Source organism: Bhargavaea beijingensis, assembly GCF_900101985.1.
In the GTDB taxonomy this organism is placed as follows: Bacteria; Bacillota; Bacilli; order Bacillales_A; family Planococcaceae; genus Bhargavaea; species Bhargavaea beijingensis.
In genome coordinates this window covers 57,672-173,014 of the sequence record NZ_FNAR01000003.1, presented here as the reverse complement: position 1 = coordinate 173,014, position 115,343 = coordinate 57,672, and the positions used below count along the sequence as shown (strand labels likewise).

The window sequence follows — 115,343 nt, the reverse complement described above, 5'->3', positions numbered from 1 at the left end:
CGTCGGAACGGGGCGCTCGGACTTCCCGAACCAAGTCAACAATATTCTCGCATTCCCGGGTATCTTCCGTGGAGCACTCAGTGTGCGGGCGAGCGAAGTGAACGAGGAAATGAAGCGTGCCGCTGCCCATGCGATTGCAGACCTGATCGGCCGTACGGCGCTTACCGATGACCGGATCATCCCGGATCCGTTTGACGTGCGGGTTGCGGACGCAGTGGCGAAATCAGTCGCGGACGCCGCGGTCCGGACGGGCGTCGCCCGGAAGGCACCCGTAAAAGCCTGACCAACCGCCTCATTCCCGAGGTGTCCGGAAAACGGTATAATGGAACGGACAACGAGTGGAATGGGGGAAGCGGGATGTCTTATTATGCAGTTTATCTGCCGATGAAAAACGAGGAACTGAGCCAGACACTGCGGCCGGATCACCTGGCGTTCCTGGATGAGCAGATTGAGAAGGGCAATGTGAAGGCAAAGGGCCGGTTTGCCGACGGCTCCGGCGGCATGGTGATTTACCAGGCCGAGTCACTGGAAGCGGCGGAGGAAATCGCCAAGCAGGACCCGTACGTCGAAAAAGGCGCACGCGGGATGGAAATCAAAGAATGGATCGCGACTTTCGCGTGAATGAGAAAACCAGCAGCCGGCGACGGCTGCTGGTTTTCTTTTGCTGGATGCGTCTCAATTGAGTATGTCAACGTCTCAATAAGATCGCCCGGTTTCATCCGCTCTTCCTCATCAGATAAAGGAAGTACGGCGCGCCGATGAGGGCGGCGATGATGCCGGCGGGGACGGTGAAGGCCGGCATCGAGTGGCCGATCGTGTCCGCCGCGACAAGGAGGCCGGCGCCGATCAGCATCGCCGCCGGCAGATAATGCTGGTGGCGCGGCCCGACAATGGTCCTGGCGATGTGCGGGGCCATCAGCCCGATAAAGGCGATGTAGCCGGTGACGGAGACAGCGGCCGCGGCAAGGGCGACTGCGATTGCAATCAAAATCATCCGGCTCCGGGACAGCTTCAGTCCGAGTCCGATCGCCGAAGATTCGCTGAGCGCCAGGATGTTGAGCATGTTTGACCGGTACAGGACAAACGGAACAAGCACAACGATCCACGGCAAGAGAGCAAGCACAAACGGCCAGTCCGCGCCCCAGACACTTCCCGCGAGCCACTGCGCGACAAAGGCGGCCTCCCGGCGCTCGGCACCGGAAATGAGCAGCATCATGCCGCCGGACAGGGCGGAAGCAAATCCGATCCCGACCAGAAGGAGGCGCATCGGTCGCAGTCCGCGCCCTTTCTCAACCGAAAACAGATAGATGAATGCCGCCGTCACGATGGCTCCGGCAAAGCCGACAGCAGGAAGCAGATAAGCGTAATACGGGATGTCTCCACCGGCAAACAGATAAAACACAGTGATGGCGAATCCTGCTCCGGAATGGATCCCGATGATGCCCGGGTCCGCCAGGTCATTCCGTGTGACGGTCTGGAGGATCGACCCGGAAACTGCAAGCGCAATTCCTGCAAGCACGAGCACCGTAAGCCTGGGCAAACGGACTTCAAGCAGGATAAAGGACTCCTTGAATGTGCCGTTGCCGGCCAGGACGGGAAGAAGCCGGTCGATCGTCACACCGGAAGCGCCGGCCGAGAGGGCGGCTAGGAGGACGGCGACGAACAGTGCGGCGAGCAAAAGGATACCGCGGAGCGTCCGGCGTTTTTTTGCATTATGCATCCCGGAGCCCTCCTTTCCGGACGATCATGAGGAAGAACGGCAGTCCGATCAGTGCGGTGATGGCGACGACCGGCGTCTCGAACGGCGCATTCAAGGTCCGGCCCGCGAGATCGGCCAGCACCATGAATACAGCGCCGAGCAGGGCGCTCATCGGAATGATCCGCGTATAATCCGAACCGCTGAAGGTCCGCACAATATGCGGGATGATCAGGCCGACAAACGCCAGGTTGCCGACAAGGGCGACGGCAGCCCCCGCGAGAAGAGCAGTGATGCCCATCATGATGGCTTTCATGAGGAATACCCGCTGGCCGAGGCCTGCAGCGACGTCTTCCTGCAGGCTGAGGATGGTCAGCTGGCGGCTGACGGCGATGGCGCCGATCAGTCCGATTGCGATAAACGGAACGACGATGAGCGCCTCCGGGGTCGTGCCCATGAGGCCGCCCGCTGTCCAGAGAGAGACATCCTTGGAAATCTGGAAGATGATGCCCGACCCGTCCGCGACCGCCTGCAGGAAAGCCGAAACCGCGGCGCCTGCGACGACAAGACGCATCGCGGACATGCCGCCCCGGCTGGACGCGCCGATGCCGAAGACCAGGATCATGCCGGCAGCGGCACCGACAAAGCAGGCGGCGAGGATGCCGAGGTAGGGAATGCCGGGAACCAGTGCCAGTGACAGGGCGAGCGCGGCGTTTGCGCCGGAAGTGAGCCCGAGAAGGCCGGGGTCCGCCAGCGGGTTGCGGGTGACCCCCTGCATGATCGCGCCAGCGACGCCGAGCGCTGCTCCGGTGAAGAGGGCCGCAATAACCCGCGGAATCCGGAGTTCCCGGAGGACGGAGGCATGCTCGCCGGCCGATGAGGACACCGCCTGCCATACATCACGTATGCCGGTATCCGCGGCGCCGAGTGTCAGCGCTGCGATAAAGGAGACGGCGACAAGAAGGCTGCCGAGCATAAGCTGTATCGGAAATGGAAGAAATCGTTTCGTGGTCATATCGTTTTATCACATTCCTCATCCAACGGAAAAGCGGCCCGCAAGATTGGCCGCTTTTCTTCTGTTATTCGTTTCCGAGAAATTCCTGTTCGAAGAAATCCAGCTGGTAATCAAGTGTCAGGGCATCATTGAAATAAGCTTTTTTGGCATCTGCGATGATCAGGTTGCCGTTTTTCACTGCCGGGATTTTTTTGAACCACTCGGCATCCGTGAACGCGGTGTCCTGATCTTTTGTCAGGCTCAAGATCAGATAGTCACCGGTATAGTCCCCGAGCACTTCCTGGGAGATGGCGAAGTAACCGGGCTCAAGCGCCACGTCTTCAACCTTCTTCGGCATCTTCAGGCCCATTGCCTGGTAGAGGATCTCTGTGCCGCGTCCCCAGTTGTCGCCAAACAGGTACAGCTGCTTCTCAAAGTTTTCCGCAACTGTGACGGTGGCATCGTCTCCGATTTTCTCTTTGATGCGCGTGCCAAGGTCTTCCGCGCGCTTCTTGAAGTCTTCAGCCCATTCAGTGGCTTCCTTTTCCTTGTTGACGACTTTGGCGATCTCGATGTGCTGCTGGAGGTAGTCGTTCTTGCCGTAGGTGAAGAGGACGGTCGGCGCGATTTTCTCCAATTTGTCGGCGTTCTGGATATTGTTCAGTCCGATGATCAGGTCGGGCTCCAGTTCGATGATTTTCTCGATGTCTTCATTGGAAACCACTTGCGCATCTTTCAGGGCTTCGTCAAAGTTCGGGTTGCCTGCCGACCAGGAGTCGACGCCGACAATCGGCACGCCGAGCTTGATCAGGTCGCCTGCGTAGGAAGACAGGACAACGACGCGCTGAGGGTCGGCCGGCACTTCGACGGGCCCGGTTTCCGATTCGTAGACGGTGGTGTCGGAGGCCGGTTTTTCTTCCGCGTCATTCTTGCTGTCATCGGTGGCGCCAGACGAACATGCGGCAAGCGCAAGTGTCATGAAAAGGGTGAGGATCAAAAACAGTTTCTTGTTCATGGAAATTCTCCTTCGGATGGTCATTTATTTGATCAGATCGTACGTCATGCAGAAGGGAGTCCCGGTTCTCGGGTCTTTTCCGATGACCGCATCGATGCGGAACACTTTTTTCAGCACATCAGGTACGAGGACTTCCTCAGGCGGTCCGCTCTTGACGAGTCTTCCCGCGGAAAGGGCAATCAGATGGTCGGAAAATCGCGCAGCCTGGTTGAGGTCATGCAGCACCATGACGATCGTCCGGCCCTCTTCCCGGTTCAATTTCTGAAGAAGCTCCAGAACTTCAAGCTGGTGGGCCATGTCCAGGTAGGTGGTCGGCTCATCCAGGAAGATGATTCCGGTGTCCTGTGCGAGTGCCATCGCAATCCAGGCCCGTTGCCGCTGGCCGCCGGACAGGGCATCCACCGGCCGGTCACGGAATTCATCCATGCGGGTCGCCCCGAGCGCCCAGTCGACCATGCGCCGGTCTTCCGCGCTCAGCCGCCCGAATCCTTTCTGGTAGGGGAACCTGCCGTAGGCGACAAGTTCTCCGACCAGGAGGCCGTTCGCGCTGTCCTGTGTCTGGGGTAGGATCGCCATCTTCCTGGCGAGTGCTTTCGTATCCATCGACCGGATATTGGCGCCGTCAAGCAGGACGGCGCCGTCCTGGTGGGGGATGATGCGCGTGATCGCCTTCAGGAGCGTCGATTTGCCGCATCCGTTGGAACCGATGATGGTCGTGATCTTGCCCTCGGGAAACGAAATGTCCATCCCGTGTACGATCGGTGTGTCCCCGTAGCCGACCTGGATCTGTTCGGCGAGCAGTTGCATATCGGATTACTCCTTTCTTTTTGGAATGGAACGTGTTATTCTCAATGAAAATGATTATCGGTGAGAATGATTTTCAATTTCAGATGATAAAGCCAAATTCTGAAGGTGTCAACTGTTTTCTGGAGCATAAGAGGGAGGAATCGACATGACAGAACCAATCCGGGATGTGACGATTATCGGCGGTGGGCCGGCGGGGCTGTATTCGGCGTTTTACAGCGGCCTTCGCGGCATGGATGTGAGGCTGATCGAGGCAAGGGAAGAACTCGGCGGTAAGATTTGCCTGTTCAGGGAAAAGGTGATCTGGGATGCGGGTGGCCAGCCTCCGCTCCAGGGAGAGACGTTCCGAAAGCAGCTGATTGAACAGGGGAAAACATTCGGCCCGGAAATCCTGACCAATACGAAAATCACCTCGATCCGGAAAAATGGCCTGGGTTTGTTCGAGACGGAGGACCATCTGGGACGGGTCCATCTGTCCAAGGCCATCATCATGGCGAACGGCGGCGGAATCGTGACGCCCCAGAAGCTTAAGCTTCAGGGTGCTGCCGTGGCGGAGATGGACAATCTTCACTACACGATGCCGTCACTCGCGACTTTCACGGGCAGAACCGTGCTGATCTCGGGCGGCGGCGATGCGGCGGTTGACTGGGCGGACGAGCTGTCCGGCATCGCGGCGAAAGTGATTCTCGTCCACCGCAGGGATAATTTCTGCGCGCATGAGGCACAGGTGGAAAAGGTGAGGCGAAGCGGCACGGATATCTTGCTGAATGTGGCGATCCACCGGTTGTTTGCCGATGGAGCGAAAACCCGGATCGAAATGGTGGAGCTGAAGGACACGGAAACGGGCGCCCTCACCCGCGTCGAAGTGGATGATGTCGTCATCAGCCACGGCTATGAGCGGGATGCCACACTTGAGTTCGGAGCCGGTTCCGAACCCCTCCGGAAAGACGGCCATTTCTTCGAGGGAAGGGCTGATGCGGCCACCTCTGTTCCGGGTATTTTTGCGGCAGGTGATTGCCTGTCCTATGCAGGTAAGGTGAACCTTTTGGTCGGCGCATTCCAGGATGCCGTCAATGCCGTCAACCGCGCCAAAACGTATGTCGATCCGGAAGCGCATGATCGCGGCATGGTCTCTTCGCACAACGAGCGCTTTAAAGAGCGGAACCGCTCCCTCATCAGGCAAATGGCGGATGAAGTGAATACGGTTAGATGAAGGGCAACAAAGTGCGTTCACTCTATATCCGGGTAATTACAGATTGCCATACCCGATACGCCAACCGGACAGGACCTGCAGGACAAATGCAGGGCGGTCCGGTTTTTGTGCACCTCCCGATTATAAAGAGGAAAGATAATATTCAGAAATATATTGCACCCGGTACCCAATCATGATAGTGTAACAATCAGATTGAAGGACTTCCTTCATTGATGGAAGAAACATGCAGGATTCGCTTCAAAATGGGCCCGGGCAGTTATCGCAGTACCGTATTCATTTATTTCCCGTCCATTAGCCTTGTTGCTGTGACGGTTACATAGGGTCGAAGGGGGGTGAAGGGATGATGTTGAAGGGTTTGGTACACAGGGAAATCCTGAAGCTGCCGAGGGGGCAGCGGAAAGTGGCCGAGTATGTGATGGAGCGGCCGCATGAAGTTGCGGTCTGTTCGGGTTCAGAGCTCGGGGAGCGGACCGGGACGAGTGAGTCGACGGTGATCCGATTCAGCTACAACATGGGATTCACCGGTTACCCGGCACTGCAGAAAGCGATCCGGGAAGAATTGTATACGCCGGAAAGCAGCTTTTCGGATTACCAGAAAGACAAACTGTCGATCGGCGGGGATGGCCGGATTTTCGAGGAAGTCATGGAGCGGGACCGGCAGGCCATCGCCGAGACGGCTCGCAACATCGAATCCGCACAGTTTGACCGGGCTGTGCGCGAGATTCTCACTGCCGAGAACCTGGCCGTGCTTGGCCTGCGTGCTTCTTATCCTGCAGCGTCATGGCTTGCACTCATGCTCAGGCTCGTCCGTGATGGTGTCCATGTCATGCATCCCCAGGCGGAGGACCCGGCCCTTACAATGGTCCGGACGGACAGCCGCTCCGTGCTGATCGTCTTCGGCTTCCACCGCTATCTCACAGAGACGATTGAGATTTCAAGGCTTGCAAAAAAGCGGGGGGCTTTCATCATCGGCATCAGCGACTCCCTGTCGGCCCCTGTTTCCGCATACTGCGACTTGCTGTTCACCATCGAATCAGGAACTTCGACCATCGACAAGGCGGCGCCGCTCTTTTCGTTCCTGAACGCGCTTGTGGCAGCCGTATGCGTGAAAAATCCTGCTGCGGTGCAAAAGAGGCACGAAGAAGCACGGGAAATCGACAATGGATTTTATTATGTGGAAGGCATCTGAAACAAGGGGGAGGGATGAAGATGGAGCAACCGGTGATCCGATCGTTTGAGAAGGAAGAAGTTCATCAGGCTTCAGAACTGGAGCGGGCAGTATGGGGAAGCACGACGCCGCCCCAGCAGTTCATGACCGCGATGAAAAACGGAGGCCTTCTGATCGGTGCCTTTATCGGGGAACAGGCGGTGGGCTTCCAGTACAGCTTCGCCGGTTTTGACGGAAAGCGGCCTTACCTGTGTTCACACATGCTGGCCCTCCTTCCGGAATACCGCCACTCGGGGCTTGGCGCGGCGATCAAGAGGCATCAGGCGGAACTCGCGAGAGAGATCGGCTATAACTGGATCCAGTGGACATTCGACCCGCTCGAAAGCCGCAATGCCTACCTGAACATCCGCAAGCTTGGCGGAGTGGTCAGCACCTACTGGGAAAACTGCTACGGCGAGATGAAAGATCCTCTGAACGCAGGGCTTCCGACAGACCGATTCCGCCTGGACTGGTGGATCAAAAGCCCGCGCGTGACGGATGGCATCCGCCAGCCGGAATTGGCCTGGGCGCACCCGTACACGGTGTCCTTCAGCGGGTCCGGCCAGCCTGTGCTGAACACTCCGGGAAGCGCTCCGGATGCAACTGGTTTCGCTGTCCCTGTTCCCGCCGATTTCCAGGCGATGCGCAAAGAGGACATGGCACTGGCCATCGACTGGCGGGAAAAGACGAGAGGGATTTTCACAGAGGCATTCAGAGCGGGATACGTTCTGGCCGATGTCCGGAGAAAAGACAGCCGCCTGAATGAATATATCCTTTACCGCAAAGAACATGTGCCGCTATAACGACAAAAAGGAGATGGGAAATTTGATCATCAAAGAGATTCGCATGCGCCGTATGGAAATGCGCATGAAACACCCATTTACGACGAGTTTCGGAACGATGCAGGATAAGCCGTTCCTGCTGATCGAGGCAATTGACGAGGAAGGGAATTCCGGCTGGGGGGAGTCGGTCGCTTTTACCTACCCATGGTATGCGGAAGAAACGGTTGAAACGAACGCACATGTCATCCGCGACATTCTCGTTCCTCTGCTGCTCGGCAAAGACATCAGCCATCCGGACGAGGTCAATGAAATTTTCTCCCCGATCCGCCGGAACAACATGGCAAAATCCGCTGTTGAGGGCGCCATATGGGACCTCTACGCCAAACGGAACAAGCTGACTCTTGCGGAAGCGCTTGGCGGTGACAAGGAAACAATCGATGTCGGCATCTCGATCGGCATCCAGGACAGCAAAGAGCAGATGGTCGAGACGGTCCGCGACTTTATCGGACAGGGTTACAAGCGGATCAAGATGAAGATCAAACCAGGTGTCGACATTGAGGTCATCCGTGCGGTCAGGGAAGCGTTTCCGGATGTCCCGCTCATGGCGGATGCGAACTCCGCGTACACCCTGGATGACATCGAGCTCCTCAAGTTGCTCGATGACTTTAATCTCATGATGGTTGAACAGCCGCTCGCGCATGATGACATCATTGATCATGCCAAGCTTCAGGAAGAGCTTGAGACGCCGGTCTGCCTGGACGAAAGCATCCATTCGCTGGAGGATGCGCGCAAGGCGGTCGAACTCGGCAGCTGCCGGATCATCAACGTGAAGATCGGCCGTGTCGGAGGGTTGACCGAGGCAAAGAAAATCCACGATTATTGTGTCGGAAAAGGAATTGATCTCTGGTGCGGCGGCATGCTTGAGGCGGGCATCGGACGCGCCCACAACGTCGCACTGACAACGCTGCCTGGCTTCACGCTGCCGGGGGATACGGCGGGTTCCGACCGGTATTGGGAAGAAGATATCATCACGCCTGCGGTTGAAGCGGTGGATGGCGAAATCACCGTTCCTTCCGGTTACGGAATCGGATATGAGCCGGATCTTGAAAAGATGAACAAGTACACGGTGGGAGAAGAGGTCTTCCGGTCGGAAATGACAGAGACCGCCCGCTGAGGGAGAGCGGAGAGGTCAGAGCGGAAACAAACGGTGCTTGCGGGCACCGGTTTCCTTTCGCTTCACAAGACTGAACATTCCGCAAATTAGACGATTGCGGGCTATGGCCTAATCTTTTTTTGAACGACTTGAATCCTAAGACCTTTCCGGGTATCTCGCCGACATGCCGGAAACGCTTTCTTGGCCATGAAAAGATGTTCATCTTAGAAAACACACAGGGGGATGGCCTGTTTTGACGGACAGGTAACCTTCCTGTAAACGGAGGGGATGCAAGTTGAAAGAAAGTATCCGGCTGGGCGCCGCATTTGCAGGGGTAGTGGTCGGGGCAGGCTTTGCCTCTGGCCAGGAAATTCTACAGTTTTTCACAAGTTTCGGATTGTGGGGGATTGCCGGCGGTATCGCCGCTATGTTCGTGTTTGCTTTTATCGGAATGAATCTGGCCAGCATCGGGAGTTCACTCAAGTCGAAATCCCATAAGGAAATCATCTATAAGATTTGCGGGAAACCGATCGGCTTGTTTGTGGACGCCGTCATCACGTTCTTCCTCTTTGGCGTAGCAGTCATTATGTACGCTGGCGCAGGCTCGCTTTTTGAAGAACAGTTCGGGATTCCGGCTGTTGTCGGCAGCTTGTTCATGGTCGTGGCGACCATGGTGACGGTTCTGCTTAATGTCCAGAAAATCATCACGTTGATCGGAGCCGTCACGCCATTCCTGGTGGCGATGATCATCATCTTGGCGGGCTATTCGGTTATGACGGCCGACATTTCAGGTACGGAAATTGCACGGTTGGCGCAGGAACAGGATGCAGCAGCGCCCCACTGGCTGCTGAGCGCCTTCCTGTATGTCTCCTTTAACATCGCATGCAGCGCATCCATGCTTGCCGTCATGGGCGGTACGGTAAAGGACCGCAAGACCGCGGCAATCGGCGGCGCAATCGGCGGGGGGCTGCTTGGTATCCTGATTCTGCTCGTCAACATCGCCATGATGGCCAAGTTGGATGCAGTGGGCGGAGCAGCCATGCCGATATTGGCACTTGCCGCTGAGGTCTCGCCGATTCTCGCCAATATCATGGCAATCGTGCTGCTCTGCATGATTTACAACACGGCTGTCGGTATGCTTTACTCCTTTACAGCGCGTGTATCGGAAGCGGGCACAGCGCGTTTCAAGGCGTATGTGTTCCTGTTCGGCATCGGCGGTTTTGCACTCAGCTTTGTCGGATTTGTCAGCCTGGTCGGTACCCTGTATCCGATCACTGGCTACCTCGGATTTGCGCTGATCGGTGCAGTGGTCATCTACTGGTTCCGAAAAGTTGCCGCTGGTGCAAGGGTCAGCAGTGAAACAGCTTAAAATTTGAGTAAGGGATGCGCCGTTTATCTCGGTGCATCCCTTATGATTTGCATTGAAAGTACCATGGACATCTGTTCGGATTTATCCCAAAATGTAAAATACCGGATTAAAGGAATATGAGATGAAGAGGGGTAAAATGAAGAAAAAAGTAGCTTTAATTGTGAGCGTGCTGATGTTGGCGATGAGTTTCCGGATGCCGGGAATACATGCAGAAAACTTAACCGAACCTGACCCGGGACAACATCTATTATATGCCTATATCACTTCGGCTAAGGCGGGAGACAACTTTGTGCCTTACTATTCCGATGCAGACAGTCAAGAAGAAATCGGAGAATTGAAAGCCGGAGAGAAAGTAGCCGTTTTGGAAATAGGGGACCGGCGCTCGAACGTACAGGTTCTGCAAGAAGACGGGGCAATCAATAAACAACAACTGTCCGAACCTGTCCGAGTCTTTGTTGCAAATGAATTTCTCGAAATGATTGAAGAAGAGAATCTCCCTGAAACAGAAGAGGCAGCTCCGGAAGATCCGCCCGTGAATCCGGATTCAGCCACAGATGGAATGGAAGATGCGGAAGTGCCCGGGGGCGATCTTGCCGAGACAAAAGAGAAACCGGAGCCTGTTGAAGAGCAGGCTGCACCAGAGACGACCGAAGTCCAAGCTAAATCTGATCCGGTTGATGAAAATCAGAAAGAATCCGGAGAAACAGCCAATCCGGAGCCGGCAACTTCGATGATGAGCGTGCAGAACGAGGCGACGGCAAGTCATCCCGCTCTGTACGGCTTGGCACTAAAGTCTCCGACACGGGTATATGATCGTCAAAACCCGTCCGCTGTGCTGAAAAGTTATGGCCAAGGGACGATTTTAAAATTTACTCAAGCCGATGGAGAATGGTACGCCGCTACTGTCTACATAGCCGGTCAGGCAAAAGACGGCCTGATCGCCAAAAAAGATGTCGATTTGCTGGTCGGGGATTCGTCAGGGTCCGGATATGCGGCCAAGCAGACGGTTCACGTCTATTCGGGGCCGGATACCGGTTCTGCTGTACTGAAAAGCTATCCGCTCAATCAGCGGCTTGCTTACCGGACGCTTTCAGAGAACTGGCACTCTGCAACTGTATACGTCTCGGGCGAAAAGAAAAAAGGATACATCCGCAAAGCCGATGTATCCGGTGAAAAAGTTGAAGGGTTGCCTCTTAAGGGAATCGCACTGAAGTCCCCGACCCATGTGTTTTCAAGCCAGGATCTCGATTCCAAAAAACTGAAGTCATATGGAGAAGGCAAAATCCTGTCTTACCGCTCCACATCCGGTGATTGGTACGGGGCGACCGTCTATGTAAATGGCAAGGCGATGTCCGGCTTTATCCACAAAAGCCACGTTGCGAATATTACGGAGCGGCCAACACCGTTAAGGGGCGTTGCGAAAAAGCAGCCGACTCCGGTTTACTCATCAGCATCCCTGAGTGCGCCTTCCCTTAAGACTTATTCCGCGGGTACTGTCCTCAAGTATGAGACATTTGCAGGGGATTGGTATAAGGCGACGGTGTATGTAAGTGGAAAGGCGCGTACTGGGTATATTCACCGATCCCATGTGATCCATGCCGCCAACCCGCAAATAAGAATCCAGGGCGCTGCCGCAAAATCCAAGGTCCCTGTTTATTCGCGGGCTTCGCGGAACAGTACGAGCCTGAAAAGCTATTCGTTCGGCCATAAGCTCACTTATTATTCGTTCATTCCGGGATGGTATGAGGCGACCGTTTATGTGAATGGGAAAGCGCGGAAAGGGTACATACATGAATCCGATGTCTTAAGTCTGCAGGGTAAAAAAGTAGTCCTGGACGCCGGGCATGGAGGACATGATCCGGGTGGTGTAGCCCTGGGTTTGGTTGAGAAGGAAATCGTCCTTGATACGGCTCTCCGTGCAGAGCGTCTGTTGAAAAATGCCGGTGCCCACGTGATCATGACCAGAAAGACCGACATCTTTCTGGAACTCTCTGAGCGCGCTGCGATTGCAAACTCCTCAGGCGCGGACTTGTTTATCAGTATTCACGCCAACAAGTTTAATGGTGACGCCAAAGGTGTGGAAACGTTCTGGTATGGGAAATACGAAAAACAGCGGAGCATCCACCTTGCAAACGCTTTGCAGGACCAACTGGTTGCCAGGATGGGAATGTCTTACAGGCGCGTGGCAGAAGGGAATTTCCACGTGATCCGGGAAACGAAAATTCCAAGTTCACTAATTGAAATCGGGTTCATCGATCACCCCCAAGATTCCGCCAAATTGGCTCAGGCCATTTATCGGGAACGGGCAGCAGAAGCCATTCTTCTCGGAATCGGCGACTATTTTTAAATTGAAAATCGGCTTCAGCCCATTAACAGGGCTGAAGCCGATTTCTTTGATTCTGCGGTTAATTCGTCAGCTCACCGTTGTTTTTGAAGGTGTAGACCGCTCCATCGATTTCAAGCGTGCCTCCACTCTGGCGCTTGCCGTCTTCGTGGAGATAGTAGGTCTTGCTGTTTTTCGGGTCGTTCAGCCAGCCTGTTTTCATCGCTCCTGTTTTTGCATCGAAGTAATACCAGTCTCCATCGACTTTTGTCCATCCTGTGCGGAGATCGCCGTTTTTGTGGAAGTAGTACGTTTCTCCTTCAGCCTCCAGCCAGCCGGTCACTTTATTTCCTTTGTGATCCAGGTAGGACATCTTGCCATTTTTCTGTACGGTCCAGCCGATCGGTTCAAGGCCGCCCGGGTCGGCAGTGATCCGGCCTTCGATCTGTGGATCCACAGTGCCGAGCGATTGGATATAGTCGATGAACATTTCCCAATCCGCAAATCCGGGCTCGCTGACCCGGCCTTCTTCATAGGCCTGTGCGAACATGTCATACCCGTCTCCGCCTTTGGCGGTGAAAATGTTGGTTGCCACCTTGTACATGGCTACAGGGTCGATTTTAGTCGTGTTGCCGTCTTCACCGACCACGCCTGCGTCAAATACCCGTTCGCCGGCCGGCTGTTCAGGATCGAACTTGAACTTCATTCCGGCAACGTGGAGGAATGCGCCGGAAGCCGTCGGATAAGCGGAGACGCTGTGCTCAAGCGCGGACAGGATCTCAGACCCGCTCAGTTCCATGATGGCAAGGGAGTTGCCGAACGGCATGACATTGATTACTTCACCGACCGTGATGTCCCCTTCGTTGATGGAAGCCCGGATGCCACCGCCGTTCGTCAGAGCGATCGAAGTCGCGCTGTCGATCGTCTTGGCTTTTGCGAGCATGCCGTCCGTGATGAGGTTGCCCAGGTTCGTTTCTTGTGTGCGTACCTTTGCCCGCTCGCCGTCAAGCGTAGTGAAGGCTGTGACACCGGTCGATTCTTGTTTGATTTGTTCAACCCGTTCCTTGTACGGCTTGAGGGCCGCTTCATAGTCCGCGTCTGCTTCAGCGGAGGATGTGTCATGAAGCTGCCCCGAGTAGGACGTGATGGCGCCGCTGTCATCGAATGTCACATCAAGCTGGCCGAGGAATTTGCCGTATTCAAAGGCCTGGACGATGACCGTCGGCTCATTCCGTCCATCCTGGTAGACGGTAGGCTCGCTGAGTTCCACATGGGTGTGTCCGCCGACGATGACGTCGATGCCTTGCACGTTTTTCGCCAAGAGCAGGTCATTGTCATATACGGGTGAATCATTATAGCCGATATGAGTGAGGGCGATGATTTTGTCGACACCCTGGTTCCTGAAAGCGTCAACGGCTTCTTGTGCCGCTGAAATGTAATTGCTGAATGCGACCGAACCGACGCTTGAGATGTCCGGTGTTTCTTCCGTCGTCAGCCCGAAGATGCCGACCTGCTCACCGTCGATTTCCTTGATGATGCCTTTGTAGATGCCTCCGCCGCTGAAGGAGGAGGTGTACACATCATGCTGGAGCCCATCAAAAAGCGTATCGCCGGAAAAGTCGACGTTCGCCGAAACAAACGGGAATTGTGCACCGGTTACGAATTCGCTCAGTTTCTGATGGCCTTCCGGTCTTGATCCCAGATCGAATTCATGGTTGCCGAAGGTCATGGCATCGTATCCGAGCTTATTCATCAGTTCCAGGCTCACAGCGCCTTGGTATTCGTTGAAATAAAGGGTGCCGGAAAAGACATCCCCTGCATCCAGCAGAAGATGGTTCGGATGCACGCTTCTGATTTGTTCGACAATCGTTGCCCGCTGGGGAATGGTCTCAACATGCGAATGCGTATCATTTGTGTGCATGACGGTGAGATCGAAATCGCCTTCAGCAGCAAATGTGTTCCCCGGAATACCGGAGAAACCAAATGCCAGGAGTAATACGGCTGCAGACGACTTGATCCATTTGGATTTCTGCATAAAGATCCCTCTTTCTCATGTGATTAATGTAGGAGTCAGGTTCACGAAGCCTGTTCCATTTTGTTGCCGGCCGCGCCGTTTCCGAAAATCGATTCCGCCCATTCCGGATTGTCGATGAACGGGTTGCGGTTGCCCTGGATGTCAAAGATCACATCGTTCCTGTGCTGTTCGAAGTCGCTGACCGGGTCCATCTCATGCCACTCGAGAAGGACGGAAAGCTTGCCGTGGAACGGGGCACTGCCGTTGTTGACTTGTTCATTGAGTTCAAGATCCACCCGGTCGCCTTCTTCATAGCGGGTCGCCATATAGAAGAGCATCCGTGCGACGTCTCCCTTAACCTCATCAGGCGCTTCAAATGAATCACCGTCGCGAAGGCATCCGCTGCAGTTGCTGACCGGATTGCCTCCATAATCGAAGTCAAGGTTGCCCCGGGTGCTATTCACCTGGACGTCTGTCGGCCGAAGGTGGTGAATGTCTGTTCCGGGGCCACGGGAAGTGCCGAAATCTCCGTGGGATTTTGCCCAGACGTGCTCGCGGTTCCAATCTCCGACCTGCCCGCCGTTCCGATCTTTGGAGCGGGACTGCTGGGAGTAAAACAGGATGACATTGTCCGGACGATCGGGGTCCTCGTCCGTCAGACGCAGCGCTTCCCACACTTCTGAATAGGAGAGGACTTCCTGTTCTGAAATGATATCGTGGAGGGCGGCCTTCAGGGCTTCGCCTTCCAGGCCTTCCGTTCCGCTGTAGTAGTTGTCCGGATCACCCGGCTCTTCCGGATTTCCGGGTTGCTCCGCCGTTTTTATCGTTACTGCGAAACGGGCGGTCACGGTGCTCTTGCCGTCTGTTGCCGTCACGGCTACGAGATGCGTGCCGGCTTCCAGGTCGAGCGTCAGTGTGCTGCCGGAGACGGTACCTTTTGTCGCCGAGTAGGTGAGGGGATCGCCGTCCGGATCTGAGAAGTGGTCCGACAGATCGACGGAGATGCCTTCTCCCTCGGTCGCCGACTGGTCCTTAATCGGTGAGGACACTACAGGCGCCCGGTTGGTTTCGGGTGCAGGTTCTTTCTCACCCGGAAGGCCGATCAGCCGGCCTTTGGAATCATAGATTGTCACAAGTTCCGGAGAAGCTTTTTTTTCAAACGTGATTGATTGGATGTTTTCGCCGCCGCGGATCTCAAGCGGCTTCCCGCCTTCGATGATCAGCTCCATCACTTCAGTACCTTTGGCATCGATGATCGTGCCGTCCTGTTTCGGCTTGAGATAAACTTTCTGACTTTGGAAGCCTTCGCCGTGGAATTCCGCGTAGCGTCCATTCAGGTGAAGACCGTCCGGGATGACGCCGTGTTCGTTGATTGTGACGGATACACTTTGCTTTCCGATCGTCACTTTCTTTTTGTCAGGCTTGTCAAAGACATAGTGATCTTCCGGCACGATCGGTTCGAAATCCATGCCTTCCAAAAGGTCGATCTGGACCATGAGCGGATCGTGATCGCTCGCGCGTCCTGCCATGTCGGTAAAGTCTGCATTGACGTGAAGAATATCGATTTCCGTGTCATCCACAAGGTTGTTCGAGACGATAATGTGGTCCAGTACCTGTGAGTTGCCCTGGTAAATGTACGTATAGCGGTCAGGTGCTTCGACATGGCGGATCATATTCGTCATCAGGTCGCCTTCCAGGATTTTGAGTGGTTCAGCGAACTGATAGTCGTTGAAGTCGCCGACTGCAACGACATTCGCATCCGGATCGTCCGCTTTCACGTCTTCGACGAAACCACGGACCAACTTGGCGATTTCGATGCGTTGCGCTTCGCTGCCCAGGACCGGCGGCTGGATTTTGCCGAAGATCGGGGTGTCTCCGCCTTTGGAGTTCCAGTGGTTTGCGATGACGACGATGCGCTCGCCCTGGAAGTCGAATTGGGCGGCTAGCGGCTTGCGGCTGTTTTCGAATGCCGGGTCGTTCGGCGCGATGCGGCCAGGGTTCAGCGTGAGCTTGCCGTCCTCGTAGCCGACAGCTGTTGTCGCGTCTCCGTGGGGAATCCCGTCAGTGAGCGAGACGCGCTCAGGGTTGTAGAGGAAGCCGACGCGTATATTCGCGCCCGGCTGGCCGCCGTCTTTGTCGTTGACCGGGTTGATGTTCACATATTCATAACGGACACCGCCCGCCTCGACGATGGCGTCGATCAGGCGCTGGTACGATTCGGATGCATCAGAGTCGCCGGCGTCCGGGCCGTTATTGTCCTGGACTTCGGTCACGCCGACGATGTCAGGGCTTTTCATGTCGGTCGCAAATGCGCGGGCGAGCTTGCGTGCCTTGTCATCGGACGTGGTCTTTTTGTTGTTCGAAAAATTCTCGAGATTGTAGGAAGCGATCGTCAGCTTGTCCTCATTCTTGACGATTGTCGTCTGTTCCGGCTCCGTGTCGCCTTCCAAATGGTTCGCCTGCATCTCTTCGAGTGAAGCGAAGATCTTGTAGTTCTGGAACGAGTAGCCCACGACGCCCATGTTCGGGCCTTTGAACCGGTCACCAGTCGCAACTTTGAAATCACGTGCCGGGCCGTTTGGCTCGAGGCGGAACTGGATGCGCTCCGCGTTTTGGTCACCTTCCTTGTAGAGGATCCCGCCGTGGATCGTTTCTTCCGGCCAATCTTCGAGTACGGTGACGAGATCGCCGTGTTCCTGCGGGCCGACTGCACGGATATCGCCGACCGTCACTCGCATGCCCTCAAGGCTTTCCCAGAAGTCGATCGCATCCGATCCCGGGTCAAAAATGGTGAGCTGGTCATCGTCGACTGTCTCTGCGGGGAGATTCCTCTCATCAATCAGGACCGGGTCAGGCAGATCCAGGCCGCGTTCAAGCACAGTCACCTGTCCGCCGCGGTCATCACGCACGTTGATCTGGGTGACCGGAAGATCGGTCTCCTGGCGGTCCGAGAAACCGTCTATGGCGTACTCGCTCACTTCACCGGAGACGGAGACGAGATCGCCGATTTGGACCGGCCAGCCGTTGCGCCCCGCATAGAGCGTGATCGCTTCGGACGTGTGCGGGTCGTTGTCCGCCAGCTCATCCGGCGTCTGGATGTGGTAATAATGCGAGCCGTTCAGCTCGTAATGATAAGTGACGATCCCTTCCACGCCTTCGACCCGCTGGCCGTCAAACGAGGTGAAGTGGCCGGCGCCCTGGATGTCATGGATGCGGAGCGCTTCAGTGATCGTGTACTCGAACGTGGACACGCCGCTGAACTCGCCGCCGGCGTTCCGGACGACTGCTTTTAGGACAGTGTCTTTGCTGATGGTGACCGGTCCGTCGTAAACCTTGCCGTTTTCAGCCGGATCGGAGCCGTCCACCGTGTAAAGAATATCGGCGTCTGACGTCGTTGTGGACAGGGTCACTTCCTGAGGCCCGACATATGTGCCGGAGCCGGGCGTCGCGGATGCCGGACGAAGGATTGTGCTGTCAGCAACGATATCTTCGAAACTTCGCGGGATCACTTGATAGCCGCTGTCGAACTGCTGGACGATGCCGGTGACCGACTCGTAGGCCATGCCTTCTTCAAGCCCGAGCTGATTGGACTCGTCGCGGACGATAAATTCGCCGTTGCCGTCGCTCGCCGTGAAGTTTGCCGAGGAGCCGCCGCCGGACATGCCGCCGAGCGTCACGCCGCTAATGGTGACCAGTTGCGATTCAAGCGCTTCGCCGATCTGGTCGCCGGTTACGGTTTTTGACACGGGCGCATCCGCATCTGCCCGGCTGACGACAGCCGCGCCGTCCAGTTGCAGGAGGCCGCGGTAGTCGGCAAGCGTTCCGGTCAGCGTTACTTCTTCGCCGACTTCAAGGCCAAGGGAAGTCGGGCGGACCGCGATGCCGCCTGTTTCGTCTTGGACGGAAATGGTGTTCTTCAGATTGGCTGCGACCACACCTTTGATGGTGACCGTTTCGCCAAGAGGAAGGTCTCGGGCATCCGCGATGGATAGGGTGTCAACCGGCTGTTCCGGTTCGGCCGGGCTTCCTTCCTGAAGGTGGGTGCCCAGATTCGAGAAGTCGTCTTTTCCAAACGCATCCCATTCAACGGTCCGGTCGAACGGATCATCGGCGATCCGGTCGCCGGAAGTGACCGCCGCCTTGCGTATGAGGGTCAGGTCCGTTCCGAAATTGGCCCTCGTGCCGACCTGGCCAAAAGAATCGATGACCTGTCCGTCCTTTTTCAGGACGATTGCATCGTCGCCGTTAAAGTTGATGACCGTCTGGTTCAGAAGATCGGCTTTACCGGTGATGTCAGAGGCCGCCTGGTTATGGGCCAGGACATAGGTTTCGCCTGGTGAAAGTGTACCGGAAAGTTTCAGGGAGTGGCTCGGTGAAGCGGATCCGTTTGCATACAGTTCAAGGGAGTAGGCCCCGAGATCTACTTCCGTTCCGGTGCCGTTATAGAGTTCCAGAGCCTTGTTAAAGCTGCTTCCTTCGATGTATTCCGAGATCAGCAGGTTTTCCGCAGCAGTTTGCGCATTTGCTGACGCCGGGATTGCGGGAACCATCAGGCTCAGCATGAGGCCTGCGGACAGCAGACCATTCAGCGGCCTTCGCCAACGCTTTTGATCCATTAAGGTTTCGCTCCTTTTTAATGAAGTCCAATTTGAATCGTGCAGGAGAATCATAGGCAATTCAATAGAATCAACACAAACTTAGCAAAGCTTACAAATACTTTACGTGGGCCTTATGATCCAGGATATTTTCCTCCCTTCACGATTATCATGAAGCCGGTGAATCTAGGTGACAATAGCATTTCTTTAAGTTTGGATTTTTGAGTCTATTAAACTATTCGATTTTGATTACTAAATACAGGGGTCGTAAGAATAAAAGGGCTAATAGGCCTATTTTGATAAGGCCTTTAGTGTTGTTGTGGCCGTCAGCTCAAATGGAATCATACAGGAAGATGGATTCAATAATTTGAATGTTTGCTGTCACTTTCTCGAAAGTTTTTGACAATCAATTATCAAAAGTGATATATTTTTCTCGTGAAATCGTTTTCTATTTGCCGCATATTTCATCAACAGGCGGCCTCAATGTGTCAGAAGGTGGAGAATCAGGATGGATAGTTTGGAAATGCTGAAGGGCCGGCTGATCGTCTCTTGCCAGGCGCTCGAGGATGAGCCCCTCCATGACCCTTATATCATGGGCAAGATGGCATTGGCGGCCAAAATCGGCGGCGCCGCGGGAATCCGGGCCAACACGGTCAAGGATATCCGTGCGATCAAGAAGGAAGTAGACCTGCCGATCATCGGCATCGTCAAGAAAAATTACGGAGATCATCCCGTTTTTATCACGCCGACCTTCAAGGAAGTCTCGGAACTGGTTGAGGAAGGTGTTGATGTCATCGCGTTCGACGCGACGGGCAGAAAGCGGCCGGACGGTAAGACGTTCGCGGATTTCTTCGGCGAAGTAAAGGCTTCATTCCCGGATCAGCTGTTCATGGCCGACTGTTCGAGCGCTGACGAAGCGGTCGAGGCGGAGCGGGCGGGCGTCGACATCGTCGCGACGACACTCGTGGGTTACACCCCCTACACGGAAGGGCATTTGCCGCTTGATGCGTTGGAGGAAACCGTCTCCCGCGTGTCGGTTCCCGTCATCGCGGAAGGTAATATCGATACACCGGACAAAGCGCGGGAGGCGCTCCGGATCGGTGCCCATGCGGTAGTGGTTGGCGGAGCAATCACCCGCCCTCAGCTGATTACGAAAAAGTTTGCGGATGCCATGGACGGGCAGGCATAACAATCGTCCAATACATAATCGGAAGGTGAGAATATGAACGGAATTTTTACGGCACTGATTTGCTCGTTTGATGAGAAAGGCCAGGTAAACGAAAAAGGCCTGCGTGAAATCGTGCGACACAATATCGATGTGCAAAAAGTGGACGGTCTTTATGTGAACGGAAGCTCAGGGGAGAACTTCCTCATGTCCGCGGACCAGAAAAAGAAAGTGTTTGAAATCGTCAAGGATGAAGTAAAGGACGAGGTCAAGCTGATTGCCCAGGTCGGGGCGCTGGATATCGACGAAGCGGTCGAACTGGCCCAATACGCAACAGACCTCGGGTATGATGCCCTGTCCGCGGTCACACCGTTTTATTACCGCTTTGACTTTGAAGAAGTCAAGGACTACTACAACACGATTCTTGAGAACGTCGACAACAAGATGATCATCTATTCGATCCCTGCTCTGACAGGCGTCAGCATGAACCTCGATCAATTTGCGGAGCTGTTCGAGAACGAGAAAGTCATTGGTGTGAAGTTTACGGCACCGGACTTCTTCCTTCTGGAGAGAATCCGCCATGCCTTCCCGGACAAACTGATTTATTCCGGATTTGACGAAATGCTGCTTTCCGCAGCGGTTCTCAACGTGGACGGTGCAATCGGCAGCACGTTCAATGTCAACGGCCAGCGTGCCAAGCAGATTTATGCGCTTGCCAAGGAAAGCCGGATTGATGAAGCCCGCGAAATCCAGAAAGTGACGAACGATCTGATCGCGGAAATCCTGGCGAACGGACTCTACCAGACAATCAAAGAAATCCTGAAGGCAAAGGGCGTCGACGCCGGCTATTGCAGGAAGCCGATGAAGCGCCTGACTGAAGACAAAGTCAAAAACGCGAAAGCGATGGCAGTGAAATACTGCTGATCGGCTAAGGGGGAAATCATATGGGTGGTACATTTGCAGTCATCGACTACGTGATTTTGTTCGCTTACCTGCTGTTCATCCTTTATGTGGGGATTGCCGTCGCGAAAAAGGAGATGCAGGGCAAAGAGTTTTTTAAGGGGGACGGCTCAATCCCGTGGTGGGTCACATCCGTCAGCTTGTTTGCCACGTTGCTCAGCCCGATTTCGTTCCTTTCTCTGGCTGGAAACTCCTATCTCGGCTCCTGGGAACTTTGGTTCGCGCAGCTTGGCCTGTTTATTGCCGTGCCGGTCGCAATCTACTTTTTCCTTCCGGTCTACCGAAAGCTGAATCTGGACACGGCCTATGAATATCTGGAGCGGCGCTTTGATGTGAAGATGAGGATGATCGGCAGCGTCCTGTTCATCGTCTACCAGATCGGCCGCATGTCGATCATCATGTACTTGCCGGCCATCGCACTGAGCGCGGTCACCGGCATCAATACCGTCCTGATCATCCTGTTCATGGGGGTCATCGCGACGATCTACTCCGCGTTCGGCGGTATCAAATCCGTTCTATGGACGGACTTTATCCAAGGCGTCGTCCTGATCGGCGGAGGCGTCTTCGCCCTGATCTTCCTGCTGTTCTCAATAGACGGCGGAATCGGTGAAGTGTTCAGGACCGGTACGGATAACGGAAAGTTCTTCACGGACATGCCGCTGTTCGATCTGAACTTCGTCAACAACAGCATCCTGCTTCTGATCTTTGGTGCGGGGCTATCGACTGCGTTTTCGTACATCTCGAGCCAGGACATGGTCCAGCGCTACCTGACAACGAACGATACCAAAGAGATGAACAAGATGACTTATTTGAACGGCCTGTTGTCCCTCGGGACAGCAACCCTGTTCTTCTTTATCGGGACAGCGCTCTACACGTTCTATACACAGCAGGGCGGCGCGATGCCGGACGGCAAGGGCGATTTGATCTTTGCCAATTACATCGTCAGTGAGCTGCCGGTCGGGATTTCCGGCCTGCTGATCGCCGGCCTGTTCGCGGCCGGGCAGTCGACGCTGTCGACGGGCCTGAACAGTGTCGCGACCAGCTGGACACTGGACATCCAGAATGTGTTCAAGCCGGGGATGAGCGATGAGAAAAGCACGAAGATCGCACGTGTCGTATCGGCACTTGTCGGAGTTTTCTCGATTGGATTCGCCATCCTGCTTGCGTACTCCGATGTCAGCTCGGCCTACGAATGGTTCAACGGTCTCATGGGACTGGCCCTCGGGATTATCGGCGGCACATTCACGCTTGGCGTCATGACGAAAAAGGCCAATGCAAAAGGTGCGCTTCTCGGATTTATCGCCACTACGGCACTGGCCATTTACATTTCGTATTTTACAGACATTACTCTCTGGGCGTATTCGATCATTAACCTGATGGCTTCGCTGATCTTCGGCTATGGTTTCAGCCTGCTGTTCAAAGAGAAAAGCAAAGCCGAAGACGGGGACATGACGTTTTACGATCAAGCGTCCAACTGAGCCTGGAAACATGCAGAAGGGTAGGTGAACAGGATGGAGATCAGGAAAACAATCGAAACGGATGTGCTCGTCGCGGGAAGCGGACTGGCCGGCATCAAGGCGGCAAAAGAGCTTTCGGACCTCGGGCATCGGGTTCTCATGGTGACGAAGATGAAGATCGCGTCCGGATCCAGTTTCTATCCGCTGAAAGCCTCCCTCGGCACCCAGGTGACCAAAGATGCCGAAGACGAGCAGAAGTTTCTGGAAGACATCGAAGAAATGAGCCGCGGGATGTATAGGCAGGACCTCGCCGAAGTGTATGTCCATGAAATTCCGGAGCGGGTCAGGGAATATCCCGAAATCGGAGTGGCTGCGAAAAAGCTGGACGGAGAGCGGAAGGCCTGCTTTGCGCCGAATGCCCGGAATATTTACCTGCTGAGCGACTGGGACCGCATCCGGCGGAAGGTCGGCGAGATCTTCGCACGGTATGACACGCTTTCCGTCATGGAAAAGACGGTCATCCTGACGCTGATCAAGGAAAGCGGCCGGGTGACCGGCGCCGTGCTGCTGGATGAAAACAATGAGCTCGTGCTTGTCCGATGCAAGGCGGCCATCCTTGCGACCGGCGGATTCGGTTCGATCTATAAGCACAACCTGAACCCGAATGATGTGGACGGATCAGGTCATGTTCTTGCAATGGAGGCGGGGGCCCGCCTCGTGAACATGGAATTTATCCAATTCATCCCGGGCATCACTGCGCCGAAATACAAGACGCTTTTCGGCGAGCATACTCTCATGTACTGCGAGGATATCGTGGACGGGGAGGGGAAGAGCCTTCTCCTGCCGATGCTTCCGGAAGGCCTCGGCATGAGGGATTGCATGGAGATCCGGAGCACTCACGGACCATTTACGCATTCTCTGGAATCCAGGTATTTCGATATCGCCATGATGAAACGGATCGCTGAAACGGGGAACGAGAAAGGGTTTAGGCTGCTGTTCAATCCGGCCATCTATGAGAATAAGGAAGAGTTTTATACCGTTTATCTGGACTGGCTAAAGGAACGGAACGTCGACCTGGCGGAAGACGAGATCCGAATCGCCCCGTTCGCCCATGCGAGCAACGGCGGAGTGTTGATCGATTCCCGGGGACGGACTGGGGTGGACGGCCTGTACGTCATCGGCGAACTCTCCTGCAACATCGAGGGGGCGAACCGGCTCGGCGGCAACTCCACAGGTGCCTGCATGGTGTTCGGGAAGCGGGCTGCCGAGGACTGCGCCGGCTATATCGGCACGGTTTCTCACGGAAATGCCGACGAAGCTGTCGCGGCAGGTCGCCTGTCCGGGATGTTCGGCGACCCGGCTTCGGCAGACGATACGGATGCGGAGGCCGCTGCGGAACGGGCGAGGGCGGTGACCGAGAAAATCAGGGAAATCCTTTGGTATCACGCAAACGTCGTCCGGTCCGAAAAGGGATTGACCGCTGCGTTGGAGGAAATCCGGAATCTGGAGCAAGCGGTGGACTTGCCGCTGCTCATCAGCCGGCCGGACAAACGGCAGCTGGCCTTCAAGGTGCGGAATTTCCTGATGCTATCCCAAGTCTTGCTTCTTGCGATGCTGGAACGCAGGGAAAGCAGGGGGGCCCACTACCGCGAAGATTATCCGGAAGAAGACGAGGCGTTCAGCCGCAGGCTATTTGTTTCGGCAAGGCCGGATGGTGATGTGCATCTTGAATTCCTGGATGAATGACAGCCGAAAGGCAGAAAAAGAGAAAAACCTGTCACGGGTTTTTCTCTTTTTCAATGGACAATCGTGGAAATGAGACTAACAATAGAAACAGAAAAGAGGGAAGACTATGGTGCTTGGCGTGATTGATATCGGCGGAACGTCCATTAAATATGGGGTCCTCAGCGAGACGGGTGAGCTGATCCACCATGATTCCGCGCCGACGGAGGCGTGGCGGGGAGGAAATGCGGTCGTTGAGAAAGTATGCAAGATCTCCGACGCACTCCGTGGACGTTTTACAATAGAAGGAATTGCCATCAGCTCGGCAGGGCAGATCAACAACCGGAACGGTTCAGTCGTGTTTGCCACGGACAATATCCCGGGTTACACAGGGACGCCAGTCGCAGAGCGGATCAGCAGGCATACGGGGCTGCCGGTCACGGTCGAGAATGACGTGAACTGCACGGCGCTCGGCGAGCATTGGAAAGGAGCAGGCAGAGGCGTCCGGAACTTTGTCTGTATGACGATCGGGACAGGGATCGGCGGAGCGCTGTTTTTGGACGGCCGTCTTTACACCGGGTCTGCGTATTCTGCCGGCGAAATCGGACACATTTCGCTGTATCCGGGCGGGAAGCCGTGCACGTGCGGAAACAGAGGCTGCTATGAACAGTACGCCTCGGCTTCGGCACTCATCGGGCTGATCCGGGATGCGTATGGGGGCAAGCCTGATCTTGAAGCGTTCTTCAGGCTGGTAAAGGATGGAGAAAAGAAAGCATTGGAGATTTTCGGCCGTTGGGTGGATGATATTGCAACAGGTCTCCAGTCGCTTGTCCATGTGTTTAACCCGGAATGCATCATTATCGGCGGCGGCGTTTCTGAACAGGGCGAGATGCTCAGGCGTGCGATCGAAAATGCCCTGCGGGAGAAAGTCATGCCGAATCATCGCCAAGCGCTTGAAGTCCGCTTGGCGGAACAGGGCAACCGGGCAAACCTGCTCGGAGCGGCCCATCATTTCATGGTAAGCCGGAAAAACTGAAAGGGGGCGCGCAGGATGAACAGTCCGCTCACCCATGTAAAGCCATCCGTTGTCATGGAGCAGCATAAGCACCTATTCACGAAATCTGAACAGAAAATCTATGCGTATATTCTCGGACATCCTGAACAGGTCATCTATCATTCCCTGACCGAATTCTCGGATGCGTGCGGGGTTGCTGAGGCAACGGCGCTCCGCTTTCTCCGGAAGCTCGGATACAAAGGGTTCCAGGATTTTAAGTTTTTATTTGCCAGGGAGATTGCCGAAGCCGGGACCGACCAGGGAGAAACGTATCTTGAGCGGATCCGGGAAAACATGGTCCAAGCCATCCGCGATACGCATAATGTGGTCAATCATGACGAATTGTCCTCAAGCATCGAAGCGATCGACCGGTCGGATGATGTCGTCATTTTCGGCATCGGTTCATCCGGCATCGCCGGGCTTGATATGCAGCACCGCCTCATGAGGATCGGGAAGCATACGAGCGTCGTAACCGATTCGCACTTCCAGATGATGCGCGCGGCTTCGCTAAATGAAAAATCTGTCGTGATTGCGATCAGCCTCACCGGCGGAACAAAGGATATCGTCGATGCGGTCCGTGTCGCCAAGGAGAAAAAGGCGAGAGTCGTCGCTTTGACGAACTATGTGAAATCTCCGCTGACCAAGTATGCCGACCATATCCTCCTGACGTCAGCGAAGGAAAGCCCGCTGGACAGCGGTTCTCTCGTATCGAAAGTGGCCCAGCTGTATTTGGTCGACCTGATCTGCACCGGGCTGACGATGAAAAATTACGAAGAAGCGGAACGGGTGAAACGAGAAGTATCCGACAGCATCTCAGGGAAATTGTACTGACACGGGAAGGATGAGAGAAATGGAACCGATGTTGATTAGTGGAGCGACCGTATATGCTGAAGAAGGGGTTCTGGAAAACGGATATGTGCTCGTGCGGGACGGCAAGATTGCCGGCGTGTCCGGCGTTCGGCCGGAGAGACTTTCTGAAGGGGCGAAGGAAATCGACGCCTCTTCCCTGAACGTCCTCCCCGGATTTATCGACAGCCATATCCATGGCGCGGACGGGGCGGATGTCATGGATGCGACGGAACAGGCACTTGATACGATAGCCCGCTTCCTGCCGGCAGAAGGGACGACGTCTTTCCTTGCGACGACCATTACCCAGGCCCATGAGGCGATCGGCAATGCGCTCGAAAACGTCGCGGAATATCCGAATCGTCCGGGGCAGGCGGAAGTGCTCGGCGTGCACCTGGAAGGTCCCTTCGTGGAGAAAAAGCGTGCCGGCGCGCAGCCGGAAGCTTATATCGTGGCACCCGATCCCGGCCTGTTCCGGAAGTGGCAGCAGCTATCCGGCGGACGGATCAGAGTGATCACAATGGCCCCGGAACATGACCCGGAGGGAGGATTGATCCGGGAGCTGGCCGAGTCTGGAGTGGTCGTCTCGGCAGGACATACCGACACGGGATTCACCGGAATGAAGAAAGCCGAGGTTCAGGGCGTCAGCCAGGTGACCCACCTGTGCAACGCGATGCCGGGCATCCATCACCGTGATGTCGGCGTGGTTGGAGCGGCTTTTCTTCTGGATGCGCTGAAAGCGGAGCTGATTGCCGACGGCATCCATGTGGAGGAACAGATGCTGCGTCTGATCTGGCGGAACATCGGACCCGACCGGCTCATCCTCATCACCGACTCCATGCGGGCCAAGGGGCTTTCGCCGGGGGAATACGAACTCGGCGGGCAGCCTGTCAGGGTGACCGAAGACCGCGCGGAACTGGCGGACGGAACACTTGCCGGCAGCATCCTGAAAATGAACGAAGGTGCCCGGCGAATGCTGGATATCGACGGGGTCACAATGGAAGACATCGTGAAGATGGCATCACAAAATCCGGCCCGCCAGCTCGGGGTTGATGGCCGGAAAGGCGGCATCCGTGAAGGCAAGGATGCGGATCTGATTCTGGCCGATGATGAGTTGAATATCCGGCTGACGCTTTGCCGGGGAGAAGTGGCGTTTGTTAGTGAATGCAGTTAAAAATTATGGATTAACGAAAGGCTGATCCCATCTGTTGCGGACCAGTCTTTTTCCTTTTGAAATAAACCACTTCCTATCTATAACATTATTTGGTACTATCATAGCAATTCATTGCTACGGTAATTTTTATGGAATGACTGTAACTAGGGGGGATTCTATTGGAGGAAATCTACCAAGAGATCAAGCGGCTTCGGCTGGAACAGGGATTTACATTGAAAGAACTAAGCGAGCGAACTAATCTGTCTGTCAGTTTTCTATCACAGGTTGAACGTGGTAGCTCATCTCTCGCAATTACATCACTCAAGAAAATTGCAGATGCATTTGGTGTTCCGATCACCCAATTTTTTGAGTCTGAGCAGAACCATAATTATTTATTGAGAACAGACGAGCGAAAGCCGTTCCGCTTGGAAGGCTCATCAGCTGTCTATGCACGGCTTAGTGGGGAGTTTGGTGGCCGAACCCTGGAACCGCTTCTGGTCACGCTCGCTCCTGGCGAAAAACAGGTCAGAGACTCGCACCCGGGTGAAGAGTTTTACTATGTTCTGAAAGGGGGAGCCTTGTTTACGGTAGACGGGAAAGAATACTTTATGAGGGAAGGCGACACTATTCACTTTCCATCAAACCTCCCTCATTCATGGGAAAATCCACTAAACGATGAATCCTCGTTTTTATGTATTCTAACCCCCGCGATTTTTTAGTAACTATATACGTGCAACAGACGAAGCGGATATTTCGCACTTCCAGGCGAAATATCCGTTATTTGTTGAAAAAATATTGTCTTGAATGTTGAAATTATTCTTTCAATTGATTTTTATTTATGCTATTATCGAAATTAATTCAATATAGGTTCAATTTTTACGATTTTTTGTCATAGGTTATGGGAGAGGGTCTATGGAAGAGGTTTACAAAGAGATTAAACGTCTCCGGCAATCTAACGGATATACATTGAAGGATCTTAGCAACAAAACTGGTTTGTCCATCAGCTTTCTATCGCAAGTGGAACGCGGTTCGTCTTCGCTGGCCATCACGTCATTAAAAAAAATCGCCGAATCATTCAGTGTACCAATCCGTCAGTTTTTTCTGACGGATAATAATGTGCATTATGTTCTAAAGAAGGAGGAACAAAAATCGTTCCAGCTTGAGGGGTCTCCGATCATTTACGCCCGGCTTAATGGCGAGTTTGAAGGACGGGGGCTTGAGCCGATTTTGGTGAAGCTTGCTCCAAGAGTAAAGCAGGAGCTAGATTCTCATCCTGGCGAAGAATTTTACTATGTCGTCAAAGGAAACATACTGATTCACTTGGATGACACGGAGTATATTGTGCGCAAGGGAGACACCATTCATTTTCCTTCTCAAGTTCCGCACGGCTGGGAAAACCTTTTGGACGAAGAGGCCGTATTGCTTAGTATCGTCACACCTGTTGTATTCTGACATTGATTATAGGGGGAGAAACGAATGAGAGTGGCAACTGATATTGGTGGAACGTTTACGGACTTAGTATATGTGGATGGAGAAGGGAATATCGGAGTTGCCAAGAGTCCGACAACCCCACCGAACTTTGAGCAGGGTGTCATTGATGTAATCAGCAAGAGCGAGGTCGATCCGCAGTCGATTCAGACCTTTATCCATGGAACGACAGTGATCATCAATGCGCTGACTGAGCGAACAGGCGTTACTACCGGCCTTATTACGACTGCCGGCTTCCGTGACGTATTGGAAATAGCACGGGGCAACCGTCCTGATCTATTCAACCTTCGCTATGAGAAGCCGGAACCATTTGTCGAGCGTTATCTCCGGCAAGAAGTATCGGAGCGAATGAATCAGTTGGGTGAAGTAGTCTTACCACTAGATGAGGAGCGTATTAAAGAGCTGGTTGACTATTTCAAGAAGGAAAACGTCGATGCCATTGCTGTTGCCTACCTCCATGCTTATAAAAACCCGGCACATGAAATCCGAACAGTAGAACTGATTGAAAAGCTCTGGCCAGAAGTGGCTGTCACCGCATCCCATGAAGTGACAAAAGAGTGGCGCGAATACGAGCGGACCAACACAGCAGTGCTCAACTCATATGTGAAACCGATCGCTTCGTCGTATATCAACCGCTTAAATGGGAGACTTGGTGAACTCGGCACGGGCGAACTCCGGTACATCATGCAGTCAAATGGCGGTACTACCACTTTTGAGCAGGCAAAGCAGACACCGATTAACATGGTTGAGTCGGGCCCTGTTGCAGGGATATATGGGGCAGCATACCTAGGTGAAATCATCGGAGAAAAGAATATTATCGCGTTTGATATCGGCGGAACAACGGCGAAATGCTCGCTGATCGCGGACGGTGAAGTTAAAGTTTCCACAGATTACTATATCGAAAAAGACGAGTACAATGCCGGTTATCCAATCAAGACGCCGGTTGTTGACATTGTCGAAATCGGTAACGGCGGGGGCTCTATCGCCTGGATTGACGAAGGCGGCGCATTAAAAGTCGGACCGCAGTCTGCCGGTTCTGTCCCGGGCCCAGTCGCATATGGTCAAGGTGGAACAGAGCCGACGACTACCGACGCTAATTTGCTGACCGGACGTTTGTCCGCCGGAAACTTTGATTATGACGTGGATATGGGACGGGTTAAAGAAGCCATTAAAGAAAAGGTAGCAGACCGGTTCGGTATGGAGCCGGAGGATGGAGCCCTCGGTATCATCAGAATTGCCAACTCCAATATGCTAAACGCGCTAAAACTGATTTCGGTGAGGAAGGGCTATGACCCCAGGGATTTCACTCTTGTCGCGTTTGGGGGAGGCGGCTCTATGCACGCACCTGCACTTGCCAAGGAGCTAGGTGTCGGTAAGGTTGTCGTGCCGATTGCGTCTCCGGTGTTTTCCGCATGGGGCATGCTGATGACAGATTTGCGCCACGATTATATCCAGACGTACATCGCGCGTGTAAACGGACTTGATCTTAAAAAATTCAATAATGAATGGGATGAGCTTGCAGACACTGCAACGGCCCAATTCCAGGAAGAGAAGATAGCCAAAGAAAATATCCGTCTTCTTCGATTTGCAGATATGCGATATGCCGGACAGGAACATACGGTCAAAGTACCACTTGTCTCTGGTCCCATTACGCAAGAATCCATCCAACAGCTAATATGCGATTTTCATGAGTTACACGAGAAAAACTACACGTTCAAAATTGAAGATGCTGAGACGGAGATTGTCAACCTACATCTGACTGCATTTGGATCCATTGAGAAACCAACACTCAAGAAACTGGAGACCGGTGTGGGTTCTGTGACTGAGGCGCTTAAGGAAAATCGCCCAGTTTACTATGAACAGGAAGGTTGGGTAGATACAGACGTGTATGACCGCCAGAAACTGGGACCAGATATGACATTCAATGGACCGGCAATCATCGAGGAGCAGGCAGCAGTGACGGTGATTTACCCAGGACAATCTGCATTAATTGACGATTATGGAAACCTGATCATTGAAACGGAGGTGCGCTGAGATGACAGCGATTAAAGAACATCAGAAGTTGGATCCGTTCACTCTGGAGATTGTAAAAGATTCTCTTGTGGCTATTGGGGAGGAAATGTTCCATACGCTCGCACGCACATCCATGAGCCCGGTTATTTATGAGGTTCTTGACTATGCGAGTGGACTGACTGATGCAAAGGGCCAGCTGCTTACTCAGGGAAATGGCGTGACAGGTTTTATCGGGATGCTGACCTTTATGGTAAAGGAGACCCTCAAAAAATTCGGTAATGAAGGGGATCTGAAACCTGGCGATATTATTATTATCAATGACTCATACGGTGGCGGTGGCTCTCACTTGTCCGATGTCGGGTTTGTCATGCCGATTTTTGTGGACGGCGAGCTGATTGCATTTGCTGCCAATAAAGCTCACTGGACAGATGTAGGGGGCAAGGATCCCGGTTCTTTCAGCAATGATGCGACAGAAATTTACCAGGAAGGTTTGCAACTGCCATGCGTCAAGCTTTATGACGAAGGACGTCTTAACCAGGCCATTATCGATATGATCGAGGCAAATGTCCGTTTCCCGAATCTGTCACTTGGAGATTTGTGGGCTCAGGTGGCAGCAATTCGTACCGGAGATAAACGTGTGCGTGAGCTTTGTGAAAAGAACGGCACTCAGACGGTTAAGGCAGCGATTGAGAATTATCTTGATCATGGTGAGCAGATGGCAAGGAAGGAACTTGCGAAGCTTCCAAAGGGGGAGTTCTTTGCGAAAGATTTCGTAGATGATGACGGATTCGGCAATGGACCATTCCATGTTCAGGTAAAGGTCACTATTACTGAAGATAAATTCATTTGTGATTTTCGAGGATCACATCCGCAAGTTCCCGGACCTGTCAACGTTACCTATACCGGTCTCGTTTCGGCAGTCCGCACCGTCTTCCTGGCAATCACTAATCCTTCCCAAGATGTTAACGATGGTGTGTTCCGTCCGCTTGAAATCATTACTGACCCGGCTTCGATTCTGTCAGCGGAACGACCGGCTCCGGTTTCTGTTTATTGGGAAGCCATGCAGGGAGGAGCTGACGTTGTCATGCAAGCGCTCGCCTCCCACCTGCCAGATCGCTTGCCGGCCGGCCAACTTCTATCGGTATGTGCCGTGACGCTCTCCGGTAATCATCATGTAAACGGCGAACCGTTTCTAATTGTTGAACCGTCTGCCGGAGGATGGGGAGCAGCGCGCGGTCAAGACGGCGCTCGAGGCCAATTCTGCATCGGTGACGGGGAAACATATAACGTGCCTGTGGAAGTCGCGGAAACTCGATATGGTGTCATGATTGACGAGTACAGCTTAAAGACTGACGGGATGGGGGCCGGTGAATTCATCGGTGGTGCCGGTGTGATTCGAAGTTACCGAGCGATGACTGACAAGCAGATGGTCTCTGCAACGTTTGGGAGGAACAAGTTCCATCCGTGGGGGTTGAATGGCGGTGAAAAAGGCTCACCAAACGAGTTTATCATTGAGAAAAAGGACGGTTCGACGGACGGGCCGTTCGGCATGTACCCACGTTATCCGCTAGACAAAGGCGATGTCGTCAAGCTAATGACGGCAACCGGTGGAGGATACGGGAATCCACTCAAGCGTCCCGTCGAGCAAGTGGCGCGTGATGTGAAGAATGGTTATATGACAGCCATTCAAGCAGAGGAGAAGTATGGAGTCAAAGTAAATCCGACAACATTCCAGGTCGATGGTATTACAGGAAAGAGGGAAAACTGATGGAAGTGCTAAAGCTTGCAGATCTAATCGAAGAGGGCAATGAGTCGTACTCCATGAAAACGGTATTCCAGGAGTCTGTAGGTGATGCCGGAGTAAAGGTCGGTCGAGTTGTGATCCGGACAGGGGAAAAGGTGCCACTTACCGGTGTATCTAAACATGCAGAGAATGAGTATTCCATTATTCTCAAAGGTTCGCTTGTCACTGAAGTCGGAGGCGAAAAGATTCGGGTCAGTGCCGGGGATGCAACTTTTATTCCTAAAGGTGAAGAACATATCGCAACAAACGACGGAGAGGAAGATTGCGAACTCGTTTTTGTGCTCGTTGGATAAGCAGAAAAGGGGGGGATTGAATGGAAGATGCAAAACCGCTAAGGGGCGGCAAAGATGAAGCATTGGCTGCTATTCCGGAAAACAAACGGCAACATTGGCTGACACCAGCCATGATTTTCGGGGGGCTGGAATTTACCATTCCCGTCCTGATGGTGGGAGCCACACTCGCTGGTTCATTCGGCATGTCTGAAATCTTCTGGGTGTTGCTGGTTGCCCTGGTCCTTATTCAATGGATTGGAAATGCAATTTCCGGATACATGGGCGCCAAAACCGGACGTTCTTCCTCGGTTATCGCTCGTACCAGTTTTGGAGCTGCCCAAGCTAGATTCATCGTTGGGATGACTATTTTTATCGTGTCACTCGGCTGGTGGGCCTTGCAGACAGCGGTTGCGGGAAACGCTATTTCTGCAATGTTCGGCATTGATTATGTGAACGAGTTTTGGCCATGGGCGATGGTTACAACCGTTGCAGGACTTGCGTTCGCGATACCTTCCATCATTGGTTATAATTCCATGAAATGGACGGATTACATCGCAGTCCCGGCAGGGCTTCTACTCATAGCAGGAGGTATTTATTACGCCCTGAAAAATACGGGATGGAATTCTATTATGTCATGGAATCCTGAACCCCAGATGACATTCCTGGCGAACCTTTCACTCGTCATCGGCCTTAATGTCTCCCAGTGGGTCATTGCCGCCGACTACACTCGGTATGCGAAACCGCGAATAAAGGATAACCTTCTCATACCAATTGGAATTGTGGGCGTTGGCTTCCCGTTATTCTATGTCGGTGCGGTCATGTCGGTTGGAGTAGGAGATGCCGATATCGTCAATGTCATGATGAGCCTTGGATTTCCGGTCTGGGGCTTCCTGATCCTGTGGTTCGCCACATGGACGAGCCAACTTGTCAATAACTATAGCATGGGTCTGGCGCTTGCAAATCTATGCAATGTGAACTCAAATAGGGGACGGGCACTCCTGACGTTAGGCGGGACGATTATTGCAATCGTGATTGCGCTAGCCGGCATCCTTGACTATTTCATGGATTTCCTGTATATGACAGCACTCGTTTATCCAGCCATCGCCGGCGTAATGATGGCAGATTTCTTCTTCATACGCCGCAGGCAGTGGCGAGACCTGCAGGGATGGAACTGGATGGCCACGATTGCACTGGTTATCGGTACGTTCGTCGGATACTTGACTCAGTACGTTAGCACATTCGGAATACCTGCTGTCCAGTCTCTCATCGCGTCAGTGATTGTTTATTTAGTGGCAATGCAGATAAAGGCAAAGTTCAAACCGGATCATTTTACCGAAGGAATAGGGAAACAGGATCCAATACCTTCCAAACAGGCAGAAACGGTTTGATTAAATGGTATGCGACTCTCCGTGAGGGTCGTTTTTCTTTGGCATTTAAGAAGATGTACAATAAGGAAAAGGAGTTGGGAAAATGGAAAATGGGCAGTTAATCATCCGCACATCAAATGACTTCAGCTTTTCAGAGAACCTGCAGTATCTGTCGCGCTCTGCGGATGAGTGCATGTTCCATCTCCGGGATGGCAGGGTGACCCGTGCCATCGACGTGGAAGGAGAGCCGGTTCTGTTCCGGATAGAGGGGCATCCGGACGGCATTCTGGTGACTGTGGACGGGGAAGCAACGGAGGGGGCAAAAGCCGGTGTGGAACGGTTTGTCCATGATTGGCTTGACCTTGGCCGGAACCTTGAGCCATTCTACGAACTTGGTGAACGGGACCCGATTCTCCGGGATGCGGTGCGCCTGCATCACGGACTTCGGGTTGTCGGAATCCCCGATCTGTTTGAGACGTTCGTCTGGGCGATTCTCGGCCAGCAGATCACGGTCTCGTTCGCCTATGTGCTGAAGCGGCGGTTTGTCGAGACATTCGGCCGGGCCATCGAGGCGGATGGCGTTACCCATTATCTGTTTCCTTCCGCGGAAAGAGTGGCAGGGCTTGAACCGGAAGCATTGCGCGGATTGAAGATCCCCGCCAGAAAAAGCGAATACATCATCGGCATCGCGCGCCTGATTGCGGATGGGGACCTCACGAGGGAAGGGCTCCTGGCCCTTGGCGGTGACCGGGCGATCGAACACCGGCTTACCGCCATCCGGGGCATCGGCCCTTGGACGGCCAATTATGTCCTTATGCGCTGCCTGCGCTCTCCGGATGCCTATCCGGCCGCTGATGTCGGGCTTCATAACGCGCTGAAGCTCGTTGCGGGGATGGACCGGAAGCCGACCTTGCCGGAGGTGGAGGCATTCGCCGAACCGTGGAAAGGCTGGCGTGCCTATGCGACATTCTATCTGTGGCGCTATCTGAACAGCGAGGCGGAGCGGGTGTGAACGGACGTTAATCATCGCCCCGGCAGAAACAGGCGGTTCCGCCCGATCGGAACCGCCTGTTTTTTATACGGATTTCATTCAGCCGGGAACAGCGGCAGCTTTTCAAGATAAATAATGTCATCGCGATCCGCCGCATCGCCTTCAGCCAGGATGGCGGCTCGGGCCACGATTTCCGCACCAGCCTCTGTGACGAGGGCTTCCAGCGCGCGCAGAGAGTCGCCGGTGCTGATGACATCGTCGATCAGGGCGACACGCTTCCCTTTGATCCGCTCCGCATCCGGGCCGTCCAGGACAAGCTTTTGCTGTTTTTGAGTGGTGATCGAGGTCACGGTAGCCACCAGCGGTTCTTCCATGTACGCTTTCACGCTTTTCCTGGCCACGATGTAATGGGGCATTCCCTTGAGCTTGGCGACTTCATGGGCGAACGGGATGCCTTTGGCTTCGGCGGTTACGAAAAAGTCCACTTCCGGCAGTTTGTCCACAATGAGGGAAGCTGCCTCTACCACGATTTCGCTGTCGCCGAGGATGACGAAATTGGCGATCCGGAGTTCTTCGGAAACCCAGACAAGCGGCAGTTCCCGTGTGACGGTTCCAATGGTCACTTTGTGTGTATTCCGCATTCGGTCTCTTCCTTTCCTGTTTCGGATCGGCGATTTGGTTCCCCTTTATTTTACCCTTTATCGGCCGGTCTCTGTCACAAATCTGTCCGCCTGCAAGTCGCATCAGCAAGACGATCCGGTGTACACTTGCGTTAAGAGTAGTTAAAAGGAGCGGGTAATGATGAAACATTTGATTGTGATCGGCGGAGGCATTACCGGCCTGTCCGCTGCACACCGGCTGCATCAGCTTGCCGGGGAATCTCAAGAAGACATCCGGATCACACTGGTTGAAGCGGAAAAACGGCTCGGCGGCAAGCTGTGTACGCTGCATGAGGACGGATTCATCATGGAAGCAGGGGCGGATTCGATTGTGGCGCGCCACGAGGCGGTAGGCATGCTTGTCGAAGAACTCGGCCTCCGAGACCGGGTTGTCCATAATGCGACCGGCATTTCTTATCTTTACCGGGACGGGGAACTGCATGCGATTCCGGCGGATACGGTGTTCGGCATCCCGATGGACGAAGAATCGCTGATGGCATCGACCTTGGTTTCTGAAGAGGGAAAGCGGGCGGCGCTTAAGGATTTCGAAGAGACCGAGCATGGATTCACAAAGGACAGCCCGATCGGCTCATTTCTGAGAGCGTTCCTCGGTGATGAGCTGGTCGAGCGCCAGGTGGCACCCGTATTGTCCGGTGTCTACTCGGGATCACTGGATTCATTGACGCTCGGGTCGACATTGCCGTATCTCCTGGACTACAAAAACGAATACGGAAGCATCATCCGCGGGCTCGGCGAGAACCGGGAAACATTCCAGTCCCGGTCGAACAAGAAATTCCTGTCGTTCGACGGGGGACTGTCGGTTCTGATAGACCGGATGGAAGAGGAAATGGCCGGCGTGCGGATCCTGAAAGGGGCCAAGGCGGAGAGCCTCGAAAAAAGAGAGGGCGGCTATGCCGTGACGGTTAAAGGCCACGGGGAGCTTCAGGCCGACGGAGCCATCCTTGCCCTGCCGGATTCCCAGGTGCGCGGACTTCTCGGCCGGGAAGCGCCAAGGGAAGTGTTCGATGCCTTCACGAACGCCTCGATCCTGACGATGTACCTCGGTTACGATCTGCCGGACTCCGAACTGCCCACGGACGGGACGGGATTCATCAACGCCGGAAACGGCCGGGTCGTCTGCGATGCGTGCACATGGACAAGCAGGAAATGGCCGCACACATCACCTGATGGCCGTCTTCTCGCCCGGCTGTTCTACAAAAACTCCAACCCGAAATTCCAAGAGATCGCCTCGATGGACAAGGAGGAACTGGTTGCTCTTGCACGCCTGGACCTGAAGGAAAGCCTCGGCCTGGACGCGGAGCCGTCGGTGGTGGAAGTCACGCCGTGGCTCGGACTCATGCCGAAATACAGCCTCGGCCACCGGGCAGCGGTGGAACAGCTGGAACAGTTCCTTGACGAGACTTATCCGGATATCCATGTGGCGGGAGCCTCGTTCCACGGCGTCGGCATCGGCCTTTGCATCGCGGACGGACGGGAAAAGGCAGAGCGGCTCTTTAAAGCCCGATAAAAGGAGGAACACTATGCCCGGAATTCTTGCAGTTGGAGAAGTGCTGATCGACTTCACGCCATACGGACTGTCTGATAAGGGGGATCCGCTGTTCGAGCAGAACCCGGGCGGCGCGCCGGCGAATGTGGCAGCGATGGTCTCCAAGCTCGGTGGCGAGGCATCCCTGGCTGCGAAAGTGGGACGTGACGGGTTCGGGGAAGTACTGGCCCGGACACTTGAAGAAATAGGCGTGGATGCATCTCGCCTCGTGGTGACCGGCGAGGCGAATACGACGCTGGCATTTGTCCATCTGGATGACGATGGGGAGCGGTCGTTCAGTTTTTACCGGAAACCGGGGGCGGATGCGCTGCTGGAGGTAACCGATATCCCCAATTCGGCGATTGAAGCGGCAGACCTCCTTCATGCCGGTTCCGTCTCCCTGACGAAAGAGCCGGCGCGCAGTGCCACGTTGTCTGCCGTCCGGCGGGCAGCCACGATGGGAAAGACGATTTCGTTCGACCCGAACATCCGGGAAAAGCTGATCGGTGATCTTGATCGCCTGCTCTTTGATATCCGCGGCATTCTCCCTTTTGTCCGCTATCTGAAAGTGGCGGAGGAGGAACTGGAGCTGATTGCGGATGAGCCAGACGTGAAAATCGCCTGCCGGGCGTTAAACCGGCAATTCGGAATCCCCGTCATCATCGTCACAAGGGGCAGCCGGGGAAGCATGCTTTACGCGGAAGGGCGATTCTCGGAAGTTCCGGGTTTCCCTGTTCGGCGGGTGGATGCAACCGGAGCGGGGGATGCATTTTGGGGCGCTTTTCTTTACCGGCTTACTCAAGGCGGCTTTGTGGAAAACATCCCTGGAGTCCCGGCCCTCATTGAATTCTGCCGATTCGCAGGTGCGGCAGGCGCGCTTGCCTGCACAAAAAGGGGCGGGATCCCCGCCCTCCCGAATCTTGAAGAGATCAACGGATTCATGAGTGGAAAGGGTCAGTCCCGGTAAGTGGCTGGCCTTATTGTTGTTGACCGGGCGCGTGCGAGAGTATCGGGACATTCAGCGACAGTATTGAGACATTCATGGAGTGAATCGAGACATTTAGCAAAGGTATTGAGACATTCATCTAACATTAGTCCCTCTCTCTTGATCTTATTGCGAAGCGCTCCGGGCGCTTATGCTTTTGTTCACGGTTCTGTAAATTCAAACAGCTGGAGTGGCTATTGAAGGACAAAAAGAGGTAAAGTGTATAGTAGTCGGAGCCGGCTGACGGGCAATCTTTGGCCGGTTCCTTTATTTAGGTAAGGGGGCAGCAATATTGGCTTACAACTTTGATGAAATAATCGAGCGACGCGGGACAGCAAGTGCGAAATGGGACGCCGTGAAGGAGCTATTCGGATCGGAAGATGTTCTGCCGCTCTGGGTGGCGGATATGGATTTCCGTGTGCCCGATGAAGTCGTCGAGGCGATCAAGAACGCCGCGGATCATGGGATTTTCGGCTATACGCTCCGCTCCGAAGAATACAAACAAGCGGTCAAAGAGTGGATGAAAAAGCGTCATGACTGGGAAATCGACGGTGAGTGGATCACACAGACGCCGGGAGTCGTCAACGCGCTGAACATGGCCGTACTCGCCTATACGGAGCACGGAGATTCGGTCATCGTCCAGCCGCCTGTTTATTATCCTTTCATGAAGGCCATCAACAACCACGGCAGGAAAGTGGTCGACAATCCGCTGATCGACCGTGACGGCCGCTATGAAATGGACTTTGATGATCTGGAGGCCAAGATCGGAGAAAGCGGCGCGAAGCTTCTTTTCCTGTGCAATCCGCAGAATCCGTCGGGACGCGTCTGGACGCCGGACGAGCTCAAGCAGCTTGGCGACATCTGTGTGCGCCATGGCCTCACGGTTGTCTCTGATGAAATTCATGGTGACCTGATTCTCGGTGACCAGCCACACACGCCGTTTGCCGGCATCTCGGACGGGCTTGCCGAAATCAGCGTGACGTGCACTGCGCCGAGCAAGACGTTCAACCTTGCAGGCCTGCATACGTCCAACATTATAATCCCGGATGAGGCACGCCGGAAAGCGTTCGACGACCAACTTGAAAAGTTCGCGGTCGGAGGCTCCTCGCCGATCGGCGCTGCCGCGACGATCGCCGCATACCGCCACGGGGAGCCATGGCTTCACGGTCTCCTCGACTATGTGCGGGGCAACTACGCCTTCTTAAAGGAGTTTACGGAGGCGAACATCCCGGAACTTAAGGTATACTCGCTTGAATCGACCTATCTTGCATGGGTGAACGCGCGAGCCCTCGGTCTGGATAACCAAGCACTTGAGACATTCATGGCCAAAGAAGCCAGAGTCGGACTGAATCAGGGCCATATCTTCGGCACGGGCGGGGAAGGCTTCGTCCGTGTGAACCTGGCCTGCCAGAGGAAGACGCTTGAAGAAGCATTGAACAGAATTGACGAGGCGGTCAAGAAGCACCAGGGAACGACCGCCTGACCAGAGAGAACCGGCAGCTGCCGGTTCTTTTTCTGTTAGGATGCCGGGGAGGGTCCCGGATTGCCGGTCCTTCCTGCCGATGATAAACTGTCCGTATTGAACAGTGAGGAGTAGAATCATGATCCGTTCCCAAAAGATTCTGCCTGCGTTCTCAACCATGAGGGAATTTGAACGATTTCTCGAAAGCGACTATGAAGTCGGGATCTTCCTGGAACTGCATGTTTCCCAACTTAAGCATGCGGCGCAGATGGCGAAAGACCGCGGCAAGAAAATGATTTATCATGTAGACCTGATTCAAGGGCTGAAAAGCGATGAACATGCGACGGAGTACATTTGCCAGGAGTACAAGCCGTTCGGCCTCATTTCGACCAAGTCCAATGTGATCCGGAAAGCGAAGCAGAAAGGCGTCCTCTCCATTCAGCGGATGTTTCTGATCGACTCGCATGCCTTGGAGAAAAGCTATCAGCTCGTCGAACGGACAAAGCCGGACTATATAGAGATCATGCCCGGTGTCGTTCCTTGGATGCTGACGGAAATCAAACAGAAGCTTGGCATCGGCATCTTTGCCGGAGGGCTGATCCGGACTGCCGAAGACGTTGAAATCGCGCTTCAGGCAGGGGCCGAAGCCATCACCACATCCGATGCTGAACTGTGGCATCAATTCGCCGGTTCCGAAAACTGAGACCGGGATGGATTCTTGTGGTTGACGCCAAAAGCGGAAAGCGTTATCATTTCCATTAAGTTAATAGGATGACGGAGAACAGGGAGATTCACTTTGAATGCAGCGGCGGGTTTTTTTGCCGTTGCATGGTGGGTTTCCCTGTTTTTTGTTGTGCCGACATACCGAAGGGGGAGACCGCAATGAATCCATTTCTGGGAGAATTGATTGGAACCGCTATATTGATTCTTTTTGGTGCGGGGGTCTGTGCCAATGTCAATCTTAAAAAAACCTTTGCATTTCAAAGCGGATGGCTCGTCATCGCAATCGGCTGGGGGCTTGGAGTCACGATGGCGGTTTATGCGGTCGGGATGTTCAGCGGTGCCCATCTGAACCCCGCAGTGACGCTCGGCCTTGCGTTTAACGGGGACTTCCCTTGGGCTGACGTGCCGGGGTATATCGTTGCGCAAGTGGCAGGCGCATTTATCGGGGCGGCCGCTGTTATGCTGCACTTCCTGCCACATTGGAAAGAGACGCAAGACCCGGGCGTGAAGTTGGGCGTATTTGCAACCGGTCCGGCCATCCCTGATTATTTCTCCAACTTGATAAGCGAGATGATCGGAACCTTCATCCTGGTGGTGGGGATCCTTTCGATCGGAGCCAACGAATTCACGGAGGGCTTGAACCCTCTGATTGTCGGGCTGCTCATTGTGGCCATCGGCATTTCCCTCGGAGGCACGACAGGGTATGCAATCAATCCCGCCCGTGATTTCGGGCCCCGGCTTGCGCATTTCCTGTTGCCGCTTGCCGGAAAGGGACCATCCAACTGGAAATACTCATGGGTCCCGGTGGCAGGGCCGGTTCTGGGCGGATCGCTTGGCGGCGTATTCTATAGAGCGGTATTCACCGGAGACCCCACTCCCGCTTTTTGGGCGGTGTTGATCGTATGCGCGGCGGCACTGGCGGCGGCCAAGATGATGCAGGGCCGCCAAAGCCCGGGGCCTGCTGTCAGCTCGCCCCGTCCCGTTAAGAAATAAACGTGATATCGGAGGAAAAGGAAATGGAAACATACATTTTATCCATCGACCAGGGCACATCCAGTTCAAGGGCGATTTTGTTTAATCAGGAAGGGGAGGCCGTGCATTCTGCCCAGCAGGAGTTCAACCAGTATTACCGAAATCCTGGCTGGGTCGAACAGAATGCCAATGAAATCTGGGCATCAGTCATGGCGGTCGTGACCACCCTGATCACCGAGGCGGATGTCAACCCGAAACAGATTGCCGCTATCGGGATCACCAACCAGCGCGAGACGGCCGTTGTTTGGGATAAGAAAACCGGCCAGCCGATCTGCCATGCAATTGTCTGGCAGTCCCGCCAGACGGCCGATATTTGCAATGACTTGAAGGAAAAGGGGTATGAAGAGACGGTCAGGGAGAAAACCGGACTCCTCATCGATCCCTACTTCAGCGGGACGAAGATCAAGTGGATGCTTGATCATACGGAAGGGGCGCGGGAACGGGCGGAACGCGGAGAATTGCTGTTCGGCACCATTGATACGTGGCTGATCTGGAAGCTGACGGACGGGAAGGTGCATGCGACCGATTATTCCAATGCATCAAGAACCCTTTTGTATAACATCTATGAGCTGAAGTGGGATGAAGAACTGCTTGAGATGCTGGAGATTCCCGCAATGATGCTCCCGGAAGTGAAGCCGTCGTCACACCTCTTCGGAAAGACGGCGAGCCACCACTTTTTCGGTGAGCAGATTCCGATTGCAGGAGTTGCGGGCGACCAGCAGGCGGCGCTTTTCGGCCAGGCCTGCTATGAGGAAGGAATGGCGAAAAACACGTATGGCACCGGTTGCTTCATGCTCATGACAACCGGGGAAAAGGCGGTCCGTTCCAAGCATGGCCTGCTGACTACACTTGCATGGGGCCTTGATGGCAAAGTGGAGTATGCCCTGGAAGGCAGCATCTTCGTCGCCGGCTCTGCGATCCAGTGGCTCAGAGACGGAATGCGCATGCTTAAAGACAGCGCCCAAAGTGAAGAATACGCAGAGCGGGTAGACTCCACCGGCGGGGTCTACATGGTCCCTGCTTTTGTCGGCCTCGGGACGCCTTACTGGGACAGCGAAGCGCGCGGAGCGGTATTTGGGCTGACACGGGGCACGACGAAAGAGCATTTTATCCGTGCCACCCTCGAAGCGCTGGCGTACCAGGCAAAAGATGTGCTCGACGTGATGGAGAAAGACTCGGGATTGCCGCTGAAAACACTCCGCGTGGACGGCGGCGCGGTCAACAACAACTTCCTGATGCAATTCCAGAGTGACATCCTCGGCGTACCCGTCGAACGGACGGCAGTCAGCGAAACGACAGCCCTGGGCGCAGCCTATCTGGCGGGCCTCGCCGTAGGATACTGGGACTCCTGTGACGATATCTCCGCCCAGTGGAAGGTCAAAAAGCGGTTTGAACCTGCCATCAGTGAAGCGAAGCGCGATGAGCTTTACGGCGGCTGGAAAAAGGCCGTCGAGGCGACCATCCGTTTCAAATAATCGGTTTTATTGATTCTGCAGGCAGCGTTTTGGTATAATGGACTCAAAGTTAATGAATGTGTCGAGAGACTCGGAGAGACCTGATGCGCGTGATGGGGAGACCATCATGCCTGCTTCAGGTCTCTTTTTTTGTTGCTTTCAGATCATCACCCGATGGAGGGAACCGATAATGGAATTTTCTTCGATAAAACGAAAACAACTGCTTGAAGAAATGGGCAGCCGGGAATTTGACCTGCTCGTGATTGGCGGGGGCATCACGGGCGCAGGCATCGCCCACGATGCAGCAACACGCGGCATGAGCGTGGCCCTTGTGGAGATGCAGGACTTTGCTGCAGGCACATCCAGCCGCTCCACAAAACTGGTCCACGGCGGATTACGCTATCTGAAACAGTTTGAAGTAAAGATGGTGGCGGAAGTCGGAAAGGAGCGGGCCATCGTCTATGAAAACGGCCCGCATGTCACGACACCGGAATGGATGCTGTTGCCCTTCCACAAAGGCGGAACGTTCGGGGCATTCACAACGAATATCGGTCTCAGGGTGTATGACTTCCTTGCCGGCGTCAAAAAGGACGAGCGCCGCAAAATGCTGTCGGCCGATGAGACGCTCAAAAAAGAACCGCTCATCAAAAAAGAGGGCCTGAAAGGCGGCGGCTATTATGTGGAATACAGGACAGACGATGCCCGGCTCACAATCGAAGTCCTGAAGGCGGCGGTCAGTGAGGGAGCACTTGCGGCAAACTATGCCAAAGCAGAGGACTATATCTATGAAAACGGCAAGATCACTTCGGTTCGCGTGAGTGACCGGATCGCTGGGGGCGAGACTGTGATCCGGGCGAAAAAGGTCGTGAATGCGACAGGACCGTGGAGTGACAAGATGCGCGATAAAGACGCCCCCGGCAAGAAAAAGCTCCGCCTCACCAAGGGTGTCCACATCGTGTTCGACCAGAGCCGGTTCCCGCTCCGGCAGGCCGTTTATTTTGACACGCCTGACGGGCGCATGGTGTTTGCGATTCCGCGGGATGGCAAAACGTACGTCGGCACAACGGATACATTTTTCGACCAAAACCCGGTCGACCCGATCCCTCTGCCGGAAGATGTGGACTACTTGCTGAAAGCGATCCGGTTTATGTTCCCGGACGTCAGTGTGTCCCCTGAGGATGTCGAGTCGGGATGGGCAGGGGTGCGCCCGCTCATTTACGAAGAAGGGAAAAAAGAATCCGAAATCTCCCGGAAGGATGAAATCTGGGAGTCGGACAGCGGCCTGATTACGATTGCAGGCGGCAAGCTCACCGGTTACAGGAAAATGGCGGAAAGCGTCGTAGACCGCATTGCGGAACGGCTCGGCGGAGGATTCGGCGCGTGCAGGACAAGAGACTTGCCGATTTCGGGAGGGGATGTCGGCGGATCCGCAAAATTCCCTGCCTATGTAAAAGAAAAGGTTGCGGAAGGAGTGGCGGCCGGCCTGCCAAGAGAATTTGCGGAAGCCATCCTTCGGCGTTACGGCACAAATGCCGGGAAGGTCTTCTCCTATGTCAAAGAATCCGGAGAAGGGGAGTTGCCGAAGGAAGTGGAGGCGATCCTGAACTATTCGATGCATCATGAAATGGCCGCCAAGCCGGTCGACTTCTTTATCCGCAGGACGGGCGCCCTTTTCTTCGACATTGATTGGGTGCGCACCTGGAAAGAGCCGGTCATCCGTAAAATGGCCGAAGTCAATGGCTGGTCCGCTGAAGAGGAACTACTCTACCGCGAAGAACTGGAACGGGCACTATGCGAAGCTGTACCTGAAATGGCATAAGAAAGAGGTAAACCGGAACGGAGCAACAGGAATTGCCGTCTGTTCCGGTTTGTTTGTTTTTTTAGGGAAACGGAAGAAAGGCCTATGTTTTTCTCCTTTATTTATGCTTTCATTTTTCAATTTCCGACATCAAATTCCCTTTTCCGGTTTCAGTCTTACGCTCCATTGCAGAAGGGGATGGAGGCGCTTACAATTGGGTCAAATCAGGATGGGAGGAAGGTCTTTGATCTACGAGCTTGAAATCACGATCAGCCGGGGTGCAGGGGCGAGGCGGCTGATCCAGGTGGACGGGGAGATGGCATTCGGGCAGCTTCATGAGGTGGTCCAATCCGCATTTGAATGGGAACGGGGACATGTGTTTCATTTCAGGAGAGAACGTTCATCGGGGGAGCAGATTCCCATTCCGGAAGAACAGAAAGTCGCTGATGCGTTGAAGGAAGGGGATGAGGTACGATACAGCTACTTTGCCGACGGGGAATGGGGGCATCGTCTTACAGTCAAATCCGTACAGCCCAAGACACCGGCGAACAGCGAACCGAATGCCGCTTATCCGAGATGCCTTGAGGCTGAGGGAGAGCTGCCCCATAAGTACACCGTGCCCCCGATGTTCATCGAGCCTGGAATCCGGACGCCTGATGATCTCACACTGGACATTAACATTGCGTTCATCAGGTTCGATGGGATCCCGACCCTCTACGAAGTGAACGGGACGTGGAGCGGTTCGGACGAATTCCGGAGGGAAGAAGTACCGGTTTCGGACGAGCAGCTAACCCGATTCAATGAATTTCGCAGCGGGTGGAAAGGGCTTCTTCAGGAAGTGCTTGCAGCGATGAAATTGCTTTATGGTGCCAGGTCATGGGAATACCTGAACGGCCGCCAGGTGATTTTCCTGGAGTTTGGCGACGGAGAAGAACCGCTGTTCATCCGGGTGCTCGGGCATGAGGAAGATGAGTTTGGACTGGTCGTGTACTCCGGATGGGACGGTTACCGGCATCTATGCAAGGAACTGGAAGGAAAGTTGACCGATCAGGAACGGATTCATGGCTTCAGGGGGGTATATGCCACTTTTGTGAACAAGCGGGAGCTGAATCCGCTCATCCGGCGGATCTACAAAGAATTGGGCTATACATTCAAACAATCCGGATGGCCCCTTCTGGAAGCCATCGAACCCGGATGGCTGCCGCAACTCCCGAGACCGCAGGATGCCGAACACCTCCTGCATGCCATCGGAGCCGTGCGTGCTTTACTGAAAAGCTCCAGCGATTTTTCCGCGCTTCCCGTGTTCCGGCCCGGCGGGAAAATGATCGGATTCGTGGCAGAGGACAGCGGCGCGATGAAAGGTGGAATTGTCGATGCTCCGGATATTCCGGCGGAGCGTGTGCCGGGAATCCGGGTAACGGACTATACGGTCAAGTGCCTGAAGAACTTGCCGCGCTCGGAACAGCGGATTGAATACGACTTGTCACTGGCGGAGGTCTATGGCAGGGAGCCGGTGATACAGCGTCTCTTCCATCCATTGCTGCTCGCTTCGGCCGATGCGGACACGGGCAGGATGATCCATTCGAAATTCCTGTCCATGACCGATCCGGATATTCTGGCACAGGCCATGTTCGCGGACGTACTGATCCACGTTCTTAAATCGTTGCCTGCCGAGGTCCGGCTAACTGCCGGGACGGCAAGGAGGCTGGGTCCGCTTCTCGGCATGCTGGGAATCAGGGAACGGATTGTGCACCGGCTTCCGGGAGTGGAAAAAGCACGGGAGGCGGAAGTGGCCAAGGTGGAGGGGTATTTCAGTTTGTGATTGAATAGTGTAAGAAATAGGAGAAGCGGTGCCGCCGGGCATCGCTTCTCCTATTTAGACTGATTGATGAAACATAAGGTGTGAGTGTTAAGAAAAGAAATTCGGGTGTCAGCAGGTCTGCCAGGCTGATGCAGCCGGATTATTTTCCTGTGTCGGACGAGATGCAGAGAAACACAGTCCGCCCGTCACTCCGGTTATACCAGTAGTGGGATTCACCGGCGTCATAGAAAAGTGATTGGCCGGACGTGAGTACCGACAGTTGTCCGCCGACTTCCACGGTGAGTGTGCCTTCCAGTACGTAGACAAATTCTTGTCCGGCGTGGGTGATGGGCTGGCCGCCGTTTTGCCCGGGCTCCAATGAGACTTGCATCGGCATGAAGTCGGGCGCGCTGAAGCCGGGTGCGAGATTGCGGTAATGAACGCCATAGGCGGCGATGCGTTCAGCCATGATCATGTTTCCGTCCTCCGCTTGGCCGCCGGCTTCCTCTTCGAAGAAATGTCCCGGGCTGACCCCGAGTGCCACCGAAATCTTCTTCAAGGATTCAAGCGTGGCGGAGGATTTGCCGCGTTCAAGTTGAGAGAGGAAGCTGATGGAGAATCCTGTTTGTTCTGCCACCTGCTTGAGTGTTTTCTGTTTGTCCTTGCGAATGGATTTGATTTTCTGTCCCAGTGAACGGTTCATTGATCGCTCCCCTAATTTTCAAATAACTCTATTGACACCGTTTTCATTCTCGCCTATGATGGTAACATAAATTGAAGTGACACTTCAATTGAAGACAGGCTTAAATCGGAAAAGGGGATTAGGGGGAATTTATTATGAAAGATAAGGATATGAGGCGCGTGCTGATTGCCAGCCTGGTCGGGAGCTCCATCGAGTGGTTTGACTACTTCCTGTACGGAACGGTCGCAGCGCTCGTCTTCAATACGATGTTCTTTGTTGCGGAAGATCCGTCTATCGGATTGATTCTGGCCTATGCATCGTTCGCGCTGTCATTCTTTATCCGTCCGCTCGGCGGTGTGATTTTCAGTCATATCGGGGATCGGATCGGCCGGAAAAAGACGCTGGTTCTGACGCTCAGCCTGATGGGGATTGCCACGTTCGCAATGGGCCTTCTGCCGACATACTATGCGATCGGCATCTGGGCTCCGATTCTTCTCATCACGCTCCGTCTGATTCAGGGACTTGGCATCGGAGGGGAATGGGGAGGCGCGATGCTGCTCGCGGTGGAATATGCGCCAAAGGAGCAACGGGGCTTTTTCGGTTCCGTTCCACAGATGGGCGTCACAATCGGAATGGTGCTCGGTACACTGGCCCTGTCTGTTATGACACTCCTTCCGGAAGAAGCGTTCATGAGCTGGGGATGGCGCGTGCCGTTTCTCTTGAGTGCGCTGCTCGTCATTTTCGGACTCTGGATCCGGAAAGGCATCGAAGAGACGCCATCGTTCAAAAAGGTTCAGGCGGAAGGCTCTGCTCCGAAAGTGCCGCTTGTCCATACGCTCAAGCATCACTGGCGTGAAGTGCTGATCGCGGTCGGTGCGAAAGTCGTCGAGACTGCGCCGTTCTACATTTTCGGGACATTCGTCGTATCGTATGCGACGACAAACGTCGGCCACACGAACAATGAGGTGCTGAATGCCGTCATGATCGCAACCATCATCACGACGGTCCTCATTCCGATCATGGGTAAGCTGTCCGACAAAGTCGGCCGCAAGCCGCTGTATGTCTGGGGAGCCGTCGGCATGATCGTGTTCGCCTTCCCGTATTTCTGGATGCTCCATGAAGGGTCCAATATCATGATGTTCCTCGCGACGATCATCGGACTGGGCATCATCTGGGCACCGATTACAGCCGTGCTCGGCACGATGTTCTCGGAAATTTTCTCTGCGGAAGTGCGCTATACGGGCATCACGCTCGGTTATCAGATTGGCGCGGCAGTTGCAGGGGGAACCGCGCCGCTGATCGCAACGGCCCTTCTTCTGCAGTTCAACAACTCCTACGTCCCGGTCGCGCTCTACATCATTTTCACGGCGGTCGTTTCGCTCGTTGCCATCTGGGCAGTGCGCGACCGCAGCAACCAGCAGCTGGATGAAGAGACGCCGGCCCTTGACGCCAAGGGGAAACTCACAGAAAAGCAGCTTGTCTGAGTCCGTGACGGCACAGCAAGCGCGCAATAAAAGGTGGTTAATTCGTTTTGATTATCATGAATGAACAGCAGATCGTGGAAATGTACGGGATGGAAGATGCCATCCCCGATGTGAAGGCGACGCTCAGGTCACTGGCGGATGGGAAGATTGAAAACCCGATCCGCACGGTCATCGAGTTTCCGGAGCGGAGCGCTTCGGTCTTGTATATGCCATGCGCCGACCTGTCGGAAGGAATCGCGGCGAACAAGACGGTGACGATCTTCCCGGAGAACCCGAAAACAAATGGGCTGCCGACCACTCAGGGCGTCGTGCTCGTGACCGATGCTACAGACGGCCGTCACCTGGCGATGCTGAACGCGTCGTACCTGACGCGGCTCAGGACCGGAGCGATGAGCGGTCTGGCTACAGATCTTCTGGCAAGGGAAGAGGCATCGGTCCTCTGTGTGATCGGAACCGGTGGCATGGCTTATGAGCAGGTGCTCGGCGTGCTGGCTGTCCGGCAGATTCGGGAAATCCTGTTGGTCAACCCGACCCGTTCAAAGGCGGAAGCCTTCGGCGAGCGGCTCAGGAGGGAAGGCCGGATCTCAGTCAATGTATCGGTCGAGATTGTCGATGATGTCGATGAGGCGGTGAGAAGGGCGGATGTCATCAATTGCGCAACGCGGTCCGAGACGCCGGTGTTTGACGGGGAAACCATCCGACCGGGTACGCATGTGAACGGAGTCGGATCCTATCTCCCGCACATGCGGGAAGTGGACGAGACGTTCATCCGCCGCTGCTCGAAAATCATCGCGGATGACCTGCATGGCGTGAAAGAGGAGGCCGGAGAACTGATTCATGCCGACCGATCCGGTGCCTGGTCATTTGATGAGCTTCACGGAGAGCTCGTGCATCTGGTGACCGGACAAGTATCCGGCCGGGAAACCGAGGAGGAGATCACCTTCTTCAAGTGTGTAGGCGCCGCCTATTATGACCTGGCGGTGGCCAAGGGCGTCTACCGCAAGGCGGAAGCGGACGGGCAAGGCGTACAAGTTGAGGTGTAAGTGGAAGGCCGGCAGCGATGCCGGCCTTTTGTTGCACAAAAAGTGGACGCTTACCGCAGACTGGTGAAAAAAGCCGACACGTTTTGCAAGGGGGGGTATTGAGTGATTACAGTGGCGCGGCAAATGGTTGCCTGTTGCGGTTTCGTCATTCGTTCCTGGAGTTTCGTCATTCGGCCGTCCGGTTTCGTCATTCACTGAGAAGTTGGCTGCGAATGACGAAACCGTCGGCGTGAACGATGAAACTGAGCCCATGAATGACGAAACTGAGCCTACGAATGATGAAACTGAGCCTACGAATGATGAAACTGCAGGCTGGCTGGATCACTGACATTGGGGGTGATCAGTGTCCTCCCGAGCATAAGAAAAAGCGATGCTGCGCGGGCATCGCTTTTTCGCATAATGGAGTGAGTGTTAAGAAAAGGCCGCTGAGTGTTAAGAGAAGCATCCCGAGTGTTAAGGAAAATCCCTGTGTGTTAAAATGCTCCCGCTGCCCGACGTCCCCGGCATTCCCTCTTAGAGCACTTTTTCCAGAAAGTCTCTTGCGCGGTGTGTCTTCGGGCTTCCGAAGAATTCGTCCGGTGTGCCTTCTTCGACCAGTTTTCCTTGGTCGAGGAACAGAACGCGGTCGGCGACTTCTCGGGCAAAGCCCATTTCGTGGGTGACGACAATCATCGTCATCCCGCTTTTTGCAAGGTCTTTCATGACATCGAGCACTTCCTTGACCATTTCCGGGTCGAGGGCGGATGTCGGTTCGTCGAACAGCATGAGTTTTGGTTCCATGGCGAGTGCCCGGGCGATGGCGACGCGCTGCTTCTGGCCGCCGGACAAACTGGCCGGATAGGAATCTTCTTTTTCGGACAGGCCGACCCGCTTGAGAAGGGTGCGTGCTTTTTCCTCTGCCTGTGCTTTCGATTCCCCTTTTACTTTCATCGGTGCATACGTCAGGTTGCCGAGAACCGTGAGGTGGGGGAACAGGTGAAAGTGCTGGAACACCATGCCGATTTCCTGGCGCGCGGCCCGGATATCGGCTTTTTTGTCGGTGATGCTGAAGCCGGCGATTTCGACTATTCCTCCGGTCGGTTCCTCCAGTTTGTTCAGGCAGCGGAGGAACGTCGATTTGCCGGAGCCGGACGGGCCGATGACGGCGATGACCTGGCCTGCATCGACTTTGGTCGAGATGCCTTTCAGGACCTCCAGGTCACCGAATGATTTGATGAGTCCCTTAACGGATATCACTTGCTTTCAGCCTCCTTTCGATTTTGCGTCCGATGAGCGTGAGGATCATGACGAGCACCCAGTAGATGAGTCCGACAAAGAGCAGCGGCTCGAATTGGCGGTACATGCTGGCCCCGACGACCTGCGCGCGGCGCATCAGGTCAAGGTAGCCGATCGTCGACACGAGTGCGGATTCCTTCGTGAGGGTGATGACCTCGTTCATGAGCGCCGGCAGGATGTTTTTGAATGCCTGCGGCAGGATGATGTCCTTCATCATCGCACGATATGGGACACCGAGCGCCTGTGCCGCCTCGACCTGGCCTTTATCGACCGCCTGGATGCCGGCGCGGATGATTTCAGAAATGTAAGCCGCGGAGTTCAGCCCGAATGCCGTGATGGCAGACAAAAACGGGGTGATGTCATAGCCGGTCAACTGCGGGACGGCAAAGTAGATCAGCATGAGCTGAAGGATCAGCGGCGTCCCGCGGAAGATGGATGTATAGGCGATGGCGAATGCACGGAGAGGAGCGGGGCCGCTGATCTTAAACAGGGCGAGCAGTGTCCCGATCAGGGCACCGATCAGCAGGGCGACCGCCACAAACTTCAGCGTGACCCAGATGCCTTCCAGCATATAAGGGATATAGGGAGTCATCTGCGTGAAATCAAGATTCATGATGGATTCAACTCTTTTCTGTTGTCCCGCATGCGGGAGGTTGGATAGGAAAAGGGGTTGCCGGAAAAGCGGGCAACCCCTGCCAGTTGGCTTATTCCTGGTCGGACAGCCACTTGTCTTTGAGTTCCTGCAGTGAGCCGTCCTCTTCCATGTCGGCAAGGACTTTGTTCACGTCATCGACGAGTTCGCTGTCTTTCGGGAAGGCGACCGCCATGCCGGGAGAGCTGGTTGTCGGGTCGTCGAATCCGCCAAGGCCCTGTTCTTCCACGTGGCCGACTGCAACGGATTTATCCATATAGGCGGCATCGATGCGCCCGGTCTTTAATTCCTGGATGAGCAAGAGGGAGTTGTCGAGCGCCTTGAGTTCGAAGTTGAGCCCTTCGTCTTTTTTCAGGCGCTTCGCCCCGTCTTCCTGGATGGTGCCCAACTGGACGCCGACCGTTTTGCCTTCGAGGTCTTCGATGGTCTTGATGTCGGAATCCGTGGTGGTGACGAAGAATTCGCCGGAGCGGTTGTATTCGCTAGAAAAGTCCACGTTCTGCTTCCGCTCATCCGTCGCGCTCATGCCGGAAAGAACCATGTCGACGCGGCCTGTGTTGAGGGCGCCGATCAGGCCATCGAACTTCATGTCATGAATCTCCAGTTCGTAGCCAAGTTCATCTGCTATGTGGTTCGCCAGATCAATGTCAAACCCGATTTCCTTGCCCGCTTCATCCCGGAATTCGAATGGAGGAAAGTCAGCCGATGTGCCCATTTTCAGAACTTTTGTTTCTGTGCCGTCTGCCGACGCGTCCGTTTTGTCACCGGATGCGGGATCGCCGCCCGAACCGCAGGCTGCGAGGAACAGGGCCGCAGATGCGACAGATGCAAAAAGTGCTTTCTTGAACATGTATAAAACCTCCGACGTTTGTATATTTATTCGTTTAGATGATTATAGACTGTAAGACCCAGTCTGTAAAGTACAAATTCATGCAAAAAACCGATTTCTCGTGAGAAATCGGTTTCCGCAATAGGCAGGTTGGTGAAACGTCTATATTCGTTGCCATTCCGCCTACCAGTCTCCAGGCTCGCCAACCAGGAGATCCAGTTCCACAGTGATTTCCGCAAAATCGCGGTTCAGGAAGGCCTTGACGGCCGCGGGGTCCGGCGACCAGGAAAGCGGGGTCATGCGCACCAGGTCCTGGAGTTGCAAGCGGTCGAGACGGACGGAATAACGGAGCGGGATCGTTTCCGTGCGGCGGAAGTGCCGGTCGAACAGCCCGATTGTTTCTTCATTGGAATACGTTCGGCGTTTATCCGAATACAGAGCTTCCCGGAGCTCCCGCAAATAGCCGGAAGCGGGCACGGCCTTGATCAGCAAGCCGCCCGGAGCAAGCATCCTCGTGAATTCCTCGTAGTTTGAGGGCGAAAGGATATTCAGGATGACATGGATAGAGTGATCTGCAAATGGTGACTGGGCCAGATCGCCGACGAGCCAGACCGCATCCTGGAAATCTCTCGCTGCGAGCTGGACGCCTTCCTTTGCGATGTCGAGCCCCGCGCCCATCACGTCCATTCCGCTCAGCTGCTGCAGGATCCGATGAAGATGTGTGCCCTCGCCGCAGCCGATATCGGCAAGAACGCCCGGCATGACTGAGGGCAGGGACCTCTCCCGGACCAGATCTGCCACCGCTTTGTGAAACGGGGCATACAGCCCGCTGTCCATCATGATTCTTCGTCTTGCCTCAAACAGTTCTTTATCATAATGGCCGCCGGCAGGCCGGGTCAGCACATTTACATAGCCCTGTTTTGCAAAGTCGAACGAATGGTTCTCCATGCATAGGAGCCGCCCGTCATCCTCGATATGAACCGGGTTTCCGCATACCGGGCATTTCAGCGCATGTACGATCCGCGCTGCACGCCTTGCACCGTCTATCCGTTTTGACATATGAACACCTTCTTTTCCGTACAGTTGATGGGATGCTCTGATTTTATCAGGTTCCGTGCAGAGTCCAAAGTGCAGCTGTCAAATTTCCACACAAACACGCCGTCTTTTGCGGTTTCTGTTTTACAGGCAAGGGTAGAAATAAGAAGGACGAATGTTGAAAGTTTTTCCAGAGGAGTTGGGGACATGTTTTTGGCATGGAAAGAAATCAAGCAAAATAAACTCCGGTTTGCGTTAGTGACGGCTGTTCTCCTGCTTGTATCGTATCTCGTGTTCTTCCTCTCGGGGCTCGCATCGGGCCTTGCAGGACTGAACCGGGAAGCGGTCGACAAGTGGCAGGCGGACGGCATCTATCTGACCGATGAGGCGGACAAGAGCCTGACGCAATCGATGATGGAGGCGGATTTGGCGGACAAGGTAGAGGCGGATGAAACGGCAGTCCTCGCCCAGACGAACGTGATTGCCGATAACGGTGATGTGAAAAGCGGTGTCTCCCTGTTCGGTATCCGGCCGGATGAGTTTATCATGCCTGAACCGACCGAAGGCGACAAGTTCTCGGAGGCGCTTGAGGTGGTCGCTTCGGACAGTTTGAAGGAGGAAGGGTTCTCCATCGGGGATGAACTGGACCTGTCGGGTTCTGACGTGACACTCACCATCACAGGATTTACGGATGAGGCCCGCTTTAATGCCGCACCGGTTTTATATATGAACCTGGATGATTTCAAAAAAGTCCGCCCTGGTGCCGCGGCACAGAGTGCGGGGCGAGAAGAGCAGCCCGAAATGGTGAATGTAATCATCGTCAGAGGCGGGCAGCCCGACAATGTGCCAAAAGACCTTGAGTATATGGAGTCCGAGACGTTCATCGAGAATCTGCCGGGCTACACCGAGCAGAATCTGACCCTGACGTTCATGATCTACTTTCTGTTCGCCATCTCTGCGGCGGTCGTGGCGATTTTCCTGTATGTCCTGACGGTCCAGAAAATCAGCATGTTCGGCGTCATGAAGGCCCAGGGCATCTCAAGCGCATACCTGTCACGGTCGGTCATCGCCCAGACGTTCATACTCGCGGTTATCGGCGTGCTTATCGGCTTCGGCCTGACAGTGCTGACGGGGCAGTTCCTGCCGGCGGCCGTGCCGGTGTCGTTCGACTACGGCATGATGGCGATTTATGGAGCCGTCCTGATTGTCGTGGCAATCCTCGGAGCGCTTGTGTCGGTCTGGACGATTGTGAAAATTGATCCGCTGGAGGCGATCTCGGGATGACGGAACATGTACTGCAGATGGAAGATGTGACGAAAACGTTCGGCTCGGGACGGACGGAAGTCCGGGCGTTAAAGAAGACTTCATTGAATGTAAGCCGCGGCGAAGTGATTGCGATCATCGGGCCCTCGGGTTCGGGAAAGTCGACACTTCTGACGATTGCGGGCGGCCTGCAGGGACCGACCGGGGGAGAAGTGCAGATTGCCGGCGAGCGGATCACCGAACTCAGTGAAAAAGACCGTTCAAAAGTGCGGCTCGAGCATGTCGGGTTCATCCTCCAGTCCTCCAATCTCGTCCCGTTCCTGACCGTTTCCGACCAGCTGAAGTTGCTGGATAAGGTGAAGAAGGGGAATATGTCCAAAGAGGAGCGGGAGGGCCTGTTGGAGGAGCTCGGCATCACCAAGCTGACGAATAAGTATCCGAACGATCTGTCAGGCGGGGAGCGACAGCGTGTGGCCATCGCCAAGGCACTGTACAGCAACCCATCACTCCTGCTGGCCGATGAGCCGACCGCCTCGCTCGACTCGGACCGGGCGTTCGAGGTGATGAAGCTCCTGAAAAGCGCGGCGGTCAAGAAACATGCAGCGACGATTGTCGTCACGCATGATACCCGGCTCACTGACTATGTGGATAAAGTCTACAAAATGGTTGATGGCGTCCTGCATCTCGAAGCCGACAAAGGCGGTGCGGAACCGCTTGAGAATGGCCGGACGGATTTCCTGGAGAAAGGCGGTAATGACGATGGCGTTTGACTATGATTTGGATTTCGACCACATCGATTTCAGGGAACGTCCCGATTTGTACCGGGTGGGCAGGGGCGAGCAGGGCGTTCTTCTCGTGGAACCGTACAAAAGCGAGCTTCTTCCTCACTGGCGGTTCCGCACGCCGGACATCGCCAAACAATCTGCCGACACGCTTTACGAAATGTTTGAGGACTACCGGAAAAACGATGACTTCATCGGAATGGACATGGCGCGCAAATTCATCCAGATGGGCTATACGAGGGCCAGGCGCTATACGAACTACAAGGGCGGCAGAAAGTATAAAGAAGATGGAACGACCCACGAACGTACAGAAGATCCGGTAAAAGCGAAGTCTGCCGCGATCTTCAAAGAATACTGGGATCGCATCCGGGAAGATGACGATTATCTGGGCCGCAAAAAAGAGCATCAGAAAAAATATGGATGATGCATAAAGGAACCCGAATCTCCCCATACTGACCGTGATTACGGAAAGGATGGGAGATTCGCCAATGGGTATCATGAATGACAATCCGAAAAACGAACCGTTGCATTACGGTGAAGTTGTCGGTCTCTGGGCTTACGTCGCTGCGAACAATGGCCTTGTCAGCATGTACGAAGCGTTTGTGAATCATGCGGGCGACAAGGAACTGATCGGTGTCCTCGAAGATGCCATCAAGATGATGAAGTCTGAGAATACTGCTGTTGAGAAGATCCTCAAGGAAAATGGCATCACACCGCCGCCGGCACTGCCGTCACGCGGGAAAGCTTCTTCAGAGGATATCCCGGTGGGTGCCAGGTTCTCCGATCTGGAGATTGCCGCAATTCTTGGCGTCAATGCCGGGCAGGGCCTTGTGTCTTGCAGCGAGGTGATGGGCCAATGCAGCCGGGAAGACGTGGCCGCGCACTTCGCCAGATTCCACGCTGACCGTGCCGCTGCAGGGGCCAAGCTGCTCCGCCTTACCAAGCAAAAAGGCTGGCTGATGACGCCGCCGCTCCACCAGCAGAAAAGCAACTGAACGACAAGACGTGCGCTCCGCTTCGGCGGAGCGTTTTTCTGTTGTTAGAGTTGCGGTTCCGGGCAGGAATTCCGACACGAATTGTCAAAAGAATCAGTGTGGAAAGAAGGGATGTTGATGAAGCTGAACTATCACCCGCTCGGGGACGGGGCAATCGTGGTGACGGCAGGTGAGTCGATCGGTGATGAATCCACGGCACTTGTACGGGCGATTGCCGAAACCATCACCCGCGCAGAGGTTCCGGTCGTGACCGATGTGATCCAGGCCTATGTCACTGTCACGGTGTGCTATGAGGCGGAGAACGGGATGACGTACAGGGCAATGGAGAAGAAGCTTCGGGAACTGTTGTCGGATATTTTGCCGGCCGGCAAGGACGAAGGGCGCACAGTCGAGGTCCCTGTTTGCTACGGCGGCGATTTCGGACCGGATCTCGGATTTGTCGCGGAGCATAACGGACTGACCCAAGAAGAAGTGATCCGGATCCATTCCGGAACTACATACGACGTCAAGATGATCGGGTTCGCTCCAGGGTTCCCCTTCCTCGGCGGTATGGATGAACGCATCGCGGCCCCGAGGCGGCCGTCACCGAGACTGGAGATTCCAGCGAGGACGGTTGGCATCGCGGGGGCCCAGACCGGGGTTTATCCGATTGGGACACCAGGAGGCTGGCAGCTGATCGGCAGGACGCCGGTCGAACTGTTCTTGCCGGATAAAGAGATTCCGAGTCTTTTACGGCCGGGAGATCAAGTCAGGTTCAGGCAAATCTCCAAAGAAGAATATGAAAAGATGGGGGCGGGCGGCGATGCTCAAGATTGAAAAACCGGGCCTCCAGACGACTGTCCAGGATCTCGGCCGCCCGGGATTCCAGCAGTACGGAGTGGTCGCCGGAGGAGCGATGGATCCCTATTCGCATCGTGTGGCGAATCTTCTTGTCGGCAACAGCGAGACCTGCGCCACGGTTGAAGCGGCACTTGCCGGGCCGTCCATCCGCTTTGAAGCGGACAGCCTGATTGCGCTGGCAGGCGGGGACCTGTCTCCGAGCATTGAAGGGGAGCGGGTCCCGATGTGGAGACCGGTCGCCGTTCGGTCCGGCTCGGTCCTCGACTTTGGAAAGCCGGCCGCGGGCTGCCGGGTGTATGTGGCTGTCGCAGGCGGCATCGATGTGGCTGAAGTGATGGGCAGCCGGTCGACTTATACAAAAGCCCGGATCGGCGGTTTGGACGGACGGTGTCTGGAAGAGGGTGACCGCCTGCCGGCGGGGGCTCCCTCCGCCCACGCAAAGCAATGGGCAGAAAAAGCGCTGTCCGGTGCGGATGGCAGGAAATTCTCCGCAGCGGACTGGTCCGTCTCGGATGACCTGATCCCGCGTTACAGAAATGAAGCGGAAATCCGGATGATGAAAGGCCCGCAGCACCACTGGTTCTCCGAAAAAAGCCGGAACGCGTTTTTCGGCGGGACGTTCACCGTCTCCTCGGAATCGGACCGGATGGGCTACCGGCTGAAAGGGGACACTCTCCGGCTGTCTGAACCACGCGAACTTCTTTCCGAAGGGGTCGTGGCCGGAGCGGTCCAGGTGCCATCCGGCGGAAACCCGATCTTGCTGATGGCCGACCGCCAGACGACCGGGGGTTATCCGAAAATCGGCCAGGCGACCACGGTTGACCTTCCGCTAATCGCCCAGATGCAGCCGGGAGCCAAACTTCGTTTCACGGAAGTATCCGTTGAAGCGGCACAACAGCTATTGATGCAACAAAAGAAAGAACTCGCGGAACTGAAACTTGCCATTGAACTGAAAATGAAGGGGGTATAAACATGAGTGATCAAGTGGACCTGAACTGCGACTTGGGAGAATCGTTTGGCGCCTATACGATGGGAAATGACGAGGAGATTCTCGACCTGATCACAAGCGCGAACGTTGCCTGCGGATTCCACGCGGGTGATCCATCCGTCATGAAAAAGACGGTTCGGATGGCCCTGCAAAAAGGCGTCGGCATCGGAGCCCATCCCGGAACCCCGGACCTGGCAGGGTTCGGAAGGCGCACCATGGCCATTTCAGCAGAGGAAGCGTACGACCTGACGTTGTATCAGATCGGTGCCCTTGATGCATTCGTCCGGGCGGAGGGCGGCGAGATGCAGCACGTCAAGGCGCATGGCGCGCTCTATAACATGGCGGCGAAGGACGCGTCTCTGGCGGAGGCAATCGCCGAAGCGGTATATGCGGCCAATCCGGAACTCATTCTGTTCGGCCTGTCGGGAAGCGAGCTGGTCAGGGCAGGTGAAAAGATCGGCCTCCGGACGGCGAACGAAGTGTTCTCGGACCGCACGTATCAGCCTGACGGAACGCTGACGAACCGCCGGGAACCGAACGCCCTGATCACGGACCCTGATTTGGCAGCGAACCAGGTCGTCCGCATGGTGAAAGAGGGCAAGGTGCAGACCGCCGATCAGACGGACTTCGCCTTGTGCGCGGACACGGTCTGCATTCACGGCGACGGAGCGGCCGCGCTTGAATTTGCCCGCAGGCTCAAGGACCGGCTGCCTGAAGAAGGCGTCAAAGTGGAGAAGATCGGCAGCCGGTTTTCAAGGAAATGGACCGGCTCTCGAAAAGGGGAAAGAGAGACGGATGTCACACACAGGGGGAACCGATGAATCAGACAGTGGATCAAAAACAAATCCGCAGCGTCATGCTCGGTGCCGCGTTCCTGATGGCGACTTCAGCCATCGGACCGGGCTTCCTCACACAAACAACCGTATTTACCGAGCAGCTGCTGGCCAGCTTTGCGTTTGTCATACTGGTTTCCATCTTAATCGATATTGCGGCCCAGCTGAACATCTGGCGGATCATCGCCATCTCCGGAAAAAGAGCGCAGGACATCGCAAATGATGTCTTGCCGGGCCTCGGCTACCTGCTTGCGCTGCTGGTCGTCATGGGAGGTCTCGCCTTCAACATCGGAAACATCGGCGGTGCCGGTCTCGGCGCGAATGTCTTGTTCGGCATCGAACCGAAAACGGGGGCCATCATCAGCTGTGTTCTTGCTGTCGGCATCTTTGTCGTGAAGGAAGCGGGCCGAGCCATGGACCGCTTCACACAGATTCTGGGCTTTGTCATGATCGCCCTGACGCTTTATGTGATGTTCACCGCGCAGCCGCCCTACGGGGAAGCGGCGCTGCGGACTGTGGCCCCGATCGAGATGGACATCCTGGCAATCGTCATGCTTGTCGGCGGGACGGTCGGCGGTTATATCACCTTCGCCGGCGGCCACCGGCTCATTGATGCCGGCATCAAGGGGAAGGAATACTTACCGGTCGTTTCAAAAAGTGCCGTCACCGCGATCGGTGTCGCCTCGCTTATGCGCATCCTTTTGTTCCTTGCCGTGTTGGGGGTCGTTTCCCAGGGACTCAAACTGAACCCTGGCAATCCTCCGGCATCGGTCTTTCAGCTGGCGGCAGGGGACCTCGGCTACAAGATTTTCGGCGTCGTCATGTGGTCCGCCGCGGTCACATCGGTCGTAGGGGCGGCCTACACGTCGGTTTCCTTTATCCGGTCGTTCAGCTCGTGGATTGACCGTCACGCGAAGAAGTTTATCAGTGATTCATTCTGATTTCCACACTCGTTTTTGTCATTGTCGGGCAGCCGGTTAAGATCCTCGTACTGGTGGGCTCACTAAACGGCCTCATCTTGCCGCTCGCGCTCGGCGTCATGCTCATTGCCGCCTATCAGGCAAGGATTGTCGGGGATTACAAACATCCGATGTAGCTGACCGTTCTCGGTATCATCACGGTCGTCGCCATGGCATTGATGGGCGGGTATTCTCTGATCAATGGGATTCCGCAGCTGTTTAAGTGATCCGAATGAAATCTGCAGAATCTGATTGACGGGACAGTCCCTGTCTTGGTATTCTGTTTTTACCAACAACGGAAAGCAGGTGATGTGAGATGGCTAAAGTAGAGATTGCAATGCAACAATCCGGTCGGCCTGGACTCACACGCCTGCAGGGCGCGTTTTGACGTGCTCTCCTGTTTCGCGTGCCTGAGAACCTCCAAAGCCGCCGGATTGCCGGTAAGCTGATGGAGGTTTTTCTTATGGTCACGGAAATAACAGGAGGAAACAAATTGAACATGACTCACTATGGATTAAAAGATCCATTTAAAACGCAGGCGGAAAGCCTGATGGCGACATCCGAGTTTTCGCGCTGCATCCCGGGACGGGTGGTACTTGAACACAAGCGGATGTACCGGGTGATGACGGAACGGGGAGAATGGATGTCGACTGTTTCGGGCAGCTATGCGTTCCGGGCTGCCGGGCGGATGGATTTCCCGTCTGTCGGAGACTGGGTGCTCGTGGAGCAGATGCCGGGCGAGGAAAAAGGAATCATCCATGCGCTGCTCGGCCGGACCTCGGTCTTTACACGCAAGGAAGCGGGGCAGCGGGTCGAGGAACAGATTGTTGCGGCGAATGTGGATATTGTCTTTCTTGTCATGAGCCTGAACGCCGACTTTAATGCCCGAAGGCTGGAGCGGTACCTCGTAGCGGCCTGGGATTCCGGTGCGAGGCCGGTGATTGTACTGACGAAAAAGGATCTGTGCGAAAACCCGGCCGATTATCTGGATGAACTCGGTGGCGTCGCGTTCGGGGTTGATACGGTGCCCGTAAGTGCAGTGACCGGCGAAGGGCTGGACGAAGTCCGGAGTTTTCTCGGCGAAGGGGTGACGGCTGCGCTTCTCGGTTCTTCCGGCGCGGGCAAATCGACCCTGACAAATGCGTTGTCGGGCAAGAAAGCGATGGCCGTGCAGGACATCCGGGAAGATGACGCGAAGGGACGCCATACGACAACCCACCGCGAACTGATTCCGCTGCCGGGCGGTTCCTGCCTGATTGATACGCCGGGGATGCGGGAACTCCAGCTGATGGACCAGGGAGATGGACTCGACTCCGGGTTCAGGGATATCGATGAATTGGCGGAATCCTGCCGGTACCGTGACTGCGGGCACGGGAAAGAGCCGGGCTGCACGGTCCGGGAGGCGGTCGAAGACGGCCGCTTGTCGGAAGACCGGCTCGTGAGCTACTTTAAGCTTCAGCGGGAAATCGCCTATATCGAACAGAAGTCCGACGCCCGTGCCAGGATGGCAAGCGCAAAGCAGCGCAAGGACCTGACGAAAGCGGCCCGATACAATCGGAAACAGAAGAGATGAATATCAAGCGGGAGGGGGAATAGGATGTTTCCCCCTCCTGCTTTTGTATGAATTGGATGGAGGCACTGGGATCGCGTGACGGAGCACTGACTCCCCATTTGGAAGCACTCGCCAAAACTTTCGAAGCACTCGTCTCCCGATTGGAAGCACTCAACCGGGTTTCCGGAGCAACCGCCAATCACCCCAACCTTTCCTCACCAGATTCCGATCACATAGTAAACCACGAGCGCCACCAGTCCGACGGGAACGCCGAATTTCGCCCATTCGCCGCTGGAGATCCGGAGTTTGCCTGCGGCGATGATGTTCGGGATATTCCCCGGGATCAGCATCCCGCCGCTGATCAGGAGGCCGAGAAGAATGGCCCGGATGGAGTCAAATTGCATCAGCGGGCTGATTTCGGCGGCAGCCAGTGTGGCGTTGTCGAGAACAGCGGACAGCATGTTCATCCAGTAGAGCGTACCAGGTTCCACATCGGTCAGATGCTCGCGGATCAAGGGTTCGAATCCTGCACCGAGCATCGTGAGCGCCATGATGAAAAGGTAGACCTTGAACGAACGTGTGAAGATGGACGACACAGGCTCGGGCGGCGGCGGGGTGCCGCCGGCTTCTTTTCCCGGCGGGTCCACCCAGACAGCCGCAAGCATCCCGAACAGCAGGATGGCTGTGAGGACGTCGAGGCCAATCAGGTTAAAGAGAAATGAAAACTCGGCATTCAGTTTCTGCACGGTGATGGTGGAAAGGGGCTCGCCGATCGGGGTGAGCGCGGCGCCAAGCCCGATCGAGTAGCACGCAAGGATCACAAGCCGGATCTCTGAACGCCTTGCAAGACCAAGCGTGCCGGTCACCGTGACGAGCACGAGCGCCGCGATGATGGCAGTGATCATGCTTGAGACCAGGCCGAGCCCGATGACAAGCAACGCATAAAGAAGCCGATCGGGCATGACTTTCCGCAACCACCGGATGCCGCCGGCAAGCCGCCGGTAAAACAGGCGGAAAACGATGCCGGCAACGAGTACGGTAAAGGTGATCGGCAGTGGATCGGAAAAGGCCTGTCCGAGCAGTTCGCGGTTCATCATTCCGCCAATGATGGCCGCAGCGATTCCCATGACCAGGAGGAACAGTTCCAGCTGCCGCTCAATCGGCTTCACGGAAAACGGCAGAATGAGGACGAGGAGAAGAATGATGAGGAGGCCGGTGGTCATGAAGTATGCTCCTTTTTAGCTTGTTAAAAAATCATACGCCAAGCTGGAGGTGTACATGTCTATATCAATCAAAAGAGCAGAATGACCTTTTTGCATCGGCCATTCTGCAATTTTTAGTTTTTAATCAATCAGCTCACTATCCCGCAGAGACTCTTCCATATCAGTTTCCAAGTCTTTAATGAATACTTTGTAATCCTCGGTATTTTTATAATTCACCTCGGTGCCGAGTGATTCCAATTTTGTAATAAAGTTTTCGCTGGAGGTTACTTGCTTAAGTGCTTCGTCCAGTTTTTTGATTATTTCTTCAGGAGTTCCTTTTGGTGCAACAAATCCTCGGTTGGCAGCTGATACAACGTCAATTCCCTGTTCTTTGAGTGTCGGAACATCAGGGAAGTCTTTACTTCGTTCTTCACCTGTATACCCCAGGAATTTCAGCCTATCGCCTTCAATATAGTCTTTGCCGGCAACAATGGATACACTTCCAAGTGCGACGTCGTTGGCAACAATAGCTTTCATCCGCTGGGCCGTTCCGTCATAGCCCACAATATTAAATTTAATCCCTGCTCCGGTTTGGATCAGGGCAGGCTCCAATTCAGAAATCGATCCGATTGACGCAGCGTATGAAATTTCGCCTGGTTTTGACTTGGCGTCTGCGACTAAATCTTCCATAGAGTTCCACGGGTTCTCAGGGTTCGTGGCAATCATATTGTACGTTGATGTGATTAGTGAGATCGGTTCAAAGTCAGAGAAGCCAAAGCCGGCTTGTCCTGTTAGTTCTGACATCGCCATGGAGTCATGAACAGCGAGGATTGTATAGCCGTCCGGTTCAGCGCTGAGAGCTTCCTGTGAACCGATGACCCCGCTGCCTCCGGCAATGTTTTTTACAACAACTGTCGTATCCAGAACCTTTTCTAATTCTTCTGCTGCAATTCTATTTACCGCATCCGTATCTCCACCAGCATCCCATGGGACAATCAGTTGAATAGGCTTGTTCGGGTAAACACTTCCAGAGGAGCCGGCTTTCTCAGCTGTGTCGCTACTGCAGGCAGCAAGTGCCACCAGGACCAGACTGAGACCTATGAGCATCCATAGCTTCTTCTTCATTTCTTTCATCCTTTCCAAAAGAACAATCATTCACTCAATAAATTGCTTTTTTCGAGCAGTGCCCTCATCTCTTCTTCGCTTTGGTCGATAAATTCCAGGTAATCAGTGGAGTTTTTAAAATTCACCTCTGTGCCAAGGCCTTCAATTCTTTCGATAAATTCTTCATTGTTCGATACGGTCTCAAGCGCATCGTTCAGTTTCTTAATGATGGACTCTGGTGTTCCTTTAGGCGCGACAATGCCACGGTTTGTCCCTGTTGCCATGTCTAATCCCTGTTCCTTTAGTGTCGGAACGTCTGGCAACACGTTGCTCCTCTCTTCTCCGTTGTAGCCGAGCAGTTTCATTCGGTTATCCGCTATGTAGTCTTTCCCTGCGATTGCAGAAACGCTTCCGAGTGATACATCATTTGCCACAACTGCTTTCATTCTTTCAGCTGTTCCGTCATAGCCGACAATGTTTAGCTTAACGTCCGCAACGGATTCCATCAGAACTGGTTCAAGTTGAGAGGTTGAGCCGATGGAAGCGGCATAGGTAATTGATCCAGGATTGTTTTTAGCATCCTCAATCAGATCCTCCATGGAATTCCATGGATTCTCCGGGCTTGTAGCAATGAAGTCGTATGAGGAGGTCATGAGGGCCACCGGTTCAAAGTCGCTGTACCCAAAATCTTACTGGCCAGTCATTTGAGACATGGCTACTGAATCATGAACCGCAAGCAGTGTATAGCCATCCGCTTTTGCAGTTTTGGCTTGCTGAGCTCCCACAACGCCGCTTGCTCCTGCGACATTTTGAATGACGATTTTCTGGCCTAGTTCTTTTGAAAGTTCATCTCCTACAATTCGATAAATCGCATCTGTGTCCCCGCCGGCACTCCATGGGACAACCAGTTGAATCGGTTTTTCCGGATATGTGCCGGCATCAGTTCCCGCAGAGGATTCCGAATCACTACATGCAGCCAGTAAAGCTGATGAAAGCAGAAGTGCTGACAAAATGATTTTCTTTCTCAAAAAAATCCTCCTTTTTGTACATTTGATTACTTTTCGAAAGCAAGGTTCTTGTAATTCGATTAATTAATCGAGTTATACATCACCATCTCTTTCTTTTAGTTTAATAAAATGAATCATAGATTGACAAAGAAGAAAAGTCAATCTCTTTTGAATACTCTTTTATGATTTCTGATTTCCATCATAAAGAAAGGCACTTGCCTCTTTTACAAATCACTTGTAAGGGAATTAAGCCATATTTGTTTTTAATTGTCCGAAAAGTTTGTTGACAATTTTGAAGGTCTTGAATATGATGATTATCAAAAAGAAGGTGGATTTCTGCAAAGACCTTCAAAAAGAAAGATTTGATGAAATCCACTGATGCAAAGGAGTGATTATGTGAAGACGGCAAAAAGGGATGCAATCAATGCGTTGGTAGTCATTTTGTTTTGCGGAGTGGCCTATTCAGGGGTCTTACAGATTCCTGTCCGGGGAGCAGCCAAGACGGAAGCAGACTTTTTCCCGAAAATCATCATCGGCTTGTTGCTGTTCCTTGCTCTCTGCCTGCTCATCAATGCCATTTATACCATGGTGAAGCACAGGGCAGATGTGCGGGAAAAGACAAACTGGAAGGCATTAATAAAAGACAATCGAAAAGTGATGATTACTTTTCTGATCTTCGGAGCTTATATTCTCTTGCTCCAAGAGGTTGGCTATTTCATCAGTTCATTTGTTTTCCTTTTAACGCTTTATCTGTTTCTAATGCCGGGAAAAAAGCGATACATAACGGCAGTTGTAGGTTCAGTACTGGTCACGGTAGTTTTATTTTTAATTTTCCAATACGGTCTGTCCGTTTATCTGCCTAAAGGCAGACTGTTTTAATAACGGCAAAAGAGAGGTGAGAAGATATGGAGAATTTATTGCTCAGCGTTGAGTCAATACTAAATGTGCAAACGATCCTTATTCTGTTGATTGGTGTCGTAGTGGGGATTATCGTGGGAAGTATTCCGGGCTTCACCATTACGATGGGAGTCGCGCTAACGCTTCCGTTCAGCTTTAGTATGGATCCTATCAACGGAATAGCCCTGATGATGGGCGTTCAAGTTGGAGGCAGTTCAGGTGGGCTGATCACAGCCTGTTTGTTAGGAATACCGGGAACACCATCAGCAATGGCAACAACATTTGACGGATTTCCCATGGTCAAAAAGGGAGAGGCCGGCAAAGCGCTGGCAGTCGGGCTATGGTCATCATTCATCGGTACCATTATTTCAGGAATTGTTTTGATCTTCATGACCCCGATATTGGCTGAATGGGCTCTTGATTTCGGACCGTGGGAAATGTTTGCGTTAATGCTATTCGGTATTAGTGCCATTGCAAGCCTGAGTGAAGGCTCATTGATAAAAGGATTGATAGCCGGGTCCATCGGAATTGCTTTTTCCCTTGTTGGTACAGACCCGCTTCTTGGAACAAGTAGATTTACATATGGATTTACAGAATTACTGGCAGGTTTTAACTTTTTGCCGGTCTTGATCGGGGTCTTTGCTTTCTCTCAACTGATGTCTGACATTAAAAATCCTCCTGACAGTTTAGATATCAAATTCAATTCGAATGTTAGTTATCCGCTAGTGAAAACGATTAAGGATATATGGACATCCAAGTTGAATGTAATCAGGTCCAGTTTGATCGGTGTCTTTGTCGGGATTTTACCGGCGGCCGGGGGAAGTATCGCGAACATCTTAAGTTATGATATTGCCAAAAAGTTTTCGAAACAGCCTGAGAAATTCGGGACAGGCACAAAAGATGGTGTTATTGCAGCGGAATCAGCAAACAACTCGTCAATCGGCGGTGCATTTGTCCCCATGTTAGCCTTTGGGATACCGGGAGATGCGGTGACCGCCATGATGCTCGGTGCGCTCCTCATTCATGGAATTCAGCCGGGACCATTACTGATGCAAAATCAGCCGGTCCTGGTGTATGGAATCTTCATTTCCATCTTTATTGCGGCGATCTTTATGCTGATTGTCCAGAGCTACGGAATTAAGGCATTCTTGAAAATCACCGATATCCCTCAGCATGTACTGATACCACTCATTCTCATGCTTTGTGTGCTGGGTAGCTTTGCTGTCAACAACCGGACATTTGATGTTTGGATCCTCCTGATTTTCGGCTTGATTGGCTATTGGATGAAGAGCAACGACTTTCCATTGCCGCCATTTATTCTAGGAATTATCTTGGGACCGATGATTGAGCAGAATCTCCGGCAGGCAATCACGATCGATTCTGATCTTACAGTGTTTATGACACGTCCGATCTCTGCTGTCCTGATTGTGCTGGCGGTTCTCTCCATGGCTTATGGGATTTATAATAATTTTAAGAGCAAGAGCGATACCGGAATGACTCAAAGCTCTTAAGGTGGGGGGATTATTTTTAAAGCAAAGGATCGGATTAGAATGTACAAAGACTTGTTTATTGCGTTTAGCAGGGCAGGCCTGCTCGGTTATGGAGGCGGTCTTTCCGCCATTCCTCTTATGCACAATGAAGTGGTGGAACGGTATAAGTGGTTGGATGATGATGAGTTTTCCGATATCCTGGCCCTTGCCAATACTCTTCCCGGCCCGATCAATACAAAGCTGGCAGGGTATATCGGCTGGAGGCTCAAGGGATTTTGGGGAATGATGGTGAGCCTGATTGGCTCGTTTCTGCCAACAGCCATCTTGATGGTTTTACTGCTGACCCTATTGAATGCTTTTAAAGATAAGCCATGGGTCCAAGGAATGGCGAAGGGTGTTATCCCAATCGCAGGTGTCATGATCGGTGTAATGGCGATTGATTTTATTAAAAAAGCAGGCAATGGTCTCGGATGGTGGGTAGCGGGTATTTTGGCTGTCCTAAGTATCATCCTGATCGGGTTTTTGGGCATCCATCCGGCGATCCTTATTGTGGTGCTGATTCTTTCGGCATTTGTTCCGTTCGAAAAATGGAAAAAGAGGCGTAAGGAGGGCGAAAAATGATTTATTGGCAATTATTCATTGCCCATTTTGTGCCTAATCTGCTTGGTTACGGAGGAGGGCCCGCCACCATCCCCCTCTTGGAACATGAGGTGGTCGACCGGTATGGCTGGTTTACGACCCAAGAATACAGTGAAATTGTTGCTCTCGGGAATGGCCTACCGGGTCCGATTGCCACGAAAATGGCTGCGTATATCGGGTTCGACCAAGGAGGGATTCTTGGTGCATTTGTCGCTACATTTGCGACAGTCGCACCTTCGCTCATGCTTTTGCTGATGCTTCTTGGGATTCTGATGAAATACAAGGAGTCCCCTGCGGTCAAGAAGCTAACGAAAGTGGTACGCCCGACAATTGCAGTGTTACTTGGTTTAATGACATATGATTTCTTTTTCGATTCGTATAGCGGGATCGGAGTTGTGCATACGACAATCCTGATCATTGTCGGCTATGTACTCTTGGAGGTCAGAAAAATCAGCCCGACCATTGTCGTCCTTGCAGCATTGATTTATGGGGCCGTTTTTCTAGGTGGTTACTGATGAATAAGTGTAATTTTAATGAGGGGATGGGATAATAAATGTTAGGCAATTAATCTTCCTAAGTGAGGGATTATTTTGGATAACATAGACCAGAAAATATTGAATTTGTTGGTTGAAGACGGCCGGCGTTCGTACGTTGAGATTGCAGCTGAATTGAATTTGTCACGTGTTGCAGTGAGAGACAGGATACGGAATATGAAGGAAGCCGGCATTATAGAGAAATTTACAGTGGTGATTAACAGCGAACGGGTGGGCAAAGGAGTTTCTGCTTTTTTCGAGGTGGATTGTGAGCCCTCATCGCTCGTTGAGGTCGCACACTCACTTGTTGAAATACCGGATGTCGCCAGCTGCTATCAGATGACAGGTCCGTCGACGCTTCATGTCCACGTGCTGGTGGAAGACTTTCCTGATTTGGAACGTTTCATTAATGAAAAATTGTACGCATTAAACGGAATTACGAGGGTGGAGAGCCACGTCCTGCTGCGCAGGTTCAAGAGTAGGACCGGTCTGAAGCTATAAAGACAAGTCAAAGGGGGATGCAAATTGGATTATCTTTACCATCCATTCAGATCATACAGAAATACGGTGTTCGCTAACAACGGAATTGTTGCGACTAGTCAACCGTTGGCGGCACAAGCCGGCATTGAAGTCATGCGCCAAGGTGGCAACGCTATAGATGCTGCAATCGCCACGGCAGCTGCTTTAACCGTCGTTGAACCGACGAGTAACGGAATCGGAGGAGATGCGTTTGCTCTGATCTGGACCAAAGGAAAACTGCATGGCTTGAATGCATCCGGTCCGTCGCCGAAATCAATTACTGCTGAAAAAGTAAGGGAACAGGGACATGAAAAGATGCCGGTATACGGAGCAATCCCTGTCACTGTTCCAGGTGCACCGGCCTCCTGGGCAGAAGTATCGAAGAAATTTGGAAGATTAAGTCTGCTGGAGACATTGGCGCCTGCTATCAGGCTAGCGGAAGAAGGTTTCCCGCTCACGCCGATCCTAGGTAAGTTTTGGCGGATTGCTTATGATAAATTCAAGGCGTTGTCCGATCAGTCATCTGAAGAGGCACGTACCTTTGAGGCTTGGTTTGATACTTTCGCACCAAATGAAAGATCCCCGGAAATTGGTGAGGTTTGGAAGTCCCCGGACCATGCCGATACGCTCCGCCAGATTGGTGAAACAGACGGCCGGGCATTTTATGAAGGCCCTCTCGCGGAAAAAATGGCGTCAGCTGTACAGGAACACGGCGGCTTCCTGAGTACAGAAGATCTTGCAGCTTACCATCCGGAATGGGTCGAGCCGGTGTCGGCGAATTACCGGGGCTACGACGTCTGGGAAATCCCGCCGAACGGCCAGGGTATGGTTGCATTAATGGGATTGAACATCCATTCTGCGGATGGGATTATTCCAAAGTACGGGGAAGTTGAAACGCTCCATCGTCAGATTGAGGCGATGAAACTCGCTTTCACAGACGGAAAGGCGTTTATTACCCAGCCTGATGAGATGCCTGTCGAGACGGAGCATCTTCTTTCAAGGGAGTACGCGCAGAAGAGGGCCGGCGTCATCAGTGACCGGGCCATCGACCCCGAGCCTTACGAACTGCCGAAGGGCGGTACCGTCTATCTTGCTGCGGCTGACGGAGAAGGCAACATGGTGTCCTTTATCCAGTCCAACTATATGGGCTTCGGATCGGGCATCGTCGTCCCGGGTACCGGTATTGCGCTTCAGAATCGCGGCGCTGACTTCTCACTCGACCCGGAGCATCCTAACTATCTAAAGCCGGGCAAGAAGACATACCATACAATCATTCCGGGCTTCCTTACGAAAGACGGAGAGGCGGTCGGCCCGTTCGGTGTCATGGGCGGTTACATGCAGCCGCAGGGCCACTTCCAGGTCGTCTCGAACACGGTCGACTTCCGCCTGAATCCACAGGCCGCACTTGATCAACCGCGTTGGCAGTGGACCGGAGGCAAGACCGTCCAGGTGGAGCCGGACTTCCCGCTCCATCTTGCACAGGCCCTCCAGCGGAAAGGCCACGACATCCAGATTGCGACAGACTCCGGCGGCTTCGGCCGCGGCCAGATCATCTGGCGCAACCCTGAAACCGGCGTGCTTGAAGCCGGCACGGAATCCAGAACCGACGGCTCGGTAGCAGTCTGGTGAAATTGAAAGAAAACGCTGGCACTCTTGTGAGGGTCGGCGTTTTCATGTGCTTCAGGGAGCGTTTTGAAGCATTCGAAGTCACTTTGGAAGCATTCAGTTCTCAGTTCCAAGTACTTGTCCCATATTCAATCCCTTACACAAAAAAGAGTCTGCCCCAAAGGACAGGCTCCTGCCATCAATCAAAATTCAATTTGTAATCCTCGTCACGGATCATTTTCAGTCTGCGTGAGAAGACGTAGATCAGGCCGAGGTTCAGGAGAATCGGCAGGATGATGAAACTGCCGAGCATGATGGAGATGTTCCCGAGGGTCCAGCCGCCATCGGCAAGCTTCATATAGTTCAGCGGACCGACCAGGCCCGATAAGCCGAAGCCTGCACTGTACGGGGTGCCCTGAATGTTCAGGACGCCCGCTATCCCGCCGAGGATGGCCGCGGAAAGGATCATAGGGAAGGCGATTTTCGGCTTCATGAGGAAGTTCCGCATCTGGATCTTCGGAGAACCGAGCACATGGGCCAGCGCGGTTCCAAGGGAGTTCGCCTTGTAGCTGGCGATGGCCAGGCCGACCCCGGCCGCGACGATGCCCAGATTGGCAGCGCCCGCTCCGATGCCGGACAGCATAATGACGGTCGCCACGCCGACAGTCGAAAATGGCGAAAGGATCAGTACGCAGAAGACGACGGCAATGGCTGCTCCCATAAAGACCGGCTGCAGTTGCGTCAGGTACGCAACGCCAGTGCCGACAATCATCGACCCGCCCTTGACGTAAGGAAGAAGAAGATAACCGATCATGCCGGGGACAAGGATGGTCGCCGTCGGGATGACAAGTATCGCATATTCTTTCATCTTGTCCCCAAGAAGCTTGACGAACAGCACAGCGAGGGCAGCGGTAATCCCGATGTTCAGAGTGGTGCCGATTCCCGATAAGGTAAAGACGCCTTCCGTATTTTTGACGACCGCGCCGCTGCCAATCATGGCTGCAATTCCGACGCTCGCCGTCTGGATCGGGGTGAGCTTAAAGGAAACCCCGACCATGACGCCGATAATGACCGGCAGCAGGCTCATCACGTAAACCGTAATATCCAGCACATGCTGGAGTGAAGGGAAGTGGGGGATGAGCAATTTGAGAATTTCGCCCAATAGTGCGTTGGGTATGAGAGCTACGACAATCCCGATGCTCATGCCGTTGAGCAGGTTGGAAAAGAACTGTTTCATGAGGCCAAGGCTCCTTCAAGGATAATGGGTCTCATTATAGGGTTGATAAGTTATCAGGTCAATAGAATTTTTCGGAATATTTAGTGTAAACGCTTTCTGAACGGATTAAGGAAAAGACCAGAAGGGAAGAAGTGGAATAACGAACGAATCGGGAGGCGATCAAGTGCTGACATTCACCACGAGCATGGACGAGAGGACTGTCGCGTTTAAGTTCGACGGGAGACTGACAAAAGAAGATGCAATGAAACTCGACGAAGTCATATCAAGAAAATTTGAAGAGGATGGCACCTTTAATATTTTCGCTGAAGTTGGTGCGGTCGATATCCCTTCGATCCCTGATGCCCTTAGGAGTGTGCAATTCGACATGGGCCGCTGGATGTCTTTCAACAAGGTTGCCCTCATGAGCGAGCAGAACTGGCTCCAGTTTGCCGAAGGACTGGGGATGGGGGAGATTGCCAAGCTGAAGACGCGACATTTCAAACCCGGCGAGTACGACGAGGTGTGGGAATGGCTGGCAGAGGAGCAATAGGTGTTGGAGCGGCTGTAATCTATTAGCAGCCGTTTCACTGTTTGGCCATATTCGTCTCGGCAACGTTCGTACCGGCACGTGCAGATTTTGCTGCCGCAGCAGCACAGTTCTCGACCCCACCTGCCGATTTCGCGCCGCGCATTCACTGTTTCAACCTGGTTACCGGTTCTGTTACGCTAAATGAAAAGCTAAAAGAGAAGGTGTCAGCATGATCACAGTAGTCGGCAGCATCAATATGGATCTCGTGGTGGGGACGGAGCGGTTTCCAAAGCAGGGGGAGACGGTCTTGGGCAATCTCTATACGACAGTGCCCGGCGGCAAGGGGGCGAACCAGGCGGTGGCGGCAGCGCGCCTTGGCGGGAAGGTCGGAATGATCGGTGCGGTCGGCACCGATCCGTTCGGAGATGATCTCGCCTCTAACCTGAAGAACGAAGGCATCAACACCGGCGGCATCAAGCGGGTGGAAGGCCCGAGCGGCATTGCGAATATCCTGCTTTCGGAAGGCGACAACCGGATCATCGTCGTTCCGGGCGCCAATCATGAACTGAAGCCTCAGGATATCGACACATGCAAAAGGGCCATTGCCTCAAGCGACCTGGTCGTCCTGCAGTTGGAGATTCCGGTTCCGACCGTACTCCGCACTCTGGAAATCGCCCGCACAAACCGGGTCCCGGTCATCCTGAATCCCGCTCCGGCAGACGGCTTCACCGATGAATTTCTCGACTGCGAACCGATTCTCACGCCGAATGAGAGCGAAGCGGCAATGATGTTCGGAGAGAACTGGGAACAGGCGCTCGAAGCCCATCCGAACCGGCTGATCGTGACGCTCGGCAAGGAAGGGGCGCGGTATCACGACGGGGAGCGGCATGTCCGGGTGCCCGGCATCCAAGTGAACGCGGTGGACACGACCGGAGCCGGCGACACGTTCAACGGAGCGCTTGCAGTTGCCCTGGCGGAAAACATGCCGATGAAGGACGCCATTCGCTTTGCAAATGCAGCGGCGTCACTGTCCGTGGAAAAGTTCGGCGCCCAGGGAGGCATGCCGGCGCGAGGGGAGACGATGGAGAGATTGCGACAATTGAATTAAAAAGCAACCATTGGATGCTTATCGAAGGCAGCTTTTTGATTTTATATCAGAGTTCAGCAGCTGGTGCTTTGCTCCCTGCAGAGATTCGCCTCTCTGCAGGTTTTTTTAATGGATTGGCCACGACGATGGTCTGCCGGCGGGCATCTGGAAATATAGTTGGATTCTGGGGAGGATTCCTCGTCTGAACATGTAATTATTTACATGGCAAGTATCCTAAATGGAGCGGGAGTTGATGTGGTGGGGAAGAGGATCGGCATCATGGCAGCGACATTACTAATGGCCAGTATGTTTGGGGGGACTGTGTTTGCAGAGTCGCCGGAAGACCTGAAAGAAAAAATGCAGTTGCCGGGAGAAGTGGAGGCCAACCAGGAAGTACTGGAAAAGGTTGATCTGGACCGATTCAACCTGAATCCATCCGATCAAAAATCATTCCGCTCCATGATCGAAAAGAAAGCAGAAGGCGACGTCCTCTATGAACTTGAACCCAATGATTACTTTGACCTGGCCGATAATCTTCCGTTCATGTCGGTTATGGTCGCAAACTTATACGGTGAGGACATTGATATTTACAAGGTGAAAGTGACCAGTAATGATCAGTACATGCTCATGATGGGTTCGACCTATGAGTTTCCGATTGATGAATTACTTTACGGGGTGTTTGACAGCAAACTGAACTACATCGAACCGGAAGTGTACGAATTGTACGATCACGAAACTTCCTATCAAGTCGTCCCTGTGAAAAAAGGTGAGTATTATATTGCCGTATTAAGTGATTATTGGAGATACGGAGAAAGCTATGCGATGATCGCCGGAATGGTGGACACCACTCCTCCTGCAGCCCCAACCGTAAATGCCATTGATGACAATGACAAAGTGATTACGGGGAAAGCGGAAAAGGGCTCCACCGTCACCCTTAAAAACGGAAAGACCAAACTGGGATCCCCTAAGGCGGATAGCAAAGGGAACTTCAAACTCACGACCAAACCCATCAAAGCCGGTTCGAAAATAACGGCGACGGCGACCGATGAGGCCGGCAATGTCAGCAAAGCCACTACGAAGACGGTAGCGGATAAAACGGCCCCATCCCTGACGGTCAAAGACATCTACTCCAACAGCAAAACGGTTTCCGGTAAAACGGAAGCAGGGGCAAAGGTATCGGTGAAGGTCGGTAAAAAGGCATTGGGCTCAGCCACTTCCAATTCCAAAGGTGAATTTAAAATCAAAATTAAAGCTCAAAAGAAAAAGACGACCATAACCATTTCGGCATCAGATAAAGCGAAAAATACAAAAACGGTCACGAAAAAGGTAAAATAATTATACTTTAACCACATCGAAAATCCTGTCTTTACCATTCTAAGAACCGAACCGAGGCTTTTTAAAGTCCACGGTTCGGTTCTTAGTTTATTAATAATGTTGAATGGCAGCGGCCGGCTTTTGTTCGAGCCCTTTAAGCACAGCATGATAAATCCGCTCGCAGTTCCGCTGGTTGTGATACTTGATGACACCGGAAATATCCACATCATAGTTCTCGAAATGATGGTCGATCCTGTCCTTGATCAGATCCACCATTTCTTGTTCAGACTGCGCGATCCGGCCAATGAATGTATCCTCAATCGGACGCAAAATGCCTTTTCGGAAAAAGCGTTCATCATCGAAATGATAGTAGATCACCGGCTTTTTCATCTTGATGAAATCAAAGCTGACTGTACTGTAATCCGTGATGAGCAAAGCATGTTCGATAAGCAGGTCCTGCACTTTCCGGGAGCCGAAGGGAATGAAATTCACCTGGCTGTGTTCCAGGTTGATATTCCTCTCAAAGAAATCTTGTGCCCGGTAGTGAGGATAGAAGTTGAGCCGGATGTTGTGTTCACGGAGCAGATTGTTCAAATCGGGGTTGTTGATGAAATTCACGTACCGGCTGAAGTATTCGCTCTCGAGGAATTGCTGGTCGGTATTGATCCAATCACGCCATGTCGGCATGAGCAGAATATCCTTTGGCGGCTCGTTTTGTACAAGGCGATCAAACCGGGCCAGACCGGTGACCGCAATCTCTCCTGATGCATAGCCCATTTCCTCCATGACGATTTCTTCCTTCTCCTCGTCACTGCTCACGATAAACAAATCAAAGGGCACATCATAAAACTTCTTGTGATATTCGACATTCTTGCGACCCAGGACACCATGTTGCAGAAAAACTTTGTACGTATCCTCATAGTGGAAGAATCCCCGGGCAGTTTTAAAAGGCAGAATATTTTCCAGGTCATGCGTGCCGAGTAGAACGCCTGCCTTTAATGAAATATCGTAATGTTCCTGAGAACCGAACTCGAGCACATTCGGATCATCGGAGATGTTCTTGTAATCCTTTGAATCCTTTTCAATGACATAGTACGCCTCAATGTCCGTGTTTTCCCTTAGCCAATGATATAGAACGATGCCGTTATCTTGTGCAGTGTCAGTACGTTCACCAATCAGCCAGATGTTCCGGTCCTTTATCGCGCCTTCATCGTTTAACTCAATGTTGGCAGGGACGGCAAATGTCTCGATTTTTGTGTTATTGAACGGTGTCGTCGTAACCAGGTAGTAGTGAAGGTTCCCTTCCGAATCATGGAGGAAGTGCGAGTCGTAGTAATTATCTTTATGATAGTCAGATTTACTATAGCGGATTTTTTCTTTGCGTACCGTCTGTCCATCACTATTGATGATTTCAACAAACAGATCAATGATGGTTTTGTCTCTACTCTTCAGGGAGGTGAGGTCCAATTGTTTAAGGTCAACTTCGAAATTCCCGTCGACCGGGACTCTGATCCACTGAAGCGACTCGCGTTCTTGGAATAACAGATAGGCCTTGCAGTTAGTGAATCCTAAAAAGTTGCCGACATAACCGGACAACTTGAAATCCGATATTGCCGTAATCCGCTTTCGGATGTCGGGACGCTTGGCTGTCAATCCCAATGACCCATCTTTCCGGACGTAGAAGTGAAAACGGGTCTGTTGACAGTCGATGACGTACTCAAAAGCGAAGTCTCCAGAAAGTGCTTTGCGCTCCAAACTGAACTGCTGTTTGATGGGCGTCTTTCCGCCGGAGACGATGAAAAAGCGCTTAATGGAGAAGTTAGCAGCAAGATCTTTAATGGGAATGTTTGCCGCAAACCCATTGTTCCATTGGTGCGTGGGATAATCTGAAGTTTGCTGCGTCATTGTATCTTCCACTTGCAATAACGGGTGAACCTTCTTTGGATCAGAGGAAACTTTAACTTGAATGGAATCGTTGCTCAGCTTAAACAAAAGTGAATCTGTTTTGAACAGATGGGCAGACATGGACAAACAGGCATAGCCGTACTGATTCATGAGAGCGACCGCATGGTTGAACGAATTAAATTCTGTCTTCCTGATCCCATCTGTTTCGAGTGGATGGAGCATCCCCCGGCATTGGAGGAACAGCCTCCACGTTCCAAGAGACAGAGCCGTAAAATCAGTGATTTCAATGCAATCATCACTAACAAGAAGACAGTCAAGGATTCTGAGCTTGTGATTCTGAAATGCATACACTTGAACGGACTGATCCGGAGAGTCCGAAAAAAGAGGCTTGCCGATTTTTAAGACAAGTCTGCTGTAACCGGAAGCGTGTCCTGTCACGGGAAGAGAATCGGCATGGAATTTAAGTTCTCCGAATTTCCGGTAAAGCAGAATTGAACGGTCTACACGGGTCATCATGTATTTTCCGCCCAGCAGAATACCGGAGGCGGCATTCATGGAAAAATCATCCGAGACGGTGATCCACATAGGCTGTCCATTAATGAACAACTGGATCTTTAACCTGTTTTCAATTTCGTTAAGAGAAGCTTCAGGGAGATGGATCGTGAGGTGCTGTTTGTTGAGAATTTGATAAGGAATCGGCTTCTTCATTTCGCCTTCTGACACGGTGACAGAGATGTTTTTAATCGGTGTCCAGAAGTTTTTCAGAGTGAGATGAAAGACTAGGCCATTTTCTTGTTGGTTAACGTCTGACACAGTCACTTTCTTGACGAAATAACTTTTAAGGTTTCTGATCTGCTTCCAAATTTGTGATCGGGTGGATGACATGATCAACTCTCCTAAGTAGCGTGATCCATGCGTAATTGGGTGGAAAAAGGGCGGGATGGCAATCGGCTGAGACGACTTTCGGCAAGATATCCATTCACCCGTGCTTATTGTTCCGCAACTTAGAATGATTTAACCAACAAAATGGCAAGGGGTGACCGGGTTGCAGCGTGGCTTTCGAAGGTCTAAGTGTGTTCATGTTTAAAGGGCAATGGTGTCCGAACCAGGTGCGCATAAAGGCTAGTTAATATGTATGTCAATAAAGTTAGCGATAATAAAAAGAGGCTGGACAGGAAATTTCCTGTCCAGTCTCTCTTTATAGTTCTTTCATGTACCACGTATCCATCGTCCCGTGCTCAGATCCGTCCAGCGGCCGATCCAGCTTGCGGAAACCGAGCCGTTCATAGAGCCGATTGGCCACACGGAGTTTTTCCATGGTTTCCAGGTAGCAATGCGTATAGTGTTCCTTGGCAAAGCCGAGTGCGGTATTTATCAGTTGCTTTGACAGGCCTTGGCCCTGTGCTTCCGGTTTAACATACAATTTCTGCAGCTCGCAGACGCCTGCGTGATTCCCGAATGGCGCAATTCCGACACCGCCCATGACTTCTCCATGTTTACTTGTCACCACCCAGTATTTTGAATCCGCCAGCCCCTTATAGTAACCCGCCAGATTGCTCAGTTGCGGATCGAAGTAGGCGGTGCCCGGGATGTCCAGCCCGAATGACTCCAGCGAGCGTTTGATGATGCTCTCGATGGCCGGATTGTCTTTTTCCTCGATTTCCCTGATTTCCATAGGCTCATCCCTCGTTTTTTGTCTTGAATCCAATTTATCTTCTTCTCCGTGAACATGCAAGGCGCTTTCCTTCGGTTCTAATTGCTCCCTGCCAAACTTACCTTATAAGAAAGGCTTCCGGGAAAGGGGCGGGAGAAATGAGGGTGGACGGCGTGTTCTCGGGAGGCGGGCTCAAGGGGCTCGCGCTCATCGGGGCGTATGAGGAACTGGAGAAGCAAGGGTTGACGTTCCGGAGAATTGCCGGAACAAGCGCAGGATCGATCCTTGCGGCATTCATCGCGGCGGGGTTCACCTCAAGGGAAATTGCGGAACTGCTCGCCGAACAGGATTTCAGTGAGCTGCTCGACAAACGGACCTCACTGATGCCGATGCGCTTTATGAAATGGCTGAATCTTTATTGGAGGATGGGTTTGTATCAGGGAAGGGCACTCGAGGATTGGTTTACGGAGCGGCTTCTTGAGAAACAGGTGTATACATTCGGCGACCTCGAGCCGGGGAGGCTGAAGCTGGTCGCCTCGGACCTGACGAACGGCAAGATGCTCGTGCTTCCGGACGACCTGGAAAAGTACGGCATCCCGGCGGAGACATTCCCGGTGGCCCGGGCGCTCCGGATGAGCTGCGGGATTCCTTACTTTTTCGAACCGGTCCGCCTGTTCACATCAGGCGGGGAAGCGATCGTTGTGGATGGAGGGGTCCTGAGCAATTTCCCGATGTGGATTTTCGACGATGAAAAAGGAAAACGTGAACGACCGGTGATCGGTCTGAAGCTGAGCCGAAGCCAGGAGGATCGGCAGCCGCATCAGATCCATAATGCGCTCGACTTGTTTGAAGCGCTGTTTTCGACGATGAAGAACGCTCACGATGAGCGGTACATCTCGATGGAGCACGCCCGGGATGTTGTTTTTATTCCGATGGATGACGTGAAGGCGACCGACTTTGACATGGACCGGGAGCAGATGGAAGTACTCATGGAGAGGGGACGGGAAAGGACACGGCTGTTCCTGAAGACATGGCGGCATACGTCCGTGCCGGGCCGGGCGTATGTGAGGGTGGTGTAAAAAAACAAGCCGGGCCGCCTGATCAGGCGGTCCGGCTCATTTGTCAGTGCTTGTCTTTCCGTTTCCCTTTCAGCTCGATCCCTGCGGCCGATCCGCTCCGGCTGGAGTCAGCGACGCCGAGGAAAGAGCCATTCTCATGGTCGATCTGGATGCTCTGGACATTGCCGATCGTGACCGGTGCCTGTCCGAAGCGGTGGCCCATACCGTTCAGGTTGGCCCGTACACCCGCGGGAACGCCGTCTTCAAAGCGGTATGAAGTCAGGCTGTTCGTATAGATACGCGGTTCCTCGACGGCAGACTTCAGGTCCATGTCATACTCGATCGCATAAAGAATGGTCTGGAGGACCGACGTAATGATGGTCGGTCCGCCCGGTGAGCCGACAGTAAGGACCGGCTTGCCATCCTCATAGACGATGGTCGGTGTCATTGAGCTGAGCGGGCGCTTGTAAGGCTGGACTTCGTTTGCGCCGCCAGGGATGGCGTCAAAGTCGGTGAGTTCGTTATTCAGGACGATGCCGTAGCCCGGCACCATGATGCCCGAGCCGAAAAGCTGCTCAATCGTCGTTGTATAGGAAACGACATTGCCGTATTTGTCTGCGACGGTAAAGTGGGTTGTTTCACCGTACTGTGTATTTTCAGGCTGGGCGACTGTTGCGGTCGGCGTGCCAGCATTCTCATACTTCCAAGGATCACCCGCTGCAGGTGCAGGATTGACTCGGTCCAATGAAATCAGCTCACGGCGATCCTCGATATAGCGAGGATCCAGCAGGCCGTTCACCGGCACATCGACAAACTCCGGATCACCTGCATAAGCGGCCCGGTCGGCGTAGGCCAGGTGCATCGTTTCAGCAAGGAGATGATACTTTTCCCAGGCCTTAACATCGTATTGAGAGAGATCAAAGCCGTCCAGGATGCCGAGCATCTGGAGCAGGAACACCCCTCCGGAACTTGGCGGCGGCATACTGGCGATGTCATAACCTTTATACTTGCCCCAGATCGGCTCATCGATGGTCACGTCATAGTCGGCGAGATCCTCAGGTGTCATGGAGCCTCCGAATTCTTGCACAGTTTCGGCGATGGCATCGGCAACCGGTCCTTCATAAAAAGCCTTGGTCCCTTTGGCGCGGATGAGTTTCAGGGTGTTGGCGAGGCCATCCTGCACGAGCAGATCGCCTTCACCTAGTGGTTCTCCGCTTTCATCAAAGAACACATCCCGTGCTGCCGAGCGCTTTAACTTTTCTTCATTGTCCCCAATTGCCTCAGCAAGGACCGGGTCTATCGCAAAGCCGTGGTCTGCGAGTTTGATTGCCGGCCCGATCAGTGACTCGAGTGGCCGGGAGCCCCATCGGTCGAGCGCTTCCTCAAGGCCTTTCAGTGTCCCCGGCACCCCGACGGATGTCCCGTGCATCACTCGCTCGGAAAACGGGACCGGGCTGCCGTCCTCGTTAAGGAACATATCCGGTGTCGCGCCTCCGGGAGCCCGTTCCCGGCTGTTCACGATGATTGTGTCGTCCGTCGCTCCGTCATGGACCATCATGAATCCGCCGCCCCCGATCCCGGACATCATCGGCTCGGTGACGTTCAATGCGAACTGGATGGCGACCGCCGCATCAATCGCATTACCGCCCTTTTTCAGAACGTCCCGGCCGATTTCGGTTGCCAGCGGGTGGGCGGTCGCCACCATCCCGCCATTTGCTTCCGCGACTTCCGGAAAGCTGTCGTAATCGATTTCCCCCTGCGGCTTTGCGCTTGCCGTCACCGGAAAACTCCCGGCAATCAGCGTCATCCCAAGCACAAACGCCGGCCATTTCTTTTTTAACACGAACAAACCCCTCCCCCTAAACTTGGTCGTACTCCTCCACTATAGAAAAGGGAGGAGGGGGCTGCAATTGACTTTCAGAAAATTAACCCATCCGGCATAGGGATTATCAGCCCGACTAAAACTTTTTACCCGGAGGCAGGGGGGCCAGGAGCACCAGGAGAAACAAGCATTTAAGCGGTAAGTGAAAAAAGAATGAATTTTAAGTTTAAAAATCATCCCTTCCAATTATTTCGCGGACAACATCAGGCCGATCGGTAAAAATGCCGTCGACACCCATGTCGATCAGCTTTCGGATGCTCTTTTCTTCATTCACTGTAAAAACATGAACATCGAGTCCCCATCTTTTTATTTTTTCTATAAAACCTGCATGTGCAGAGTCAGCTGGGATGCCGATTCCTGATGCATAGCTACTCAGTAGCTCCAGTTCACTAGGAGAAAGGTCGGCATTCTCCTTGAAAGAATATAGTTGAATCAACGGGATTTCTGGACGAATTTCGTGAATTCGCATTAAGGATTCTTCGCTAAAGGACTGCAAAATTACCGGTGGAACATCATGTTGTCCCTGGTTTTCTGTTATGCCGTAACGCTCCAGTTCTGCAATGACAGATTCCTCTATCCCACTGTCTTTCAAAGAAGATTTTAGCTCAATATAATAATTGACTGAAGTTCCGAATTGCATAAGGACATCACGAAGTTCGGGAATGGTTAATTGTTCGTAGGAGAGCTTGGCAAGGTCCGGGTTTCTATCATTGAAGACAGTTCCGGCAGAAACTGTCTTCAACTCATCCATCAACATGTCGCTCACTTTTCCGGTAGTCCCTGTGATGCGTTGCAACTCATTATCATGAATGACAGCTAGGCGACCGTCTTTGGTCATCCGCAAATCGAGTTCAATGTAGTCGGCGCCCATTTCATCGGCCAGGATATAGGCCGGCAAGGTATGCTCTGGACGGTAGGCTGAAGCGCCACGGTGGGCGATTGTGAGAAAGCGGTCTTCTGGAAGAAGCGCAGGCTCTGCCTTGTCAAGACTTCCTGACGCAGGCGACAGCTCCTGTTTTGGAGAACACGCCGCAATTACGAAAAGAAAAACGATGGTAAATATTAGAAATCGTTTGTTCACAGTACGGTTCCTCCTATCCTTTTTTTTCAATATAGTAAGAGAGAAACCACCAACTCCACCCAATTAGTTTCCAGTCACGTTGCCTTCAACTCGATGGCACAGCTGTTGCTGAATTTCACCAAATTGGTAAATTTCTTTCGCAGTGCATGATGACAACTACTCAGTAAAACTTCAAGAGGTCCTTTTCCCCAATTCAGTAGTTGCATATCATTTTGATAGTTTGGCGAAGAAGCGGTTTCCTGAATAGTGGACTTTTTTACTTGTTGCTTATTAAAAAACCCTGGCGCTTGTTACCCCTACTCTGCATGGGCAATATCAATAGCCAGTGTAAAGCCAGCCCTTTTAAGACTGTATTCTTGAAATTATTTTACTCATTTATACTTTTTTGTACATTCTGTTAGTGGGGAATGTTAATGCCAATGTTTCCTAACATATGATTGATAACTAAGAGTGTCAAGTCAATCGAATAAATCGTTTCTTTACGAACTTCAACAGCAGCTTAACATCCCGGCAACATTCCATCGTTATGATGAAAACGAAGTGAATCACAGGAGGTGCTTCGGATGAAGGTTGACCTGCATATGCACTCGGTGTTTTCGGACGGAGAACGGACGCCGCGCGGTCTGATGGACTTGGCGGCGATCCGGGGGTTGTCCTGCATTGCCATCACGGACCATGACTCGGTGGGCGCATTTGCGGAAGCGAAGGCCCATGAAGAACGCACGGGCGTCCGGGTAATTCCGGGCATTGAGCTGAACACGTACGGCCCGAACGGCGAATTGCACATCCTCGGTTATGGGTTTGACCCTGACCATCCTCTGATGAAGGCATACTGCAAGTGGCGCCGGCAGGAGCGGGAGTCGTGGAGCCGCAAAATCGTCCGCCGACTGAATCGGATGGGCTATGACATTTGCTGGGAAGACTGCCGCTCAAAAGCGGAAGGCGGCGTGATCGTCCGGACGCATATTGCCAAGGTTCTTGTAGAGCACCGGTACTTTCATGACATCGAAGAAGCCTTCGACCGTCTCCTTTCCTCAGGGAGCCCGGGTTACATCGAGCGAAAAGCCTTTTCATCAGAAGAAGCCATTGCCCTGATCCATGAGTGCGGCGGTCTCGCTTTCCTCGCACATCCGGGCGCATACCGATTCGGCTTCAGTATTGACCGCGTCGCAGATGAAGGGCTTGACGGCATTGAAGTGTACTACACCTGCCACTCCGAGTTGGAGACGGTTCAGTGGTGGGCGGAATCGGAGCGGCTCGGCCTGCTGAAAAGCGTCGGCAGCGACTTCCATGGGGAAGCATCGAGAAATCCGCAACAGCCGGGATCAGTCGATTACGATCACGAGGATGTGCACGGCTGGCTACAGCATATCCTTCAGGGTGAAGAATTGGCCAGATGAGGAGCGAAGGGCACGATTTGATCCATGGGAACGAATCGCTAGTTGCGGATAACTTATGTACTGTCGGATCCGGAGAAAAACGGGGAGAGAATAAAAAAGCTGCTATCCATACGGAGCAGCATACGACCAAGAGTTAATCGTAGAACGTGTAAAATGAATCAGGCAACCAGTCAGAGCCGAATAAAGCATCATACATGCCCGTTCGATAATCATTCACTCACCAAGAGGTCCTCATCTATTTCTGAATTCAAGACGACACCTTTATCGGTGACAATGAAGTCCCTGGCAATCCGCTTTATACCGCTACTTAGCATTTGATCCATCAAAGCCTGGAACGGTGTCACTTTATAATTCCCTTCCTTAAGCAATACAGTGGTAAGGAAGATGGGGAAAATTCCATCCAGTTTTAAGCCGCCTTCGCTGCGGCCGTGGTTCATATAAATCAATCATGGCATTTCATGAAGGAGTGCCCCCGGGAATTGTTGCTCTTTTCCTCTGAAAAGGCTTGGAAAATGGTCTCCATAAAGGACGAAATTGATTTCTTTATCGGAGTCCAAAAGTGTGCCGATCAGATCCTCAAATGACTCGTCGGTTGCCCGTAGCCCTTGCAGATAATTGGTGAGCCCTTTAGATTTTCAGGACAATAAAAAATAATAGGAAATAACATCCGAACAATGCTGTTTTCTTAATCGTCGACATTGCTTTTCCTCTTTCTCCATAAGTTGATTAGGGAAAATGTACTGCTTATTTCAAATTGATTCCACTTGGGTAGGTATTAGTATAATGGTGCAACGTGTTTTCGACAACCAGCTCAGTAAAAATTATCAATCTGCTGCCAGAAGACAAAAGCCTCCCAATATCCTCAGCAATATGAGGATGTTAGGAGGCTAATTTTCTTATTCCAAGAAGAATTCCTTTACGGTACGTTCTGCTGCATGGCCATCGTCCAGATAACAGAATTTGTTTTGAGCTTCTTGATAGGCCTGTCGATATTGCTGAGTAATTTTTTCGATATCGCTAATGCATTCCATCAGCTGTCCTTCTGTCATACATAAAGGACCTGGGGCTTCATTCTCAAAGTCCAAATAGAAGCCGCGAATTGAATCACGGTACTCTTCGAAGTCGTAAGTGTAGAAGAGGATTGGTTGATTCGTGTTTAAAAAGTCAAACCAAACCGATGAGTAGTCAGTTATTAAAATGTCGGAAATCAACATGAGCTCCTGAATGTCGGGATAATTGGAGGCATTGATCACTGTGTCAGAAAGTTCCTTCGGGATCCTCAATTTATTGCTGACCACGACATGCAACCGCGTCAGCAGCACATATTCTTCGCCGAATCGTTCCTTGAAGCGCTCAAAGTCCATTGGGATATCCATGATAAACTTATTACCGATATTCTCGTTGTCCCGGAATGTAGGTGCGTAAAGGATGACTTTTTTACCTGGCGCAATACCCAGTTTGTTGCGGATGGCTTCCAACTGATCATTGTCCATTCCTTGGTAAAACACATCGTTTCTGGGATAACCCTGTTCAATCACAGGCCCTTTATAGCGGAATGCGCTTCTGAAGCATTCCGTCGCATACCGGGAAGGGGAGATGAGGGCATCCCATTCTTGGATAGCCGAGCTGACCCGTTCCAAATAGGTTTCATCTCTACCATGAATCAGTTCGATATCATGAAGCATCCGTTTGAGGGGAGTACCATGCCACGTTTGAAGATACCGGGTTCCTTTTCTTTTTTTAATATACGTCGGGAAGTTCTGATTGTTGATCCAGTATCCGGATGTGGCCAAGTGGTAGTAATAACCCGGGCTGAGCCGTTTCACGACTTTCGTATTCTGAGGTTTGTTCGGGAACCTTCGATTATACGACCAGACAAATTCATAATCCTTGCCGCTTTTCTGGAGAACGTCATAGATCTCTTTCGGACTGTCTCCAAGACTTTTTCCGAGTCCGCTTTCCAGGAATACTTTATTCTTCTTGACGGGCAACACACGCCGCATCAGGCTATACGCCACTTTCATAGTTGGGAAGTAGTAGTTCGACTTTCTGAACTTGGTGAACAGGTCGCGGAGAAAGTCGTTCTTCTTCATTTCAGCCAAAAGGGTCCGCTTCTTATAAACATCCTTGGTTTCCAGGTAAATCCTTTCAGAAGAACGGGTGTCCCGATATTTGATGAATTTATTGGCTTTTTGTACGGTTTCAGGATTCGCCTTGAATTGCTGCCCGGCATATTCGCGGATTTTGCCAATGACCTCTGTTTCTTCTCTGACGATATCACCCGGCAATTCCTGATCCATATCCAGATGGGAGCCGCGCTTCCCAAGGAACCTTTCCCTGTCAAACTGATAATAGACGACAGGTTTGTGAAGAAAACTAAAGTCGAAGGCCACACTGGAATAGTCTGTAATCATCAAAGCACTTTCTTTAATGAGGGACTGGACATCAATCTCGCCTTGGTGGATCACCCGTACCGGGGTTCCTTCGAAGTAATCGGAGAAGATTTGCATATTCGGATGCAGGCAGAGCAGTATTTCAAAGTCATGTTGCTCTGCAAGACGGTGTAGCTCAGGGTTGTTAACAAGGTTCCGGTAGCGTTCGAAATATTCACTGTCAAGGAAGGAGTCGACATCTTGCAGCCAGTCCCGCCATGTTGGGATGATCAGGATTTGCCGCTTTACTTCCGTATCGTTATTGAACAGGGTGTCGAAGCGGGAAAGACCGGTTACGATAACATCCTTCGGATTATAGCCCATGTCTCCGACCACTATCTTTTCTTTTTCATAGTCAGAGCTGGTAACGAAAAGGTCGACATTGAACGTTTTGGATGTCGCACTATAAATGTTGGCCATATTCTTTCCGCCGAGTACGCCATGCTGCAGAAAAATCTTTGTAGCCGATACTGCTTTCTCAAAGGATTTCGTCCGGATCGGGTACAGATAGTTCGGATGGTGAGAAGAGTATATCTTCGTCGCGATTAACGTTAATTTAATATGTTCTTTTGAGCCGAATTCGACAACATTTCCTAAAGGAGCGACATTCTCATATTCGGGTGAATCTTTGGAAACGACGTAGTAAACATTTTTCTCTGGATGGTGTGTGCGCATGTATTTAAAAAATGCATATCCTGTATCCTGTGCTTTATATGGCCGTTCACCTACAAGCCAAATGTCTTTATGCCGGTTCAGAACTTGCAGAATACCAGAATACCGTTGCAATCGTTTCAGGTATCGGTAGTTCTCTTCAGGTATCTGAAACACTTCGAAGGACATATTGGACTTGTAGATGGTGTAGTAAGGGTTGATCAGCAGAGGTGCACCACTAGTCTTGTTCGTTAAAAATTCACGGAAGAAGTATCGTGCCCTGAAAGTAGGCCGCCCTACTCTGATTCGTTCCGGCTCCGGCTGATATGGTTTTTTGCCCTCCAGATAAAGGTCATAGATATCGTTTTTGTCAGGCAACAATCCGTCAAAATCAGCGGATAAAAAGAACGAATAGATATTTTTTCCAAAGCCGTTTCTGAACTTTTCCTCATCACGTTTCAGAATGAGATCAAGTGAAACTTCAGTTGTCGTCGTTCTTGATTTTAATATCGCTTTAGCATTTCTGAAGTCAAAATATCCGGTATTCAGACGCCCTTCGATTTTGAGGGTGCTGCCTTTTGAGCGCACACTTTCGAGCTGAAGCTTATTCTTGCCGGATATTGAATCGTCCAATACTGTATTCAGGTATCCATGCTTATTGAGGTATGTAAAGAGCTGATGACCGTGCATATCCACTATCTGTAGTCCGTTAACGGATGTTCTCTTAAACTTCCCTATTCGAAGGTCATAATGGAAGGATCGGTTTTCTTTTGTCCAGTACTTCTTTTTGCCCGGAATAGTGGCATCAGTCTCTACTCGCTTATTTAGCTTAGCGACCAACTCTGCAGGGGCGTCTTCTTCATCAACGCGTATGGAGGCATACCAATGCCAGCGGGCCTGTACGCTTAAGCTGATTTCATCAACATTAATTGTTTGGTGTTTTTTGAGATCACGAAGAAGAGAGTCGAACGGTAGTCTTAGGATGGCTACACCATTGTCAAATTCGACAGGATAACGGACCTGTTTTCCTGTTTCAGAGTGTTCAAGGAATATATCCGTTACCTCATATCCTATATCCAATTCTATTTTTATGAATATATTGTTATTATCTTGGTAGAGTTCAATTTGAGACTTCATAAACGCATCCTCCATCTGACACTTAGTAAAGCAAGATTATAGCGGTAGCGCTTTATATTATACGTTACCTATCTCTAGTTGTGCATGCTACAATGTGAATTACGATTAATAGAATAGAATGTGAGGTGTTGAAAAAATGAATAATGACATTATAAATTCTGTCCGATCATTTATTCATAAAGATGAAGTATTCCTTAAAGGAATTAGATATAATGCTGATGGTTACTATGTGCATAAAAGGAAGAAAAATAGAAGTTATAAGGTTTCAGTAATAATTCCTGTGTATAATGCGGAAAATTCTATTGAAAAAGCCATTACCTCTTTAATCAGACAAACGATCGGATTTGAAAATATTGAATTAATAATTGTTGATGACTATTCAACAGATAAATCACGCCAAATTATATTAGAATATGCTCGGAAATATGATAACATAACACCGGTTTTTTTAGAGAAAAATAGCGGATCTCCGGCTAAGCCCAGGAATATAGGTATTTCACTATCTGAAGGGAAGTATCTGACATTCCTGGATTCTGACGATTGGTTCCATGATGATGGTATAAAGAGTTTATACGATTTGCTGGAGAAAACACAGGATCCTTATGCAGTAGGGAAAAGCATTAAATTAGAAGATAATGTTACTTCTGTTGCGGGTGAATATGCTAGTTGGAGAACTAGAGAATCAATAGATCCATTTACTATACCTAGACTGTTCTATCATTTGGGGCCAACGGGAAGAATGATGAGAACTAATTTTATAAAAGAAAACCAAATTGCTTTTCCGGAAATGAATTTCGCTGAAGACAAACAATTCTTTGTAGACGTTTTGACTAAGTGTTCAACAATATCTACAAGTGACAGAGTTATCTATTTTATAAATCGATACAAAGAAAATATAAGCTTAGTCTCTAAAACTAATCCATTAGAAAAATTTGATGCAAACTTAAAAGTCATCAAGTATATTAAGAGTAAAAAACTCCCGGTGAATATTGAGAAAATGGCACTAAATAGATTTTATGAAATAGATGGGATTACTCGTTTATTTGACAGAGGACATTTCTTGAAATCAAAAGAGAAAGAAAAGTACTATGAAAAGTTCCAAAAGTTAATTGAAACAACAAGTGATTTACCATATGATTTTACGGATTCGTTCTTTCATTCATGGCATAAGTCCATAGTAAAACTTTTTGAAGAGAAAAAATATGATGAGTTAATTAAACTAATTGAATGGAGCAGAAACGAAAATATCAAAGATTATGAGATTATTAACGATAGAGCGTATTATATTCTGCCTATCAGTACTCCAATGGAGCACAGAGAAATTTCGTTAATCGCCATTCATAATAGTACCAAAGTATATAACGACAATTTGTTAATAAGGATGAATATATATGGCAAACAAATTAATACGTTGAATTGCTTTACTATAAGAAGCAGAAGTAACCATTTAAATGAGTTTGAATATCCGCTGGTAGAAGTAGATTCTAATACTTATGAAGTGACACTCCCATTGAAAGATTTAGCGGAAAAAGACAACGGTTTATTTTCTATTTATATAAAATATAACGGATTTGAAAGAGCCACTATAAGAATGAATGCACGAAGGATTATTAACAGTGCAGAAAAAAAGTTGGATTTTTATGTCACTATGGCTGATAACTTTGGGCTGAATATAAAATAATTTAAGTCGCGTTTCTAAAGGGAGGTTTAATAGGGAACTAATGATGAATAAACGAGAAGAAAAATGCGAGCACTTTGAGAGGTACGGTCGTTTGTTGTTGGCTTTTATGTCTTTTGTATTAATCTTGTCCATGCTAAACCCTATCGATGAAGCTTCTGCTTCAACTAGCGGCAAAGGGGTAGCACTTAAGAATCCGACGCATGTTTATGCGAGTGAATCGCGCTCTTCGAATATACTGAAGTCATATTCTGAAGGACGAATATTGAAGTATGAAGTTACTGGTTCAGAATGGCACAAAGCAGTTGTCTCTGTAAGCGGAAAGTGGACAACTGGTTTTATCCATTCGTCTGATGTGGACCCGATTACAGAAAACCCGACGACATTAAAAGGAATCGCCCTGAAAAGTCCTACTCCGATCTTATCGGCACCCTCTTCAAAAGCTGCCGTTCTAAAAAACTACGGTCAGGGAACGATTTTGAAGTATCGCACTTTCTCATCTCAGTGGTATGAGGCAACGATTTCTTACAAGGGAGAATGGCGTACGGGGTACATTCGAAAGAGCGATGTCGAGACCGCCTTTGATTCACAGGAAACATTGAAAGGCGTTGCGCTCAAGAGTCCGACGGCTGTTTATAAAAACGGCTCAACAGCGGCATATTGGAAGACGTATTCGCCTGGTACAATTTTGTCATACAAGACATTCTCGGAAAACTGGTATGAAGCGAAAGTATATATCCAGGGTTCTCCACAGTCAGGATATATCCGCAAAAGTGATGTAGAAACAGCGGTATCGCCCCAAGTCGGCATATACGGTATAGGCACCGTTCAACCGACTGGGATTTATCCGAAGGCGACAACATCCGCTAAACCGCTGAAAACTTATCCGGCGGGTACCCGGCTGTACTACCGTACGTTTACAAGCGGTTGGTATCAGGCGACGGTCTATGTAGGAGGCCAAAAAAAGACAGGCTACATCAAAGCTGATCAGACTGAACAGCTTCTGGACAATTCCCAAGATGCAGATGGCCGGTCAATTGTCGCGGCAAACATCCATAAGCTCGCTTCTGCTCATTCCAGTACTGTGACAACAGTTCCAAAAGGCTTCCCGATCAGTCTGAAAACTTATACAAAAAACTGGTACCAGGCCAGTGTTACCTTAAATGGCAAGACGTATAGCGGCTTCATTCGTGCCGATCAGGTGACGACTCAGGATGTGGTGAAAACAAAATCTTACAATTACACCTTCAGCAGCTTTGTGGACAAACAGATGAAAGTGGATCCAAAAAGTGATGGAGCCGGTAAGATTCTGGCAACCCGTGATCAAGTTGCCCATTACTCCAATCCATCCAACTTCCCAGCGGGCACTGCGGGCTATTACCAGTTCCTGAATCTCAAGTCTCCGGCGGGGCTTGACGCTAATGAAATCAACACGCGGCTTTTAGCGGGTAAAGGTATTCTGGCTGGTCAGGGGCAGGCTTTTGTGAATGCGAGTTACGCAGCTGGCCTAAACGAAGCGTACCTGATCGCTCATACGTTGCATGAAACCGGAAACGGGACATCTGTCTTATCAAATGGTATCCCTGTTGATAGTAACGGAAAGGTAACCCGTGATGGTGCAGGTAAAATTGCCGAAACCGCAGAAACGATCGGCAAAGTCTACAACATGTATGGTTACGGGGCCAAGGACGCTTGTCCGATTGACTGCGGTGCGGAATATGCATTTAAAAAGCAATGGTTCACACCCGCAGATGCGATAATTGGCGGTGCCCATGAGGTTGGGGTGAACTACATTAATGTAGGACAAGATACCCTTTACAAGATGCGATGGAATCCGGATGCACCTGCCACACATCAATATGCAACTCATGTGAGGTGGGCGGAAATCCAGGCAAACAAGATTGCCCAGATCTATCAGGAAATGAGCAATTTCATCTTAGAGTTTGAAATACCTAACTATGTCAACCAACCAGGCGGATCGGAACGCCCGGAGGAACCTAAACCTTCCTCTCCAACTTACATGGAGTTTCCTGAAAAAGTAGAAGGCAAAACAACGGATGCCGTTAACCTTCGGAAAGAACCGACGACAACAAGTGCGAAACTCGCGACTTCTAAAACAGGAGACCGAGTGACTGTCCATGGTAAGAATGGAACTTGGTATAAGGTGACTTATGCGGGCCAAGTGGGTTGGATGCACCAAGACTATGTACAGATTCTAAATATGCTCGAGGTCATTGCAACAACCAATCTGAATGTCAGATCTGGACCTAGTACAACCGATGCGTCAATAGGAAAGTTGGCGCCAGCTACCAGAGTAGCGGTTGTTCTTAAGGAAGATGGGGCAATGATTCGCGAAAAAGAATGGTACCAGGTGTACTACAACGGTCGAACGGGTTGGATCAGCGGAGGGCCGAATGGCACTTCTTATGTGAAAGCAATCAACTAATTTTAGTGACAGGCACAGCGATACAACGCTGTGCTTTTTTGTGTTTTCAATCCGAAAAAGGAGAAGAGTCCCTATTTGTTGAATATTTAAATAAGTAAAACAAGAAGGGTGAAGGTGGTGGCCGAGTGTTCATGCCTCAAGTAGTCGTCGAGTATGGAAAGACGCAACCGGAAAAAATGTATACATCCTTTGAGGGAAGACAATGGACGTATGGGGAAATGAGAAACAAGGCGGAACGGGTCGCTGCGTATTTCCAGCAGAAGGGATACAAGGCGGGGGATGTCATCGCCCTTCTTTCGGGGAACTCAGACACGTTCGTCGCTGCCTATTTCGGCGTGCAACTAGGCGGATTTATACTCATGCCCGTCAATACGAAGTTGACGGCGCGGGAAATCGGCTATATTTTCGAACACTCTGAGGCCAAGTCACTGATTGTTGATGAAGCGTTTCGGAAGACGGCTGAGGATACGGGCGGCTCGTTTCAAGAAGTGCTGGAGATTGGCGGTTCGGGTCAGTTCGATGCCATTTTGGAAGATCGGTCACTTGTTCCCGGGCCGGTGGATCTGAAGCCGGATGACACGGCGGTCATCATGTATACGTCCGGCACGACAGGCAAGCCGAAGGGCGTCATGCTGACGCACCGTAACATCCTGGAGACGGCGGAAATCTGGGCAGAGGCGATGGAAGTCACGGCAGACGATCGGATGCAGATTACGACACCGCTGTTCCACTGCGCGGCAAGCCATGTATTTATGAACGCCGTGTCGGTCAGCGGCGGCTCGCTCGTAATTGAAACGGCATTTTCACCGGACAAGACGATCGAGACGATGGAGCAAAGCCGGGCAACCATGTTTTTTGGCGTACCGGCGATGTTTGCAATTTTGCTGAATCGCCCGGGCATCGGGGAGCTTGATGTTCCCAATCTGCGGCTGTTCTGCTACGGAGCGGCTCCGATGCCATATGAACTTGTGAAAAAGCTGAAGGAGGCATTCCCGGGCGTGAAAGTCCAGAATCTTTACGGACAGACGGAAAATACGCCTGCCGCGACAACGCTGAAAGACCACTATGCCCTTGATAAAATCGGGTCTGTCGGCGAGCCGCTTCCAAGAACGGAAGTGAGGGTCGTCGATGAAGAGGGGCGTACGCTCCCGCCTGGCCAGGTTGGCGAAATCGTCGTCAAGGGCCCTCAGGTCATGAAAGGCTACCTGAAAAACAAAGAAGAAACTGCCCGCGCAATCCGCGACGGCTGGCTGTATTCGGGCGACCTGGGACGCACCGACGAAGACGGTTTGCTGTACATCGTCGATCGTAAAAAGGACATGATCATCCGGGGTGGGGAGAACATCTACCCTCTCGAAGTGGAAGAAGTGTTGTTCCAGATTCCCGAAGTGCTTGAAGCCGCTGTGATCGGCATCCCGCATCCGGTCTACGGTGAGGTGCCGAAAGCATTTGTGGTGCTCAAGGAAGGAAAGAGTATGGCCGAAGAACGAATCACCGACTACTGCTCACAGCACCTGGCAAAATTTAAGCTGCCGGCGGAAGTGGAATTTCTGGAGGAACTCCCCCGAAACGCGTCGGGCAAGGTCTTGAAGCAAACCCTCCGGCCGAAAGGGGAAGAAGCGAAAGCATGAGAAAAGACCGGCTGCCGCCGGTTTTTTTTAATAGAAGAAAAAGATAGAAAGAGAAGCTACGAGACACCATGATACGGCTGGAATCCAATGTTTATAATCCAGTTCTTTGTTATTTTTATAATAGTAAGTTGAGAAATTTTGTTATGGGTCGTATATGGAAGTTTACCATTGCAATGGGATTTGAGGGAGGCGGAAAGTCGGATGTGTCTAAATTTACATCCGAAATTGATTTTGCTAATATAGTTTAGAAAGTAGTTTACCGTCCGGCTCTAAAGGGAATGCTGATAAGGATTCGGGCGAAATATTCAGAACCCCTCAAAAAGTCTTGCTATGGGCTTTTTTTAGTTCGGACGAAATCAGAAAAAGGAGGGAACAACAGATGCATTTGCTGCCGCGTGAAGTGGACAAGCTGCTCATCGTTGTAGCGGCCGATCTGGCACGCCGAAGGAAAGACCGGGGGCTGAAACTAAACCATCCGGAGGCGGTTTCGCTGATTACCTACGAGGTACTGGAAGGTGCGCGTGACGGTAAGACGGTCGCCGAACTGATGGAATACGGGGCCAATATCCTTTCCCGTGAAGACGTCATGGAAGGTGTGCCCGAGATGATTCCGGACATCCAGGTCGAGGCAACTTTTCCGGACGGGACGAAGCTTGTCACTGTCCACAATCCGATCCGATAAACAAGACAGGAGGAATCCGAGATGCATCCGGGACAATACGTTCTTCAAGAAGGAGACATCATCTGTAATGAGGGGAGAGAGATGACGACCCTGACTGTGACCAACACGGGCGACCGCCCTGTCCAGATCGGTTCGCATTATCACTTTTACGAGGTGAATCCGGCGATGAAATTCGACCGGGAACTGGCTTACGGCAAGCGATTGAATGTGCCGGCAGGCGCTGCGGTGCGCTTCGAGCCAGGTGATGAAAAAGAAGTACAGCTGATTGGTTTTGCGGGCGAGCGGCGTGTCTATGGTTTCCACAACAAAGTCGACGGCCCGCTTGACGGGGAGGAAAAATCATGACGTTCAGAATGACCAGAAAACAATATTCGGAAATGTTCGGGCCGACAACCGGTGACTCGGTGCGTCTGGCGGATACGAATCTATTTATCCGGATCGAGAAGGACTATACAAGCTATGGCGATGAAGTTGTCTTCGGAGGCGGAAAAGTCATCCGGGACGGCATGGGACAGCATCCGCTTGCGACAAGAGCTGACGGGGCTGCGGACGTAGTGATTACGAACGCCATCATCCTTGACTACACCGGCATTGTGAAGGCCGACATCGCGATCAGGGACGGACGTATTTCGGGCATCGGAAAAGCCGGCAACCCGCTCGTCATGGACAATGTGGACATCATCATTGGCGCGTCCACTGAGATTATCGGCGGCGAAGGCCTGATCGTGACGGCGGGGGCGATTGACACCCACGTCCATTTCGTTAATCCGATGCAGGTGCAGGTCGCACTTTCTTCGGGCACGACCACTCTGATCGGGGGCGGAACGGGTCCTGCGACCGCCTCCAAGGCGACGACGGTCACACCTGGAGAGTGGAGCATCCACCGTATGCTGAAGGCAGCGGAAGGCCTACCGATCAATATCGGATTTACCGGGAAAGGGCATGCGGCTGCAAAAGAGCCGCTCGCAGAACAAGTCCGTTCGGGTGTCATTGGCCTGAAGGTGCATGAAGACTGGGGGGCGACCGGTTCCTCACTGGACATGGCGCTGTCGGTGGCGGATGAGTATGATGTCCAGGTTGCGCTGCATGCCGATACATTAAATGAGAGCGGGTTCATGGAAGAGACTATGGCGGCCGTCAAAGACCGTGTCCTTCATATGTACCACACGGAAGGGGCGGGCGGGGGCCACGCACCGGACCTTATCAAGTCGGCCGGATACATGAATATCCTTCCTTCATCGACCAACCCGACGCTGCCGTATACGGTCAATACGATTGATGAACATCTGGACATGGTCATGGTCTGCCATAACCTGAATCCGTCCGTTCCGGAAGATATCGCTTTCGCGGACTCCCGGATCCGTCGGGAAACAATCGCGGCGGAAGATATCCTTCAGGATATGGGCGTGTTCAGCATGGTCAGCTCCGACTCTCAGGCGATGGGCCGCGTGGGGGAAGTAACGCTCCGTACATGGCAGGTCGCGGACAAAATGAAGATGCAGCGCGGCCTTCTGAAAGGCGACAGCGAATATGCGGACAACAATCGCGCCAAGCGCTATATTGCAAAATACACGATTAACCCGGCGATCACCCATGGGATTTCCGAGCATGTCGGCTCCATCGAAGTCGGCAAGATCGCGGACCTTGTTCTCTGGAACCCGGCGTTCTTCGGGGTCAAACCGGAGATGGTGCTGAAGACGGGCCTTGCGGTGTCCGGCCTGATGGGTGACGCAAACGCCTCCATCCCGACGCCGCAGCCATATATCATGCGGCCGATGTATGCCCAGTACGGAAAAGCGCTTCAGGAAAGCTCGATCACCTTCATCTCGAAGGCAGCCTACGAAGACGGCGTCCATGAGAAGCTGGGCCTCGAGAAACGGGTTCTCCCGGTCGGCGGCATCCGCACGCTGACGAAAAAGGATATGAAACTCAACTCGGAGACACCGGAAATCGAAGTCGATCCGCAAACGTATGAAGTACATGTGGACGGGGAGCACCTGACCTGCGACCCGGTGGAACGGGTGCCGATGGGTCAACGATACTTCTTATTCTGAGGTGAAAACAGATGATTATTGAACGGATCTTGGGCAATCTGGATGAAATGGATCCGAGCGAGATCGGGAATCGCCATAAAGAAAAGGTCCTGCTAGAAAGCGATGCGCTCGTCAAGCGCATCCAGCGGGTCAAGAGCGATCACGGAACGGAACTCGGTATCCGCCTGAAAGAGCCGCGCGACCTCAGGGCGGGGGACGTGCTTTACATGGATGAAGGCAACATGATCATCGTGGATGTCATGACGGATGACCTGCTTGTCATCCGTCCGAGGTCGGTCGGCGAGATGGGCATGATCGCGCATCAACTTGGAAACCGCCACCTCCCGGCCCAGTTTGAAGGGGATGAGATGCTTGTCCAGTACGACTATCTTGTCGAAGACTTGCTGAAGGAACTTGAAATCCCCTATGGGCGAGAAGACAGGAAAGTGAAGGAAGCTTTCCGGCATATCGGGCACAGCCATGACTGACCGCATGCTGGCACTGTTGCAGCTCTGCGATTCCAACCTGCCGACAGGCGCGTTCAGCCATTCATTCGGGTTGGAGACGTATATCCAGAGTGGTGCGGTATCGGATTGCGTGTCGTTTGAGGAATGGCTGTCCTGCTATGTGAGCGAGCAGCTCGCATATACGGATGGAATCGCTTGCCGCATGATCTATGACGCGCTGGAAGATGGGGAAATGGAAGCGATCTGTACGGTCGGCAATCAGCTCCATGTCCAAAACCTTCCGCGGGAGACTCGCCAAGGGACCCGGATGATCGGGGAAGGCATGCTGAGGCTGTTCGGACGCCTGTACGACTTTCCGTTTCTGGCCGAATACGGCCTGCTCGTCAAAGAAAAGCGGACTGTTCCCCATCCTGCTGTTGTGTTTGCCATTACGGCCCATGGGCTCGGATGCAGCCGAGATGAAGCGATTCTGTATCACTTTTACGCAACCGTCTCCGGTTTGATCCAGAATGCGGTACGGGCGATTCCGCTCGGCCAGACCGCTGGGCAGTTGACCCTCAATCGCGTTCGCCCGCTGCTGCAGCAGACGGCGGAAAAGGCCCTTGCATTGCCTGATGAGGACTTCGGCCTGGTTGCGCCGGGACTGGAATTGTCGCAGATGCAGCATGAACGGGTGAATGTCCGGATTTTCATGTCCTGACATCGAGTGAGAGCAAACGACATAAAAGAAACTCACACTATTCGCATCAGTCGCTTTTCGGTGGCTTCTCCGCGGAAACCTGGTCTTGGCCCGTGAGAAAAGGCCTGATGTGATTCATTAATACATCCACATAGAAGGGAAATGGTTAGATGGAACCGATCAGAATCGGAATCGGCGGCCCGGTCGGCGCCGGCAAGACAATGCTCGTGGAAAAGCTGACCCGCCGTATGAAAGACGATGTCAACATGGCGGTTGTCACGAATGACATCTATACGAAGGAAGACGCTAAATTCCTTATCGCACATGGCGTGCTTGAGGACGACCGGATCATCGGTGTGGAGACGGGTGGCTGCCCGCACACCGCAATCCGCGAAGATGCTTCGATGAACTTTGCGGCAATTGATGAACTTATCTCCCGCCATCCTGACGTGGAACTCATTTTCGTTGAAAGCGGCGGTGACAACCTGGCGGCCACGTTCAGCCCCGAACTGGTCGACTTCTCGATTTATATCATCGACGTGGCCCAGGGTGAGAAAATTCCCCGCAAAGGCGGACAGGGCATGATCAAATCCGACCTTTTCATCATCAACAAGACAGACCTTGCCCCGCACGTCGGCGCAAGCCTGGAAGTGATGGCTGAAGACACGAAGAAATTCCGCGGTGACAAGCCGTTCGTCTTCACGAATTTGAAGACAGAGGAAGGCCTCGACAAAGTGATCGACTGGATCAACAATCAAGTGCTGCTTAAAGGACTGGCTTGACCATGACGGAATGGACAGGGGAGCTTTCCCTCTCACTCGAGGACCGGGGAGGCAAAACTGTCGCCCGGAATGTCTACTTCCAAGGGGCGTTCAAGGTGATGCGCCCGATTTATCATGATGACTCGGGAAAAGTGTGTTACTATCTTCTGAATCCGGGCGGCGGATATCTGGACGGGGACAGGTACCGGATGGATGTCACGGCTGAACCGGGTTCCCGGGTCACGCTGACGACCCAAGGCGCAACGAAAGTTTATAAGACGCCGAAGGACCATGCGTACCAGGAGACAATGATGACACTCAAGTCCGGCAGTTATCTCGAATACTTGCCGGACCCGCTCATTGCATATAAGGACGCCAGCTATCGCCAAAAGAACATTGTCCATCTGGAGCACGGCGCAACCTTTTTATACACGGACATCTTAACACCGGGCTGGTCTCCGGACGGCGGGCATTTCGCCTATAGCTCCGTGCGGCTCACCAATGAGATTTACCTGGACGGGGAGCCTGCGGTGTTTGACAACGTCCGGCTGTCACCTTCGGAGCAACAGGTGGGCGGTCTGGGCTTCATGGAAGGATACACGCACCTGGGCTCGATGATTGCCGTTGGCGAGCAGACAACAGACGGCCTGATTGATGATCTATACGAACTGCTTGCCGAAACGGTGGAGGCGGAGGATGTAAAATACGGCGTCTCCCGTCTCGCGGTTCCAGGATTCAGCATCCGTATCCTCGCAAGGTCTACCGGAAAAATCGAAAAGATGCTGAATGTCTGCCACAAGAAGGTCAGCCAGGAATGGCTCGGTCTGACACCTGCATCCCTAAGGAAATATTGAGTTCAATAATCAAACTAAATCCGGGGTCTGCTTGACTCCGGATTTTCTTTAATAGGTTGAAAATGCATGCTTATTTCGTTATCGTGAGGGGAAACTCCAGTAATAAGGAGGAGACGGAAATGCAGGAAAACAAGCAGGGGAAAATAGAACAGGAACAGGTCGTAGACAGTTTTGAAGTCGAGCCGCTGTTTGAGGACCGGCCTCACGAACGGCTGGCATTCACATTCAAGATTGAAGGAGACGAATATAAGGGACACTTCCATGAAAGGGAAATCCAGTGGATGCATCCCCACCCGAAACAACTGATTGGACAGGAAAAATCGGAACAAATCGAGTATATAATCTATAAATTGATGAGACAATCCGGCCATATGGATGACGAACCGCAGGACCTCGTCGTGAGGCCTGCCTTTGAGGACCGTCCGCATGAACGCTGCGAATTCAAGTTGAAGGTTCAGGGAGAGACGTTCAAAGGATTTATTCATGATGGAGAGGTCCAGTGGTTCCATCCTCAGCCTCATCAGAAGTTGGAAGACGAGCAAGTCGAAGAACTGGAGAAACTCGTCCAGGATGAAGTCGGCACGCCGGATGAAGGCAGCGCTGGACAGGAAGAAACGGCGAAAGGCAACGCCTGAGAAAACCGGAGAGCATTCCGGTTCATACAAAAAGATCCCGGTTCACGCTGAACCGGGATCTTTTTTGTGGATCAAGTTTTTCAATCCGTCTGCTTATCCCATTCCTCGATGTTCCAGAGGATCCCGAAACCGTGATGGCCGAGTGTGCGGTCACTGATTCCTGTGACCTGTTCGTTCACGCCATACAAAGCATCAAGGTAGACGAGGAACGTGTAGGGCGGGTCTTCGGCAAGGGCTTCCTGGAAGCGCCCGTATGCCGCTTTCCGTTCTTCCGGGTCTGTCGCGGTGCGGGCTTCTGTCAGAAGGCGGTCGACTTCCTCATTCCGGTACTTTCCGAAATTATACCGGCCACCGCCGATTTCACTGCTGTGGAACAAGCGATACGTATGGTCGTCAGGGTCGAATTCGCTGCCCCAGCCGATGAGCAACGCTTCTTCGCCGTCGTATTTGACCGCATTCTGGTCGACCGGTTTGGGTTTAGCCTGGATGCCGAGCGGTTTGAGCTGCTGGGAAACCACATTGGCAAGCGCGACACGAACGGTGTCTTGCGCGGGGGCGACGAGTTCAAAACTCAGCAGCTTCCCGTCCTTCTCCAGGATGCCCTCACTGTTCTTGTTCCACCCGGCTTCTGCAAGCAGTTGTGCCGAGCGTTCACGGTCGGGCCCTTCGGTCTGTCCGGCGTCAGGATGCGCGGCCCAGGATTTCTGAAGCGGCCCATATGCCGCTTCTCCTTTGCCGTCGAGGATTCCTTCGACCATCGCCTCGCGGTCAACTGCGAGGCTGATGGCCTGCCGGACTTTCGGGTCGTGGAAAATCTCAAGGTCGAAGTTATACATGACGGCACGGTAATCGGCTGTGCCGATTTCATGGACCTTGATCGGATCCGAGCCTTTCACGGCTTCCATCTGGGAAGGGGTGAGGCTGGCCAGGTCGATTTCTCCCGCTTTCAGTTGGACAAGGCGGGTGTTGGCATCCGGAACGGGCTTGAACACGACTTCATCCAGCTTCGGCTTGTTGCCGTAATAATCGTGATTCCGCTCCAGCACGATTGTGCCGTCGCCTTTCCATTCCTTCAGGCGGAACGGGCCATTGCCGACCGGATTCCGGTTGAATTCAGATTCGGCGAGGTTTTCATCCTCGAGCAGGTGCTTCGGGACAATGCCGACTTTCAGTTTGTCGAGGAGCGGGGGATACGGGCGGTGCAGCGTGATTTCCACTTCATCATCACCGGTTGTCCGGACGTCCGCAATCTCTTGGAATTCGCCGGTGATCGGCGTGTTGGTCTTGGGGTCAAGGATTTTTTGGAGTGTGAAAACCACATCATCCGCTTTTACTGGTTCCCCATCCTGCCAGACGGCGTCTTCCCGAAGCTTGAACGTGTACGTGAGCAGATCTTCGCTGATTGTCCAGCTTTCGGCCAGGTCAGGAGTCACTTTGTTTTGTTCGTCCGGCTTTGTCAGGCCCCGGAACAGCAGCGCATCGATTTCCTGACTTTCATCCAGGACCGGGTTCACCCGGTCGATTTCAGCTTCCATGCCGTAGACCAGCTGCTTGGTTTCGTCCGCTGCCTGGTCGGCAGGCTGTGCGCTGCACGCCCCGGCCAGGGCGGCGAGGAAAAAGGCGGCGAAGCCGATTAATGGTTTTTTCAATGGATTCCTCATTGAACTCCTCCTTCATAATTGGATTGGTGAATCTCCCCGTCCCGGTACGTGTGCGAGGAGTGATCGGGAATAAGGGTGGGCGGATGATGCAAGCTCGTCGGGCGTTCCGCCATCAATAATCCGTCCCTGCCGGATCACATAAATGTTGTCGCAGAGGGCAAAGGCAGTCCGGATGTCATGGGTGATGAACAGGAAGGCCACGCCTTCCCGGTCGCGTAGTGAGCGGATCAGGCGGATCATCCTCGCCTGCGCGCTCATGTCCAGGCTGGCAAACGGTTCATCGAGGATGACGAGTTCAGCAGAGACGGCGAGCGCTCGAGCGAGAGCAAGCCTCTGGTTCATGCCGCCAGACAGTTCAACGGGATATTGGAGGACGGTTTCAGGAGAAAGTCCGACTTCCGCCAAAAGGGAGCGGGCCACCTGTTCCCGTTCGGTCCGCTTGACGCCCCGGTATTCCAGGCCTTCTGTGACCAGGCGTCCGGCCGTCCAGTCCGGATTAAATGAGGAGGCAGGATCCTGATGCACCCATTGGACGGCTTCCGGCCAGTTTCCATTGCCCTTCCAGGTGATTGTTCCGGTCTGTGCGGGTTCAATGCCGGCCAGAAGCCGGGCAAGCGTGCTTTTCCCGCCCCCGCTTTCACCGATCAGTCCGACAATCTCTCCCGAACCGATCGAAAGGGACGCTTCGTCCAATGCCCGGACCTCTTTTTTCTTGAATAGACGACCTGTCCGGTAAGACCGGGACAGGCCGGACACATTTAAAAGTGGAAGGGATGTATCCGTTTTCCCTGCAGTCGGGATTTCTCCGACCGTCCGCCAGTCTTCCGCCAGCTGCCGGGCTGCACGGGAGCGGGGAGCGGCGAATAATTCATGTGCGGCCCGCTCTTCCGCCAGCTTGCCGCTGTCCATGACGAGGACCCGGTCCGCCATCTCGCGTGCAACGCCCAGATCATGAGTGATCAGAAGCAGCGTGCCGCCGGTCTCTTTTTTCCAATCCTTCAGAAGTTCGAGTACGGCTGTCTGGATGTTCAGATCCAGTGCGGTAGTCGGTTCGTCCGCGATAAGCAGTTCGGGTTCCAGGGAAGCGGCAAGCGCAATCTGGATACGCTGGCGCATTCCGCCGGACAGCTCGTGCGGATAGGCTGCGGCCGCGCGGGCGGGGTCCGGGATGCCTGCCCTGCTGATCCACTGAAGCGCACGCATGTCTGCGTCTTTGCCTGTTAGGCCAAAGTGAACGGAAAACAGCTCTCTGAAGTGCTGTCCGATTGAGCGGATCGGATCGAATGTTCCGGATGAATCCTGGAAGACGATGCCGGCCCCGCGGCCAAGGTAAGTCCGGCGACGTTTATCCGGCATATGAAAGACCGATTCCCCGCGAAACCGGACCGCTCCGGATGCCCGGAGCCCGTCCGGCAGCATTCCGAGAGCAGCGCGTGCGGTCATGCTTTTGCCCGAGCCACTCTGTCCGATCATGACGGCGGTTTCGCCTTCCGGCAGGCTGAATGTCAGGCCGGAGAGAATCTCCTCCCGCTCTCCGGCCACCGTCAGATGGTCAAACTCCAGTATGGCCATGCGGGTTTCGCTCCTTTCCTGCCGATGGGCGACGGGGACCGGCCTGCAGCCGGTCTCCGAGTACATGGATGAAATAGATGGTCAGCGCGATGCATAGCCCCGGGAAAACGGCAAGCCACCATGCCCCTGACATCAGGTATCCTTGGGCTTCGTTCAGCATATTGCCCCAGGATGGCGTGGTCTGGGGAATGCCGAGCCCGAGAAAGCTGAGGGTCGCTTCGGCGAGGATGGCATGGCCCGCACTGCTTGCGGCGAGTACGATGATCGATGGCATCAAGCGGGGCAGCAAGTGACTGATAAAACGCCGCCAAGGACCTGCTCCGAGTTTCTTCGCCGTCAGGACATATGTTTCCTTGCGGATGGCCCTGATTTCCGTCCGGACCACCCGGGCAATCAGCATCCATCCCGTAAAGCCGATGACGAAAATCACTGACAGCAGCCCGGCAGGCGAGACGGCCTGCAGTCCGATCATGAGGAGAAGGGAAGGAATGCTGAGCATCATGTCGGTGACCCGCATGATCAGCCTGTCGATGAATCCGCCCGCCAGGCCGCTGACCGTACCGAGGATCACCCCGACCAGGACAGAAAGCGCCATGGCAAGAAATCCGACTGCCAGTGACACCCGGCCACCGTAGAGAAGTCTCGACCAGATATCCCGGCCGAGTTCGTCCGTGCCGAGCGGATGTCCGCTGGCGGGCGGCTGGAGAATCCGGTCCATCCTCACTTCGGCCGGATCTGCTCCTGCAAGCAGCGGTGCAGCGGATGAAAAGAGGACAAGGAGGAACAAGCCTGCGAATGCCGGTGAAACGATCGCATATCTCATCTTCACCATCTTGCCCCCCCTTCGGTATCGGCTTCCCGAAGCCTCGGATCGATCCAAGCCGCCAGGAGGCCTGCAAGCAGATTGACGAGGATGACGAAAGCCATGCTGAGCAGGACGATCGCGAGCAGGACCGGGTAGTCATGGGCAAGCGCAGACTTCAGCGCGAGCCGCCCAAGCCCCGGCCAGGAGAAAATCGTCTCCACAACAACGGAGCCCGCCAGCGACACAGCGAGCGATGCACCGGTATAAACGATCAGCGGGGCAGCGGCATTCGGCAGGATATGGGAAAGCACGATCCGGCGGTAAGGGACGCCGCGGGCGCGGAGTGCCAGAAGGTGGCCGCCTGAAGAGGAAGCGGCGAAATGATTCCGGAAAAGCCGGATATAATAGCCGGCATGGGACAGAGCGATGACAAGGGCGGGCAGGATCAGATGCCGGATGGAAAACGGCCCTGCACCCATACCGGACGACGGCAGGACGCCCAGACGGATCGAGAAGAACAGCATCATCATGAGCGCCAGCCAGAAAGGAGGAATCGCCATGAGCAGGACACTCACGGCAAGGACAGTCCGATCATACAGACTGTCACGCCGGAGCGCCGATGTGAGGCCGAAGAGCAGGGCCAGTCCGATCATCAGCACCTGGGAAACGATGAGCAGCACGGCGGTGGGCAGGAGAGTGCGGACAATCACTTCATCAGCAGGCTCTCCAGTGAGATAGGAAGCTCCCCAATTGCCCTGGAGCACCTGGGAAGCCCAATGAACATATTGAACGGGAAGCGGCTCGTCCAGTCCGAGGTTCTCAGAAATTCTCAACCGGTCGGCCTCGGTCAGCTTCTGCAGCTGATCTCCGTACATAGCAGCGGCCGGATCCCCCGGGATGAGACGGATAAATGTAAAGACTAGCAAGCTTCCGAGAATGAGCACGAAGGCCGATTCAGCTGCCCGTTTCACTAAAAACAAAGCCATTTCTGACCTTCTTTCCACAATAAAAGTACTCATTTATTTTAGCATATGGCGTACCCGGCGGCATCCGGGACGCAAGGAAAAGGACCGGCGGCCGCCGGTCCTTTTCGCGTTGGTATGGAGAGCGCTTTGTCAGCGTTTCAGTGGAGTATGTCAACGTTTCACCAGTTATCGACATCCTGCCGCTCGCCCTTGAAGTTGTTTTTCCTTGAATGGCGCAAGTGAAGGACCTGCTCGACTTCATGGAAAGGGATACCCTGTTCATGAAGCAGAACGAACAGGTGATAAAGCAGGTCGGCGGTCTCGTTTGCCAGTTCTTCCCGGTCGCGCTTCATGGCCGCGATGGCGACTTCGAAGCTTTCTTCGCCGAACTTCTTCGCGATTTTGTCGAGTCCCTTGCCGAGGAGGTAGTTGGTATACGATCCTTCGCCGGCTTCCGCCTGGCGGTCGCGGATCATCGCTTCAAGAGAAAGGAGCGGGGAAGCGGGGGAGTCGCCAAAGCAACTTTTCGTCCCTGTATGGCAGGTGGGGCCCGCCGGTTCCACTTGGATCAGAAGGGTGTCGTCGTCGCAGTCGAGCGCGATGCCCTTCACCCGCTGAACGTGTCCGCTCGATTCTCCCTTTTTCCAGAGGCGTTCCTTGCTTCGTGAGTAGAACCAGACGACGTTTTCTTCAAGCGTCCTCTCGTAGGCTTCCTCATTCATGTAGCCGAGCATGAGGACGGTGTGATCCGTCCAGTGCTGGAGCACCGCAGGGACGAGCCCCTTGGAGAAGTCAGGCTTCATTCGGCACACCCCCGGCCGTCAGGCGGATCGGAATACCGGCATCCGATAGCAGGGCCTTGACCTCGCCGACGGTCGTTTCTTCGTTGTGGAAGATGGAAGCGGCAAGGCCTGCCGACACGTCTGTCTCACGGAAAAGCTCGACAAAATCGTCGGCATCACCGGCACCGCCAGATGCGATGACCGGGACGGTGACGGCTTTTTCCACGGCTTTGAGGAGGGGGAGGTCGAAACCGACCTTCGTGCCGTCTGCTTCCATGCTGGTGAGTAAGATTTCGCCTGCACCCAGCTTTTCGCCTTCGGTGATCCAGTCAAGGACCCGGATGTCGGTCTTTTTGTTGCCGCCGTGCGTGAAGCAGAACCAGTCCTGCGCTTCCTCGTCCCAGCCGGCATCAACCGACAGGCAGACGCATTGGCTGCCGAACCGTTCTGCCGCTTCGCGGATCAGTTCGGGGCGGGCAAGCGCCGCGGAGTTGATGCTTACTTTGTCGGCACCGGCCTTGAGCAAGCGCCCGATATCGTCCGCGGTGCGGATGCCGCCGCCGATGGCGAGCGGGATGAACAGCACTTCCGCCGTGCGCTTGATGACGTCGAGCATGAGGTCGTGGCCCTCATCGGTCGCGGAGACATCCAGGAAAACGAGCTCGTCCGCGCCGGCCGCATTGTATCGTGCGGCAAGTTCCACCGGGTCGCCGATGTCGCGGAGTCCCTTGAAGTTGATGCCTTTGACCACCCGGCCGTCTTTCACGTCCAGGCAGGGGATGATTCGTTTTTTTATCATGTGAAACACTCCTTTCAACTGTGGTGGGTAACCTATTCAATGATTCAAACTGCCGATTTCATCATTCGGACCCGCAGTTTCGTCATACGTGCTCGCGGTTTCGTTATTCAGGCTTGCAGTCTCGTCATTCGCCCGCTCAGTTTCATCATTCAGTTCAGTAAGTGTTACCGGATACTCTCCCAAAACGCATCCGTATTCGCCGCTTTCCCGACAATCGCCGCAGCCACACCTTCGGCTTCAAGAGCGGTGAGGTCGCTGCCGTCCCGGACGCCGCCGGATGCGGTGACCGGCCATTTCGATGCCTTCGCTAATCTGCCGGTCATCTCCACGTTCGGCCCTTCCATGCGGCCGTCGCGGGCGATGTCGGTGTAAATGACGCCGCCGAGTTCCGCTCCGTCCAGCCGTTCAAGCATTTCAAAAACGGTTGTCTCGGCAGTTTCAAGCCAGCCATTCAGAGCAACTTTGTCGCCGCGGGCGTCCAGTCCGAGCATCAGCTTGCCCGGGTAGTTCTGGCTCATTTCAATCAGCCAGCCGGGTTCCGTCAATCCTTTTGTACCGATGACGAGATAGCCTGCGCCCATGTTGAGATACTCTCGGATCGTTTCCTCGGATCGGATCCCTCCGCCGATCTCAACGGGGAGTTCCGTCGCCTTGATAATGTCCCGGAACAGATCCATCTCTGCGGGCTTTTTCTCTTTCGCGCCGATTAGGTCGACGGTATGGATGCGCCCGACACGCGGCTGCTTTGAATAAAAGTCCACCGCTTCAAGCGGGGTGCGGCCCATCGCCGCTTTTGTATCATAGTCGCCTTCTGTCAGGCGTACGTTCTGTGAATCGATAATGTCAATCGCGGGCCAGATCTCGATCATTCAAATGCCTCCTCTTTCTCTCTAAAACCTCCGGTCACGGCCTGCTGCAGCAGAACCAGCCCGGCATCCCCGCTCTTCTCGGGGTGGAACTGGATGCCGATCAGTTGGCCGCGCTGCACGATGGCGGTGACGGTTTCGTCGCCATACTCTGCGGTTGCGACCGTGTCCGGACCGGGTGACGCTTTGTAGGAATGAATGAAGTACATGTCTTTGCCGTCAAGCTCCGGCTTTCCGCTGATGAGCCCGTTCCAGCCGAGGTGGGGGACGGGGAGCCGGGTTTCGATCCGGGTGATCGCACCGGGGATGAACCCGAGACCGCCCGCGTTGCCTTCCTCGCTGCGCTCGAACAGAAGCTGCATGCCGAGGCAGATGCCGACGAGCGGCTTTTCCTCTTTGAGCTCGGCAAGAAGCGGGGTAAGCCCATTCGCTTCCAGGCGCTTCATCGCATCGGCAAAGTGGCCGACACCGGGGAGGATCAAGACATCCGCCCTCCGAAGCATATCGGGATCCTTCGTCAGTTCCACCCGATGGCCGAGGAACTCCAATGCACGACGGACGTTCGCGACGTTTCCAAGCCCGTAGTCGACGATGGCGATGCGGCGACCGTCGGTCAGGCCCGGTATCGCTGTTTCCCGGGCGTTCATGCAAGAAGCCCCTTTGTCGAAGCGAGCCGCCCGTCGCCCGGCTGCATCGCTTCTCGGAGCGCACGGGCAAACGATTTGAAGAACGACTCGATTTCATGGTGCGCATTGCCGCCGCGAATCAGGTCCATGTGGACGGTAAGCCCGGCATTCATGACGAGGGCGCGGAAAAATTCTTCGGTGAGTTCTGTGTCGAATGTGCCGACTTTCTCCCGGGAGATTTCTGCATTAAAGCTGAGGTACGGACGCCCGCTGATGTCGATGACGGTGCGGGTGAGCGTTTCGTCCATCGGGACATAGGCGGCGCCATAGCGGCGGATGTCGGATTTGTCGCCCATCACTTCCCTGAGCAGTTGTCCGAGCACGATGCCGGTGTCTTCTGTCGTGTGGTGGTCGTCAACCTGGATGTCCCCGTTTACTTCCACGTTGAGTTCCAGGCCGGAGTGGAAGGCGAACAGCGTCAGCATATGATCGAGGAATCCGACGCCGGTTGCAATGCAGGATTCGCCGGTCCCTTTATTGAGTTCCATGCTGATTTCGGTTTCTTTGGTTTTGCGTTCATAGCTTGCCATCAGTCGTCACTTCCTCCATTCAGACGGGCTTCCATCGAAGCCGCGTGTGCATACAGCTCTTCGGCTTTGGCTATCGGGATTCCTGCCTCGGCGTAGCGGCGATAGTCATCCGGACCGACGCGGATGACCGCATTTGCCGTCAGGAAATCGTTCACGGACAGGCCCGACTGAAAGCGTGCGTTGCCGCCGGTCGGGAGCACATGGCTTGGGCCGGCGGAATAGTCGCCGACCGCTTCCGGTGAATACCCGCCGATAAAGAGGGCGCCGGCATTGGTCACATCTTCGGCATAACTGTCGGCATCTTCCGTCTGCACGGCTGCGTGCTCCGGTGCAATGAAGTTAAGAAGTTCCACCGCTTCTTTGCGGTCTTCAGCAAGGATCGCCCAGTGATTGTCAGCAAGGCTCTTTTTGATGATTTCGCTCCGCGGAGCATCTTCAGCGAATTGAATAGCGAGCCGTCCGACTTCCTCGAGTTTTTCACGGTCCAGTGAAATCAGATAGGTGCGTGCCTGCTCGTCGTGTTCGGCCTGCGCGAGAATGTCGAGCGCCGCCCATTCAGCATTCGACGATTTGTCCACAACGATTGCGAGCTCACTCGGGCCCGCGACAGAATCAATGCCGACGTCTCCGTAGACAAGCTTTTTCGCCATTGCAACGTACGCATTTCCGGGCCCGCAGATCTTATCGACCAGCCCGATCGTTTCCGTTCCGTACGCGAGGGCTGCGATTCCCTGGACGCCGCCGACCGTATACACATGGTCGATGCCGCAAAGGTGGCACGCGGCCAATGTCGCCGGGTTGCCCGGGGGCGGGGTGACGACGGTGATGCTCCTGACGCCTGCGACTTTCGCGGGGATTGCCGTCATGAGGACTGTCGACGGATAGTTCGCCTTGCCGCCGGGCACATAGATGCCGACCCGGCCGATCGGATGGAACACGGAATAAAAGCCCTTGGGTTCGGCCGGTTGCCACTTGATTTTTGTCTGATACGCTTCGATGTTTTTCTTGGCGGTAATGAGGGCCTCCCGGAGCTCTTCCGAAATTGCCTCAAATGCGGCTTTAAGTTCATCGGCCGGGATTTCACGGACTTCCGCATCTTCACCGTCAAACTGTTTCGTGTAACGGGAAAGTGCCTTGTCGCCGTTTTGCCGGACGTCCCGGATGATGTCCAGGACGCGGCCGGAAATGTCATAGCCGTCCTGTCCGGCAGGGCGGTAGGATTGTTTGAATTGTGTTGCGGTCTGCATTCAGTTCACCTTCAATTCGTTCATGAATGAGCGGATTTCCGCCGATTTTGTAAAGAACGCGTGCTTGTTCGCAATCAGCCGTGCGCTGATTTCGTCAAGCCGGATCCGTTCTTTGAGACCGTTCATACGAAGTGTTTCACCCGACTGGACAATGTCGACGATGGCGTCGGCCATGCCGATCACTGCTGCGAGTTCGACGGATCCGTTCAACTTGATGATCTTCACGGGTTTTTCGGACCGCTCGAAGACGGAGCGGGAGTAGTTCACATATTTGGTGGCAATCGTCCCGTATTCGGGGCGTTCTTCTTTCGAAGCGAGAGCGAAGTGGCAGTAGCCGAACGGCAGCTCCAGCAGCTCGTTCACGTCCGCGTCATACTCGGCGAGGATGTCGCTTCCGGTGATGCCGAGATCGGCGATGCCTTCCTCGACATAGGTCGGCACGTCATCTCCCTTGACGAGGAGAAAGCGGATGCCGCTTGTCTCAACGAGCAGTTCTCTCTGTGCCGCTTTTAGCGCGCCGTGCCAGCGCGGGTGGCCGTTTTCGTCCAGGTAATCGAGGAAATCCTTTAGCTGACGGCCTTTTGAGAGTGCAATGGTAATCATGGAATCATCCTTTATTTGTGCAATGGTGATGCGAATGGCATTCATGTCAAGAGACCGGAACTGCTTCTTGCTTAGAACAACAGAATCGGAATGTCGTGCTCCTAATAGAAAATCCCCATGCCGAATGCTTTCGAGCGGGCGGTGTACTGGCCGCCGGATGCAATCGGTGTCGTCCGTCCGGAGCCGTAAAGGCGGATGAACACGCCGTCATAGTAAGATTGCGATGGAAGGGCGGTGATGTCGGGATAGACCGCCTCGACACCGGCTTCGCGGAGAGTTTCCTCCCAGCCGGTCAGCTCGCCCAGTACTCCCCGGATTTCCGGGAAGGCCGAGCGGAGCTTATGGACCTGAGATTCCGGCTGGTCGCCTATGAGGTCGAGCAGCGGATGGTCTCCGAGCAGCTGGCGCAAGGCTGATGTGCTCCGCTGGGACAGTGCACGGCGAATTGCCGGGTCTGCGACTTTCTCCTCGCCGAGAATCATCGGGAGCAAGGCGTAGTGGCTGATGACGGCAGTCCTCGGGCGATCATTCATCTGCTCATCCATGAAACCGATCATAAGCGACAGTGCCTCTGTCTGGCGGCTAGTACTTTCCGAGAAAACTTCCATCCCGAGCTGGCGGGTTTCAGAACCGGAGTGGAACACGGGACCGGAGTAGACCGCCCGCTCCGCTTCGATTTTGTACTTATGGAGATAGCGCACGATCGCATTGGTCCAGTCGTGGCGCAGGGCATGGACAGTTCCATTCTGGACCCAGGACTCGCGCTGGGGCATGAGGCGGAGATCGTCTTCCGTCATGCCGGGCCAGTCGAACGTTTCGACGACAGGCAGGTCGATGATGTCAAAGCCGTGTCCATGGAAAAACGACAGGAACTCGACTTCCAACTGCTTTTGGCGGATCAGAGCGGGATTATAGATAAAAGAAGTCATTCGTGGACACCTCTTCACTTCATTGCTTTATCATGATAAAGTAGTAGATAGGTGAAATAATAGCATAGAGAATTCAGAATTGCAATAGGGGGATGAATATGACAATCATCGACGGACATGTCCATTCGCCGTACTGCCCGCATGGCACGGGCGAGGCGATGGAGGCGTACGTGAAAGAGGCGGAACGGAGGGGGATTAGTGTTCTCGTGTTCACCGAGCATGCCCCGCTTCCTGGGGGATTCACAGATCCGGTTCCGGAAAAAGACAGCGCGATGAGGCCGGAAGATGTTGCCGCTTATCTTGAGGAAGGCGAACGGCTCCGGAATAAATATGCCGGACGGGTGGATGTGCGCTGTGGGTTTGAGGTGGATTATATAGAAGGGTTCGAGGACGAAACCCGGCGCTTCCTCGAAGAACACAGGGAAGCCGCCATGCATTCCATCCTAAGCGTGCATTTCATCAAGGCAGACGGCAGCTGGTTCTGCCTCGACTATAGTGCAGATTCTTTTGTGGAGAAGGCGAAGGAAGCAGGCATCGAACATCTGTACGAAACTTACGGCAAGACCATGGAGATGGTCGCGGGAAAGCCGTTCGGCAAGGTGAACCCGCCGGTGCTCGGGCATATTAACCTGATCCACAAATTCCGGAAGCGAATCCAACCGGAGGAAGATCCGATCAACTGGAAGGGCATCCTCGAAAAAGCGGCCGCAAGCGGGTATGTGCTCGATTTCAATCACGCGGGGCTCAGGAAACCGGACTACCGGGAGGCGTATCCGGAACCGTGGATGGTGGAGGAGGCGAAGCGTATAGGGATGAAGCTGCAGACCGGCTCCGATGCTCATTCTCCGAAGGATGTGGGAAGCGGATTCGTATAAACGGACAAAACAAACGGCAAGGCCAGCCTGGCCTTGCCGTTTGTCTATCATTTAAAGTCATTTAAAATCTCTTCCAACGCACCAAACAACTTGTCCATCTCTTCATCGGTCCCGACCGTAATCCGGAGAAAATCTTTGATTCTCGGCTTACCAAAGTGACGGACAAGGATATTGCGGGATTTGAGTTCTTCGTATAACGTTCCGGCATCCGTCTGCGGATGTGTGCAGAACAGGAAGTTCGCTGATGACGGGAGGACGGTGAACCCGAGCTCGGCCAGGCGCATCGCGGAGCGGCCGCGGGTCGCAACAATTTTCGCTGTTGTTTCCTCGAAGTAAGCCATATCCCGGAACGCTGCCTCTGCGCCTGCCTGCGCAAGCCGGTCAGTCGTATAGGAATTAAACGAGTCCTTGATGCGGACGAGCCCTTCGATCAGCCCGGGATGGCCGAGTGCATAGCCGACACGGAGTCCGGCAAGCGACCTGGACTTGGAGGTTGTCCGGACGACGAGAAGGTTATCAAATTCGCTGATTAATGTCGCGGCAGACGGTCCGGCAAAGTCGATATACGCTTCATCAATGATGACGACGCAATCGGGATTGCCTTCGAGGATGCGCCGGATGCCGTCAAGAGGCTCATAAATGCCGGTCGGCGCATTGGGATTCGGCAAAATGACACCGCCGGCTCCCGAGAAGTCTTCGATGTCCAAAGAGAAATCATCCCGGAGCGGCACTTCCTTAAAAGGAACCCCGAACAGGTTGGAATAGACCGGGTAGAAGCTATAACTCACATCCGGGAATCGGATCGCTTTTCCGGGGCCGAAAAAGGCCATAAAGGAAAATGCCAGCACTTCATCGGATCCGTTTGCCGTAAAGACCTGTTCCGGTCCAAGCCCTTCGGTATCCGCGATGGCCCGCCTCAAAGAATCGGCAGTAGGAGACGGATACAGACGAAGACCCTGCGCCGCTTCCAGAATCGCCTCCGTGACGCACGGCGCCGGCGGATATGGATTTTCGTTCGTGTTCAGCTTGATGATCCCCGCCCGGTTCAGCTGTTCACCGGGTACGTATGGTTCCGTCCGCCGGGCCATTTCACTCCAGAATCTGTTCAATCCGATCGCTCCCTGTCACTTTAGTGATTTACTACGATAAAGTTAACGGATACTGAAGGTGTTGTCAACGTCATAGCCGGGTAAAGAAGAGATTAGTGAAAGGGGATGCCTGTAAATGATGAAGAACATTTTTCTCATCGGTGCCGCGGCTATACTGCTCTCGGGATGCACCGGGCAGGAGAACCCGGAGGAAACGGCGGTGAAAGACGCAACGGAAGAGAAGTCGGCAGACGGGGAAGTCAGGGGCATGACGGCTGATTCCAAAAGTAAAACGGAACAAATTCCGGGAGAATACAAGATTCATGCTCAGGAGGTCGGACATGCACAGCCGGCCAGCGACCCATCGGAATTTGAGGAGCTGGATCATGCGAAAAAGCACTTCATCCCGGAAGATTACGAAATCCGTGTCGCCAATGACAATCCCGGTAACCGCGTATTGCTCTTCATGGATGGGGACAAGCCTGCCTACAAAACGGTATTGATCAAGAACCAGGGACTCTTAAAAATCATATCCAACGACAAAGGGCTGATCGAAGAGACGAAGATCTAGTGGATCTTTTTGACGCCAAGTCCTGGAACCATCGTAAAGCGGAGGCCGATGGCGGCTTCCGCTTCTTTTGGTGATTTCCTTACCGCTCAATCGTCACGCTCACGTTGCCGATGCTCTGGAACCGGGCTTCCCAATGCCCCTCTTTTGCAATGAGCGGCGAGACAAATGTACCGGAAGAGACGATCATGCCCTTCTTTAGTGTCCGGTTCTTGCCAGCTAGTTTCGCTGACAGCCACTTTACGGCGGACACCGGGTTGCCGAGGACGGCTGAAGCATGTCCTGTTCCGATTTTCTTGCCGTCCAGGAACAGATCCATTTTAACCTGGCTGATCTCGTCCAAGGATGGTGGTTCAACGGGAGAGGAGGCGACGACCAGGCCGGTCGCCGTATTGTCGGAGATCAGGTCTGCCAACGAGAAGTTCGGAAACCAGTCCTTGTAGCGGGCATCGGGGATTTCGATTCCTGCCGACAATCGGCTTTTGGCAAGAATCTCTGCTGTATCCGCTCCGGGTGTCAGGTCATCAGTAAGGATGAACAGGATCTCCGGCTCGATCAGCGGGGAGAACAAGGAGGACAACTGAATCCGCGCTCCCGATTCTCTTACATGGGAACGAAGAAGCGTGCCGTATGCCGGCTCATCTGTATCTGCAATGGCCTGGGTTTCGGCGCTTGTCATGCTGACTTTGTAACCGGTGATGCTGTCTCCAGCCGCTCTTCGGATCAATTCGTCCTGCACCGCGTAGGCCTCAGTCTCGCTGAGTGTGTAATGACCCCGGAGGAACGGCACCGGCTCAAATCGATCCCGCGCCTCCTGCAACTTGTCTGCAATTTCGATGGTGGTATCATTGATCACTTGAATAGCCCCCTTTGTTAAATAATATACATGATTCCGACTTCTTGTCATCCGCCCGGTGAACAGGAGCTTTCTGGCGTGTTATACTGGAACTATTCCATTCAGCAGACAAAGGGGTAGGGACATCATGATTGCAACTGACTTTGACCGAATCCGCGCGGATTTTGAAACGAG

The 115,343-nt window shown here is 53.2% G+C and carries 101 protein-coding genes and 2 pseudogenes (2 of these 103 cut by a window edge); 66 read left to right on the top strand and 37 right to left on the bottom strand.

Annotation, left to right across the window (positions count from 1 at the left end; genetic code table 11):
* Together BLT01_RS04020 and BLT01_RS04015 are read left to right on the top strand one after the other, a co-directional pair.
* Window positions 1-283, top strand: the end of a protein-coding gene (locus BLT01_RS04020; RefSeq protein WP_092094841.1) for an NAD(P)-dependent malic enzyme. Its footprint begins 908 nt before the window's first position; 283 of the gene's 1,191 nt are visible here — the last part of the coding sequence; its start codon lies beyond the left edge, outside the window; the stop codon is at window positions 281-283.
* A gap of 74 nt (window positions 284-357) precedes the next feature.
* Entirely contained in the window at window positions 358-621 is a 264-nt protein-coding gene (locus BLT01_RS04015) for a YciI family protein (protein WP_092094839.1), read from the top strand.
* Window positions 622-715: 94 nt separating this feature from the next.
* Here BLT01_RS04015 and BLT01_RS04010 read toward each other — a convergent pair whose 3' ends face one another.
* The 4 genes from BLT01_RS04010 to BLT01_RS03995 form a co-directional block, all read right to left on the bottom strand.
* Complete coding sequence (locus BLT01_RS04010; RefSeq protein ID WP_092094837.1) at window positions 716-1,720, bottom strand: FecCD family ABC transporter permease; 1,005 nt, start codon at window positions 1,718-1,720, stop codon at window positions 716-718.
* Complete coding sequence (locus tag BLT01_RS04005; protein ID WP_092094835.1) at window positions 1,713-2,711, bottom strand: FecCD family ABC transporter permease; 999 nt, start codon at window positions 2,709-2,711, stop codon at window positions 1,713-1,715. The genes BLT01_RS04010 and BLT01_RS04005 overlap by 8 nt, the downstream gene beginning before the upstream one ends.
* 64 nt (window positions 2,712-2,775) lie before the next feature.
* Complete coding sequence (locus BLT01_RS04000; protein ID WP_092094833.1) at window positions 2,776-3,705, bottom strand: iron-hydroxamate ABC transporter substrate-binding protein; 930 nt, start codon at window positions 3,703-3,705, stop codon at window positions 2,776-2,778.
* A 24-nt stretch (window positions 3,706-3,729) separates the two neighbouring features.
* Window positions 3,730-4,512 carry an ABC transporter ATP-binding protein gene (locus BLT01_RS03995; RefSeq protein ID WP_092094831.1) on the bottom strand — a complete coding sequence of 261 codons (783 nt, stop codon included), beginning with the start codon at window positions 4,510-4,512 and terminating at the stop codon, window positions 3,730-3,732.
* A gap of 145 nt (window positions 4,513-4,657) precedes the next feature.
* Between BLT01_RS03995 and BLT01_RS03990 the strand changes: the two genes are divergently transcribed.
* The 6 genes from BLT01_RS03990 to BLT01_RS03965 all read left to right on the top strand — a co-directional run bounded on the left by BLT01_RS03990 (window position 4,658) and on the right by BLT01_RS03965 (window position 12,580).
* Window positions 4,658-5,722: an NAD(P)/FAD-dependent oxidoreductase gene (locus tag BLT01_RS03990; RefSeq protein ID WP_092094829.1), complete on the top strand. Its 1,065-nt coding sequence runs from the start codon at window positions 4,658-4,660 to the stop codon at window positions 5,720-5,722.
* Between the two features lie 340 nt (window positions 5,723-6,062).
* Window positions 6,063-6,911 carry a MurR/RpiR family transcriptional regulator gene (locus tag BLT01_RS03985; RefSeq protein WP_092094827.1) on the top strand — a complete coding sequence of 283 codons (849 nt, stop codon included), beginning with the start codon at window positions 6,063-6,065 and terminating at the stop codon, window positions 6,909-6,911.
* 20 nt (window positions 6,912-6,931) lie between these two features.
* On the top strand, window positions 6,932-7,732 hold the full coding sequence (locus BLT01_RS03980; protein ID WP_092094825.1) for a GNAT family N-acetyltransferase: 801 nt from the start codon (window positions 6,932-6,934) through the stop codon (window positions 7,730-7,732).
* A gap of 22 nt (window positions 7,733-7,754) precedes the next feature.
* A complete protein-coding gene (menC, locus tag BLT01_RS03975) occupies window positions 7,755-8,885 on the top strand; it encodes an o-succinylbenzoate synthase (RefSeq protein WP_092094823.1) in 1,131 nt (376 codons plus the stop codon).
* 274 nt (window positions 8,886-9,159) lie between these two features.
* A complete protein-coding gene (locus BLT01_RS03970) occupies window positions 9,160-10,233 on the top strand; it encodes a YkvI family membrane protein (protein ID WP_092094821.1) in 1,074 nt (357 codons plus the stop codon).
* Window positions 10,234-10,369: 136 nt separating this feature from the next.
* Entirely contained in the window at window positions 10,370-12,580 is a 2,211-nt protein-coding gene (locus tag BLT01_RS03965; protein ID WP_176765032.1) for an N-acetylmuramoyl-L-alanine amidase, read from the top strand.
* Between the two features lie 58 nt (window positions 12,581-12,638).
* Here BLT01_RS03965 and BLT01_RS03960 read toward each other — a convergent pair whose 3' ends face one another.
* Together BLT01_RS03960 and BLT01_RS03955 are read right to left on the bottom strand one after the other, a co-directional pair.
* Entirely contained in the window at window positions 12,639-14,591 is a 1,953-nt protein-coding gene (locus BLT01_RS03960) for a 5'-nucleotidase C-terminal domain-containing protein (RefSeq protein ID WP_176765031.1), read from the bottom strand.
* Between the two features lie 41 nt (window positions 14,592-14,632).
* Window positions 14,633-19,186, bottom strand: a complete 4,554-nt coding sequence (locus BLT01_RS03955; protein WP_092094817.1) for an endonuclease — start codon at window positions 19,184-19,186, stop codon at window positions 14,633-14,635.
* Window positions 19,187-19,673: 487 nt separating this feature from the next.
* Here BLT01_RS03955 and BLT01_RS03950 point away from each other — a divergent pair, with 487 nt between their 5' ends.
* From BLT01_RS03950 to BLT01_RS03885, 14 genes are all read left to right on the top strand, one after another.
* Entirely contained in the window at window positions 19,674-20,354 is a 681-nt protein-coding gene (locus BLT01_RS03950; protein ID WP_092094815.1) for an N-acetylmannosamine-6-phosphate 2-epimerase, read from the top strand.
* Window positions 20,355-20,387: 33 nt separating this feature from the next.
* The gene (locus BLT01_RS03945; RefSeq protein ID WP_092094813.1) at window positions 20,388-21,254 is read left to right on the top strand and encodes an N-acetylneuraminate lyase; all 867 of its coding nucleotides are present in this window, start codon (window positions 20,388-20,390) and stop codon (window positions 21,252-21,254) included.
* A 20-nt stretch (window positions 21,255-21,274) separates the two neighbouring features.
* Entirely contained in the window at window positions 21,275-22,768 is a 1,494-nt protein-coding gene (locus tag BLT01_RS03940; protein ID WP_092094811.1) for a sodium:solute symporter, read from the top strand.
* A gap of 33 nt (window positions 22,769-22,801) precedes the next feature.
* A complete protein-coding gene (locus BLT01_RS03935; protein ID WP_092094809.1) occupies window positions 22,802-24,493 on the top strand; it encodes an FAD-binding protein in 1,692 nt (563 codons plus the stop codon).
* A 106-nt stretch (window positions 24,494-24,599) separates the two neighbouring features.
* Window positions 24,600-25,505 carry an ROK family protein gene (locus BLT01_RS03930; RefSeq protein ID WP_092094807.1) on the top strand — a complete coding sequence of 302 codons (906 nt, stop codon included), beginning with the start codon at window positions 24,600-24,602 and terminating at the stop codon, window positions 25,503-25,505.
* A gap of 15 nt (window positions 25,506-25,520) precedes the next feature.
* Window positions 25,521-26,354: a MurR/RpiR family transcriptional regulator gene (locus BLT01_RS03925; protein ID WP_092094805.1), complete on the top strand. Its 834-nt coding sequence runs from the start codon at window positions 25,521-25,523 to the stop codon at window positions 26,352-26,354.
* Between the two features lie 19 nt (window positions 26,355-26,373).
* Window positions 26,374-27,543 carry an N-acetylglucosamine-6-phosphate deacetylase gene (gene nagA, locus BLT01_RS03920; RefSeq protein WP_092094803.1) on the top strand — a complete coding sequence of 390 codons (1,170 nt, stop codon included), beginning with the start codon at window positions 26,374-26,376 and terminating at the stop codon, window positions 27,541-27,543.
* A gap of 158 nt (window positions 27,544-27,701) precedes the next feature.
* On the top strand, window positions 27,702-28,241 hold the full coding sequence (locus BLT01_RS03915; RefSeq protein ID WP_092094801.1) for a helix-turn-helix domain-containing protein: 540 nt from the start codon (window positions 27,702-27,704) through the stop codon (window positions 28,239-28,241).
* A gap of 193 nt (window positions 28,242-28,434) precedes the next feature.
* Window positions 28,435-28,974: a helix-turn-helix domain-containing protein gene (locus BLT01_RS03910; protein ID WP_092094799.1), complete on the top strand. Its 540-nt coding sequence runs from the start codon at window positions 28,435-28,437 to the stop codon at window positions 28,972-28,974.
* 24 nt (window positions 28,975-28,998) lie between these two features.
* A complete protein-coding gene (locus tag BLT01_RS03905) occupies window positions 28,999-31,044 on the top strand; it encodes a hydantoinase/oxoprolinase family protein (protein ID WP_092094797.1) in 2,046 nt (681 codons plus the stop codon).
* A 1-nt stretch (window position 31,045) separates the two neighbouring features.
* Window positions 31,046-32,791 carry a hydantoinase B/oxoprolinase family protein gene (locus BLT01_RS03900; protein WP_092094795.1) on the top strand — a complete coding sequence of 582 codons (1,746 nt, stop codon included), beginning with the start codon at window positions 31,046-31,048 and terminating at the stop codon, window positions 32,789-32,791.
* Window positions 32,791-33,120, top strand: coding sequence for a cupin domain-containing protein (locus BLT01_RS03895; protein WP_092094793.1), 330 nt, complete (start codon window positions 32,791-32,793; stop codon window positions 33,118-33,120). The genes BLT01_RS03900 and BLT01_RS03895 overlap by 1 nt, the downstream gene beginning before the upstream one ends.
* Before the next feature lie 20 nt (window positions 33,121-33,140).
* Complete coding sequence (locus BLT01_RS03890; protein WP_092094791.1) at window positions 33,141-34,487, top strand: purine-cytosine permease family protein; 1,347 nt, start codon at window positions 33,141-33,143, stop codon at window positions 34,485-34,487.
* 82 nt (window positions 34,488-34,569) lie between these two features.
* Window positions 34,570-35,478 (top strand): DNA-3-methyladenine glycosylase family protein, encoded by a 909-nt coding sequence (locus BLT01_RS03885; protein ID WP_092094789.1) that lies wholly within the window; start codon window positions 34,570-34,572, stop codon window positions 35,476-35,478.
* A 74-nt stretch (window positions 35,479-35,552) separates the two neighbouring features.
* On the opposite strand, the gene BLT01_RS03880 is transcribed toward BLT01_RS03885, so the two are convergent.
* Window positions 35,553-36,098, bottom strand: coding sequence for a phosphoribosyltransferase family protein (locus BLT01_RS03880; RefSeq protein WP_092094787.1), 546 nt, complete (start codon window positions 36,096-36,098; stop codon window positions 35,553-35,555).
* Window positions 36,099-36,258: 160 nt separating this feature from the next.
* Between BLT01_RS03880 and hemG the strand changes: the two genes are divergently transcribed.
* The 8 genes from hemG to BLT01_RS03840 all read left to right on the top strand — a co-directional run bounded on the left by hemG (window position 36,259) and on the right by BLT01_RS03840 (window position 46,938).
* Window positions 36,259-37,644 (top strand): protoporphyrinogen oxidase, encoded by a 1,386-nt coding sequence (gene hemG / locus BLT01_RS03875; RefSeq protein WP_092095001.1) that lies wholly within the window; start codon window positions 36,259-36,261, stop codon window positions 37,642-37,644.
* Between the two features lie 13 nt (window positions 37,645-37,657).
* On the top strand, window positions 37,658-38,629 hold the full coding sequence (locus BLT01_RS03870; RefSeq protein WP_092094784.1) for a carbohydrate kinase family protein: 972 nt from the start codon (window positions 37,658-37,660) through the stop codon (window positions 38,627-38,629).
* 310 nt (window positions 38,630-38,939) lie between these two features.
* Window positions 38,940-40,130 (top strand): MalY/PatB family protein, encoded by a 1,191-nt coding sequence (locus tag BLT01_RS03865; protein WP_092094782.1) that lies wholly within the window; start codon window positions 38,940-38,942, stop codon window positions 40,128-40,130.
* 118 nt (window positions 40,131-40,248) lie between these two features.
* The gene (locus tag BLT01_RS03860) at window positions 40,249-40,812 is read left to right on the top strand and encodes a glycerol-3-phosphate responsive antiterminator (protein ID WP_092094780.1); all 564 of its coding nucleotides are present in this window, start codon (window positions 40,249-40,251) and stop codon (window positions 40,810-40,812) included.
* Window positions 40,813-40,991: 179 nt separating this feature from the next.
* Window positions 40,992-41,825 (top strand): MIP/aquaporin family protein, encoded by an 834-nt coding sequence (locus BLT01_RS03855; protein WP_092094778.1) that lies wholly within the window; start codon window positions 40,992-40,994, stop codon window positions 41,823-41,825.
* Window positions 41,826-41,848: 23 nt separating this feature from the next.
* A complete protein-coding gene (glpK, locus tag BLT01_RS03850; protein WP_092094776.1) occupies window positions 41,849-43,339 on the top strand; it encodes a glycerol kinase GlpK in 1,491 nt (496 codons plus the stop codon).
* Window positions 43,340-43,508: 169 nt separating this feature from the next.
* The gene (locus tag BLT01_RS03845) at window positions 43,509-45,137 is read left to right on the top strand and encodes a glycerol-3-phosphate dehydrogenase/oxidase (protein WP_092094774.1); all 1,629 of its coding nucleotides are present in this window, start codon (window positions 43,509-43,511) and stop codon (window positions 45,135-45,137) included.
* Between the two features lie 223 nt (window positions 45,138-45,360).
* Window positions 45,361-46,938 (top strand): DUF7309 domain-containing protein, encoded by a 1,578-nt coding sequence (locus tag BLT01_RS03840; RefSeq protein WP_176765030.1) that lies wholly within the window; start codon window positions 45,361-45,363, stop codon window positions 46,936-46,938.
* 139 nt (window positions 46,939-47,077) lie between these two features.
* On the opposite strand, the gene BLT01_RS03835 is transcribed toward BLT01_RS03840, so the two are convergent.
* Window positions 47,078-47,620: a helix-turn-helix domain-containing protein gene (locus BLT01_RS03835; protein ID WP_092094770.1), complete on the bottom strand. Its 543-nt coding sequence runs from the start codon at window positions 47,618-47,620 to the stop codon at window positions 47,078-47,080.
* 134 nt (window positions 47,621-47,754) lie between these two features.
* Between BLT01_RS03835 and BLT01_RS03830 the strand changes: the two genes are divergently transcribed.
* A complete protein-coding gene (locus tag BLT01_RS03830; RefSeq protein ID WP_092094768.1) occupies window positions 47,755-49,083 on the top strand; it encodes an MFS transporter in 1,329 nt (442 codons plus the stop codon).
* Between the two features lie 47 nt (window positions 49,084-49,130).
* On the top strand, window positions 49,131-50,126 hold the full coding sequence (locus BLT01_RS03825; protein ID WP_092094766.1) for an ornithine cyclodeaminase family protein: 996 nt from the start codon (window positions 49,131-49,133) through the stop codon (window positions 50,124-50,126).
* A 513-nt stretch (window positions 50,127-50,639) separates the two neighbouring features.
* Here the strand turns inward: BLT01_RS03825 and BLT01_RS03815 are convergent.
* The 4 genes from BLT01_RS03815 to BLT01_RS03800 all read right to left on the bottom strand — a co-directional run bounded on the left by BLT01_RS03815 (window position 50,640) and on the right by BLT01_RS03800 (window position 53,941).
* A complete protein-coding gene (locus BLT01_RS03815) occupies window positions 50,640-51,362 on the bottom strand; it encodes an amino acid ABC transporter ATP-binding protein (RefSeq protein ID WP_092094762.1) in 723 nt (240 codons plus the stop codon).
* Window positions 51,349-52,014, bottom strand: a complete 666-nt coding sequence (locus tag BLT01_RS03810; RefSeq protein ID WP_092094760.1) for an amino acid ABC transporter permease — start codon at window positions 52,012-52,014, stop codon at window positions 51,349-51,351. Before BLT01_RS03810 ends, BLT01_RS03815 begins: the two co-directional genes overlap by 14 nt.
* A 91-nt stretch (window positions 52,015-52,105) precedes the next feature.
* Entirely contained in the window at window positions 52,106-52,903 is a 798-nt protein-coding gene (locus BLT01_RS03805) for an ABC transporter substrate-binding protein (protein ID WP_092094758.1), read from the bottom strand.
* A 162-nt stretch (window positions 52,904-53,065) separates the two neighbouring features.
* Window positions 53,066-53,941, bottom strand: coding sequence for a putative RNA methyltransferase (locus BLT01_RS03800; protein ID WP_092094756.1), 876 nt, complete (start codon window positions 53,939-53,941; stop codon window positions 53,066-53,068).
* A 183-nt stretch (window positions 53,942-54,124) separates the two neighbouring features.
* Here BLT01_RS03800 and BLT01_RS03795 point away from each other — a divergent pair, with 183 nt between their 5' ends.
* From BLT01_RS03795 to rsgA, 9 genes and pseudogenes are all read left to right on the top strand, one after another.
* Window positions 54,125-55,201 (top strand): ABC transporter permease, encoded by a 1,077-nt coding sequence (locus BLT01_RS03795; protein WP_092094754.1) that lies wholly within the window; start codon window positions 54,125-54,127, stop codon window positions 55,199-55,201.
* The gene (locus BLT01_RS03790; protein ID WP_092094752.1) at window positions 55,198-55,950 is read left to right on the top strand and encodes an ABC transporter ATP-binding protein; all 753 of its coding nucleotides are present in this window, start codon (window positions 55,198-55,200) and stop codon (window positions 55,948-55,950) included. The genes BLT01_RS03795 and BLT01_RS03790 overlap by 4 nt, the downstream gene beginning before the upstream one ends.
* Window positions 55,940-56,386: a DUF4385 domain-containing protein gene (locus tag BLT01_RS03785; RefSeq protein WP_092094750.1), complete on the top strand. Its 447-nt coding sequence runs from the start codon at window positions 55,940-55,942 to the stop codon at window positions 56,384-56,386. Before BLT01_RS03790 ends, BLT01_RS03785 begins: the two co-directional genes overlap by 11 nt.
* A 64-nt stretch (window positions 56,387-56,450) precedes the next feature.
* On the top strand, window positions 56,451-56,957 hold the full coding sequence (locus BLT01_RS03780) for a DUF3231 family protein (protein WP_092094748.1): 507 nt from the start codon (window positions 56,451-56,453) through the stop codon (window positions 56,955-56,957).
* 117 nt (window positions 56,958-57,074) lie between these two features.
* Window positions 57,075-57,773: a 5-oxoprolinase subunit PxpB gene (pxpB, locus tag BLT01_RS03775; protein ID WP_092094746.1), complete on the top strand. Its 699-nt coding sequence runs from the start codon at window positions 57,075-57,077 to the stop codon at window positions 57,771-57,773.
* Window positions 57,760-58,767 (top strand): 5-oxoprolinase subunit C family protein, encoded by a 1,008-nt coding sequence (locus tag BLT01_RS03770; protein WP_092094744.1) that lies wholly within the window; start codon window positions 57,760-57,762, stop codon window positions 58,765-58,767. The genes pxpB and BLT01_RS03770 overlap by 14 nt, the downstream gene beginning before the upstream one ends.
* Before the next feature lie 2 nt (window positions 58,768-58,769).
* Window positions 58,770-59,606 (top strand): LamB/YcsF family protein, encoded by an 837-nt coding sequence (locus tag BLT01_RS03765; RefSeq protein WP_092094742.1) that lies wholly within the window; start codon window positions 58,770-58,772, stop codon window positions 59,604-59,606.
* A pseudogene (locus BLT01_RS03760) lies at window positions 59,603-60,804 on the top strand (NRAMP family divalent metal transporter). Before BLT01_RS03765 ends, BLT01_RS03760 begins: the two are co-directional and overlap by 4 nt.
* A gap of 266 nt (window positions 60,805-61,070) precedes the next feature.
* Entirely contained in the window at window positions 61,071-62,150 is a 1,080-nt protein-coding gene (gene rsgA / locus BLT01_RS03755; protein WP_092094999.1) for a ribosome small subunit-dependent GTPase A, read from the top strand.
* Window positions 62,151-62,344: 194 nt separating this feature from the next.
* Here rsgA and BLT01_RS03750 read toward each other — a convergent pair whose 3' ends face one another.
* The 3 genes and pseudogenes from BLT01_RS03750 to BLT01_RS03740 all read right to left on the bottom strand — a co-directional run bounded on the left by BLT01_RS03750 (window position 62,345) and on the right by BLT01_RS03740 (window position 65,445).
* On the bottom strand, window positions 62,345-63,352 hold the full coding sequence (locus BLT01_RS03750) for a DUF1646 family protein (RefSeq protein ID WP_092094740.1): 1,008 nt from the start codon (window positions 63,350-63,352) through the stop codon (window positions 62,345-62,347).
* 120 nt (window positions 63,353-63,472) lie between these two features.
* Window positions 63,473-64,456 carry a tripartite tricarboxylate transporter substrate binding protein gene (locus BLT01_RS03745; protein WP_092094997.1) on the bottom strand — a complete coding sequence of 328 codons (984 nt, stop codon included), beginning with the start codon at window positions 64,454-64,456 and terminating at the stop codon, window positions 63,473-63,475.
* A gap of 26 nt (window positions 64,457-64,482) precedes the next feature.
* Window positions 64,483-65,445, bottom strand: a pseudogene (locus BLT01_RS03740) (tripartite tricarboxylate transporter substrate binding protein).
* Window positions 65,446-65,838: 393 nt separating this feature from the next.
* Here BLT01_RS03740 and BLT01_RS03735 point away from each other — a divergent pair.
* From BLT01_RS03735 to BLT01_RS03710, 6 genes are all read left to right on the top strand, one after another.
* On the top strand, window positions 65,839-66,321 hold the full coding sequence (locus tag BLT01_RS03735) for a tripartite tricarboxylate transporter TctB family protein (protein WP_176765029.1): 483 nt from the start codon (window positions 65,839-65,841) through the stop codon (window positions 66,319-66,321).
* Between the two features lie 26 nt (window positions 66,322-66,347).
* Window positions 66,348-67,850: a tripartite tricarboxylate transporter permease gene (locus BLT01_RS03730; protein ID WP_092094736.1), complete on the top strand. Its 1,503-nt coding sequence runs from the start codon at window positions 66,348-66,350 to the stop codon at window positions 67,848-67,850.
* Between the two features lie 39 nt (window positions 67,851-67,889).
* On the top strand, window positions 67,890-68,450 hold the full coding sequence (locus BLT01_RS03725) for a chromate transporter (protein ID WP_092094734.1): 561 nt from the start codon (window positions 67,890-67,892) through the stop codon (window positions 68,448-68,450).
* Window positions 68,447-68,983, top strand: coding sequence for a chromate transporter (locus BLT01_RS03720; RefSeq protein ID WP_092094732.1), 537 nt, complete (start codon window positions 68,447-68,449; stop codon window positions 68,981-68,983). Before BLT01_RS03725 ends, BLT01_RS03720 begins: the two co-directional genes overlap by 4 nt.
* Before the next feature lie 69 nt (window positions 68,984-69,052).
* Window positions 69,053-69,502 carry an Lrp/AsnC family transcriptional regulator gene (locus tag BLT01_RS03715; RefSeq protein WP_092094730.1) on the top strand — a complete coding sequence of 150 codons (450 nt, stop codon included), beginning with the start codon at window positions 69,053-69,055 and terminating at the stop codon, window positions 69,500-69,502.
* Between the two features lie 24 nt (window positions 69,503-69,526).
* The gene (locus BLT01_RS03710) at window positions 69,527-71,149 is read left to right on the top strand and encodes a gamma-glutamyltransferase family protein (protein WP_092094728.1); all 1,623 of its coding nucleotides are present in this window, start codon (window positions 69,527-69,529) and stop codon (window positions 71,147-71,149) included.
* A gap of 175 nt (window positions 71,150-71,324) precedes the next feature.
* Here the strand turns inward: BLT01_RS03710 and BLT01_RS03705 are convergent, their stop codons facing one another.
* Window positions 71,325-72,362 carry a PTS transporter subunit IIC gene (locus BLT01_RS03705; protein ID WP_092094726.1) on the bottom strand — a complete coding sequence of 346 codons (1,038 nt, stop codon included), beginning with the start codon at window positions 72,360-72,362 and terminating at the stop codon, window positions 71,325-71,327.
* 163 nt (window positions 72,363-72,525) lie between these two features.
* Here BLT01_RS03705 and BLT01_RS03700 point away from each other — a divergent pair, with 163 nt between their 5' ends.
* The 3 genes from BLT01_RS03700 (at window position 72,526) to BLT01_RS03690 (ending at window position 75,292) form a co-directional block, all read left to right on the top strand.
* Window positions 72,526-72,891 (top strand): SpoIIAA family protein, encoded by a 366-nt coding sequence (locus BLT01_RS03700; RefSeq protein ID WP_092094724.1) that lies wholly within the window; start codon window positions 72,526-72,528, stop codon window positions 72,889-72,891.
* Between the two features lie 208 nt (window positions 72,892-73,099).
* Window positions 73,100-73,978 (top strand): ribokinase, encoded by an 879-nt coding sequence (gene rbsK / locus BLT01_RS03695; protein ID WP_092094722.1) that lies wholly within the window; start codon window positions 73,100-73,102, stop codon window positions 73,976-73,978.
* A gap of 237 nt (window positions 73,979-74,215) precedes the next feature.
* The gene (locus tag BLT01_RS03690) at window positions 74,216-75,292 is read left to right on the top strand and encodes an Ig-like domain-containing protein (protein WP_176765028.1); all 1,077 of its coding nucleotides are present in this window, start codon (window positions 74,216-74,218) and stop codon (window positions 75,290-75,292) included.
* 90 nt (window positions 75,293-75,382) lie between these two features.
* Here the strand turns inward: BLT01_RS03690 and BLT01_RS03685 are convergent, their stop codons facing one another.
* Together BLT01_RS03685 and BLT01_RS03680 are read right to left on the bottom strand one after the other, a co-directional pair.
* Window positions 75,383-77,884: a CDP-glycerol glycerophosphotransferase family protein gene (locus BLT01_RS03685; protein WP_176765027.1), complete on the bottom strand. Its 2,502-nt coding sequence runs from the start codon at window positions 77,882-77,884 to the stop codon at window positions 75,383-75,385.
* 490 nt (window positions 77,885-78,374) lie between these two features.
* Window positions 78,375-78,851 carry a GNAT family N-acetyltransferase gene (locus BLT01_RS03680; RefSeq protein ID WP_092094716.1) on the bottom strand — a complete coding sequence of 159 codons (477 nt, stop codon included), beginning with the start codon at window positions 78,849-78,851 and terminating at the stop codon, window positions 78,375-78,377.
* Window positions 78,852-78,988: 137 nt separating this feature from the next.
* On the opposite strand from BLT01_RS03680, the gene BLT01_RS03675 reads away from it, so the two are divergent.
* Window positions 78,989-79,909: a patatin-like phospholipase family protein gene (locus BLT01_RS03675; protein WP_092094714.1), complete on the top strand. Its 921-nt coding sequence runs from the start codon at window positions 78,989-78,991 to the stop codon at window positions 79,907-79,909.
* A 43-nt stretch (window positions 79,910-79,952) separates the two neighbouring features.
* On the opposite strand, the gene ggt is transcribed toward BLT01_RS03675, so the two are convergent.
* Window positions 79,953-81,695, bottom strand: a complete 1,743-nt coding sequence (gene ggt, locus BLT01_RS03670) for a gamma-glutamyltransferase (protein WP_092094995.1) — start codon at window positions 81,693-81,695, stop codon at window positions 79,953-79,955.
* A 241-nt stretch (window positions 81,696-81,936) separates the two neighbouring features.
* Window positions 81,937-82,851 carry a glycerophosphodiester phosphodiesterase family protein gene (locus BLT01_RS03665; protein WP_176765026.1) on the bottom strand — a complete coding sequence of 305 codons (915 nt, stop codon included), beginning with the start codon at window positions 82,849-82,851 and terminating at the stop codon, window positions 81,937-81,939.
* A gap of 563 nt (window positions 82,852-83,414) precedes the next feature.
* Here BLT01_RS03665 and BLT01_RS03660 point away from each other — a divergent pair.
* Window positions 83,415-84,251, top strand: a complete 837-nt coding sequence (locus BLT01_RS03660; RefSeq protein WP_092094710.1) for a PHP domain-containing protein — start codon at window positions 83,415-83,417, stop codon at window positions 84,249-84,251.
* 209 nt (window positions 84,252-84,460) lie between these two features.
* On the opposite strand, the gene BLT01_RS03655 is transcribed toward BLT01_RS03660, so the two are convergent.
* The 3 genes from BLT01_RS03655 to BLT01_RS03650 all read right to left on the bottom strand — a co-directional run bounded on the left by BLT01_RS03655 (window position 84,461) and on the right by BLT01_RS03650 (window position 88,471).
* Window positions 84,461-84,688 carry a hypothetical protein gene (locus BLT01_RS03655; protein ID WP_092094709.1) on the bottom strand — a complete coding sequence of 76 codons (228 nt, stop codon included), beginning with the start codon at window positions 84,686-84,688 and terminating at the stop codon, window positions 84,461-84,463.
* A gap of 9 nt (window positions 84,689-84,697) precedes the next feature.
* Entirely contained in the window at window positions 84,698-84,820 is a 123-nt protein-coding gene (locus BLT01_RS15555) for a hypothetical protein (RefSeq protein WP_407639304.1), read from the bottom strand.
* Window positions 84,821-85,147: 327 nt separating this feature from the next.
* Entirely contained in the window at window positions 85,148-88,471 is a 3,324-nt protein-coding gene (locus tag BLT01_RS03650; RefSeq protein ID WP_176765025.1) for a CDP-glycerol glycerophosphotransferase family protein, read from the bottom strand.
* A gap of 136 nt (window positions 88,472-88,607) precedes the next feature.
* Here BLT01_RS03650 and BLT01_RS03645 point away from each other — a divergent pair, with 136 nt between their 5' ends.
* The 11 genes from BLT01_RS03645 (at window position 88,608) to BLT01_RS03595 (ending at window position 100,337) form a co-directional block, all read left to right on the top strand.
* Entirely contained in the window at window positions 88,608-90,152 is a 1,545-nt protein-coding gene (locus BLT01_RS03645; protein WP_092094705.1) for a glycosyltransferase family 2 protein, read from the top strand.
* Window positions 90,153-90,195: 43 nt separating this feature from the next.
* Window positions 90,196-92,595, top strand: a complete 2,400-nt coding sequence (locus BLT01_RS03640) for an SH3 domain-containing protein (protein WP_176765024.1) — start codon at window positions 90,196-90,198, stop codon at window positions 92,593-92,595.
* Between the two features lie 131 nt (window positions 92,596-92,726).
* A complete protein-coding gene (locus BLT01_RS03635) occupies window positions 92,727-94,226 on the top strand; it encodes a class I adenylate-forming enzyme family protein (protein ID WP_092094991.1) in 1,500 nt (499 codons plus the stop codon).
* Between the two features lie 379 nt (window positions 94,227-94,605).
* Entirely contained in the window at window positions 94,606-94,908 is a 303-nt protein-coding gene (locus BLT01_RS03630) for an urease subunit gamma (protein WP_092094701.1), read from the top strand.
* A gap of 21 nt (window positions 94,909-94,929) precedes the next feature.
* Window positions 94,930-95,253, top strand: coding sequence for an urease subunit beta (locus BLT01_RS03625; RefSeq protein ID WP_092094699.1), 324 nt, complete (start codon window positions 94,930-94,932; stop codon window positions 95,251-95,253).
* Window positions 95,250-96,962: an urease subunit alpha gene (gene ureC, locus BLT01_RS03620; RefSeq protein WP_092094697.1), complete on the top strand. Its 1,713-nt coding sequence runs from the start codon at window positions 95,250-95,252 to the stop codon at window positions 96,960-96,962. Before BLT01_RS03625 ends, ureC begins: the two co-directional genes overlap by 4 nt.
* 11 nt (window positions 96,963-96,973) lie before the next feature.
* Window positions 96,974-97,429 (top strand): urease accessory protein UreE, encoded by a 456-nt coding sequence (gene ureE / locus BLT01_RS03615; protein ID WP_092094695.1) that lies wholly within the window; start codon window positions 96,974-96,976, stop codon window positions 97,427-97,429.
* Window positions 97,422-98,108 (top strand): urease accessory protein UreF, encoded by a 687-nt coding sequence (locus tag BLT01_RS03610; protein ID WP_092094693.1) that lies wholly within the window; start codon window positions 97,422-97,424, stop codon window positions 98,106-98,108. Before ureE ends, BLT01_RS03610 begins: the two co-directional genes overlap by 8 nt.
* Window positions 98,109-98,257: 149 nt before the next feature.
* A complete protein-coding gene (ureG, locus tag BLT01_RS03605; RefSeq protein ID WP_092094691.1) occupies window positions 98,258-98,869 on the top strand; it encodes an urease accessory protein UreG in 612 nt (203 codons plus the stop codon).
* A gap of 2 nt (window positions 98,870-98,871) precedes the next feature.
* Complete coding sequence (locus BLT01_RS03600; RefSeq protein ID WP_176765023.1) at window positions 98,872-99,702, top strand: urease accessory protein UreD; 831 nt, start codon at window positions 98,872-98,874, stop codon at window positions 99,700-99,702.
* Window positions 99,703-99,821: 119 nt separating this feature from the next.
* Window positions 99,822-100,337: a hypothetical protein gene (locus BLT01_RS03595; RefSeq protein WP_092094687.1), complete on the top strand. Its 516-nt coding sequence runs from the start codon at window positions 99,822-99,824 to the stop codon at window positions 100,335-100,337.
* An 80-nt stretch (window positions 100,338-100,417) separates the two neighbouring features.
* On the opposite strand, the gene BLT01_RS03590 is transcribed toward BLT01_RS03595, so the two are convergent.
* The 12 genes from BLT01_RS03590 to BLT01_RS03535 form a co-directional block, all read right to left on the bottom strand.
* Window positions 100,418-101,998 (bottom strand): ABC transporter substrate-binding protein, encoded by a 1,581-nt coding sequence (locus BLT01_RS03590; protein ID WP_092094685.1) that lies wholly within the window; start codon window positions 101,996-101,998, stop codon window positions 100,418-100,420.
* Window positions 101,999-102,010: 12 nt separating this feature from the next.
* Window positions 102,011-103,570, bottom strand: a complete 1,560-nt coding sequence (locus BLT01_RS03585; protein WP_176765022.1) for an ATP-binding cassette domain-containing protein — start codon at window positions 103,568-103,570, stop codon at window positions 102,011-102,013.
* Window positions 103,551-104,402, bottom strand: a complete 852-nt coding sequence (locus tag BLT01_RS03580; protein WP_092094681.1) for an ABC transporter permease — start codon at window positions 104,400-104,402, stop codon at window positions 103,551-103,553. The genes BLT01_RS03585 and BLT01_RS03580 overlap by 20 nt, the downstream gene beginning before the upstream one ends.
* Window positions 104,396-105,361: an ABC transporter permease gene (locus BLT01_RS03575; protein ID WP_092094679.1), complete on the bottom strand. Its 966-nt coding sequence runs from the start codon at window positions 105,359-105,361 to the stop codon at window positions 104,396-104,398. Before BLT01_RS03575 ends, BLT01_RS03580 begins: the two co-directional genes overlap by 7 nt.
* A gap of 158 nt (window positions 105,362-105,519) precedes the next feature.
* Window positions 105,520-106,143, bottom strand: a complete 624-nt coding sequence (hisIE, locus tag BLT01_RS03570) for a bifunctional phosphoribosyl-AMP cyclohydrolase/phosphoribosyl-ATP diphosphatase HisIE (protein WP_092094677.1) — start codon at window positions 106,141-106,143, stop codon at window positions 105,520-105,522.
* Window positions 106,133-106,921 carry an imidazole glycerol phosphate synthase subunit HisF gene (gene hisF, locus BLT01_RS03565; RefSeq protein ID WP_092094675.1) on the bottom strand — a complete coding sequence of 263 codons (789 nt, stop codon included), beginning with the start codon at window positions 106,919-106,921 and terminating at the stop codon, window positions 106,133-106,135. The genes hisIE and hisF overlap by 11 nt, the downstream gene beginning before the upstream one ends.
* A 164-nt stretch (window positions 106,922-107,085) precedes the next feature.
* Window positions 107,086-107,790: a HisA/HisF-related TIM barrel protein gene (locus BLT01_RS03560; protein WP_092094673.1), complete on the bottom strand. Its 705-nt coding sequence runs from the start codon at window positions 107,788-107,790 to the stop codon at window positions 107,086-107,088.
* Window positions 107,787-108,434 (bottom strand): imidazole glycerol phosphate synthase subunit HisH, encoded by a 648-nt coding sequence (gene hisH / locus BLT01_RS03555; protein WP_092094671.1) that lies wholly within the window; start codon window positions 108,432-108,434, stop codon window positions 107,787-107,789. Before hisH ends, BLT01_RS03560 begins: the two co-directional genes overlap by 4 nt.
* On the bottom strand, window positions 108,431-109,003 hold the full coding sequence (gene hisB, locus BLT01_RS03550) for an imidazoleglycerol-phosphate dehydratase HisB (protein ID WP_092094669.1): 573 nt from the start codon (window positions 109,001-109,003) through the stop codon (window positions 108,431-108,433). The genes hisH and hisB overlap by 4 nt, the downstream gene beginning before the upstream one ends.
* The gene (gene hisD / locus BLT01_RS03545; RefSeq protein WP_092094667.1) at window positions 109,003-110,250 is read right to left on the bottom strand and encodes a histidinol dehydrogenase; all 1,248 of its coding nucleotides are present in this window, start codon (window positions 110,248-110,250) and stop codon (window positions 109,003-109,005) included. The genes hisB and hisD overlap by 1 nt, the downstream gene beginning before the upstream one ends.
* On the bottom strand, window positions 110,251-110,853 hold the full coding sequence (gene hisG / locus BLT01_RS03540) for an ATP phosphoribosyltransferase (RefSeq protein ID WP_092094988.1): 603 nt from the start codon (window positions 110,851-110,853) through the stop codon (window positions 110,251-110,253).
* Between the two features lie 101 nt (window positions 110,854-110,954).
* Window positions 110,955-111,782, bottom strand: coding sequence for an ATP phosphoribosyltransferase regulatory subunit (locus tag BLT01_RS03535; protein ID WP_092094665.1), 828 nt, complete (start codon window positions 111,780-111,782; stop codon window positions 110,955-110,957).
* A 98-nt stretch (window positions 111,783-111,880) separates the two neighbouring features.
* Between BLT01_RS03535 and hisJ the strand changes: the two genes are divergently transcribed.
* Window positions 111,881-112,657, top strand: a complete 777-nt coding sequence (gene hisJ / locus BLT01_RS03530; protein ID WP_176765021.1) for a histidinol-phosphatase HisJ — start codon at window positions 111,881-111,883, stop codon at window positions 112,655-112,657.
* 47 nt (window positions 112,658-112,704) lie between these two features.
* Here hisJ and hisC read toward each other — a convergent pair whose 3' ends face one another.
* Window positions 112,705-113,766: a histidinol-phosphate transaminase gene (hisC, locus tag BLT01_RS03525; protein WP_092094661.1), complete on the bottom strand. Its 1,062-nt coding sequence runs from the start codon at window positions 113,764-113,766 to the stop codon at window positions 112,705-112,707.
* Window positions 113,767-113,881: 115 nt separating this feature from the next.
* Between hisC and BLT01_RS03520 the strand changes: the two genes are divergently transcribed.
* Window positions 113,882-114,316 carry a hypothetical protein gene (locus BLT01_RS03520; RefSeq protein ID WP_092094659.1) on the top strand — a complete coding sequence of 145 codons (435 nt, stop codon included), beginning with the start codon at window positions 113,882-113,884 and terminating at the stop codon, window positions 114,314-114,316.
* A 79-nt stretch (window positions 114,317-114,395) separates the two neighbouring features.
* Here BLT01_RS03520 and BLT01_RS03515 read toward each other — a convergent pair whose 3' ends face one another.
* Window positions 114,396-115,166, bottom strand: coding sequence for a 2-keto-4-pentenoate hydratase (locus BLT01_RS03515; protein ID WP_176765039.1), 771 nt, complete (start codon window positions 115,164-115,166; stop codon window positions 114,396-114,398).
* A gap of 130 nt (window positions 115,167-115,296) precedes the next feature.
* Between BLT01_RS03515 and BLT01_RS03510 the strand changes: the two genes are divergently transcribed.
* On the top strand, window positions 115,297-115,343 hold the 5' portion of the coding sequence (locus BLT01_RS03510) for a PaaI family thioesterase (RefSeq protein ID WP_092094655.1). It continues 364 nt past the right edge of the window; the window shows 47 of its 411 coding nt (coding positions 1-47); it begins with the start codon at window positions 115,297-115,299; the stop codon falls past the right edge of the window.

Excerpts from the sequence above, each read along its gene's own strand:
- BLT01_RS03635 (WP_092094991.1), top strand. The coding sequence starts at position 92,727 with ATGCCTCAAGTAGTCGTCGAGTATGGAAAGACGCAACCGGAAAAAATG.
- hisD (WP_092094667.1), bottom strand. The coding sequence starts at position 110,250 with ATGCAGACCGCAACACAATTCAAACAATCCTACCGCCCTGCCGGACAG.
- ureG (WP_092094691.1), top strand. The coding sequence starts at position 98,258 with ATGGAACCGATCAGAATCGGAATCGGCGGCCCGGTCGGCGCCGGCAAG.
- BLT01_RS03645 (WP_092094705.1), top strand. The coding sequence starts at position 88,608 with ATGAATAATGACATTATAAATTCTGTCCGATCATTTATTCATAAAGAT.
- BLT01_RS03520 (WP_092094659.1), top strand. The coding sequence starts at position 113,882 with ATGATGAAGAACATTTTTCTCATCGGTGCCGCGGCTATACTGCTCTCG.
- BLT01_RS04010 (WP_092094837.1), bottom strand. The coding sequence starts at position 1,720 with ATGCATAATGCAAAAAAACGCCGGACGCTCCGCGGTATCCTTTTGCTC.
- BLT01_RS03685 (WP_176765027.1), bottom strand. The coding sequence starts at position 77,884 with ATGAAGAAGCCGATTCCTTATCAAATTCTCAACAAACAGCACCTCACG.
- BLT01_RS03855 (WP_092094778.1), top strand. The coding sequence starts at position 40,992 with ATGAATCCATTTCTGGGAGAATTGATTGGAACCGCTATATTGATTCTT.
- hisH (WP_092094671.1), bottom strand. The coding sequence starts at position 108,434 with ATGAACGCCCGGGAAACAGCGATACCGGGCCTGACCGACGGTCGCCGC.
- BLT01_RS03680 (WP_092094716.1), bottom strand. The coding sequence starts at position 78,851 with ATGGAAATCAGGGAAATCGAGGAAAAAGACAATCCGGCCATCGAGAGC.
- BLT01_RS03790 (WP_092094752.1), top strand. The coding sequence starts at position 55,198 with ATGACGGAACATGTACTGCAGATGGAAGATGTGACGAAAACGTTCGGC.
- BLT01_RS04015 (WP_092094839.1), top strand. The coding sequence starts at position 358 with ATGTCTTATTATGCAGTTTATCTGCCGATGAAAAACGAGGAACTGAGC.
- BLT01_RS04000 (WP_092094833.1), bottom strand. The coding sequence starts at position 3,705 with ATGAACAAGAAACTGTTTTTGATCCTCACCCTTTTCATGACACTTGCG.
- BLT01_RS03590 (WP_092094685.1), bottom strand. The coding sequence starts at position 101,998 with ATGAGGAATCCATTGAAAAAACCATTAATCGGCTTCGCCGCCTTTTTC.
- BLT01_RS03580 (WP_092094681.1), bottom strand. The coding sequence starts at position 104,402 with ATGGTGAAGATGAGATATGCGATCGTTTCACCGGCATTCGCAGGCTTG.
- BLT01_RS03880 (WP_092094787.1), bottom strand. The coding sequence starts at position 36,098 with ATGCGGAATACACACAAAGTGACCATTGGAACCGTCACACGGGAACTG.
- hisF (WP_092094675.1), bottom strand. The coding sequence starts at position 106,921 with ATGATAAAAAAACGAATCATCCCCTGCCTGGACGTGAAAGACGGCCGG.
- ggt (WP_092094995.1), bottom strand. The coding sequence starts at position 81,695 with ATGACGCTGATTGCCGGGAGTTTTCCGGTGACGGCAAGCGCAAAGCCG.
- BLT01_RS03830 (WP_092094768.1), top strand. The coding sequence starts at position 47,755 with ATGAAAGATAAGGATATGAGGCGCGTGCTGATTGCCAGCCTGGTCGGG.
- hisJ (WP_176765021.1), top strand. The coding sequence starts at position 111,881 with ATGACAATCATCGACGGACATGTCCATTCGCCGTACTGCCCGCATGGC.
- BLT01_RS03925 (WP_092094805.1), top strand. The coding sequence starts at position 25,521 with ATGAACAGTCCGCTCACCCATGTAAAGCCATCCGTTGTCATGGAGCAG.
- glpK (WP_092094776.1), top strand. The coding sequence starts at position 41,849 with ATGGAAACATACATTTTATCCATCGACCAGGGCACATCCAGTTCAAGG.
- BLT01_RS03720 (WP_092094732.1), top strand. The coding sequence starts at position 68,447 with ATGATTTATTGGCAATTATTCATTGCCCATTTTGTGCCTAATCTGCTT.
- BLT01_RS03945 (WP_092094813.1), top strand. The coding sequence starts at position 20,388 with ATGAACGGAATTTTTACGGCACTGATTTGCTCGTTTGATGAGAAAGGC.
- BLT01_RS03960 (WP_176765031.1), bottom strand. The coding sequence starts at position 14,591 with ATGCAGAAATCCAAATGGATCAAGTCGTCTGCAGCCGTATTACTCCTG.
- rbsK (WP_092094722.1), top strand. The coding sequence starts at position 73,100 with ATGATCACAGTAGTCGGCAGCATCAATATGGATCTCGTGGTGGGGACG.
- BLT01_RS03630 (WP_092094701.1), top strand. The coding sequence starts at position 94,606 with ATGCATTTGCTGCCGCGTGAAGTGGACAAGCTGCTCATCGTTGTAGCG.
- BLT01_RS03625 (WP_092094699.1), top strand. The coding sequence starts at position 94,930 with ATGCATCCGGGACAATACGTTCTTCAAGAAGGAGACATCATCTGTAAT.
- BLT01_RS03585 (WP_176765022.1), bottom strand. The coding sequence starts at position 103,570 with ATGGCCATACTGGAGTTTGACCATCTGACGGTGGCCGGAGAGCGGGAG.
- BLT01_RS03935 (WP_092094809.1), top strand. The coding sequence starts at position 22,802 with ATGGAGATCAGGAAAACAATCGAAACGGATGTGCTCGTCGCGGGAAGC.
- pxpB (WP_092094746.1), top strand. The coding sequence starts at position 57,075 with ATGAAGCTGAACTATCACCCGCTCGGGGACGGGGCAATCGTGGTGACG.
- BLT01_RS03805 (WP_092094758.1), bottom strand. The coding sequence starts at position 52,903 with ATGTTCAAGAAAGCACTTTTTGCATCTGTCGCATCTGCGGCCCTGTTC.
- hisIE (WP_092094677.1), bottom strand. The coding sequence starts at position 106,143 with ATGAAGCCTGACTTCTCCAAGGGGCTCGTCCCTGCGGTGCTCCAGCAC.
- BLT01_RS03785 (WP_092094750.1), top strand. The coding sequence starts at position 55,940 with ATGGCGTTTGACTATGATTTGGATTTCGACCACATCGATTTCAGGGAA.
- BLT01_RS03980 (WP_092094825.1), top strand. The coding sequence starts at position 6,932 with ATGGAGCAACCGGTGATCCGATCGTTTGAGAAGGAAGAAGTTCATCAG.
- BLT01_RS03770 (WP_092094744.1), top strand. The coding sequence starts at position 57,760 with ATGCTCAAGATTGAAAAACCGGGCCTCCAGACGACTGTCCAGGATCTC.
- BLT01_RS03640 (WP_176765024.1), top strand. The coding sequence starts at position 90,196 with ATGAATAAACGAGAAGAAAAATGCGAGCACTTTGAGAGGTACGGTCGT.
- BLT01_RS03800 (WP_092094756.1), bottom strand. The coding sequence starts at position 53,941 with ATGTCAAAACGGATAGACGGTGCAAGGCGTGCAGCGCGGATCGTACAT.
- BLT01_RS03780 (WP_092094748.1), top strand. The coding sequence starts at position 56,451 with ATGGGTATCATGAATGACAATCCGAAAAACGAACCGTTGCATTACGGT.
- BLT01_RS03995 (WP_092094831.1), bottom strand. The coding sequence starts at position 4,512 with ATGCAACTGCTCGCCGAACAGATCCAGGTCGGCTACGGGGACACACCG.
- BLT01_RS03940 (WP_092094811.1), top strand. The coding sequence starts at position 21,275 with ATGGGTGGTACATTTGCAGTCATCGACTACGTGATTTTGTTCGCTTAC.
- BLT01_RS03930 (WP_092094807.1), top strand. The coding sequence starts at position 24,600 with ATGGTGCTTGGCGTGATTGATATCGGCGGAACGTCCATTAAATATGGG.
- ureE (WP_092094695.1), top strand. The coding sequence starts at position 96,974 with ATGATTATTGAACGGATCTTGGGCAATCTGGATGAAATGGATCCGAGC.
- BLT01_RS03705 (WP_092094726.1), bottom strand. The coding sequence starts at position 72,362 with ATGAAACAGTTCTTTTCCAACCTGCTCAACGGCATGAGCATCGGGATT.
- BLT01_RS03560 (WP_092094673.1), bottom strand. The coding sequence starts at position 107,790 with ATGATCGAGATCTGGCCCGCGATTGACATTATCGATTCACAGAACGTA.
- BLT01_RS03650 (WP_176765025.1), bottom strand. The coding sequence starts at position 88,471 with ATGAAGTCTCAAATTGAACTCTACCAAGATAATAACAATATATTCATA.
- BLT01_RS03765 (WP_092094742.1), top strand. The coding sequence starts at position 58,770 with ATGAGTGATCAAGTGGACCTGAACTGCGACTTGGGAGAATCGTTTGGC.
- BLT01_RS03900 (WP_092094795.1), top strand. The coding sequence starts at position 31,046 with ATGACAGCGATTAAAGAACATCAGAAGTTGGATCCGTTCACTCTGGAG.
- BLT01_RS03910 (WP_092094799.1), top strand. The coding sequence starts at position 28,435 with ATGGAAGAGGTTTACAAAGAGATTAAACGTCTCCGGCAATCTAACGGA.
- BLT01_RS03795 (WP_092094754.1), top strand. The coding sequence starts at position 54,125 with ATGTTTTTGGCATGGAAAGAAATCAAGCAAAATAAACTCCGGTTTGCG.
- BLT01_RS03885 (WP_092094789.1), top strand. The coding sequence starts at position 34,570 with ATGGAAAATGGGCAGTTAATCATCCGCACATCAAATGACTTCAGCTTT.
- BLT01_RS03985 (WP_092094827.1), top strand. The coding sequence starts at position 6,063 with ATGATGTTGAAGGGTTTGGTACACAGGGAAATCCTGAAGCTGCCGAGG.
- BLT01_RS03810 (WP_092094760.1), bottom strand. The coding sequence starts at position 52,014 with ATGAATCTTGATTTCACGCAGATGACTCCCTATATCCCTTATATGCTG.
- BLT01_RS03730 (WP_092094736.1), top strand. The coding sequence starts at position 66,348 with ATGGAGAATTTATTGCTCAGCGTTGAGTCAATACTAAATGTGCAAACG.
- BLT01_RS03575 (WP_092094679.1), bottom strand. The coding sequence starts at position 105,361 with ATGGCTTTGTTTTTAGTGAAACGGGCAGCTGAATCGGCCTTCGTGCTC.
- BLT01_RS03655 (WP_092094709.1), bottom strand. The coding sequence starts at position 84,688 with ATGAACCACGGCCGCAGCGAAGGCGGCTTAAAACTGGATGGAATTTTC.
- BLT01_RS03535 (WP_092094665.1), bottom strand. The coding sequence starts at position 111,782 with ATGACTTCTTTTATCTATAATCCCGCTCTGATCCGCCAAAAGCAGTTG.
- BLT01_RS03600 (WP_176765023.1), top strand. The coding sequence starts at position 98,872 with ATGACGGAATGGACAGGGGAGCTTTCCCTCTCACTCGAGGACCGGGGA.
- BLT01_RS03610 (WP_092094693.1), top strand. The coding sequence starts at position 97,422 with ATGACTGACCGCATGCTGGCACTGTTGCAGCTCTGCGATTCCAACCTG.
- BLT01_RS03965 (WP_176765032.1), top strand. The coding sequence starts at position 10,370 with ATGAAGAAAAAAGTAGCTTTAATTGTGAGCGTGCTGATGTTGGCGATG.
- BLT01_RS03595 (WP_092094687.1), top strand. The coding sequence starts at position 99,822 with ATGCAGGAAAACAAGCAGGGGAAAATAGAACAGGAACAGGTCGTAGAC.
- BLT01_RS03835 (WP_092094770.1), bottom strand. The coding sequence starts at position 47,620 with ATGAACCGTTCACTGGGACAGAAAATCAAATCCATTCGCAAGGACAAA.
- BLT01_RS03950 (WP_092094815.1), top strand. The coding sequence starts at position 19,674 with ATGGATAGTTTGGAAATGCTGAAGGGCCGGCTGATCGTCTCTTGCCAG.
- BLT01_RS04005 (WP_092094835.1), bottom strand. The coding sequence starts at position 2,711 with ATGACCACGAAACGATTTCTTCCATTTCCGATACAGCTTATGCTCGGC.
- BLT01_RS03845 (WP_092094774.1), top strand. The coding sequence starts at position 43,509 with ATGGAATTTTCTTCGATAAAACGAAAACAACTGCTTGAAGAAATGGGC.
- nagA (WP_092094803.1), top strand. The coding sequence starts at position 26,374 with ATGGAACCGATGTTGATTAGTGGAGCGACCGTATATGCTGAAGAAGGG.
- BLT01_RS03890 (WP_092094791.1), top strand. The coding sequence starts at position 33,141 with ATGGAAGATGCAAAACCGCTAAGGGGCGGCAAAGATGAAGCATTGGCT.
- BLT01_RS03990 (WP_092094829.1), top strand. The coding sequence starts at position 4,658 with ATGACAGAACCAATCCGGGATGTGACGATTATCGGCGGTGGGCCGGCG.
- hisG (WP_092094988.1), bottom strand. The coding sequence starts at position 110,853 with ATGATTACCATTGCACTCTCAAAAGGCCGTCAGCTAAAGGATTTCCTC.
- BLT01_RS03955 (WP_092094817.1), bottom strand. The coding sequence starts at position 19,186 with ATGGATCAAAAGCGTTGGCGAAGGCCGCTGAATGGTCTGCTGTCCGCA.
- ureC (WP_092094697.1), top strand. The coding sequence starts at position 95,250 with ATGACGTTCAGAATGACCAGAAAACAATATTCGGAAATGTTCGGGCCG.
- BLT01_RS03750 (WP_092094740.1), bottom strand. The coding sequence starts at position 63,352 with ATGACCACCGGCCTCCTCATCATTCTTCTCCTCGTCCTCATTCTGCCG.
- hisB (WP_092094669.1), bottom strand. The coding sequence starts at position 109,003 with ATGGCAAGCTATGAACGCAAAACCAAAGAAACCGAAATCAGCATGGAA.
- BLT01_RS03870 (WP_092094784.1), top strand. The coding sequence starts at position 37,658 with ATGCCCGGAATTCTTGCAGTTGGAGAAGTGCTGATCGACTTCACGCCA.
- BLT01_RS03895 (WP_092094793.1), top strand. The coding sequence starts at position 32,791 with ATGGAAGTGCTAAAGCTTGCAGATCTAATCGAAGAGGGCAATGAGTCG.
- BLT01_RS03725 (WP_092094734.1), top strand. The coding sequence starts at position 67,890 with ATGTACAAAGACTTGTTTATTGCGTTTAGCAGGGCAGGCCTGCTCGGT.
- BLT01_RS03860 (WP_092094780.1), top strand. The coding sequence starts at position 40,249 with ATGATCCGTTCCCAAAAGATTCTGCCTGCGTTCTCAACCATGAGGGAA.
- BLT01_RS03745 (WP_092094997.1), bottom strand. The coding sequence starts at position 64,456 with ATGAAGAAGAAGCTATGGATGCTCATAGGTCTCAGTCTGGTCCTGGTG.
- hemG (WP_092095001.1), top strand. The coding sequence starts at position 36,259 with ATGAAACATTTGATTGTGATCGGCGGAGGCATTACCGGCCTGTCCGCT.
- BLT01_RS03905 (WP_092094797.1), top strand. The coding sequence starts at position 28,999 with ATGAGAGTGGCAACTGATATTGGTGGAACGTTTACGGACTTAGTATAT.
- BLT01_RS03675 (WP_092094714.1), top strand. The coding sequence starts at position 78,989 with ATGAGGGTGGACGGCGTGTTCTCGGGAGGCGGGCTCAAGGGGCTCGCG.
- BLT01_RS03660 (WP_092094710.1), top strand. The coding sequence starts at position 83,415 with ATGAAGGTTGACCTGCATATGCACTCGGTGTTTTCGGACGGAGAACGG.